A 107,881-nucleotide genomic window follows, 5' to 3' on the forward strand; every position below is an offset into this window, starting at 1 on the left:
CATCGCTGCCAGAAGAGACCCCGCAAGGACTCCGCCGTCCACGTTTCTCTTTCTTCTGTCATACATGTCAAACAGCGCGCCCGGTCGGGCAAAATCTGCCTCGCCGAAGCGAGAGCCTCACACCCTTGGGAGGGTCCAGAGAACACCCTTCCGCCCGGCTTTTGACCGGCTGCCACTACGGACAGTGGAGAGGAGAGCTCCGGGGAAGCGCCGTCCCGCCATGCGGCGGCGCCCCGTCAGTGATGTGGCTTATAAGGGGGCCCCTCAGACCTGTCAACACCCTTGTTTTTGAGCCCGATACGATCTGTTGCCGGCTGTGGAAAACTCGGACGGCGTGACGCCACTAGCGACGGAGAAATCGAATTAAATCAGCTTACTATGGTCGTCCACAGGGGTTCCGACACCCCATCGTTCTACCGGCGACCCCGCGTTGAAGCCACCAGGTCCGCCTCAAATTCCTTCGCCGAGATCGACAAATTCCGCGATCAGCCGGGCATCGGGGCGCTGGCGCCGGGCCGCGGGACGCGTCAGTTCCTCGACGAGCTGGTGGACCTGGACAGCGATCTCCGGCACCGCGGTCACCTCCCAGAAGGCTGGGCGCGACAAGGGGCCGAGGGCGTGCAGCCAGGTCGAGGCATGCCCGTAGCGATCGAGCAGCGCTGTTCCGCGGGTCTCCAGCCCCAGCCCGAGCGGATCGGGACGGATACGTCCCGCCTCCCGCAGCCCTTCGAACGGCGGCACGGCAAGGGCTGCGAAATCGGAGCGCGGGCCCGTGCAGTTCACCACCCGTGCCACCTCGAGCGAGAGCACGCGGCCGGAATGTCGCCGGCGCAGGGTCGCCGCGACTCCGCCCGGCACAAGGTCGAGGCTGGCGATACGGCCGGCGACGACCGTGAGCTGGCCGGATTGCGTCAGCCCGCCGAAGGCCTCGGCAATGCGCGGCGCCATGCGGTGTCGGTGGATGTCCCAATAGGTTCGCCCATGGCGCAGGAAGCGCTCCCGGGCCTTGAGCGACCAGCCGGCCCAGACGGCCGCCAGCGCCGGGCGCGCGGCGTCCATCACCCGCTGCCACGGCACGTCGCGCGTTGCCGCCTGCCGGACGGCCGCGCGGATGAGGCGGAGCGCCTTTACCGGGTCGCCTGCCTCGCCCGGATCGAGAAACGGCTCCACGCCGCCGAGCCTGCCGGGCACGTCCGCATGGACATGGGGGACCAGGCCATGACGCGACACGCTCCAGATCGGCCCGCGATGACCGCGCGCCGCAAGCATCAGCGCCACGTCCACCATGGTGAGGCCCGAGCCGATGAGGAGCACGGGTGCATCAGGTGAGAGGGTATCGATGTCCGGCCATCGCCACGGGTCCGGCACGAACAGCGGGCTGTCATAGACGCCACCGTCGCGGGTCCGCGGCGGGCGCGGCGGCATGTTTCCCGTGGCGAGCACCACATGGGTCCCATCGATGCGGCGCCCGTCGGCCAGGGTGACGCTGGGTACGGGGCGATCGGAGACGCGCACCACCTCGCCGCGAACCCGGCGCAGACGGCCGTTTCGGGCCGCCAGCGCCGTTTCCAGCCGCTCGGCGAGATAGGCGCCGAACAGAGCGCGCGGCACGAAGGCGCGGGCAAGATCGCCCCCGGCCTCCTCGATGGCGGCGGAAAGATCGGCACCGCTCGCCTTCAGCCACTGGGCAAAGCTCGGCTTGAGCCCGACCTCCATGCGCGCCACCGGGACATTGAGCAGGTGGTAGGGGTCGCAGGCGCCGTAGGCTAGGCCGGGCCCGGCCTTCGCCTCCCGCTCCACCAGCACCACGTCGAGCCGCGCGGCAGCGGCGGCCAACGCGAACAGGGTGCCGCTGAAGCCCCCGCCAACGACCACCACGGTGCCACGCGCGTCTCGGCTCGGCTCTGCGCCTTGCGCTTCCCAGGCATTCAGCATGGCGTTGCTCCTCGCGAGGCGGTCCGATCAGGAGGCAGAGACGCGGCGCGCCTCGGGCACGATGGCATTGCCGATGATCTCGCCGAACGGGCCGCGATGATTGGTGACAACGCCGGGCGCACCGGTTCCGGATGCACGCGGCAGCAGCGGCAGCACGCTTTCGCCGAAGCGATAGGCCTCCTCCAGGTGAGGATAGCCCGAGAGCACGAAGGTATCGACGCCCACCGCCATGTATTCCTTGAGCCGCTCGGCCACGGTCTCGGGATCACCCACGAGGGCGGTACCGGCGCCGCCACGCACGAGGCCGACGCCCGCCCACAAATTGGGCGCCACTTCCAGCTTGTCGCGCCGCCCGCCATGCAGCGCGCTCATCCGCCGCTGACCTTCGGAATCCATACGGGAGAAGACCTTCTGCGCCTCGGCGATGGTCGCGTCGTCGACATAGCGGATCAGGTCGTCCGCCGCCGCCCAGGCCTGAGCGGCCGTATCGCGGACGATCACATGGAGGCGCACGCCGAATGTCACCTCTCGGCCCAGCGCGGCAGCGCGGGCGCGGATGTCCCTGATCTTCTCCGCCACCTGCGCGGGGGGCTCGCCCCAGGTGAGATACTTTTGCACCTGTCGGGCCGCCACATCATGAGCGGGCGCGGAGGAGCCGCCGAAGAACAGCGGCGGATGGGGCTGCTGCACCGGCGGATAGAGCAGCTTGCCGCCCTCCACCTTGAAGTGCTTGCCCTCGAAATTCACGTCCTCGCCCTTGAGAAGGCGGGTGTAGATGTCGAGGAACTCGGCCGTGATCTCGTAGCGCTCTGCATGGTCGGCGAAGAAGCCGTCGCCCTTGTTCTCAACCGGGTCGCCGCCGGTGACGACATTGATGAGGGCGCGGCCGCCGGAGATGCGATCGAGTGTCGCCGTCATGCGCGCGGCCACCGCCGGCGAGAGCAGGCCGGGGCGCACCGCCACCAGAAAGCGCAGGCGTTCCGTGAGCCCGGCAAGGGCGGAGGCGACGATCCAGCTGTCCTCGCAGCTGCGGCCGGTCGGGATGAGCACGCCGAAATAGCCGAGCTGGTCCGCCGCCTGGGCGATCTGCCGGAGATAGCCGAGGCTGACCTCGCGCGCCTTGTGCGACGTGCCGAGATAGTGGCCGTCCCCATGGGTGGGGAGGAACCACAGGACGTTGGCTTCGGTCGCGGCGGGCAGGCTCGGGTCGGCGGCAGAAATCGCGGCAGAGGACGACGCGGCGAGAGTCATGGACAGGCTCCGGATGGGGCCGGGAGCGTCGGGCCCACGCCCTCCGGCTTTAATTCAATAAACTTGATAGAATTTATTGACCCGCTTTGATCCGCCTGTCTATTGTTTTCTCCGATCCACCCCATCCGGATTGATCCGGAGGGGACGGAACGTGATGCCCCGAGGGGCAGAACCCGCGGGCCCGACCCTGTTCGCCCGCACGTTCGAAAAAGGCAGATCGATGAACGCGCACGTCTCCGCCGCACCGGGCCAGCCGGCCCAGATCGCCCCGGCTCCCGCCCCTTCCCCCGAAATTTCGGCCGCCTCGCTCGCCTTCCGCAGCGCCATGCGCAAACTGGCCGGCGCCGTGAGCGTGCTCACCGTGGGCCAGGGCGACGCGCGCACCGGCCTCACCGCAACGTCCGTCACCTCCCTTTCGGTGGAGCCGCCGACGCTGCTCATCTGCGTCAATCGCGCCACGTCGTCCGTCGCGCCTCTGCTGAAGGAGCGTGCCTTCGCCATCAACGTGCTGCGGCCGCATCACGAGCCGGTGGCCGACCGCTTCGCCGGCAAGGGCGGCCTCAAGGGTCCGGCCCGCTACGACGGTGCCGAGTGGACGCGCCTTTCCACCGGCGCGCCGGTGCTCGCCGATGCCCTCGCCGCGTTCGACTGCGAGCTGGAAGACGCCATCGAGCGGCACTCCCACCTCATCGTCATCGGCCGGGTGGTGGCCTCCCGCATCACCGAGAGCGCCGAGCCGCTGCTCTACTGGGCCGGCAGCTATCGCGGCCTGTCCTTCTGATCCCCCAATTCCAAGGAACTTGAGACATGAGCACCGGCATCACGCGCCGCCATTTTGCTGCCCTCGCCTCCGGCCTTGCGGGCGCCATCGCCTTGGGGGCGGCTCCGGCCCGGGCGCAGGAGAAAGTCGTCCGCATCGGCTACCAGAAATACGGCACCCTCATCCTGCTGAAGAACAAGGGTCTCCTGGAGCCTCTGCTGAAGCCGCTCGGCTACAGCGTGAAATGGGCAGAGTTCCCGGCCGGCCCGCAGCTCCTCGAAGCGCTTAACGCCGGGGCGGTGGACTTCGGCAACACGGGCGAGGCCCCGCCGATCTTCGCGCAGGCGGCCGGCGCGCCCCTCGTCTATGTGGGCTACGAGCCCGCCGCCCCGCAGGGCGAGGCCATCCTCGTGCCTAAGGACAGCCCGCTGAAGACCGTCGCCGACCTGAAAGGCAAGACGGTGGCGCTGAACAAGGGCTCCAACGTCCACTATCTCCTCGTGAAGGCGCTGGAGAAGGCGGGCGTGCCCTATTCCGACATCAAGACCGCCTATCTCACCCCGGCCGACGCCCGCGCCGCCTTCGAGCGCGGATCGGTGGATGCTTGGGCCATCTGGGACCCCTTCCAGGCGGCGGCGGAGAAGACCATTGAGGCGCGCCAGCTCGCCGACGGCACGGGCATCGTCTCAAACTACCAGTTCTATCTCTCGACCCGATCCTTCGTGGATCAGGCGCCGCAGGTGGTGGACGTGCTGCTCAAGGGCGTCGCCGAAGTTGGCGCGTGGGTAAAGGCGAACCCGAAGGCGGCCGCCGCCGAGTTCTCGCCGCTTATCGGCATTCCTGCCCCCATCCTGGAGGTCGCCCTCGCCCGCCAGCAGTATGACGTGAAGCCGATCACCCCCGAGGTGGCGGCAGCGCAGCAGCAGGTGGCGGATGCCTTTCTTGCCCTCGGCCTCATCCCCAAGCCCATCCGCATCGCCGACGCCCTGCGCGCGCCGAAGTCGTGATGCGGACCTAAGGAGCCTGCCATGAGCCCGCCCGCTCAGCATGACGCCGCCGTCCTTCCGGCGGCGGCCGCGTCCGTCGCTGCTGAACCCGCCGATGTCCGTCGCCTCGCCGGCGTCCGTGCAGCCGCGGTCGGCCGTGCGCTCCTGCCGTGGGCACTGCCCCTCGCCGTGCTCGCCTTGTGGCAGGCGGCGGCGAGCCTCGGCTTCCTCTCCTCGCGGGTGCTGCCGGCGCCGAGCGACGTGGCGGTGGCCTTCTGGCGGACCCTGGGCGATGGCTCGCTCCTCACCAATGTGGCGGTCTCGACCCGGCGGGCGCTGATCGGCCTCGCCATCGGCGGCTCCATCGGCTTTGCGCTGGGGGTGCTGAACGGCATCGTGCGGCCGGCCGAGACGGCATTCGATTCCACCATGCAGATGCTGCGCAACGTGCCGCATCTCGCCATCATCCCGCTGGTGATCCTGTGGTTCGGCATCGATGAGGAGGCGAAGATCTTCCTCGTCGCCATCGGCGTCGCCTTCCCCATCTATCTCAACACCTTCCACGGCATCCGCACGGTGGATCGCGGGCTGGTGGAGATGGCGCGGGTCTATGGCCTCTCCAGCACCGCCTTGTTCTGGCGCATTGTGCTGCCGGGGGCGCTGCCCTCCGTGCTGGTGGGGCTGCGCTATGCGCTCGGCATCATGTGGCTGACGCTGATCGTCGCCGAGACCATCTCCTCCACCGAGGGCATCGGCTACATGACCATGAACGCCCGCGAATTCCTGCAGACCGATGTGGTGGTGCTGGGCGTGCTCGCCTACGCGCTCCTCGGCAAGCTCGCCGACAGCTTTACCCGCGCCATCGAGCGTCGGGCACTGGCCTGGCATCCCGCCTATCAGCATGGATCGGAAGGAGCGGCCTGATGGAAATCTTCGCCGCGACAGACGCCGACATCGCCGCGAAGGTCCGCGCCGACGAAATCCGCGCGACCTTCACGCCGCCCGAGCCGCGCCCGAGCACACCGACGAGGTGGAAGGGCGAGCCCATCCATCTCTCCGCCGTCACCAAGAGCTTCGGCGCCCGCCCCGTGCTGCGCCGGCTGGATCTCGACGTACCAGCCGGCCAGTTCCTGGCCGTGGTGGGCCGCTCCGGTGGCGGCAAGACCACTTTGATGCGGCTCATCTGCGGGCTCGACCTCGCCACCTCCGGCACCGTGCGGGTGGGCGACACCCCCGTCACCGGGCTGATGCCGCAGGTGCGCCTGCTGTTTCAGGATGCGCGCCTTGCGCCATGGCAGCGGGTGCTTGCCAACGTGGGCATCGCGCGCGGTCCCCACTGGCGCGAGGAGGCCCATGCGGCCCTGCGCGACGTGGGCCTCGCCGATCGCGGCCGCGACTGGCCGTCGGTTCTCTCCGGCGGGCAGAAGCAGCGCGTGTCGCTGGCGCGCGCCCTGGTCTCGCGCCCCGGCGTGCTGCTGCTGGACGAGCCGTTCGGCGCCCTCGACGCCTTGACCCGCACCGAGATGCACCGCCTCACCGAGCGCATCTGGACGGAGCACGGCTTCACCGTTGTCCTGATCACCCACGACGTCGCCGAGGCGGTGGCGCTGGCGGATCGGGTCGTCGTGCTGCGGCAGGGCGAAATCTCCCTCGACGTGCCGGTGGACCTGCCTCGCCCGCGCAGCGGCATCGCCTCACCCGAGGCGCTCGACCTCCAGCGGCGCATCCTCGCCGCGGTCTGATCCCCCAAACAAAAAGGGGCGCCCGGTGATGAGCCGGGCGCCCTTTTTGTTGTCGGTGGCAGTTTCAGCGCTGGAGACCCCAGGCCCGCACCGTGCGCTGCTCGACGAGGCGGAACAGCACCTCCACCAGAAGGCCAATCAGGATCACCGTGACGAGACCCGCGAACACCCGGTCCGTCAGCAGCTCATTGCGGTTGCGATAGATGAACCAGCCGAGGCCGCCCGAGCGCGAAGAAACGCCGAACACCAGCTCGGCCGCGATCAGCGTGCGCCAGGCAAACGCCCACGCGATCTTCAGGCCCGACAGCAGCGAAGGCAGAGCCGCGGGAATGAGGATGAGCGCCACATAGGCCGGCCCCTTCAGCCCATAGTTGCGGCCGACGAGGCGCTGCGTCTCCGGTACCTGCTCGAACCCCGTCAGCGCCGCCAGCGCGAAGGGCCAGAGCACCGCATGCACCATCACCAGCAGCAGGCTTGCCTCGCCAAGGCCCAGCCACAGCATGGCGAGGGGCAGGAGGGCGATGGCCGGCAGCGGATTGAACATGGCCGTGAGGGTCAGCAGCACCTCCTTCACGAAAGGCACCGCGATGGCCACCGAGACGAAGACGAGGGCGAGCGCCAGCGCCAGCACATAGCCCTTCACCAGCACTGTGAGCGAGGCAACCGAGGCCGGGAACAGGTCTTCATGGCGCAGCGCTTCCACCAGCGCCGACATGGTGTCGGTGAAGGTGGGAAAGAGCAGCGGGCTGTTCTGCCACGTTGCCGCCACCTGCCACAGCACGGCGAGACCCGCGAGCACCACCAGACGGCGCACCAGAGTGAAGCGCCACAGACCGACAGGCGAAAAGGTTTGGCGGAGGGTCGAGCCCGGCGCGCCCGACAAGGAAACATCAGTCATGGCGCGCTCCATCGGCGAAGAGAAGATCGCTCACCTCCCGCACCACGCCCTCGAAGGCCGAGGAGCCGCGCTCGGCGAGCCCGAGGCCGGAGGTGTCGAAGCTGGCGATGGTCCGGCCGGGATGGGCCGCCAGAAGATGCAGCCGCGTCCCGATCAGCACCGCCTCGTCGATGGCGTGGGTGACGAAGACGAGGGTGAAGCCCTGCTCCTCAGCGAGGCGCAGCAGGTCTTCCTGAAGGGTCCGCCGGGTGAGGGCATCGAGGGCGGCGAACGGCTCGTCCATCAGCAGCACGTCCGGCTCGGCGGCGAGCGCCCGGGCGATGGCGGCGCGCTGCTTCATGCCGCCGGAAAGGGTGTGCGGATAGGCATCGAAGGCGCGCGCGAGCCCCACCTTGGCGAGCGCCGCCCGTGCCCGCTCGCGGGCCTCCTTCAGAGGCACCTTGCGAGCGACGCGCAGCGGGAAGGCCACATTGTCCGTGATGCTCTTCCACGGCAGCAGCTGGTCGAATTCCTGGAACACCACGATGCGGTCCGGTCCCGGCCCGGTCACTTTATTGCCGCGCAGGCTCACCGTGCCGGCAGCGGGCTTCAGGAAGCCGGCCAGCGCCTTGAGGATCGAAGACTTGCCACAGCCGGAGGGGCCGAGCAGCACGAGGCGCTCGCGCGCATGGACGGTGAAGCTCACATCCTCCACTGCCCGGTGGCGACCGGCCTGCCCCACATAATCGAGGGTCAGGCCACGCGCCTCCAGCACGGGCGGCGCGGTGTGGGCGAGGGGCGCCATGGCGGCGGACACGACGGCGTGGATGGTCATCGCACTCCCCCTCAGCTGCCCGACGCGGAATGCAGGTCCTCGAACGTGAAGTCCTTGAAGCTGGTCGGCTTCGCCTTGATGGCGCCGATCCGGTTCATGAAATCCGCAAACTTCAGCGTGCCAAGCGGAACGAGCGTGTATTGCGTGTCCGGATCGCTCAGCACCTCGGCGACGAAGGCGGGATCGAGCTTCGACTTCTCGACCTTCACATAGATGTCCGCCGCCTCTTTCTTGTGCTGCTCTACCCATTTGGTGGCTTCCTCGAAGGCTTCGAGGAAGGCCTTGTAGGTCTTCGGATTGTCCTGCCGGAACTTGACGGTGGCATAGGCCACCGTGGGCGTCACCGGGCCGCCGAAGATCTCGTAGGAGGAGAACACCTTGTGGATCTTCGGATCCTTCAGCGCGTGATTCTGGAACGGCGCGTTGGAGAGATAGCCGGTGATCTCGGTGGAGCCGGAGAGAAGGGCCGCGGTGGCGTCCGGGTGCGGGAGCGTCACCATCAGCGCGTCGAGCTTCTTCGCATTGCCGGGCCCGAAGGTCTGCTCGGCGGCGAGCTGGAGGATGCGCGCCTGCACCGACACGCCAGCCACCGGCATGGCGATCTTGTCCTTCTCGGTGAAGTCCTTGATGGTCTTCACGTTGGGATTGTTCGTGAGCAGGTAATTGGGCTGCGCGCCGAAGGCGCCGACGATCTTCACCTCGTTGGAGGTGCCACGGGTCTTGTCCCACAGGGTCAGGAAGGGCCCGATGCCGGCGGAGGCAATGTCGATGTTGCCGGCGAGCAGCGCGTCGTTCACCGCCGAGCCGCCGGAGAGCTGAATCCAGTCCACCTTGATGTCGATGCCGAGCGCCTTGCCGTGCTTCTCGACCAGCCCCTGCTCCTTCATCACATGGAAGGGCGTGTACAGCGTGCCGAACTGCTGGGCGATGCGCAGCACGCCCTCGGCCCGTGCGGGCGCGGCGGCAAGCACAGGGACAAGTGCGAGAGCGGTGGCAAGGCCGAGGACGGCGCGACGGGTTTTCATCTCGAAGACCTCTCGAATGCTCAGGAGACGGCGGCGAGGCGCCGCTCCGCGCTGTGGGAGCCCACGGCGAATTCGTTGACGATGTTGTCGGACACCTTGCGGCGGCGGCCGTCGATGCCGAGTTCGGGGAACAGCAGCTCGGCCACCCGGTAGGCTTCTTCCAGGTGCGGATAGCCCGAGCCGATGAAGGTCTCGATGCCGATTTCCTGATATTCGCGGATGCGGGCGGCGACGCTCTTGGGGTCACCCACCAGCGCGGTGCCGGCGCCACGGCGCACGAGGCCGATGCCTGCCCACAGGTTCGGCGCGATCTCGAGCTTGTTGCGATCGCCCGGCTGGAGCGCGGCCATGCGCGCCTGGCCGACGGAATCCATCTCCACCTTGAAGCGCTTCTGCGCGTTCTCGATCTGCTCGTCGGAGACGCGGGAGATCAGCCGGTCGGCGGCGGCCCAGGCTTCGGCCTCGGTCTCGCGCACGATGAAGTGGATGCGCAGGCCGAACTTCAGCTTGCGCCCGCGCTTCGCGGCGCGGGCCTGAACGTCGGCGAGCTTGTCCTTCAGGATGTGGGGTGGCTCGCCCCAGGAGAGATAGGTGGTGACATGCTCGGCCGCGACCTCGTGGCCGGCCTCGGAAGAGCCGCCGAACCACAAGGGCGGGTGCGGCTTCTGCACCACCGGGAAATCGAGCCGGCCGTGGGCGACACGATAATACTTGCCCTCGAAATCCACCGTCTTCCCGGCGACGAGATCGCGCCAGATGGTGAGGAACTCGTCCGCCTGGGCATAGCGCTCGTCGTGCTCCAGGAAGATGCCGTCGGCGCCCAGCTCGGCGGGATGGCCGCCCACCACCACGTTGAGCAGCAGCCGTCCGTCGCTGAGGCGGTCGAGGGCCGCCGCCTGCCGGGCGGCAAAGGCCGGCGAGGTGACGCCCGGCCGCAGCGCCACGAGGAATTTCAGGCGCTCGGTGGCCGTGGCGAGGCCCGCGGCGGTGATCCAGCTGTCCTCGCAACTCTGCCCGGTGGGCAAAAGCACGCCCTTGAAGCCCAGCCGGTCCACCGCCTGCGCCACCTCGCGGAAATAGGCGAATTCCGGCGGGCGCTGCTGCGTCTCGGAGCCGAGATAGGATCCATCCCCATGGGTGGGGATGAACCAGAACAGGTCCGGAGGGGTGGCGGGAGACTGCAACGCGCTCATCGGGGACTCCGTTATTCCCCATCAAGGTTGCGTACATTATTCGATAATGTCAACGGATTTTATTGTATATATGGACAAACTCGATTTTCGAATGTGAATTCCAGCCTGCGCATGCGTCGTGGCGCCTCGAATGCGACCGAACGGGCTAATGCTCGCGATGCTTGATGCGCGACGTGCCGACGTGCATTTGCGTGCGATCCTGCCTAAATGGGGGCCGTTGAGCCTTCGCCCCAAGGAGCCGCGCGCCGCCCCATGATCCGCTTCCTGCTTCGCTTCACCGGATTCTGGCTGCTCGCGGGCGGCTTCGTCGCGCTCATCGTGGACGGCACGCGCTCCATTGCGGCCTCCGGCCTCACCTTCACCTCGGCCGGGGATGCCTGGTTCGCCTTGGCGCCGGGCAGCCTGGAGCGGGCAGAGACTTCGGCCAAGGCCGGGATGCCGGCGGTGTGGAACACCGTTCTGCTGCCCCTCCTCTCCATGCCCGCCTTCGCGCTGCTCCTGCTTGTCGGGCTGATCCTGATGGGCCTTGGCCGGGTGCGGGAGCGCTCGCGCTTCGAGATCGGCTGAGCGGCCTCGCCCGCCCCCTCGCACAAGCACGGCCGCATCCCCATATTGGGGATCCAGCGGGTTTTCCCCTGCCCCACCCAACACCATGACGTGGCCCCAGGGTCCGATGCCCTCCGGCCGCGAGACGAGGAGCCTGCCATGTTCTGGCTGAAGAAGTCCCTCGACCTGCCCACCGCCGCCGAGGCCCTGCCCGGCCGTGCCACGACCATCCCCACCGCCGAAGTCCACTACGTGAACGGCCACGCCCTGAAGGGCCCGTATCCGAAGGGCTTCGAGACCGCCGTGTTCGCCCTCGGCTGCTTCTGGGGCGCAGAGCGCAAATTCTGGCAGCAGGACGGCGTGTGGGCGACGGCGGTCGGCTATGTCGCCGGCCATACGCCGAACCCGACCTATGAGGAGGTCTGCTCCGGCAGCACTGGCCACACCGAAGGGGTGCTGGTGGTGTACGACCCGGCCGTCGTCTCCTATGGCGACCTGCTCAAGCTGTTCTTCGAGAGCCACGACCCGACCCAGGGCATGCGGCAGGGCAATGATGTGGGAACGCAATACCGCTCCGGCATCTATGTCACGAGCCCCGAGCAGCGGGCGGAGGCGGAGGCGGCGAAGGCGGCCTATGGGCCGGCGCTGAAGGCGCGGGGCTTCCCCGCCATCACCACCGAGATCGCCGAACTCGGGCCGTTCTATTTTGCCGAGGGCTACCACCAGCAGTATCTGGCGAAGAACCCCAACGGCTATTGCGGCCTCGGCGGCACCGGCGTCTCCTGCCCCATCGGCACCGGCGTCGCCGCGCAGTAGGACCGATCCGGCGCTGATGCGCCGGGCATCGTCCCGTTTGGCGGCGATGATGCGCCGGGCAATCACAGGCTTGGCGGCGATGATGCGCCGCCTTGCCAAATCGCCACGCGGCGGGCTTGAGTGGGCGCCTCTCATCTGGTCCCCATCATGCCCGCTGCTCCGTCCCGTACCCTCCTCGCGCGCGATCACACCCTCCACCTGGGGCCGCGCACCCTCATCATGGGCATCCTCAATGTGACGCCCGATTCCTTCTCGGACGGCGGCCGCAGCGCCGCGCCGGAGGATGCGCTTGCTAATGCCCGGCGCCTCGTCGCCGAAGGCGCCGAAATCCTCGACGTGGGCGGCGAATCGACGCGCCCGGGCCATACGCCGGTGGCCGCGGAAGACGAATGGGCCCGCATCGCCCCTGTCATTCCCGCCCTTGTGGCGGAGATGGGCGTGCCGGTCTCGGTGGATACCTACAAGGCCGAGGTGGCCCGCCGCGCCCTGGAAGCAGGGGCGAGCATCGTCAACGAAGTGTGGGGCTTCACCCGCGATCCCGACATGGCCAAGGTGGTGGCCGATCACGACGCCGCGGCGGTGGTGATGCACAATCGCGACGAGGTGGATGAGACCCTCGATATCGTCTCGGAGATGCTGGGCTTCTTCGAGCGGGTGCTGGAGATCGCCGACCGCGCGGGCGTGAAGCGCGAGAAGCTCGTGCTCGATCCCGGCATCGGTTTCGGCAAGAGCTTCACGCAGAACCTCGCCGCCATCCGGCGCCTGCCGGAGCTGCGGGTGCTCGGCCTGCCGATCCTCCTCGGCACCTCGCGCAAGTCGCTGATCGGCAAGGTGATCCAGACGACGCCGCAGGAGCGGGTGCCGGGCACCATCGCCTCCAACGTCGTCGCCATCATGGATGGGGTGGAGATCATCCGGGTCCACGACGTGGCGGCCCATGTGCAGGCCGCGCGCGTCGCCGAGGCAATCCGGGACGCATCATGACGATTGCCTATCTTTGCCTCGGCTCCAATGTCGGCGATCGCGAAAAGACCATGGCGCAGGCGCTCGCCACCCTGTGCCGCGCCGGCCTCACCCTCCGCCGCAGTTCCTCATATTACGAGACACCGCCCTGGGGGCCGGTGCCGCAGGGGCCTTATCTGAACCAGGTGGTGGAGGTGGACAGCCCCATCGGGGCGAGAAGCCTGCTCGCGCTGGGGCTGGAGGTGGAACGCATGCTGGGGCGCGACCGCCCCAACGAGGTGCGCTTCGGCCCGCGCCGCATCGACATCGACATTCTGCTGTTCGGAGATGAGACCGTGCGGGAGGAGGATCTGGAAATCCCCCACCCCCGCCTCATGGAACGCGCCTTCGCGCTCGTGCCGCTGACCGAGATCGCACCCGACATCGTGGTGGGCGGCGTGCGTGCAGCGGAGGCTCTGGCGAAGCTGGACCAGAGCGGCATCACCCGCCAGCCAGAAAACGCGTCCAACACATGAAAATGCCCCGCGCCGAAAGACGCGGGGCCGGCGCGCGAGGCCCGTCCTTGCAGGAGCGTTCGGCTCACATGGTCCGGATGTTGGTGGACCAGGTATCGACCTGGCGCTTCACCTCGTCCTTCGCATAGCCGTAGCGTTCCTGCAGCTTGCCTTCGAGAACCTCGCGGTTCCCGTTGATCTCGGTGAGGTCGTCGTCGGTCAGCTTGCCCCACTGGGCCTTCAGATTGCCCGTGAACTGCTTCCAGTTGCCTTCGATGCGATCCCAATTCATCGGCTCGTCCTCCGTAGTGAGTGGAAAGATGCGACAAGAACGTTCACGCTTGAGCAGGAGTTCCGCTAAGTTTTGCGTAACGGGGGAGGATCGATGACGGCCGCGGTACATGACGACGAGAAGCTTGCCGCAGGCGTCGCGAGGGGGGAGAGGGCAGCGCTGGCCCGGGCCATCACCCTTGTGGAATCCCGCCGCTCGGATCATCGCCGCCGCGCCCAGACGCTGCTCCAGTCGCTGCTGCCGAGAACCGGCAACGCCTATCGCATCGGCATCACCGGCGTGCCGGGGGTGGGCAAGTCCACCACCATCGACGCGCTGGGCACCTACCTGACGGGGCTCGGCCACAAGGTCGCGGTGCTGGCGGTGGACCCTTCCTCCACCCGCACCGGCGGTTCCATCCTCGGCGACAAGACGCGCATGGCCCGCCTGTCGGTGGATCCCGCCGCCTTCATCCGCCCCTCCCCGTCCGGCGGCACGCTGGGCGGCATCGCCGCCAAGACGCGCGAGACCATGCTCCTGTGCGAGGCTGCCGGCTTCGAAGTGGTGCTGGTGGAGACGGTGGGCGTCGGCCAGTCGGAGACGGCGGTGGCCGATCTCACCGACACCTTCCTCGTGCTCATGCTGCCCGGCGCGGGCGACGAGTTGCAGGGCATCAAGAAGGGCGTGCTGGAACTGGCGGACATCGTCGCCGTCAACAAGGCCGACGGCGACAACATCAACCGCGCCCGCGCCGCTGCCGGCGAATACCGGGCCGCGCTGCACCTCCTCGGCGCACGGGAGGCCCACTGGTCGCCGCCCGTGCTCACCTATTCCGCGCTGACCGGCGATGGCATTGCGGGCGTGTGGGAACAGGTCATCCTGCACCGGCAGAAATGCGAAGCGGCCGGCACCTTCGCCACCACCCGCCGCGCCCAGCAGGTGCGCTGGATGTGGACCCTGCTGAACGAGCGCCTCGCGGAAAAGGTCGCCCACGACCCCGGCGTCAAGGCGCGGCTGCCGGCGCTGGAGCGGGAAGTCGCCGAGGGCGCCCTCTCCCCCGCCCTTGCGGCGGCCGAGATCGCCGGGCTCATCGGGCTTTAGGCGATGGACCGGCCACTGCGCATCCTCGTCTGCGCTTTCGGCCCGTTTCCGGGTGTGCCGGTGAACCCCTCGCAACAGCTCGCGGCCGATCTCCTCCGCCTGCGCCGTCCGGCCCTTCACGGCATGGAGATCGCGCTGGACATCCTGCCCACCCGATGGGATGCGCTGGCGCAGCTCGATGCCCGCCTTGATGCGTTCGATCCGGACGCCGTGCTGCTCGTCGGCGTTGCGGCGCGCCGCCGCCGCGTGTCCATCGAGATGCTGGCCGCCAACGCCGCGCGCGCCGCCCCCGATGCGGCCCGGCGCCATCCTCCCGGTCATCGCCTCGTTGCCGGAGGGCCGCCTTTGCTGCGATCGCACGTCCCGGCCAGTCCGCTGGCCCACGCCCTGCGCCGGGCCGGCATCGCCGCCGTGCCCTCCCGGGATGCCGGGCGATATCTCTGCAATGCCAGCTATTTCCATGCCCTCGCCTGGGCGACGCGGCAGAGCGGACGCCCGCGGTCAGTGCTGTTCGTCCACCTGCCGCGGCGCGAGGGCCGGCCGGCCGGAGTCTCGCGCCTGCGGATGGGGCAAGGCATGTCCCACATCCTCCTTGCCCTCGCCGCCGACGCGCGTCGTCCGGCCGATGCCTCTAAGTCGATGGGATAGCTACAGCTTTCGCCTTCGGATACGAACCGCTATAGGCTCGCCCATCCCCACGTACCGAAAGCCGGCCCGTGACGATCTACCTGCCCATCGCCGAGCTGCCCGTCGCCGTCTTCACGATCCTCGCGATGGGCCTTGCGGTGGGCTTCATCTCGGGCATGTTCGGCGTGGGCGGCGGCTTCCTGATGACGCCGCTGCTCATCTTCACCGGCGTCCCTCCGGCGGTCGCCGTGGCCAGCGTCTCGCCCTACATGGCGGCCTCGTCCCTGTCCGGTGCCCTGTCCTATTGGCGCAAGGGCATGGTGGATGGGACGCTCGCGTGGGTGCTGCTCTCCGGCGGCTTGGTCGGCACTCTCTCCGGCGTCCTGCTCTTCCTCTGGCTGCGCTCCATCGGGCAGGTGGACCTCGCCATCCGCCTCTCCTACATGCTGCTGCTCGGCGCCATCGGCTCCCTGATGCTGGTGGAGAGCGTGCGTGCCATCCTGCGGGAACGCTCCGGCGCCCCCCGCCCGGTGCGCCGCCCCGGCACCCGGCCCCTCTTCATGCGGCTGCCGCTGAAGATGCGCTTCCGCCGCTCGCGCATCTACATCTCGGCCCTGCCGGTCATCGCCATCGGCTATGTCATCGGCCTGCTCGGCGCGGTGCTGGGCGTCGGCGGCGGCTTCATCCTCGTGCCGGCGCTGATCTATCTGCTCAGGGTGCCGACCCAGACCTCGGTCGGCACCTCTCTTGTGCTCACCCTCGTCACCATGGCGGCCGCAACCGTGCTGCACGCCGTGGCCAACGGCACCGTGGATGCCGTGCTGGCGCTGGTGATGATGATCGGCGGCACCGTCGGCGCCCAGTTCGGCGCCCGAACGGGGCAGACGCTGAAAGCGGAAAACCTGCGGCTCCTCCTTGGCCTGCTGGTGCTGTCGGTAGCCGTGCGTGTCGGTGCCGAGCTGGTGACGGCGCCGGGCGATACATTCGCCGTCACCATGGTGGAGACGGTGCGATGAGCACCGTCCGCCCCCGGGCCGGAGCGCGACCCTCTCCGCTCCCTCGGCTCGTCATCCTTACGCTTGCGCTGCTGGCGAGCCTCACCGCCGCTCCGGCCCGCGCCGACCGGCTGGTGTTGTCGGTCTCGCAGCAGGAGGTGAGCATCTCCTCCAGCTTCACCGGCGCCGAGCTTGTCGTGTTCGGCGTGGCCGAGGCCACCGATGGGGCACCGATCGACGACACACCGGACGTGGTCGTGACCGTGCGCGGTCCGCGGGAGGATTTCACCACCTGGAGAAAGGCCCAGGTGCTCGGCCTGTGGATCAATACGGACAGCCGGACCTTCATCGGCGTGCCGGCCTTCCTCGCCGTCCTGTCCAACCGGCCCACCGATGAGATGGCGAGCCTCGCCACCCTGCGGCGAGAACAGATCGGCCTTGCCCGCAACATCTTCGTCCAGCGGGTGGGCGGTGATTTTGCCGACGTGGTGCCCACCGACCCGTTCCGCGCCGCTTTTCTCCGGCTGCAATCGGCGCAGGGGCTTTATGAGGAGAGGCCCGCAGGCGTCACCTTCCTCGCCCCGCGCGTGTTCCGGGCCGAGGTCCGCATTCCGGGCGCAGCGCCCATCGGGCAGTACCAGATCGAGGTCAAGCTCGTCCGTAACGGGCTGATTTCCGCTACGGAACAGGCCAGCTTCGACGTGCGGAAGATCGGCTTCGAGCAACGCGTAGCAGAGTTCGCCCTCAACGATGCGTTGCTATATGGACTGGCCGTTGCCCTAGGCAGTCTGATTGTCGGCTTCATCGCCAACATATTGTTCCGCAAGGAATGAGATGAGCAGAGAGGGCATCCGATGCGCTTCGGGATGCAACCCGCATCAAGATCAACAGACGGATGCGAGTACCAACGTCAAAAATCACGACTATTCGGACATTTTTTCCTTGAATCTGCTTTGATCCGCGTCCACACAGGGGCAACGGTCGATTAAATTAATATATTACCTTCCAAAGGGCATTTGCGGTTCCTAAGCGCAGCCCGGCGGGCCTCCTTCGGGTGCCAAGCCCTGACCGGCGCCCGTAGGGGACGGGGTGGCGCCCAGCGCGCCGCCCCGGAACCCCTTACCGTTCAGCGCATCCCGCCAACGCTGCGGCGGTCCCCTCCCCGGATCGCGCCCAGCCCGACGACGTTGCAATCGGATCGACCCGTGCTCTAGGAACGTCTCATCCACCGGCGATCGCCGGAAGGTGAGGAGCCGCGCCCCGGAAGGAGCGTCGGCGGGAGCAGGGAGACGACCTTGGCCGGTAGCATCGCCATCACCGTCGAGGGCGGCATCGCACGCCTCGCGCTGACCAATCCGGAGCGCCGCAACGCCATCTCCAGCACCATGTGGCGTGCGCTCTCCGCCTTTGCCCAGGAGGCCGGCCGACGCACCGATATCCGCGTCGCCGTGCTCAAGGGGGCCGGCGATCTCGCCTTCTCCGGTGGTGCGGACATCTCCGATTTCGACAGCGCCCGCTCGGACGCCTCCGGCGCGCAGAGCTATGACGATCTGGTTGAGCAGGCCTGCTCCGCCATCGAAAACCTTGCCTTCCCGTCCGTCGCCCTCATCCGCGGGGCCTGCGTGGGCGCGGGTGCCGCGCTGGCGGCGAGCTGTGACATGCGCATCGCCGCCGATGATGCCTTCTTCGCGATTCCCGCCGCGCGCCTGGGCCTCGGCTACGATCCGCGCGGCCTCGGACGGGTGTTGCGCGCTTTCGGCAGCCAGGGGGCGCGGCAATTGTTCTTCACCGCCGATCGCCTTCCCGCCGAGCGGGCGTACGGGATCGGCGCGGTCGATCTCATCGCTCCGCCGGCCGAGGTGGAGGCGCTGGCCGAGCGCACGCTCCACCGCATTGCCGAGAACGCGCCGCTGACCCTCAAGGCCGCGAAGCTCGCCATCCGGGCGGCGGAGAGCGGCAGCCAGCCCCTGACCGGCGACGCGAAGCGCGCCACCGCCCTCGCCAACGCCAGCGCCGATTATCGCGAGGGTCGCCTCGCCTTCGCCGAGAAGCGAGCGCCGCGGTTCACCGGCAGCTGACCTAACAAGCGAGCACACCGGCCGGCGCGCGAGAGCCGGTCGGTGTGGTACATGGAGCGGCGCTGACCGGGATCGCTCAGGCGGGACACGCCCGGGCCTGCTTGGTCATTTTCCCTGGGCCTTGAGGCGCGTATTGCACGCGCTCCAGTATTTCGGCCAGGTCTGGCCGGCGGGAATCTTCCCGGCGGCCTTCGCCGCACGCCATTCGGCGCCGCAGGCCTCCTGACGCTGATGCTGCGCCGTCTTCGCAGGTGAGGGCTGCGCGCCCGGCTTGGCTGCCGTCCCGGCTCCCGTGGCGGCGGGAGCGGTCGCCGCCGGCTTGACCGGCGTTGCGGCCGCAGGCGCAGTCGTCGCAGGTGCAGTGGCGGGCGCCGTCGTGGCGGGTGTGGTGGTCGCCGCGGGCGCGGCGGGCTTGGTCGTGGTTGGGGCCGTGGTGCTCTGGGCAAAGGCAGGCACGGCGAAGGCGGCAGCGAACGTCAAGGCGAGGATGGCAGTACGTGCACGCATGGTGCAGGCCTCCAAAGGGGCCGCGCGAAGCGGCGCGGCACACGGTCCGGTTCCGGACGCACGGTCAGCACGCCACGCGACCACGGCGAAATCGCGGCGCAAATGATTGATGACGCGACGGAATTTAAGCCCTCCGCACAGCTTTCGGCGGACCCGTGCGCCGGGCGGATCCATCCCTTCGATCCACCCCGCCGCCCGCGGCCGGCATTCACACGCCGGTCCGTGGACATGCGCGCCCCACGCCTATATGGTCCGCCGCCGCGTTGGGGCGTAGCCAAGTGGTAAGGCAGGGGATTTTGATTCCCCCATTCCCTGGTTCGAATCCAGGCGCCCCAGCCACTTTCCAATTCCACGAACCCTCGAACGCCTACGAAGGGCGAAGCTCCGCCTTTGCCCCCACTCCAGCGCAATTCACGCAAAACGCTCGGCATAGCGGCCGCGTGCTCGGGAGGCTGAGCGCATGGCAAACGCCGCGAGTGGCAGAGATCAGGCGGGCGCTGCACGTCGGGAGGAAGGGGGGCGCGGACCGCCCGCCCAGCGCACAGGCGCCATGCGGGTCCCGCCCGATCGCGAGCTCGTTTCACCCCGGCCGAGCAACAGGCGGGCATGCGTGCCGGCCAAGCACCCTTCCCCTCCCTGAAAAGCCACGCTCTCCTTCCGCATCGCTGAACAACTGACGCCGAATTCAATTGCCCGTAGGAAGGGGGATCTTGACACCCTCGCCGGCGAGTTGCTCGCGCACCCACTGGAAATTCTCGTATCTCGAGATCTCGACCGGTCCCGCGTAGCTCTGGCTCTGCATCTTGCGGGGCGGGTACTGAATGTACGTCGCCATGAGCTCCTTGATCGCCGCGCTGATCGTCACCAGCGTCCAGGTGCGCTCGGTGTAGTTGTTCATGAAGATGTCGTAGCGCTCCTGCGGGTCCTGCCAGAGGTCGAAGACCTGCGGGACTGTGGCGACGTACTTCTCCGCGCCCTTCCAACCGAGATTCGTGTCGACGGCGAGACCGCCCGTCGTGGCGCCTCCGTCGCCACGCAGGTTGAACACCGCCTTGTAGTTGCCGACGCGGGCGGCGCCGGGCGTCAGCTCGTTCTCGGTGAAATAGAACCAGTTCTTGCGGGCGGACTTCCCCGTGCCGAGCAGGATGGGGCTCATGTCATAGCTGTCGAAGATGATGGGCTGGCCCTCGCGGTCCTTCTCCGGAAGCTTGAGGCCGGCCACGCTGGCGAAGGTCGCCATCAAATCAAGGCCGCCCACGATGTCGTGGTTCTTGGCCTGCGGCTTGATCTTGCCGGGCCAGACCGCAATGGCGGGCACACGGTTGCCGCCTTCCCGCACCGTCCCCTTGGTCCCGCGGAAGGGGGTGTAGCCTGCATCAGGGTAGACATCCTGCCAGGCACCGTTGTCGGTTGTGTAGAAGATGAGCGTATTCTTGTCGAGGCCGGCAGCCTTCAGCTTGTCGACGATGCGCCCGATGCGCGTATCGAGCTCGACGACGCTGTCAGCATACTTCGTTTTCGACATCGACTTATGCTCGAATTCGGGCGCTGGCAGATTTGGCTGGTGCACCTTCATGAAATTGACGTTGATGAAGAAGGGTGTGTTTGGCGTCTTCGCGGCATCGTCAATGAAGTCCAGCGCGGCCTTCTCCACGTAGCCGTCGAAGAAGGGGATACCGACCACCCCCTCCTTGCCGTCAACCACGGGTGTGTTGACGTACTGCCCGTTGATCTTGAACTCCTCGACGGGTTTCTCGCCGGCTTTGCCGGAAAGCGCGCCTTTGGTGACCCGGTTGAACATGGCGCGCAGCTCCGGGTCCATGTCGGGGAACCAAGTGGGGTCGCCGTAGGTGTAGGCGTTGAGGTGGTACAGCCCGGCATATTTCATGACGTCGTAGCCCTGGGCGTTGGGCAGCGCATAGTCCGCCTCACCGAGGTGCCATTTACCGGTGAAGTAAGTCTTGTACCCGCCCTGCTTGAGTACTGATGCGACGGTCCACTCCGCCGCCGGCAGGCCGCCGCCATCGCCCTGGAAGGAAACCGTCGTCATGCCGCTGCGATTGGGAATTCGGCCCGTCTGCATTGCGGCGCGGCCAGGCGTGCAGCTCGGCTGGGCGTAGAACGAGAAAAACGTCATCCCGTTCTCGGCCAATTCGTCGATGTGGGGCGTCGGCATGCCGCGTCCCTCGCCGCCTCCGTAGGGGCCGAGGTCGCCATAGCCCGTGTCGTCCGACACGATGAGAAGGATGTTCGGCTTGCTCGGAGCCTGAGCTTGAACCGCAGAGCTGATGCCCAAGGCGAGGAGCCCTGCGGCAAACGAGGCTGGAAGCCTGGCGTGAATCCGGTCCATTGGCTTTCCCATTCTTGAAGCGGTCGGCGCTCGCTTGGAAATGGCAATGCGGAAATGGGTACGCTGCCGCAGCTGTAACGTGTCTAAAGCTTAGCTATTGGTCAAATGAAATGGCCGTGTTTTCGTTGGTCACTCACCTGCTTTCCTCTCCTCCGGCCATGATATCGCGCCTGCCAGTTGCCCAGCACCTCCACTGTTGCGCATGGCCGCGCCCCTTTGAACTTGCGTATCGGCGGTATCCGGCCACGCTTTCCTGCTAAAGCTCGGTGCGGCGGAGCGCTTTTCAGTCGTTCGACCTTCGCCCGACTCCCATCGACACGCCGGCGCCCCGGCTGAACGTCAGCGCAGTCACGGCGCCGCCTGCGTCGCACCCGGCATCAGGCTGTGGCGGGGCTCTCAGGGGCACGCCCGCGCCGGGCGAACCGGCGCGGGGTGCTCTCGGGAGCTTATTCCCAGCCTTCCAGCACGATCTTGCCGATGGACCGCCCGCTCTCCAGCGCGAGGTGAGCGCGCCGGAGGTTGTCCGGGGTGATGGGGCCGAATTGGGCGCCGAGGGTGGTGCGCAGGAGACCTTCGTCCACCAGTCCCGCGACCTCGGAGAGGATGCGGTGCTGGGCGTCCATGTCCGGGGTCTCGAACATGGAGCGGGTGAACATGGATTCCCACGCCAGCGCGCCGCTCTTGGGCTTCAGGAGGGTGGCGTCGAGGGCGGCAGGATCGTCGATGACGCAGATGGCGCCCTGCGGCACCAGCGCCTCGACCAGCTGCGGCCAATGCTGGTGCGTGCCAGTGATGCTGAAGATGCGATGCACGCCGCCAAGGCCGAGCGCCTTCAATTCACCAGCGAGGGGCTTGGTATGGTCGATCACATGGTCGGCGCCCAGGTCCTTCACCCAGGCGACGCTCTCCGGCCGGGAGGCGGTGCCGACGATGGTGGCGGAGGCGAGCCGATGCGCCAGCTGCACCGCCATGGAGCCGACGCCGCCCGCCGCCCCGACGATCAGCAGCACCGTCTTGTCGTCGGCGACGCCACGCGGCAGGCGGAGGCGGTCGAACAGGCTCTCATAGGCCGTGAGCGCCGTGAGCGGCAGGGCCGCGGCCTCTGCGAAGGACAGCGTCCTGGGCTTGCGCGCCGCGATGCGGGCATCCACGAGATGAAGCTCGGCGTTGGTGCCCGGCCGGGTGATGGCGCCGGCATAATAGACCTCATCCCCGACGCAGAACGCCCCGGCCTCGGCGCCCACCGCCTCGACCACGCCGGCCGCATCCCAGCCGAGGATCACTGGCGCCTCGGCGGTGCCCTGGCGGCGCATGCGCACCTTGGTGTCCACCGGATTGACCGAAATGGCCTTCACCCGCACCAGCAGGTCGCGCGGACCCGGCACGGGGTCCGGCGCCTCGAAGGCGAACAGGGCGTCCGCGCTGTCGGCGGGCAGGGAGGCGACGTAACCGATGGCCTTCATGACGATCTCTCTCGAAGCAGGCGCGGAGCGCGCCGTCGCTGCCTAATCTCGATCGTCCCGCGCCCTGCGCAAGACGGCACAATCGCGTGGGGTGGTATCAGGATTGATACGCCGAGTGGCGCGTGTGCGCGGCGTCCGCCATACTTCCCAGCCGCGACAGCGGGTGGAGGACAGAGCATTGGCACGGCGCCATATGACTTATCCGGGCACGGGATGCCCGGTCGAAGCAGCGCTGGCGCTGATCGGCGCCAAGTGGAAGGGCGCGACACTCCATCACCTCATGGAGGGAGAGCAGCGTTTCTCCGAGCTGCGCCGGCGCATGCCCAACGTCACCCAGCGCATCCTCTCAAAGGCGCTGCGCGAGCTGGAGGCGGACGGGCTGGTGTTGCGCCGGGTCTATCCCACCGTCCCGCCGCAGGTCGGCTACCGCCTCACGCAGAAGGGCGAGGCCTTGCGGGGGGCCGTGGAGGCACTGGCGGATTTCGGGCGCGGCCACCTCCAGGGCGCGGCCTGCCCGTTCCCCCACGCAGAGCACGCAATGGCCGCCGAATAGCGCGCGAGCACAGATTATTTCGGCTAGAGTCGGGCCATGCCCCGTCCGTATCATCATGGCCCCGCCTCGGATCATTTCGATGGCACGCGCTTCTTCAATCCCGATCATCCCTCCACCGACAAGAGCCTGAAGGACCTGCTCGCGTGGCGCCGGGCCAAGCGCGGACAGGATCCGGCACCTGTCGGCTGGCCGGCCGCGCCGCCGCTCCCCGCACGGGAAGAGACGCCGCCGGCGCGCGTGGCGGCCGGCATCCGCATCACCATGGTCGGGCACGCCAGCGTCCTGATCCAGGTGGCGGGGCTGAACATCCTCACCGATCCGGTCTGGTCGGAACGGGCCGGTCCGCTCCGGTTTCTCGGGCCGAAGCGGCACAATCCGCCCGGCATCGCCTTCGCGGACCTCCCGCCCATCGACTGGGTGCTGCTCAGCCACAACCATTACGACCACATGGATATTGCGACGCTCCGTCGCCTCCAGCGCGCCCATCGCCCGCGGGTGCTGACGCCGCTCGGCAACGACAAGATCCTGCGCCCGCAGCTCAAGGCCCTCGACATCACCACCGGCGACTGGGGCGCGCGCTTCGATCTCGGCGCAGGGGTGGAGGCGATCCTGCACCCCGCCAACCACTGGTCGGCGCGCGGCATAAGGGACCGGCGGTTTGCCTTGTGGGCGGGCTTCGTGCTAGCGACGCCGCAGGGGCTGATCTATTTCGCCGGCGATACCGGATACGGCACCGGCGCCATCTTCCGGGCGGTCGCCCGCGACTTCGGCGCGCCGCGGGTGGCGCTGATCCCCATCGGCGCCTATGAGCCGCGCTGGTTCATGGCCCCGCAGCACACCAATCCCGAGGAAGCCGTGCGCATCCTGGAGGACACCGGTGCCACCCAGGGCCTCGGCATCCACTGGGGCACGTTCCGCCTCACCGACGAGGGGCAGGATGCGCCCAAGCGCGCGCTCGGCGAGGCACTCGACGCCGCCGGCATGGCGCGACACCGTTTCCTGCCGCTTCATCCGGGGCAGGTGTGGGAGGTCCCCAGCTAACCGATGGCCTCCTCCAGCCGGTCGGCGATGGTCTTCAGCACCTTCACCCGGCCGTAGCGCTTGTCCTCCGATTCCACGAGGGTCCAGGGGGCGAAGCGGGTGGAGGTGCGGTCCACCATTTCGGTCACCGCCGCCTCGTAGAGGGGCCATTTCTCCCGGTTGCGCCAGTCCTCCGGGGTGAGCTTGAAGCGCTTGTAGGCGACCGTCTCGCGCTCCTCGAAGCGGCGGGCCTGCTCCTCCTGGCTGATGGCGAGCCAGAACTTCACCACCACATAGTTGGCGGCCGAGAGCTGGGCCTCGAAATCGTTGATCTCGCCATAGGCCCGGCCCCAGTCGTCGGGACCGCACAGACCCTCCACCCGCTCCACCAGCACGCGGCCGTACCAGGACCGGTCGAAGATCACGGTGCGCCCGTGGGCCGGGATGTGCCGCCAGAAACGCCAGAGATAGGGCCGCGCCCGCTCCTCGTCGGTGGGTGCCGCGATGGGGTGCACGCGGAAGCGCCGCGGATCGAGCGCCCGCCGCAGCCGCATGATGGTGGAACTCTTGCCCGCCGCATCCGACCCCTCGAACGCCACCACCAGCCCCGCATCGGCGAAGCGCGGGGAATTGGTGAGGCGGGTGATGCGGCTCTGCTCCTGCGCGAGCTGGCGGTCGTAATCGTCTTCGTCGAGGGATTTGGAGAGGTCGAGGGTGGAAAGGATGGAGAAGGTCGGCAGCGCCGACGGCAGCCGTGTCGGGTTTGGCGCGAGCGGCTGGGGCGCCGGCTCGGGCTCGGAGACCATGGACCTGAGCTTCTCCAGGAGCAGGCTGCCGGCCATGGCGTCGCGATATTCCTCGTCGGCGGCCGGCACCACGTGCCAGGGCGATGTCTCGGTGGAGGTGGCGCGGGCGGCATCCTCGGAGATGGCGAGCAGCCGCTTGCGCGGGCCGGAGCCTTTCAGCTCCGCCCACTCCCGCACCACGGGGCGCTGCCAGTCGCCCTTGGTGACACCCTTGAGGCGGGTACGGGCCTCATCCTCGTCCAGATAGAGCCAGATCTTGAGCAGGCTCACGCCCTCGGCATGGAGCATCCCCTCGAAGCGCTGGATCTCCTCCAGCGCCGCCATGAAGTCGCCGCGCTTCATCTCGTCCAGCGCCCGCTTGCACAGGGGCGCGTGGTACCAGGAGCCGAGCATGATGCCGATCTGGCCGAAGGGCGGCAGTTCGCGCCAGTATTTCCACATGGCCGGACGATCTTCCGGCGCGCAGGGCATGTCGAAGGTGAGCGTCTGCAGCTTGCGCACGTCGAGCCAGCCGTAGAGGCGGTTCAGCACCGCGCCCTTGCCGGCGCCGTCCGGGCCATGGATGAGGACGATGAGGCTGCGGCGCTTCTGCTCGATCAGCTGGAACTGCGCGGTGAGCAAATCCTCGCGCAGGCTGGGCTCCATCGCCTTGAAGGCGGCCTTGTCGAGATGGTGCGCGAACGTCGCGGATTCGAACATGCCGCCTCTCCTCCTGCCGGGGGGAGGCAGCGTGTACGAGCCGTCAGGCGGATGCAACCTTCTGGGTGGCGGCGGACGGCACCTTCACCCACGCCTCGCCATCCAGCACCACTTCGCCCTTCACCGTGCAGATGCAGGAGAGGCGGGCGCGGAAGCGCTCGGGGATCAGTTCCACCACGCGCACTTCCACCTCCACCGTGTCGTCGATGCGCACGGGAGCCCGGAAGTTCAGCGTCTGGGAGATGTAGACCGCGCCCGGCCCCGGAAGGCGCGTGCCGAGCACGGCGGAGATCAGGCTCGCCGTGTAGAGGCCATGGGCGATGCGGCCGCCGAAGGGCGTGCGCGCCGCGAAATGCTGGGACAGATGGATGGGATTGCGATCGCCGGTGAGTTCGGCGAAGCCAACGATGTCCGAGGAGGAGACCGTCTTCGACATGCGCTCGATGCGCCCGACCGTCAGGTCTTCAAAAAAGAGGTTCTGCAATTCGAGGAACATGGGCGCGCTTCCGTTATGCTTGTCGGGGCGCGCACTCTAGAAGCCAGCCGCACGGCTGGAAAGTCGGCCGAAATGGTAAGCCGGAACGTCGCAGGGGCGGCGGATCAGGGCAGAGGCGGCGTCAGGCCGCCTCCCCCTTGAGCTTGCGCATCAGCTCTTCCAGCTCCGCGTTCTTGTCCGCCGGCAGCACCACATTCACCCGCGCCAGGAGGTCGCCGTGACCGCCGGTGGCGTTGGGCAGGCCCTTGCCGCGCAGGCGGAACGTACGCCCGCCGGAAGTCCAGGCCGGAATGGCGAGTTCCACCGCGCCGGTCAGCGTCGGCACCCGCACCTTGGCCCCGAGCACCGCATCGGCGAGCGGCACGTCGATCGCCTGCCGCAGGTCGTCGCCATCGCGCTCGAACACCGGATGCGTGGCGTAGGAGATGGTCACATAGGCATCGCCCGCTGGCCCGCCCATGGGGCTCGGCTCGCCCTGCCCCTTGAGGCGCATGCGATGCCCCTCGCGGGTGCCGGGCGCGATCTTGATGTCGATCTGCTTGCCGTTGGGCAGGCCGACACGCTTCGACGCCCCCTGCGTCGCCTCCTCGAAGGAGACGGGGAGCGTGATCTCCATGTCGGCGCCCGGCTGGGGCGCGAAGCCGCCACCGGCAGACCGGCGCTGCCGACCGAAGCCGAAGATGTCGCCGATATCCTCGAACCCGCCGCCGCCACCACGGGAGGTGCGCCGCGCCCCCTCGGGACCGAAGGAGAAGCTCTCGAAAATCGTATCGCCGTCGAAGCCGGAGAAGCCGCCCGGCCCGCGCCGGGGCCCGCCGCCGCCGAAGCCAGAAAACTCTGGCGCGCGCGGCTTGCCCTCCGCGTCGATCTCGCCGCGGTCGAACTGGCCCCGCTTCTCCTTGTCGGAGAGAATCTCGTGCGCCGTGTTCAGCTCGGCGAAGCGGTCCTGGGCCTTGGGATCGGACGCGTTGGCATCCGGGTGGAGCTTCTTCGCGAGCTTGCGATAGGCGCGCTTGATCTCTGCCTCGTCGGCGGTCTTGGAAACACCGAGGACGTCGTAGGGATCACGCATGAATAGTCACCTCTGCGGCCGGCACTCAGGCGGCCAGCCGCACGGAACATGTGGTTCGCGGTGCAAAAAATGCAACGGCACCGCTCAAACGGCCTGCGCTTTTGTGCGCCATGCCCCTTTTGCGTGGCTTGCACCGGAATGCGGCTCAGGCTCGTCCGAGCAGGCGGACCTGGTTGAGCACGGTGCCGCTGCGGCTCTTGCACGCCTCGCCCTGCACCCAGCGATCGGCGGACTTGCCGTCCACCAGCGAGATCATGAAGGCGCGGCAGCCGGCTTGGGTCGGGCCGACCGGAGTCGCCGTGCCCCGCGCGCCGGTCTCCGGATTGTCCCACGGCACCGACACATCGCCGTCTCGGGCGGCGAGCGCCTGGTCGAGAGCGAGCTTGGCCTGCGTCCAGTCGCCGGCGGTGATTCCCTTGGGCGCCGGGCCTTCCGGCACCTGCAGGGAGGCCGGCGTCGCCTTGATCGAGCCGGTGACGAGCGAATCGTCGTCGTGAAAGGGCGAACTGGCGCAACCGGCCAGAGACGCGGCCAGAAGACACGTGCCCGCGACGGCACCGAGCCCTTCGCGCCGGCGCACGACGCTTCTATATAGAACCATGAAGCCGCCCAGAGAGGCGCGCGAACGATCAGGCACGAGGGGCTCCACATGACGGCGAGCGACACCATGGAACCCCGTGATCCCTTAACATCCGGTGATTTCACCGAATCTTCCGAGCCATTCCGTCTTTTCGCCGAGTGGCTGGAGGAGGCCGGCAAGTCCGAGCCCAACGATCCGAACGCCATGACGCTGGCGACCGTGGACGAGGATGGGCTTCCCGATGCCCGCATGGTGCTGCTGAAGGGGCTGGACGAGCGCGGCTTCGTCTTCTTCACCAACACCGGAAGCGCCAAGGGCCGGGAACTGGCGGCCCATCCCAAGGCGGCGCTGGTGTTCCACTGGAAGTCGCTGCGCCGTCAGGTACGGGTGCGCGGGCCGGTGGAGCAGGTGAGCGACGCGGAGGCCGATGCCTATTTCGCCACCCGCCCCCGCCTCTCGCAGATCGGCGCCTGGGCCTCGACCCAGTCGCGCCCTCTGGAAGGCCGCTTCGCGCTGGAGGCGGCGGTCGCGACCACCACCGCGAAATATGCCCTCGGCAGCGTGCCGCGCCCGCCCCATTGGACCGGCTTCCGCATCCTGCCCGTCGCCATCGAATTCTGGCACGACCGGCCGTTCCGCCTTCACGACCGCGTGGTGTTCCGCCGCCCCGGCGAGGGCGACGCCTGGACGAAGACGCGGCTTTATCCCTGATCGAACAAGCCGACCGGGCTTGACCCGGACGCGGGCGGATGGTGCATCACGTTCGCCCGCTGTGGCCGAGGCTCACACCATGACATCCGATACTCAGGACCGCCCGCGCATCATGCTCCTCACCGGGGCCTCGCGCGGCATCGGCCATGCCACGGTGAAGCGGTTTTCGGCCGCCGGCTGGCGTGTCATCTCCTGCTCGCGCCATGCCTTTCCGGAGAAGTGCCCGTGGGGCGCCGGGCCGGAGGACCATCTGCAGGTAGACCTTTCCAGCCCCGCCAGCACCAAGGCGGCCATCGCCGAGGTGAAGCGCCGCCTGCCGGAGGGCAAGCTCGACGCCCTGGTGAACAACGCCGCCATCTCGCCCAAGGGCGAGGGTGGCGCGCGGCTCGGCACGCTGGACACGGACCTCGAGACCTGGGTCGACGTGTTCCAGGTGAATTTCTTCGCCCCCATCATCCTCGCCCGCGGCCTTTCGGCGGAGCTGGAGAAGGCGCAGGGCTCGGTGGTGAACGTCACCTCCATCGCCGGCTCGCGGGTGCATCCCTTCGCGGGCGCCGCCTATGCCACCTCCAAGGCGGCGCTGGCTTCCTTGACGCGGGAAATGGCCTCCGACTTCGGCCGCCGCGGCATAAGGGTGAACGCCATCGCGCCGGGCGAGATCGACACTGCCATCCTCTCGCCGGGCACGGACAAGATCGTGGCGCAGATCCCCATGCAGCGCCTCGGCACGCCGGACGAGGTGGCGAAGATCATCTACGTGCTCTGCACGGAGACCTCCTCCTACCTCAATGGCGCCGAGATCCACATCAACGGCGGCCAGCACGTCTGAGGCGGTGGCCTAAAGCCAGCGGCGCCACTTGAAGAAGAGGTAGGGCAGAATACCGGACACCACCATGGCGCAGAGCGCGAGCGGATAGCCATAGGTTTCCGCCAGCTCCGGCATGTGCTGGAAGTTCATGCCGTAGATCGAGGCGATCAGCGTCGGCGGCATCAGCACCACCGAGAGCACGGCGAAGATCTTGATGATGTTGTTCTGCTCAAGGCCCACCATGCCGATGGTGGCATCCAGCAGGAACTGGAGCTTGTCGCCGAGGAAGTTCGCGTAGTCGGAGAGGCCGGCCACGTCGCGGCTCATGGACTTGATGTTGGCCTTCCCATCCTTGGCGATGGTCGATCCGTCGGTGTCGGCCCCGAGGAAGGAAATGAGCCGCTGCAGGGAGGCGAGGCTTTCCCGGGCATACGACACCAGCCCTTCCTTGCGGCCGATGTGGGAGAGAATGGCGCGGTAGCGCTGGTTGGCATTCTCCCGGCCGCTCGACCGCTCGAAGATGCGCCGCGAAATCCGCTCCACGTCCGCGCCGATCTGCTCCAGCACGTCGGCGGACCTGTCCACCACAGCCTCCAGCAGCTCGATCAGGACATCCTCGCCCTTGATGGTGTCCGGGCAGGACTTGCCGAGCCGGTTGGCGACGGACGGGAAGGCGCGCGGCTCGCCGTAGCGCACGGTGATGAGGCGGCCGCGGGTGAGGATGAAGGTGACGGCCAGCATCACCGGCGTCTCGGTATCGGCGCCGCAGAGAATGGTGGCGGTCATGTAGCGCGCGCCGTCCTCCACATAGAGGCGGCTCGACTGCTCGATCTCGCCCATCTCTTCGCGGGTCGGCACGGAAATGCCGGCGAACGCTTCCGCGCGCGCGTCGTCCGCTTCGGTGGGTGAGATCAGATCGAGCCAGACGGCGGCCTCGGGTATGGGCCCATCCGTTACGGGGGCGGCCACGAGACTTCCCTGGCTGGGCGTATAGGCGAAGATCATGCGGCGGTCCCCGATCGGCCGGACCTTCTAGCCCGCCGCGGGACGCGTGGGAACTGTGGCTGCCGCCCGTTCTCCGTTTCCGCTCCCGAGATACCGCCCCGTCACCCGGCGGCAATCCAATGTCGCCGCCAGTCCGAACGTGCTGCGGCCGGCTCGAATGACTTCCCCGGCTCGGGCATCCTGGCCGGGCGACACGTGACACCCTGCGGCCAGCGCGCCGCTCGTCGCCACCCCGGCCGGCCCCCGCGCCGGTTCCGGGAGAACCATCGCTCTCGCTCAGGCGGCGAGGAAGTCGATGTCCTTGAGGGTGACCACCTTGTTGGCCTGGGCCGCCTTGGCCTCCGCGGCCTTCTTGTCGCTCGCCTGCTGGGCGGCTGCGGCGACGGCGGAAATGCCGATGTCGCGCCACTGCTGGCTCTGCGCGGTACGCTTCAGATCCGATTCTTCCCGGGGGCTGAGCCCTTGGTGTCCGGTCGACATGTCCCAACTCCTGTGTGGTGCGCCGTTACGCAGCGGCACCTTCGCGTGACCCCTCAGATTTGGCCATCAACTGCGTCAAAACTGTGCAGCCGATGCGACTTCTCCGCGGTCATACGAAGAGTAGGCGCCCCAAACCTTGCAAAACTCCAAAGAGGGTGCCGAAAGGTCAATCTGTGAGGCATTTCTGCAACGCCTTCGCACAAGCATCAGCTCCCCATCCGAACACCCTTCAAGCGAGGCGGACATTGGGTTAATTCATTTTCGCGGGTCGAATCCTCCTTGCGCGTCAAGGAAAGAGTTGAAGAGGCGAGATATGATGTGGCGAGCGGTCGGGGCACTGCTGACGGGTTTGATGCTCAGCGGCTGCATCTCCGGAACGGTTGCGCCGGCGCCGGATACGGCAATGACGGCGCGGGACAAGCAGCTTCTTGCCAACAAGCCGTACCCGAATGTGAAGCCTTCGGGCGACTTCGCGCGGCATATCGTTGAGTATCCGACCAATAAGAAGCCGGGCACGGTGGTTGTCGATACTCCGAACAAGTTCCTTTACTACGTGGAAGGCAACGGTAAGGCGATCCGCTACGGCGTGACCGTCGGCGAGGAAAGCCTCGCCTTCCGCGGCCAGGCCAAGGTCGGTCGCAAGACCGAATGGCCGAGCTGGACCCCCACTCCGGAAATCCACCAGCGCATCGCTGGTCTTCCGTCCTACGTGGCGCCCGGCCCGCACAACCCCATGGGTGCCCGCGCCCTGTACCTCTACCAGGGCAATCAGGACACCCTGTTCCGCATCCACGGCACCAACCAGCCGGAATACATCGGTCAGGCGATCTCCTCGGGCTGCATCCGCATGCTCAACGAGGACGTGATCGATCTGTACAGCCGCGTTCCGGTGGGCGCCGAGGTCGTGGTTCTCTGAGCTTTCGTCCATCGGACGCTAAAAGGGCGCGGCTCGGCCGCGCCCTTTTTGTTTGGGCATCTGCTCGGGCGCTTTCAGGCCGAGGCTGTGGGCCCGCACGCCCTGAAGCGCCGCGGTCGCGAGAGGTTCAGTCGGGCTGGGTCTGCTTCGAGGGGGTGGGCTTGGTGCCCCCGTCCTTGTTCTGCGCATTCTTAGGCTGCGCGTTGCCGGCCTGACCGCTCTTCGCCTGACCGCTCTTGGACGATCCATCCTTGGACGATCCATCCTTGGGCGGGCTGGCCTTTCCAGACCTGGACGTCCCGCCCGCGGCGTTGCCCTTGGGCGGGGAGGCCGGCGCAGGCCCGCCATCGCTCTGGCCCGCGGCGTTGCCGGCCGAAGCCGCAGCGGCATTCTTGTCGGCGGCATCCTTGTCCGGACCGGCCGCCTCCCCGTCGTGCGCGTCACCGGCCTCCCCCTGCGCCGACGCCGCCGGGGCGCTGGGCGCGGGCTTGTCCTTGCGCAACGCCACTGCGGTGCCCGCGTCGAGATTCCAATGGCAGAGCTTGAAATCGTTGCGGCGCTGGGCAAGGTCCACGTGGATATGATCCTCGTGATAGCCATCGGATCCGGGGCCGAGGACCGTCGCGAAGCGCGTGCAGGCACTGTCCTTCATGGACCCGCGCAGCGCCATGGGCAGGCCGCCCTTCGCCACGGTCCACACCCGTCCGTCGCCGAGTTCGAAGCCCCCGACGTCGACCGCATTGCCGCGCCCGTGCTCGCTCATCTTGGCGCCCGCCACCCGATTGCGCGGACGGCAATTGTAGGAATCGGCGATCCGGATCGCCGCCAGCGCCCCGCCGGCCGCCGCGACCGCGGGAGCCAGGGACTCGCGCATCCAGGCCGCGGCCGCCACCGTCATCTCGCAGCGGGACACCGCCGCCGGCCTCAACGGGATCATCCGCCCGTCCCCGAGCCGCACCGCCGTCAGCCGCACCGGGACGAACAGGCCGCATGCGGGATTGATGGAGAGGGAGACGTCGAGATCGGCCTCGATCTCGCCTGCCGCGACGAGATCCGCACAGGCGGAGGGCATCACCAGGGGAGCGGCCGACCCCGGAGACGGCGCGGATGGCGCCAGGCTTCCCGGTCCGCCGGGGGAAGGCACCGCGTCCGGGGCCGTCTCGCGTGACGCCACCCGAGGTCGTCCGCCCGGAGTGGTCGGCTCGCGCACGAAGCGCTCGGCCGTCCCCACGTCCACCGGTCCCTCCCGTTGCCCAGCCTCTTCCCCCCGCGCCTCCTGTCCCCCGGGCTCTGCCTCGCCCTCCTCCTCGGCCAGTTCCGGCGGGCGTCTCGGCGGCAGCGGTGCCGCGCGCAGCGACGGCAGGCGCGCGACCACCGGGGCCGTGGGCGCCTTGAGATCCTTGGGCTTGGCGGGTGGCAGGGGCGCGGCCGCGCGCGTCGGGCTCGCCGCCGTCAAGGCAAGGAACCCGAGGCAGAGGGCGAGCGGAAATCCTGCCGGCCGGGGCGCCGCGGCCCGCAGCAGGGCGTCGGGCGCGGTCGGGCAGCGGCGCGGTGCGGCGGGTCGTCTCAATGACATGCGCGTGATACTAAAGACGTCCTTCGCCGTGGTCGAGCCGGCCAGCCGGCGCCCCCCTCCCCCAGCGGACCGCCCATGCAAGACCTGACCGCGCTGCTTTTCGACAAGGATGGCACCCTGGTGCATTTCGATCGCACCTGGGGACGCGCGGCCGGGGCGGTGATGCGGCAGATGGCGCGCGACGACGCCCATGCCGTCGCCCGGCTGGAGGCGGTGAGCCACTATCTCCCCGACGAAGAACGGTTTCTGCCCACCTCTCCGCTGGTCTCCGGTTCGTCCGCCCATTACGGCCCGCTGTGGGCCCACGCCTTGGGTCGCCCCGCCGACGCCGGCTTCCTCGCCGAGATCGACCGGCTGTTCGCCGCCGAGGGGCTCGCCAACCTCACGCCCATCGGCCACCCCTCGCGAACGCTGGGGCAGCTGAAGGGTGCGGGATTCGCCCTCGCCATCGTCACCAACGATGCGGAGGAGAATGCCCGGCAACAGGCCGGCGCCTTGGGCCTGCTGCCGCTCCTCGACGCCATCCATGGCTATGATTCCGGTTTCGGGTCCAAGCCGGGCCCCGGCATGGTGTCGGCTTTCGCCGAGCGGTTCGGTCATCCGCCCCACGCCATGGCGGTGGTGGGGGACAGCGCCCACGACCTCGCCGCCGCGCGCGGCGCGGGGGCGCGCTTCATCCTGGTGCGCAGCGGCCCGGCGCCGGTCGACGACCTCGTCGGGGATGCGGACCTCGTGGTGGACAGCGTGGACGACCTGCCCACTGTCTTGCCCGCGGTCGTTCCTGCTTCACCGAGCAAAGCCTCTTCCCTCGCCGGCGAAAACGCGGTCTAACCGACGGGAACATCGCGCAGACGCGCGTCACGGGCGGCAGGATGATCAGACGCCGGCTTTATACCGAGGAGCGCTATTCGCCGCTGGCCCGCTGGAGCTTCCGGCTGGCCCTGTTCTCGGTGCCGGTCGTGGCGCTCGCGGCGCTGCTCTATCGCGCCGGCATGCTGGATTTCCAGCCGGCGATCGCCACGCTGGGGGCCGGGCTCGCGCTGGCCCTCGTCGCCGCGGCCATGGGCATCGTGGCCTTCTTCATCACCTGGGAGACAGGCTGGCTGGGCATCGGCCGCGCCATCGCCGCGGTGGCCATCGGCGGTCTGGTGCTCGCCGGCCCGGCAGCCGTCCTTGCGCGCGGCATGATGCTGCCGCAGCTGACGGACATCGCGACCGACCCCACCGACCCGCCCCGCTTCCGGGCGCTGACCCTCGCCCACCCCCGCGAGGCCAACAGCCTCGTCTTCGGCGGCACGGCGGCGGCGGAAGCCCAGCGCATGGCCTATCCCGGCATCAAGCCCGTGGACCTGACCGCGACGCCGGAGGAAGCGTTCAATACCGTCCTCGCTTTGGTGCAGAAGCGGCGTTGGCACATCCTCGATGCGATTCCCCCGCGCGGAACGCGGCGCGATGGTCAGATCGAGGCTGTGGCGGTTTCGCCCATCATGGGTTTCCGGAGCGACGTGTCGATCCGGATTCGGCCGACCTCCAAGGGGGCGCGGGTGGATGTGCGGTCCTCGGCGCGCTACGGGATCCATGATCTCGGCACCAACGCCCAGCGCATCGAGGGGCTGATGGCGGATCTCGCGGCCGAGCGGCGGCGGCGCTGAGTCTCAGGCCGAAGGTGTCGCCAGAAGTGCTGTCGCCGCAGCGGCCTCCGCGGGCGGCAGGGGCGCGATCAGCTCGGCTCCCTCGTTTCGCACCGAATTGACCTCTGTCGAGACGGGGGAAAGCTGAAGCGCTTCGCCGGGGAAGGACCGCATCAGCGCCGCGCCGTCGGCGCCGTCCAGCCATGCCGCCACATCCTGGTCGGGCAGGATCACCGGCATCCGCTCGTGCAACGGGCGCAGCCGCTCCGTCGCAGGACAGGTCAGGATCGTGAAGGTGCGCAGCCACTGGCCGGTGGCCGGATCCTTCCAGCCGTCCCACAAGCCCGCGAACGCCAGGGGAGCGCCATCGGCGCGCAAGATGAGGAAGGGCTGGCGCCGCTTGTCCACGGCCTTCCATTCATAGAAGGCATCCGCCGGAATGATGCAGCGGCGCGCCGCACGCCAGGCCGCGCGGAAAGTGGGCTTTTCGGCAACAGTTTCCGAACGCGCATTGATGAGTCGCCCGCCGCCGGAGACGTCCTTGGCGAAGGACGGCACCAGACCCCAGCGCAGGAGATCGAGATGGCGCCGGCCCGTTTCGGGATTGCGGCGGACCACCACGAGGTCCTGGGTCGGGGCGGCATTATAGCGGGGCGGGACGTTGGGCAGCGGCGCCAGCGCCGGGTCGACCCCGAACAGCGCGGCAAGGGCCGACGGGGGCGAGAGCTGGACGAAACGCCCGCACATGCCAGCCTCCGCCCGGCCGCGTCAGGCCGCGCGGCGGAATCGGCCGGTGATGGCCGCCGTCCCGTCGGTGACGACCCGCCCGCTGGCGACCAGATGCTCGAGGTGGGCCAGCACCGTCAGCGAGGCGGCGCCGACGAGCCGGGGATCGAGGCCGATGTAGATCCCCCGCACCAGATCGGGAATCGTCTCCACATCGCGGTCGAGAGCGCGAAGAATCGCCGTCTCCCGCGCAATACGATGGGAAAGGTAATCCCGCACGAAGTCCGGAGCGTTCCGCACAGGGCCGCCGTGGCCCGGCAGGTAGACGGTCTCCGTGCGCGTGGCGAAGCGTTCGAGGGAGCGGATGTAATCGCCCATGGATCCATCCGGCGGCGCCACGATCGAGGTTGCCCAGGCCATCACATGGTCGCCGGAGAAGATGAGGTCTTCCTCGGGAAGGGCAAAGGCCATGTGGTTGGCACAATGCCCCGGGGTGGCGATCCCGGTCAGGGTCCAGCCGGGTCCGCTCACCGCCTCGCCGTCGGGCAGGACGATATCCGGCCGGAACTCCATGTCGGCGCTGGCGTCGAGGGGATTGACCTCGCCGATGGCCAGAGGCCGCGCAGCGCGATGTTGCCCCTCCGCAACAGTGGGTGCCCCGGTCGCGGCCTGGATCGCCTGCGCCGCGGGAGAATGGTCGCGGTGGGTATGGGTGATGACGATGTGGCTGACGGTCTCGCCCCGCACGGCATCGAGCAAGGCGGAGATGTGGCCGGGGTCGTCCGGGCCGGGATCGATGATGGCCACCGTGCCCCGGCCTACGATGTAGGAGCAGGTGCCGGTGAAGGTGAAGGGCGAGGGATTGGGCGCCACGATGCGTCGGACAAGCGGCGTCACCTGATCGAGGCGGCCGGCCGGGACATCGAAGCTGCGGTCGAAGGCGATATCGTCGCTCATGGACGTGACGGTAGCCTGCAGGGACACCGGCGACAACCGCGGCGGTGTCGGGCTCCGGGGCAATGGGGAAGCCAGGACCAGGGGATGGCGGAGGGGAGGCGGCGGATCAGCCCCCTCGACTGGGGGCGCCTTGAACGATGACCCCAAACCGAAGCCACCCGGCGATCAGACAAAAGAAAAGCCCGCTGCCGAGGCAGCGGGCTTCCTGATGAAGCAGAGCTTCGATCAGAACTTGTAGTTCACACCCGCGCGGAACGAGTTGAACTTCGAGTCGGTGCCAGCGCTCAGGCCGGGCGCGATCGCAACGGCGTCCACGTTGGCAGAGCCGAGGTCGACGTACAGGTATTCAGCCTTGAACGTCCAGTTGTTGGTGATCGCGAACTCGCCACCGGCGCCGATGGTCCAGCCCCAGTTGGTGCTGGAGCGGTCGAACACCTGCACGCCCAGGATGGAAGCGGTCGTCGCGGTCTTGCCGTAAGCCACACCACCGGTGATGTAGGGCAGGAACCGGTCGATCGCATAGCCGAGGCGGGCGCGGATCGTGCCGAAGTAGTCGATGGTGGTGCCGGCGTTGACGACCGGCAGGCCGAGCACGGAGGCGCTCACGGAGCCCTCGATGTTGGACCACTGCAGGTCGGTCTCGATGCCGAGCACGACGTTGTTGGCGAACTGGTAGTTGTAGCCGATCTGGCCACCGGCGTAGAAGCCGGAGGAGTTCAGGCTGGCCGCGGCGACCGGGGCGCCGAAGTAGTTGATGTCGTAGGTGAACGAGTCACCGCCGTAACCAACGTTGCCACCGATGTAGAAACCGGTCCAGGAGAACACCGGAACCGGAACCGCCTTGACGGGATACTTCGTCGCCAGGTCAGCAGCCGCGGCCGGAGCCGAGAGCGCCGCCAGCGCGACAGTGGCGAGAAGGAACCGCTTCATGACCAAAACCCCCTTGCTTGGGTAACTTGCACTTTAGGGCGAAATCACCGGCGGCCGGATGGGCCACGAGTCGTTTCGTCCAGTGACATCTATCTAGCAGGGGTCTCGCCGGAATGCCGTAACATTCTTGCCACAGTCACCCCAAATCAGCACAACCGAAAGCCAAATTCCTAGTATGCTACCGCCACATAGGCGCACTGGCCGCCCTTCGCCGGCTATCAGCGTCACCGCCGGGTCCGAAAGGTAAATTGTTCGTAAAAACAACGGTGTTCAAGGCACGTTCACGGAGCGGGGCTTAGCCTGGATTTGTTGGTCTCCAAAAGGAGGACGCCATGCAACTTTACCGATTCCCCGGTTTCACGCGGTATGCCGCGGCCGGGGCCACGCTCGCCGCAATCGCCTCCGGCCCTGCCCTGGCACGGCCCGACAGCCTCACCATGACATGCGCAGCGGCGGCGGGAATGGTCTCGTCCCAAGGGGCTGTGGTGATGGGCACGGGACCCAACATCTTCGACCGTTACGTGATCTCGCTGCGCTACTGCGCGGGCTCCGAACAGCTGAAGCCGGAATGGATCAAGACGAAGGACAATCCTCAATGCTTCGTGGGCTATACCTGCTACGTGCCGACCCGGGACAATTTCTTCCGGTAGGAAGCGCCCGGCCCGCGCGGGTCGTCGCAAAGGAGGATGCCATGATGTCTTGCACGGCCCGCCACACCGGCCGCGCTCTCGGCCTTGTGATCGTGGCTGCGCTTGCCGGCCTGGCGGGGCCGGCTGCGGCCCAGACGCAGAGCCGCTCCTTCACCTGCACCCAGGCTGCAGCCCTCGTTCAATCGAAAGGCGCGGTGGTGCTCGCCACGTCGCCCACCCTTTACGACCGCTACGTGCGGGACCAGAGCTTTTGCGTCTACGACCAGGAGACCCGCCCGGAATGGGTGCCCACGCGGGACAATCCGCAGTGCTTCATCGGCTACAGCTGCTACGTCCCGCTGCGCGGCGGCGGTCTGCGGTAGACGTCCCCGGCGCCTGAATGTGAAAAAGGCCGGGCATTGGCCCGGCCTCTGTCACGGTGCGGTCGGCAACGGCTCAGGCGATGCCGCGCTCCTTGAGCACGCCCTCGATCTCCTCCAGCACGCCGGCATCGTCGATGGTGGCGGGCACGGTCCAGGGATCGTGGTCGGCGATCTTCTTCATGGTGCCGCGCAGGATCTTGCCCGAACGGGTCTTGGGCAGACGGTTCACGGTGACGGCCAGCTTGAAGGCGGCCACGGGGCCGATGCGGTCGCGCACCAGTCCCACAAGCTCCCGCTCGATCACGTCCGGCGCGCGCCGTTCGCCCGCCTTGAGCACCACAAAGCCGCAGGGCACCTCACCCTTCAGCTCGTCCTTCACGCCGATGACGGCGCACTCGGCGACGTCCGGATGGGAGGCGAGCACCTCCTCCATGCCGCCGGTGGAGAGGCGATGGCCCGCGACGTTAATGATGTCGTCGGTGCGGCCCATGACGAAGACATAGCCGTCGTCATCCAGGAAGCCGGCGTCGGCGGTCTTGTAGTAGCCGGGGAACTCGGCGAGGTAGCTTTCGGCGAACCGGTCGTCCTGCTGCCAGAGGGTGGGCAGGCAGCCGGGAGGCAAGGGCAGCTTCACCACGATGGAGCCCATGGTGCCGGCCGGCACCGGCTTCGACGCCTCGTCCACGATCTGCACGTCGTAGCCCGGCATGGGCACCGTCGGCGAGCCGAGCTTGATGGGGAGGAGACCCAGGCCCACGGGATTGGCGGCGATGGCCCAGCCGGTTTCCGTCTGCCACCAGTGGTCCACCACCGGCACCTTCAGCTGCTCCTGCGCCCACACCACCGTATCGGGATCCGCCCTCTCGCCGGCGAGGAACAGGGTGCGGAAACGCGAGAGGTCGCGGCCCTGCTTCAGGAGGCAGTCCGGATCCTCCTTCTTGATGGCGCGGAGCGCGGTCGGCGCGGTGAACAGGGCGACGACGCCGTGCTCCTCGATCACCCGCCAGAAGGCCCCGGCGTCGGGGGTGCCCACGGGCTTGCCCTCATAGACCAGGGTGGTCGCGCCGAGGATCAGCGGCGCGTAGACGATGTAGGAATGGCCCACCACCCAGCCGATGTCGGAGGCGGTCCAGAACACCTCGCCGGGCTTGATGCCGTAGAGGTTCTTCATGCTCCAGTCGAGCGCCACCATGTAGCCGCCGGTGTCGCGCACGACACCCTTGGGCTTGCCGGTCGTGCCGGAGGTATAGAGGATGTAGAGCGGATCGGTGGCCAGCATGTCGGCGCAGGGGGCAGCCTTGCCCGCGGCGGCGGCGGCATCGACCGCGGCCTGCCAGTCGAGATCGCGGCCTTCGACAAGCGCACCCGGCCCCTGAGCGCGCTGGAGCACGAGGCAGCTTTCGGGCTTCACCGCCGACATGGAGATGGCGAGGTCCAGGAGCGGCTTGTAGGGCACGACGCGGTTCGGCTCGATGCCGCAGGACGCCGCCAGGATCACCTTCGGCTCGGCATCCTCGATGCGGGTGGCCAGCTCCTTGGCGGCAAACCCGCCGAACACCACCGAATGGATGGCGCCGATGCGGGCGCAGGCCAGCATGGCGCAGATCGCTTCCGGCACCATGGGCATGTAGACGAGCACCCGGTCGCCCTTGCCGACGCCCATGTCCTGAAGCACGGCCGCCAGCGTCGCCGTCTCCTTCAGCATCTCGCCATAGGTCAGCGTGCGCTTGGTGCCAGTGACGGGGCTGTCATAGATCAGGGCCGCCTGATCGCCACGGCCGGCAGCGACATGACGATCGAGCGCATTGTGGCAGACGTTCCCCACCGCATCGGGAAACCAGCGGCCATAGACGCCGGCGTCGGCATCGAAGATGGTTTCCGGTGGGCGGGTCCAGTCGACGCCCCGGGCGGCCTCGGCCCAGAAGGTGGACGGATCGGTCTTCCAGCCGGCATAGGCCTGCGCGTAGCGGCTCGCGCCATCAATGGACATGGACGTCTCCCTCAAGGGTCTTCTTTAGCCCGGTAGTGCCGGGTGCTTTTTTACGGCGCAAGCTCGCACAAATGCGTAAGACGTTTGTCGCCCGAGCCCGCGACCACCTGCGGCAGACTGGTACTTTGGTATCGGGGCCCACCGATTGCACCGCCCTGCCGCCCTCGGCTAGGTTCGCGCTCCAATTCGACCGGAATCCCGGCGCGAACACAAGCATTCGCACGAGTGGGGGGACACGATGGCCGGCATCTACGACCAGGATCTCGATCGGAACGCGGCGAACTTCCAGCCGCTGACACCCCTCGGCTTCCTGGAGCGGGCGGCGAGCGTGTTTCCCGACCGCACCGCCATCCTGCACGGCGGCCTCAAGCGCAATTACCGGGATTTCTACGCCCGCAGCCGCCGCCTGGCCTCGGCGCTGACGAAGGTGGGGGTCGGCGTCGGCGACACGGTGGCCGTCATGCTGCCCAATGCCCCGGCGATGCTGGAAGCGCACTACGGCGTGCCCATGACGGGCGCCGTGCTCAACTCGCTCAACACCCGGCTCGACGCCGCCATCCTCGCCTTCACCCTCGACCACGGCGAGGCGAAGGTGCTCATCACCGACCGCGAATTCTCGCCCGTCATCAAGGCGGCCCTCGCCCTCGCCGTCCGCAAGCCGCTGGTGATCGACTATGACGATCCCGAGTTCACCGGAGCGGGCGAGCGCATCGGCACGATGGAATACGAGGATTTCCTTGCCACCGGCGACGAAGACTTCGCATGGAAGCCGCCGGCGGACGAATGGGACGCCATCGCGCTGAACTATACGTCCGGCACCACCGGCGACCCCAAGGGCGTCGTCTATCACCATCGCGGCGCCCACCTGCTGGCGGTCGGCAATGTGGTGACGTGCGCCCTGGGCAAGCATCCGGTCTATCTGTGGACGCTGCCCATGTTCCACTGCAACGGCTGGTGCTTCCCCTGGTCGATCACGCTCGTTGCCGGCACCCATGTGTGCCTGCGGCAGGTGCGGGCGAAGGCCATGTTCGACGCCATCGCCGACCACAAGGTGACGCACATGTGCGGCGCGCCCATCGTCATGTCGACCCTGCTCAACGCGCCGGAGGCGGACAAGCGCCCCCTGCCCGGCCGGGTGGAATTCATCACCGCCGCCGCCCCGCCGCCGGAGGCCGTGCTGGCCGCCATGCAGGATGCCGGCTTCAACGTGGTCCATGTCTACGGGCTCACCGAGGTCTACGGTCCGGCGGTCGTTAACGACTGGCATTCCGAGTGGGACGCGCTCGACGCGAAGCAGCGGGCCTTCCTCAAGTCGCGGCAGGGCGTGCGCTACAGCGCGCTGGAATCCCTCGACGTGATGGACCCGGAAACCATGGTCCCCGTTCCGGCCGATGGCGAGACGCTGGGCGAGGTCATGTTCCGCGGCAACGTGGTGATGAAGGGCTACCTCAAGAACCCCTCCGCCACCGAGAAGGCGTTTGCCGGCGGCTGGTTCCACTCGGGCGATCTCGGGGTGAAGCATCCCGACGGCTACATCCAGCTCAAGGACCGCTCCAAGGACATCATCATCTCGGGCGGCGAGAACATCTCCTCCATCGAGGTGGAGGACGCCCTCTACAAGCATCCGGCGATCGCAGCCGCGGCCGTGGTGGCGAAGCCCGACGAGAAGTGGGGCGAGACCCCCGTCGCCTTCGTCGAGCTGCGCGACGGCATGACCGCGACGGCCGAAGAGATCATCGCCCATTGCCGCACCCATCTCGCGGCGTACAAGTGCCCCCGCCACGTGGTTTTCGAGGAAATCCCCAAGACCTCCACCGGCAAGATCCAGAAGTTCCGCCTGCGCGAGCTGGCCAAGGAGGTTTGAGGCAAGATGTCCGATACCGAAACGCGCGACGCCAACGGCGCTGTCCTGAAGGACGGCGACAACGTGACCCTCATCAAGGACCTGAAGGTGAAGGGCACCTCCGTGACCCTGAAGCGCGGGACCCTCGTCAAGGGCATCCGCCTCACCGGCGACCCGGAAGAGATCGACTGCAAGGTCGAGAAGGTGAAGGGCCTCGTGCTGCGCACGGAGTTCGTGAAGAAGGCCTGAGTTCGGACCGGCGCCGCGCCAGGCCCCTCACGCGGACAGGTCTTCCGGTGTCAGGCCGAGTTCGTGAAGGGAGCGCTCGATAGGGCGCTTCCAGCCGGTGACACCCTGTGCGCAGGCATCCTCGCAAGCGTCAGACAGGGCGAACGGGTCCGCGGCCTTGAGGGCATGGATCAAGGCCCCCGCCTGCACCAGATCCTTGGCGCGTTTGGCGGTATCGCCTCCCCGTTTCTGGGCGATGACGAGCTTGTGGACCGCGAAGCGCGCCGGCTGGGGAATACGCACGGCGATGCCGGAGCGATGGAGCACCGCCGCGTCCATGGGCGCGGCGATGAGCCATGACAGGTGCTGAAGAGGCGCCGCCCCAGCCGCCAGCGCCGGCAGCGGCATGGGATTGGGATCCGTGCGTCGGTGTTGAGGCGTGAGAAGGTCCACCACAAAACCCGCTGCAGAGCGGAAATGGGAGGGCGGCGCAGTCCGATCGAGGCCCGGCAATGGGCGGAAGCTCGGATCGGCCCGTTTCAGAATGGTTTCCAGCGTCTCTTCCGCATCGACAGCGCTGATGGCGAGGCTGGCCGTGGCGAGGTCGGCATCCTGCGTCATCATGGCAGAGGCCGGAAGCGCGTGGCCGACCGGCGCGGAATAGCACTGGTAGGCGGCGGTTCCCACCACCACCGCCTGACGCAGCAATCCCGCCTCTTCCAGAGCATCGAGCACCTGGGATAAGGCTGTCGGCGGGGATGGAATGCCAGCGCGCCGCAGGGTGGAGACGAGGGTGGAGCGCACCTTCGCTGCCCTGTTCTCTTCTTCGATCAGGCCGATGCGCTCCACCACCTGCGGATCGTCGGCCCGGCCGATGAAGAGGTCGCGCCGGGTGGAGCCGACCGGGCGCTTGGCGTAGACATATTCGACGCCCTTTATGTCGCGCCGATAGAGCGACGCCGGCCGCTCCATCACCCCATGCACCTGCTGCACCAGTTCCGCATAGAGCGTCTGAAGGGGCAGCGGGATGGGCTTAAGGGTTACAGACACGGTTTTAGCTCCTGTCTGTAACTTTTATCCTTTACAGACAATTTTCGCAATCCTGTCTGTAACACAAGTCCTCCTCCCCCTGTCCGTCGCCCCCCTGCCCCACCGGCACCTTTCCAATCCTTCATCCTGCGGCCATGGTTCAGCCATGCGCGGGGGTTCAATGCTCGCCGCGAAGCCCCTTCCGGAGAGCCCGGCCTTGCGTGCCCTTTTATCCCTTCTCGGCGACATCCGCCGCCTCGCCGTGCCCTATTTCAAGAGCGAGGAGCGCTGGATCGCCATTGGCCTCCTCGCCGCTGTGATCGCCCTGGAACTCGCATGGGTGTTCGCCACGGTGATGCTCAACGAGTGGAACGTCGCGTTCTACAACGCCATCCAGGAGAAGGACTTCGCCGCCTTCCAGCAACAGATCCTGATCTTCTGCGCCATCGCCGCCGGCGCCATCATCGTGGCGGTCTACCAGATCTACCTGAAGCAGTGGCTGGAAGTCCGCTGGCGCCGCTGGCTCACCCGGCGCTATCTCGGCGCGTGGCTGGGCGACGATGTGCATTATCGCCTGCGGCTCGGCGGCGATGCGGCGGACAATCCCGACCAGCGCATCGCCGAGGACGTGCAATCCTTCATCAACCGGACCATCTCGGTGGGCGTCGGCCTGCTGGGCACCGTGGTGTCCCTCGTCTCCTTCTCCGTCATCCTGTGGAATCTGTCCGGCTCGCTGCCGCTGCACCTGTTCGGGCGCGAGCTGAACGTGCCGGGCTATCTGTTCTGGGCAGCGCTGATCTATGCCGCGGCCGGCACCCTGATCGCCCATTTCATCGGCCGTCCGCTGGTGAAGCTCAATTTCGAGCAGCAGCGCTATGAGGCGAACTTCCGCGTCGATCTCGTGCGGGTGCGCGAGAATGGCGAGCAGATCGCCCTGCTGGAGGGTGCGCAGGCGGAAGAGCGCAAGCTGGAAGGGCGGTTCTCCAACATCTTCGGCAATTTCGTGGAGTTGATGAAGGCCCAGAAGCGCCTCACCTGGTTCACCGCCGGCTACAACCAGATCTCCACCATCTTCCCCTACGTGGTGGTGGCTCCGGCCTATTTCTCCGGCCAGATCCAGCTCGGCCAATTGATGCAGACGGCGAGCGCCTTCTCCTCGGTGCAGGGCTCGTTCTCCTTCTTCATTTCCAGCTACGTGACGCTGGCGGAATGGACCTCCGTGGTGCAGCGGCTCACCGGCTTCGAGAAGGCCATCGCGGCGGCGCAGGCGACCCGTCCCACGGAGAGCCTGGCCTCCCTGCCCGCCGGCAAGGCGCTGGCCCTGCGGGGGCTGGATGTCCGCCTGCCCGGCGGCGCGCCGCTCCTCGCAACGGACGAACTGCACATCGCGCACGGCGAGTGCGTGCTCATCACCGGCCCGTCCGGCGCCGGCAAGACCACGCTGCTGCGCGCCATCGCCGGCATCTGGCCCTATGCGACGGGCTCCGTGCATCGCCACGCCGAGCATCGGCTCATGGTGCTGCCGCAGAAGCCCTATGTGCCGGCCGGGCGGCTGGACGTCGCGCTCGCCTATCCCCGCCCCGTCGCCGAAGTGCCGCGCGACCAGCTCACCGAGGTCTTGACCGCCGTCGGCCTCGCCGACCTCGCCGGCCGGCTCGACGCGGAAGCCCTGTGGCCGCATGAGCTCTCGCTCGGCGAGCAGCAGCGCATTTCCATCGCCCGCGCCCTGCTGGAGGCGCCCGAGGTGCTGCTGCTGGACGAAGCCACGTCCGCCCTCGACGAGGCGAGCGAAGCCGCGCTCTACCGGCTGCTGAGAGAGCGTCTGCCGGAGGCGACCTTCATCTCCATCGGCCACCGCAACACCCTTGTCGACCTGCACGATCGGGTGCTGCACCTTCACGGCGAAGAGACGCCGCGGATGCTGGGACCGGCGGCGGCGCCGACCCTCAGGGCGGTCTGAGAGCGGGTGCGGCGGGGCGGGGGCAGGCCGATCGGTCCTTGCCCCCCACCGCGCGCCTCAGCTAAGTCTGTTGTTGCAGCGCATCAGGCTGCCCAGCTGCCCCGCCCCGAGGTCCCGCGTGACATCCGCCGAACCCGCCCAGAAGCCCCGTGACATCGTCTATTACGCACTTGCCGCACTGGTGGGCTTCATCGGGGGCGGCGTCGGCGCGGGATTCCATTGGGCGACGGTGAAGGCCGGCGAATGGCCGCTGCTGCTGCGCGCGCATTTCCAGGGGCCGGAACTCTATGCCGCCCTCTCGGTCGGTGCCGCGCTGATGGTGGCGCTGGCGGTCTTCCTCGTCCGGCGCTTCGCACCGGAGGCGGCGGGTTCCGGCGTGCAGGAAATCGAGGGCGCGCTTGAGGGCCTGCGCGAGGTGCGCTGGAAGCGGGTGCTGCCGGTAAAATTCGTCGGCGGCGTGCTGGCCCTTGGATCGGGGCTGGTGGCGGGCCGGGAAGGCCCGACGATCCACATGGGCGCGTCCATCGCCAAGGCCATCTCGGACGCCGCCGGACTGAGCACCCGCGACAGCCGAGGCCTTCTGGCGGCGGGCGCTGCGGCGGGTCTGGCAGCGGCGTTCAATGCGCCGCTGGCCGCCATCCTGTTCGTCATCGAGGAGACGCGGCGGCAGTTTCCCTATGGGTTGCGCACCTATAGCGCGGTCATCATCTGCTCGGTGGCGAGCGCCATCGTCGCCCAGGTCGTCGGCGGCACCGAGCCGGACATGCAGATGGACGTGTCCGCTGTTCCCCTGCACCTTCTGCCAGCGTTCATCGGGCTTGGCGCGGTGCTCGGGGTGGTGGGCATCGCCTTCAATGCGGCGCTGGTCTTTTCGCTGGATGCCGCACGGGGACTGGCTTTGAAGGTCTCGCCCTATGTCCTGCCGGTGGTGGTGGGCGCGGCGGTGGGGCCGCTCCTGGTGCTGCGGCCGGAGGCGACGTTTGGCGGGGAGCTGCTGGCTGTGTCCCTGCCGGGCATGGGGCTGCCGGCGCTGACCCTGGCGGGGATCGTGGTGATCCGGTTCGCCATGACCATGGCGAGCTATTCCACCGGCATTCCCGGCGGCATCTTCGCCCCCATCCTGGCCTTGGCGACGGCGGTGGGCGTGTTGTTCGCGACGTTGCTCGGAAGCGTCTTTTCCCTTCCGCCCCAGATGCTTGCGGCCTGCGGGATCGCAGCCATGGGCGGGCTGTTCTCGGCCACGGTGCGGGCGCCGCTGGTTGGCATGGTGCTGGTCGCGGAGCTGACCGGGGCCTATGACCTCCTGGTGCCGACCATCCTCACCTGCGTCACCGCAAACCTTGTGGCAGAAGGACTTGGCGGCAAGCCGATCTACGAGGTGCTGCTCGACCGCACCCTCCGCCTCGCCGGCATGCCCCGCCCGCCCGAGCCGGAACAGGAGGCCATCGGCGGCTGGGACGAGCGCGAGCGGCGGCCGCAATAGGCATTGGAATTGACAGGTCCAGGGGACGCCCATGGCGCTGCGGCAGATCGTGAAGTTTCCGGACCCGCGGCTGCGGCAGCCGGCAGCGCCCGTGACGGCGTTCGACGCGACGCTCGCGACCCTCGCCGCCGACCTCCTCGATACGATGCGTGCCGCGCCGGGCATCGGCATCACCGCGCCCCATGTGGGCGTGCTCGCGCGGGTGGTGGTCCTCGAACTTTCGCCTGAGGAAGGTCCGCGCACCTACATCAATCCCGAGATCGTCTGGTCGTCCCCGGAAACCATCCGCCACGCGGAAGGCAGCGTCTCCATGCCGGGCGCCGTGGAGGAGGTGGAGCGTCAGGCGCGCGTGCGGGTGCGTTATCAGGATCTCTCCGGCGCCATCGCCGAGGAGGAGGCCGAGGGTCTGAGGGCCGCCTGCCATCAGCACGAGTGCGACCAGCTCGACGGCATCTTCTGGCTGCAGCGCCTGTCCCGCCTGAAACGCGACCGGGTGGTCCGCAAATACGAGAAGGCGCAACGCGCGCCCGCCCCCTGAGGCGGAATGCGGGCAGCCCGCGCAAAGCTTGTGCTTGCGCATCACCCACCCATGCGCTCACTCTTGCCGGCAAGGGCGTCCCGGGCGTTGCGGCCCGGAGCGGACAAAGGCCGGAAGTTGGGCCGGAAGTCGGGCCGGAAGTCGGGCCGGAAGATGCGGGCGCGGTGGGGGCGGATGGCGTTTCGCGGGCGAATCGGGGGAGAGCAGGCGCGCCTGCAGCGGCCGGAGCTGCTGGCAGCCATTCCCCTTGCCGCCTTTTGCCTCGCCGCCTTCTTCCTCGCCACCTTCTTCCTCGCGTCCCCGGCTCAGGCCGCCCCGGCCGGCACCAGGGACGAGCCCATCAAGCTTCAGGTGGTCGGCGGGCTCGGCGGCGTCACCCAGTTCACCCGGCTGGAGCAGCCGTTCTGGGAGCGCGAGATCACCGAGCGCACCGGCGGGCGGCTGGTGGCCACCATCACGCCCAACAACGGCGGCGGCCTGCGCGGGCAGGAGATGCTGCAGCTCATGCAACTCGGCGTGGTGCCGTTCGGCACCGGCCTTCTTTCGGTGGTCTCGGCGGAGGAGCCCGAGCTCAACGCCGTCGACCTGCCCATCCTCAACCCGGACATGGCGACCCTGAAGAAGACGGTCGCCGCCTTCCGCGCGCATCTCGCCACCCTGCTGCGCGACCGGTGGGACATCGAGATGCTCGCCATCTATGCCTATCCGGCGCAGGTCCTGTTCTGCCGCAGCGCCTTCCACGGCCTCGACGACATCGCCGGACGCCGCGTCCGCACCTCGTCGGTGGCGCAGTCCGACCTGATGAAGGCGCTTGGGGCCATTCCCGTGGTGGTGCCGTTCGCGGATGTGGTGGACGCGGTGCGGCAGGGGGTGGTGGACTGCGCCATCACCGGCACCCTCAGCGGCTACGAGATCGGCCTCGGCGACGTGACCACCCATGTCCACGGCATGGCCATCAGCTGGGGCCTCTCCTTCTTCGGTGCCAACGTCAACGCCTGGCAGGCGCTGCCGGAGGACGTGCGGGAGCAGATCCGCACCGGCCTCGCCGGGCTGGAAGACCGCATCTGGCAGCAGGCCGAAGCCGACACCGCGCGCGGGCTCGACTGCAACACCGGCGCGGCCGCCTGCGGCCGGCCGCAGGCACGGCGGCTGACGGTGGTGCCGCAGTCCGAGGCCGACACCGCCCGCCGCCTCCGCCTGCTGTCCGGAACCATTCTGCCGCGCTGGATCGAGCGCTGCGGCGCGGCTTGCGCCAACGCCTGGAATGCCTATCTTGCGGAACTGCACGCGACGACCGCCAAAACCGAGTGATTGCAACCGGCCGGATCATCCGGACGGACGAGGATTCCTCCGGCGTCCCCGCGGCGCCCTCAAGCCTGGCCAATGACGCCGTTCCATGATCTGGCACCGCCTCAAGCTGTCCGTCATTGCCGGAACCGTCGTGATCTTGGCCCTGCTGGGTATCGGGACGGCGATGCTCGCCCATCGCAGCCTCGACGCGGCGCTGCTCGCCGCCGAAACCGACATCGAGCGTTCCGCCCAGGGCGTTGAGAATGCGCTCAACCGCCAGCTCCTCCAGATCCATGGCGCGCTCGCCACCATGCGCCCGATGTTCGCCGCCGTCGGGCTCACGCCCACCTCGCCGGCCGCCAACGAGCTGCTGCGCGGCCTGAACCTTCAGACCATCGCCTTCCGCGACCTGATGCTGGTGGCGCCCGATGGCGCCATCCTCGCCTCCGCCCGCCCGCGGGGCGTGCTGCGCACGCTGCCCCTTGCCACGCAGGTCAGCGGCCTTGAGCCCGCCGCCATGCTCGGCCCGCTGCAGAACCCGGTGACCGGGGACTGGGCGCTCTATGCCGCCCGGGCCGTTCCGGGCTGGGGCGGCGTGGTGGCCGTCGCCGACGTTCCCATCCTCTCGCTCATGAAGATCCTGGCGGAGACCGGCCTTGCCCCCGGCACCCGCATCCGCATCGAACGGCCGAACGGCCAGCTCGTCGCCTCCCTGCCCCACGACGAACTCGCCATCGGGGAGTGGCGGCACGGGGCGCTGGGAACGCGCCCCCCCGATGGCAAGGCCTTCGTGGCCACCAACGACGCGGGCCAGCCGGAACTCGCCGTGGTGCGCGCCTCCCTGCCCGGCGATCTGCGCGTGGTGCTCCTCACCGACCTTGCCGACGTGCTCGCGCCCTGGCGGCGGGATCGCGACCGCATGATCGGGGCGGCGGCCGTCGGCGCCGCGCTGGTGACGGCCTTCGCCGGTGCCCTGCTCATCGCGCTGCGCCAGCGCGAGACGGTGGACGCCGAGCGCGCCCGCGCCACGGCGGTGCTCGCCAATGCGGTGGAAGCCATGTCCGACGGCTTCGCCCTGTGGGACGGCGAAGACCGCCTCGTCGCCTGCAACCAGCGCTATCGCGAGCTGTTCTCCATCACCGCCCCCTATCTGGTGCCGGGCGCCCGCTTCGAGGACGTCATGCGGGCGGGCGCGGCGGCCGCCCGGGCGCCCTTGTCCGGTCCGGCGAGCGAAGAGGAAGTCGCCGAGCGGGCCAGATGGCATCGCCCCGACCACAGCCCGGTGGAGCGGCGGCTCATCGACGGGCGCTGGGTGCTGATGACCGACCGGCACACCGCGGACGGCGGCGTGGTGGCGCTGCGCACCGACATCACCGCGCTCAAGGCGGTGCAGGCGGAACTGGCCGAGGCCAACTGGCGCGCCACCGCGGCGGCGGACGAGGCGCAGCGGCAGAACATGGCGCTGATCGAGCGCGAGGGGCGCATCCGCTTCCTCGCCCACCATGACGACCTCACCGGCCTGCCCAACCGGGTGGTGTTTCGCGAGCGCATGGGCAAGGCGCTCTACCAGGCCGCCGAGCTGGGCGAGAAGATGGCCCTGCTCTATCTCGACCTCGACCGCTTCAAGGACGTCAACGATACCCTCGGCCACCCGGTGGGCGACGCCCTGCTGCGCACCGTGGCGTCGCGCCTCACGAGCTGCGTGCCCGCGACCGACCGGGTCGCCCGCCTCAGCGGCGACGAATTCGCCGTCATCAGCATCGGCCAGCAGCAGCCGGAGGCGGCCGCGCAACTGGCGGAGCGCATCATCGCCCTGCTCGGCGCGCCCTATTCCGCCCTCGGCCACACCATCTCCATCAGCGTCAGCGTCGGCATCGCGGTGGCGGAGGTGGCGTGGACCGACGCCGACACCCTGCTCAAGCAGGCCGACCTCGCCCTCTACCGCGCCAAGGCGTGGGGCCGCGGCACGCTGTGCGTGTTCGAGCCGGAGATGGACACCCACCTGCGCGCCCGGCTGGAGATGGAGCAGGATCTGCGGGAGGCGCTGGCGCAGGAGCAGTTCGAGCTGGCCTACCAGCCCATCTTCTCGGTGGCCACCGGCGCGCTCACCGGCTTCGAGGCGCTGCTGCGCTGGAACCACCCGCGCCGCGGCGCCGTCGATCCCTCCACCTTCGTGCCGCTGACCGAGGATTCCCGCAGCATCGTCGAGATCGGCGCCTTCGTGCTGCGGCGGGCGGCGGCCGACATCGCCGGCCTGCCCGGCACGCTGAAGGTGGCGGTGAACCTCTCGCCGGTGCAGCTCGCCTTCGGCGACATTGTCGGCACGCTGGAGGCGGCCCTGCGCGACAGCGGCCTGCCCCCCGAGCGCCTCGAATGCGAGATCACCGAGAGCGCCCTGTTCGAGAGCGAGCAGACCAGCCTTGCCGTGCTCCAGCGGCTGCGCGCGATCGGGGTGAAGATCGTGCTCGACGATTTCGGCACCGGCTATTCCAGCCTCAGCCGGCTGCGCCTTCTGCCCCTGGACAAGATCAAGATCGACCGCTCCTTCGTGCAGGACGCCACCGAGGGGTCGGCGAGCGCGGCCATCGTCGAGGCCATCACCGTGCTCACCAGCCGGCTCGGCATCGCCACCGTCGCCGAGGGCATCGAGACCGAGGAGCAGTGGGCGCTGCTCGCCCGCACCTCCTGCGCCGAGGCGCAGGGCTTCCTGCTCGGCCGCCCCCTGCCCATCGCCGAGGCGGCGGCGCTCGCTCGCGATGGCTACGGCGTGCCGGTGGCGCTGGCGCGGGGCATTTCCGCGCCGCCGTGACGCCCTACCCCGCCTTTCGGTAGAGCCCGGTGAGGATCACCATGGGCGACAGGAGCGGCTGCGGCGCCGCGCGCATGCGCCTTTCGAGCCCGGCCATCAGCCGATCCGTGAACGCCGCGCGGAAATCGGCATCGCGGCCGGTGTCGAGCGCCGCCAGCAGTGAGGGCAGGAAGGGCGCACGGAAGAAGCCGAGATGCTTGTCCGCCAGGGCCGCCGCATCCCCGTCCGTCGCGTAGGCCGGCCAGAACGGGTCCGGCATCTCCCGCGCCTCCTCGGCGACGAGGGTCAGCCCCGCGAAGGCGCCACCGACGAAAGGAAGACGGGCCTCGGCGGCGGTGCGCTCGAACACGAGGATGGTCATGCGCCCGCGCTCGTCCGGCGTCAGGGCGCCGCCGAGAACCATGGCGTCCAGCTCCGCGTCCACCCAGGGCATCAGCACCGGGAAGGTGGTGGGCTCGGCCTCCGGCAGGCTCGGCTGCACCACAACCAGGGCGCCGCCCGGCTTCAGCTCCTGCGCGCGGGCGGCGAGGAAGGCCCGCCAGTCCGCTGCCGCCTGCGCGGCGAAGGCGGCGCGCACCTCCGGCGCCGTCTGCCGCGGCCACACATGGCCGGCCGGCATCACCGGCGCGTGGCTCATCCAGTGGGCGGCAAACGAGCACCAGCCGAAATCAACGCAAGCATCGGGCAGCACCTGCTCGTGGAAGGTACGCCCCACCGCCGAGGCGAAGGCGCGCGCATCGCGCCTGAGATAGCTTTCGGGATCGTCCCGCAGCAGCTGGAACAGGCCGGTGAAGTCATTGCCCGGCTGATCGGTATGGACGATCGACACCGGCACCTCCGGCCCCAGCCGGCGGCGCACCTCGCCGAGCGCCAATCCCATGGGCGCGAGCGAGTTGCGGCCGGTGGCGCTGCCATAGTCGGCCAGCGTGACGGGGCCCTGGAGCGCCATCCCCTCGAACGCCCGCGCGATCAGCGGCAACCCATGGGCGCCGCCCTTCGCCTGATGCTGGGCATGGTCGTTGTAGAACCCGCCCCCCTGCATGGGCGCCGGGCCGTCCGCCCGCTCGTGACCCTCGGCCATCATTCCCTCCCGCTTGCTCGGAGGATGGCACATCTGCCGGGGACCGGTTAAGCAGTGACGCATCGGAAGCCCCATCGGCGCAGAGGAAGCGAGGGCGCGTGTGCATCCTGCTCATCAACGTGCCGCATCCCGCCATCGGCAGCCGCATCCCGAACGATCACCTGCCCCCGCTCGGCCTCCTCGCCATCGGCGGCCCGCTGATCGATGACGGGCATGAGGTGCGCCTCGTGGACGGCGAGCTGAAACCCATGACGGCGGCCGAACTGGTCGCCGCCGCCGTGGCCTTCCGGCCGGACGCGGTGCTGTTCGGCCATCCGGGCTCCACCTCCGCCCACCGGGTGATCGCGGCGGTGGCGGCCGGGGTCGCCCTAGCGCTGCCCGGTGTCTTCATCGTCCATGGCGGGGTTTTTCCCACATATCACTGGCGCGACATCCTCGCCGCGGAACCTCACGTGACGGCCATCGTCCGGGGCGAAGGCGAGGAGACGGCGCGCCGACTCATGGCCGCGCTTCACACCGGCAAACCGCTCGGCGACATCCCCGGCATCGCCTTCCGCGACGCCGACGGCCCGCGCGCCACCCCGCCCGCGCCGGTCATCCAGAACCTCGATGCCTACCGCATCGGGTGGGAGCTGATCGATCACGCCCATTATTCCTATTGGGGCGGGCTGCGCGCGGTGGTGGTGCAGTTCTCGCGCGGCTGCCCGCATCCCTGCACCTATTGCGGCCAGCGCGGCTTCTGGAGCCGCTGGCGCCACCGCGATCCCGTCCTCTTCGCCAAGGAACTGGCAAGGCTCCACCGGGAGCAGGGCGTAAAGGTCATCAACTTCGCCGACGAGAATCCCACCTCGTCGAAGAAGGCCTGGCGTGCCTTCCTGGAGGCGCTGATCGCGGAGGAGGTGGACCTGATCCTCGTCGGCTCCACCCGCGCCGACGACATCGTGCGCGATGCCGACATCCTGCACCTCTACCGCAAGGCCGGCTGGGTGCGCTTCCTGCTCGGGCTGGAGAATACGGATGCGGCCATCCTCACCCTGATCCGCAAAGGCGGTGGCATCGACAGCGACCGGGAGGCGATCCGCCTGCTGCGCCGCCATTCCATTCTTTCCATGGCCACCTGGGTGGTGGGCTTCGAGGAGGAGACCGACCGCGACCACTGGCGCGGCCTGAGGCGCCTGCTGGCCCATGATCCCGACCAGATCCAGATGCTGTATGTGACGCCGCATCGCTGGACGCCCTACTACCGGCTCGCAGCCGGCCGCCGGGTGATCGAGCCTGACCGCCGCCGCTGGGACTACAAGCACCAGGTGCTCGCGACCCGCCACATGCCGGCGTGGCGGGACACTCGCCTGGGTGAAGCTCACCGAGGCGGTGCTGCAATTGCGGCCGAAGGCGCTCCGGCGCACGTTTCTCGAGCGCGACCCGCGCCTGCGCCACGCCATGCGCTGGTACACGAAGATCGGCAGGCGGGTGTGGCCGCACGAGATCCTCGGCTTCCTGCGCCGACCGCCCCGCCGCGACACGGGGGCGACGGTCGCGGACCTGTGGGGTCCCTCCCAGGAGCTCGAGGAATATGCCATGGCGTCCCCGCCCCGCAGGCCGGCGGAAGCGCCCTCCCACTCGCAGAAAGAGAACGCCTGAGACCCGCCTTCAACGCCCTCCCGCGCCCACCAGTGCGCGGAAGAAGGCGGCGATGCGCGCCTTGAGGGGCAGCGAGCCCGTCACCTCCTGCTCGAAGGCGGCGAAGGCGGCATCGAGACGGGAGCGCTGGCGGGCCTTTTCCGGCGGCGGCAGGAAGGCCTTGTCGATGGCGGTGTGCGCGAAGCCCTTCAGCCGGCGATAGCCGAGGCCGTGGTCCTGCGACGCGCGCAGATATTCGTTGGTGAGGTCGATGCGCGAGACGCCCGCGTCGTCGGTGGCAAGCGTTACCGGTACGCCGGCGGAGAGATAGGTGCGGATGGGGTGGCGGCGGTCGCGCACGCCGAGGATCACGTCGGACGAGGTGAGCGCGATCTCGATGGCGACGCCACGCGCCTTCAGCTCCGCGAGCAGCCCGTCCATGTCGCGCTCGAAGCCGATGGCGGTGCCATGGCCGATGCGCCGTGCCCCCGCCGTCTCCACCGCCTCGCGGATATGGAAATCAAGGTCCGAGGGCGGCACCAGCCCGATCCACAATTCGCCCGCATGGAGCGCCACCGGCACGTCCTTGCCGGCGAGGAAGCCGATCCACTTCATATGGGTGCGGTAGTCCTGCCGCGCAGTGCGGTAGTCCTCCGGGCCGACATAGTTGAAGCCGGCCACGATGTCCGGCAGGGCCCGCACGAGGGCGGCCGAGACCGCCGTCTGGGCGAACACCTCGGCCGGCGCGCCGTTACGGTTCACCTGCGCGATATAGCGGAAATCCACGCCGCAGCCGGGGCGGTTCGCGTCCGCCGAACAGCCGCGCAGGGCTTCCACGCGGGCGACGAGAGCCTTGATGTCCGCCACCCGGCGGCGCACCACGTCCGCCATGCCGGCCTGATCCAGCGCCGCCAGCATGGCTTTCGGATCGCGCTCGGCGCCGATGGCCTGGCCGAGGCGGCGGCGGTCCTCGCCCTCCAGCAGCGTCACCATCAGCTCGGCATATTGAACGTTGTCGGCGCGATACTGGCGCAGCTGGTCCACCGTCATCTCGGCGGTGCGCTCCAGGGTGCGCGTCCAGTCCGGTCCGCCGGCGGCGGGATTGAACTTGGAGAAGGAGGCGAAGAACTGGTCGTGGCCGGACGGCACTTGAGGGGTGGGCACGAACCAGCGCAGGGAGAGCGCATCCACCAGAAGGTCGAAGGTGGTCTGGCCGCGCCAGCCGGCCACCGCGTCGGCGATGGGGACGATCTTGGGATCGGCGCCGCAGGGCTTCTCGGCGCTCGCGTCGGCGGGCGGGGACAGGATGTTCATGGCGGCGGGGTCGAGGCACAAGCCATCCTTGATGGCCCAGGCGATCAGCCGCTCGGCATAGACGGCGCCGGAGAGATGGGTGTGCAGGTCGCCGCCCTTGGGCATGCGGTGCAGGAAAGCGCGCTGGCGGTTCGGCTCCGGCCGCATCCGCTCGAACTCGGCGGCGGTGATCGCCTCGGGCAGGCGGCTGGCGACGACGGCGGCCCGGATGGCGACAAGCGCCGCGATCAGGACGAACGCGGCGATCAGGATACGGCGACGCAACAGGGCCTCCGGGGCGCGGATCTGAACTCGGGCGTGACCCTAGAGAGCCGCCGCGCGGCTGGCAACGCGGGAGGGGCGCGAGCGGCGGAGAGCTGGGAGGAATCCTCTCCGCACTCCGTCAGGCGCCGGGCCGCCCCGTCTTGCCCCGGAAGAGCGCCGTCATCGCCCGCCTTGTGCGGGCGATCCACTTCTCCGCCCGAGGGGTGCCGGGCCTGATGAAGGGGGACAAGCGGCAAAGTGGATCCCCCGGACGAGCCGGGGGATGACGGTAGCGACGAAGCGCGACGGTAGCGACGGGGCGGCCCGCGCCGCCCCCTCAGCTCTTGGCCAGTCCGGCGAGCACCTTGTCGACGCCGGTCACGCCCACCTTCACGTTCACCTGCCGGCCGTCCTGCAGGCGGAAGGCGATGGTGGCCTCCTTGGCGGCGGACAGCTCCCTGGCGAGGGCGGCGTCGTAGGCGATGCTCGCCTCGCACTCGCTGGTGCTGCACCACTGATAGGCGAGCTTGCGGGTGTTCTGGCCGAGCACCAGGTCCACGCCGTCGCGCACCAGAACGCCGGTGGGCGTGGTGATGGCGATGGTGGGAACGTCCTTGCCGTCCTTGCCGATCTTCCACACCACCACGACGCGCTTGGACTGGTTGTCGGTGATGCGCAGGGCGCCGAAGCAGGTCTTCTTGCCGGTTTTGGCGCCGGCGGCGGGGGGCAGCTCCTGGCAGGTGAGCACCCAATTGTCGAACGACTGGGTCTCGGTCTTCACCGGGCCGGTGGGCGCGGCGGGGACGGCCGGCTGGTTCTGGGCGGTGCGGTTCTGGGCCTGCGCCGTCTGCTGGGACTGCGCCACGGTGACGGCGCCCGTATCCTCGGAGAACAGCACGGCGAACGGCGTCGCCGCGAGGAGCGCGGCAAGGGCCAGGAACGGACCGGTGCGGAAGGAGCTGGCGCGGAACGGACGGGGAAGGAACACGAGACGCCTCCGTGGACGAGGACTCGGGGACAGAAGGGGCAGGACCGGAGGCACCGGACCGGCGCCGCCGGTTCCGCCGCGGCGCGGTCCCGGACGGGCGGAATACGGCAGCCCTCGCGGGTGCCCGCACCCGGCTGGCGAGGATGGGGCGGCGCGGCGCGAAAGCCAAGCTCCGTCGCGATCTTGTCCCCGGAGAAGAAACGGGCGGCGCACCCTCACGGCACGCCGCCCGCCGGACTGATCGAGGATCAGGCTCCGCTCACCACTGGTAGCGGACACCGCCCTTGGCGCTGCCGGCCGTGAAGTTGTCGCCGAACTTCACATCGGCACTCACGAAGCCGTTCCAGCCGGTGTCCTTGGCGAACACGTTGAGCCCGACACCGAGCTCGCCGAACAGGCCGTCGAAATTGTCGACGGTGCCGAAGGGCACGCCCGGATTGAACACGGTCACCGCGTTGTCGCCGAGGAACTCGTACCAGAGGCGGCCGGTCACGCTCGCCTGCACCCGGTAGGTGGCGGCGTCGTAAATCTGGCCGCCGACGCGGGCGCCGAGGCTACCGCGCAGGCTGTCGTTGTTGCCGAAGTCCACGAAGGTGTTTCCGGCAATGGCGAGGTTGGAGATGTTGGTATTCACGTAGGACAGGGTGGCGAGGCCGTCGAAGAACCCGCCGTTGGCCCAGGTGAAGAGCCGGTAGCCGGTGTCGAGGGCGAAGCCGACGTTCCGGGCGTCCGTAGACTGGCCGAAGTAGCCGATGCCCGCGAGCGTCGGCGCGTTGTAGTCCATGGAGAGGAAGTCGGCCTTGATGAGGGCGTCGAAGTACCAGTTGCCGGTGATGTAGGTGGCATAGGCACCGACCGTCCCGCCCGAGTAATCCGCCGAGGTGGGCGAATTGTCGAAGTTCAGGTTCGACCCGACATAGCCGCCGAGGACACCCAACACCACCGCGTCGTTGGTGGTGAACACGCTCTCCTTGCCGAAGTCGGCACCGGCGATGAAGCCATAGATGTTCTGGCTGTAGCTGGTGTCGAACCCGTAGATGCCGCCGCCGGCCGTGAAGGTGTTGGAGGCATCACGCGAGCCCCAGCTGCCGACCACCTTGCCCCAGATGCCGGGGGTGACGGAGGCCGGATCGCCATTGACGGTCTTCACGCCTTCCTTGGTGACCAGCTGCGTGGGCGTGCCCTGCAGGTAGGTGCGCAGGTCGGCCTGGCGGTCGAGCCACACGCCGGTGGTCTCGTGCCAGATGGCCTGGGCGCCGGTGACCAGCTTCGGCAGCTCGAACACTTCCTGGTCGGGCAGGCCGATCAGGTAGGTGTCGTTGCCCTTGACCGTGAGGTCATAGAAGAACAGGCCCTTGTCGATGACGCCGCCGAACTTCGCCGAGTAGTTGGTGGAGCCGGGCGAGATGTAGAAGCTCGTCGGGTCCGTGGTACCGGCGACGCTCTGCACGTCCACCACCTTGATGCCGGCGAGGTTGAAGGCACCGGGTCCGGCGTTGACGTCGTGGATGAGCAGGCCGGTGGAGCCGGTGGTGACGAGGCCGGCGATTTCCACACCGTTCACGTCGAGGCCGCCGACCGCGAGCTGGTCCGAGGTGGAGCCCGCGGCGCCGAGGTAGCTGTCGAGACCCACCGTGCTGTTGCCCACGCCGTTCCACTTGCCGCTGACATAGGTCACGTCGCGGGTGCCGTTGCCGGCGATCTGGCCGGGAACCTCGTCGATCATGGTCAGCAGGCCGCTCTGGAGGAAGAGCGGATCGCCGTTGTTGAAGGTCTCCAGGCTGTTGAAGGTGGTGGTCTCGGCCACCGCCCCCTGCAGCGCGGTCACGATGCGGCCGGTGTTGTTCAGGGTGTCGTTGCCGGCCCCGAAGTAGTTGTTGCCGACCGTCACCCAGGTGTTCGACGACAGGTTGTTGAAGGTGTCGTCGTTGTTGGTGAGGCCGATGCGGCCGACGATGGTGCCGTCGTTGGTGATGGTGGTGGCACCGCCGTCGGTGTCGATGACGATGTCGCTCGCCGCCACGATCAGGCCGGGCAGGTTGTTGCCGCCCAGGTAGCTCCAGGAGCTGACCAGCGTGCCAGCACCCACATTGATGATGGTGCCGTCGTCGCTGTTGACCGAGATCACCGCCTCGCCCCAGCTCTTGCCGGAGCCGATGACCGCATTGTTGGTGCCGATGTTCACCGTGGCGAAGTCGGCCGAGAAGATGCGGATGGCGTTGCCGACGCCGCTCTTGTCCGCGTCGCCGCGGATCAGGGTGCTGTCGGTGGTGGTGATGGTGACGTTGTCCCAGCCGCCGGCACGGATGCCCTTGTCGTTGGCGACAACCGAGCTGCCGACACCGGTGGCGACGAAGATGTCGTTGCCGGGACCGAAGGCGAAGTTCGTGGCGGTCAGGCCGTCATCCCCCGCGGTCACCGTGCTGAAGGTGCCGGTGGTGAGGAAGATGTCGCCCGAGCCGGCGAACTTGTTGGCCACGATGCCGTCGCCGCCCGCGGTCACCTTGCTGGCGAAGCCGGTGGTGACGGTCACGTTGCCGGTGGAGGCGATCGACTGGGCGTCGATGCCGGTGCCGGAGGTGGTGATGCCGCTGCCGAGGCCAGTGGTGACCACCACGTCGCCGGTGCCGAGGAAGCGGCCGGCGAAGATGCCGCCTGCCGTCGCGTTGATCTGCGCGAGCTGGCCGGTGGTGACGGTCACGTTGCCGGTGCCGAAGGTCTTCGAGGCGATGACACCGAAGTCCTGCGCCGCGATCGTGGTGGACCCGGCCTGGCTCACGTTCACGTCGCCGGTGCCGAAGAGCGCGTTGGCCTCGACGCCGTTGGCGGTGGCGGAAGTGATGTTGGCGTTGGCGTTCACCTGGACCGTGCCGTCGCCGCCCTTCAGGATGAAGATGCCGTTGTCGGTGGCGGTGATGGCCGCGTTGTTGGTCACCGTCACGTCGCCGGCGGTCAGCGCCAGCGAGCGCACCTGGATGCCCTCGTCGCCGGCGGTGATGGTGCCGTTGGTGGTGATGATGATGTTGCCGCCGCCGAGCTGGCTCACAGCAATGCCGTCGTCACCCGCATTGATGGTGCCGTTGGCGGTGGTGGTGATGGTGACGGGGCTGTTGCCGCCGATGGCGAAGGCATGGATGCCGTCGAGGCCGGTGGCCGCGCCGCTCAGGCCGCCCACCGCCGCATCCACGTCGATGGTGGTGGGGCCGTCGCCCAGCTTGAAGGTCAGGATGCCGATGCCGTCGGACTTGATGGTGCCGCCGGAATTGACGTTCACGTCGATGGCGCCGTTGCCGATGTTGGCGCCGACGATGCCGATGGCGGTCGCCTGGACCTCGGCGTTCACGTTCACCGTGGCGGTGCCCGAGCCGAGGGTCAGCGCGCCGCCGCCCACCGCGGGCGGATCGATCACGCCGTTGATGTTCAGCGTGGCGTTGCCGGAGCCGCCGGAGATGGCGGCCGCGCCGATGAAGCCGCCGGGCGCCACCGTCACCTTGTCGTTCACCGTCACGTCGGTGTTGCCGCCGGTGTTGAAGCCGACGACGCCCGCGATGGCGGCGTTGACCGTGCCGTCGGTGACCACGGTCACCTGTTGGCCCGCGCCGATGTTGCCGCCGAGGACGCCGATGCCGTTGGCCGAGGTCACGGCCGCCAGGGTGTGGACGTCCACCGTGCCGCCGTCGCCGATGGAGAGGGCGCCCACGCCGAGCAGGTCGCCGCTCACGGTGCTCTCGGTGAGCACCTTCACGGTGTTGTTGTTGCCGAAGGCGAGGCCGGCGACGCCGAAGCCGTCTGCCGAGGTGACCGCCGCCTTGGTGTTGATGTCCAGCGAGCCGCCGGTGGCGCCGAGGATGCCGCCGACGCCGAGGAGCCGGCCGTCCACCGTCTGGTCGGTGGTGACCTTCACGGTGTTGGCGCCGCCGCCGATGGCGCCGCCGAACACGCCGAAGCCGTCCGCCGAGGTCACGGTGTCCTTGGTGTGGACCGTGACCTGGTTGGTGTCGCCGAGCGCCAGGGCGCCGACGCCGAGGTAGCGGCCGGTCACCGCCTTGTCGGTGGTCACGTCGATGGTGTTGGAGCCGAAGCCGAGGGCTGCCACGCCGAAGCCGTTGGCGCTGTCCACGGTGTCCTTGGTCTCGATGGTGAGGCTGCCGCCCGTGCCGCCGATGACGCCGCCGACGCCCAGCAGGTCGCCCGCGACCGCCTTCTCGGTGGTCACGGAGACGGTGTTCGGGCCGGCGCCGATGGCACCGCCGAGCACGCCGAAGCCGTCGGAGGAGGTCACGGTGTCCTTGGTCAGGACGGTGACGGTGTTCTGGTCGCCCAGCGCCAGGGCGCCGACGCCGAGGTAGCGGCCGGTCACCGCCTTGTCGGTGGTCACGTCGATGGTGTTGGAGCCGAGGCCGAGGGCCGCCACGCCGAAGCCGTTGGCGCTGTCCACGGTGTCCTTGGTCTCGATGGTGAGGCTGCCGCCCGTGCCGCCGATGATGCCGCCCACGCCGAGGAGGTCGCCGGAAACGGCCTTCTGGGTGGTGACGTTCACCGTGTTGGCGCCGGTGCCGATGGAGCCGCCGAGCACGCCGAAGCCCGAGGCCGAAGTGACCTTGGCCTGGGTCTCCACATTCACCGTGGTGCCGCCGCCGCCGAGGTTCAGGGCGCCGACGCCGAGCAGGTCGCCGGAGACTTCCTGCTGGGTGGTCACCTTGATGTTCTGGCCGGTGCCGAGGCCGAGGGCCGCGACGCCGAAGCCGTCGGAGGAGGTCACCTTGTCCTCGGTGACGATGGTGAGCTGCGAGCCCGCGCCGCCGATGAGGCCGCCGACGCCGAGGAAGGTGCCATCCACCTGCTCGCCGGTGGTGACCTTCACCACCGAGCCGTCGCCGAGGCCGGCGCCGATCACGCCCGGGCCGCCGGAGGTGACCGCGGCGGTGGTGGAGACGTCCACGTTGCCGTTGGCGCCGATGGAGAAGCCGCCCACGCCGAGCAGGCCGGAGTCGATGGCGCCCGAGGTGGAGACCTTCACCACCGCGTTGTCGCCGATGGCGCCGCCCAGCACGCCGATGCCGTCATTGGTGATGGCGGCGGAGTTCTTGACGCCGACGTTGCCGTTGTCGCCGATCACCACGCCGCCGACACCCAGCAGGCCGCCGGTGATGGCGCCGGTGTTGGTGACCTTCAGCTGGGCGTTGTCGCCGGCGATGAGGCCCGCGACGCCCGCGCCCTGGGTGCCGATGGCGCCCGAGTTGGTCACGGTCATGATGGCGTTGTCGCCGGCGACGATGCCGAGCACGCCAGCGACGTCGGCATTGACCGCGCCCTGGTTGTTCAGCGTCACGGTGTGGTTGTCGCCGAACGCGCCGGCCAGCACGCCCACGCCGCTGTTGTCGGAGATGGCGCCGGAGTTCACCACCTTCACCGTGGTGCCGGAGCCCTCGCCCACCGCGATGCCCGCGACGCCGAGGAAGCCGCCGGTGACGGTGCCCGAATTCTTCACGTCCACATTGGTGCCGGCGCCCGCGCCGCCGAGGTCGAGGGCCGCGCCCAGCACGCCGATGCCGCCGGTCTCGATGGCGCCGGAGTTGCGCACCTTCACCGTCTCGGTGCCGGTGCCCTCACCCACGACGATGCCGCCGACGCCGAGGAAGCCGGCATCGACCACGCCCTTGTTGTTCACCGAGACGTCGTTGCCGTTGCCGACCGCGAGGCCGAGCACGCCCACGGCATAGTCGGTGACCACGCCGTTGTTCTTCACGTCCACGTCGGCACCGGCACCGGCATTGTTGTTGCCGACCTTGATGCCGGCGACGCCGAGGAGCGGCGTGGCGCCGGAGGAGGACTGAACCGAGGCGTTGTTGTCCACCACCGCGCGGCCATTGCCGACGTTGAGGGCGACCACGCCGATGAGGTCGGCATCGATGGTGCCGGCGGTGTTGGTGGTGGCGGTGCCGCTGCCGATGGCGAGCGTGCCGGCGCCGATCAGCGGCGGGTCGATCACGCCGGAGAAGTTCACCGTCGCGTTGCCGTCGCCGCCGGCGATGGCGCCGACGCCGATGAGACCGCCCGATGCGACCTCCACGGTGCCGGTGGTGTGGACGTTCACATTGCCGCTGGTGTTGAAGCCGAGCACGCCGCCCTGGGTGCCGGAGACGTCCTTGGTCTTCACGTCCACCGTGCCGCCGGTGCCGATGGAGCCGGCGATCACGCCGAAGCCGCCGGTGGCGTCCACGTTGTCCTTGGCGTTGACCTTCACGTCGTTGCCGGTGCCGATGCCCACCGCGAGGATGCCGGTGCCGTTGCCGGCCGTCACATTGTCAGCGGTGGTGACGTCGACGGTGGCCTTGCCGGTGCCGACCGCGGAATTCCAGGTGGACGGGTCGTTGGGGTCGAAGCCGGCGAGATCGCCGACGCTGGCACCGATGGCGGTGATGCCGTTGCCGCTGGTGCCCTCGATGTCGCCGGAGACGTTCACCGTGGTGTTGGACGTTCCGTTGAGGCTCCCCGAGAGGGCGAAGATGCCGTTCGAGCCGCCGGTGACATCGGCATTGCCCTGCACCGTGGTGGTGGCGGAGGCGGGGCCGCTCAGCGGCGCCGCGATGGCGGAGGCGGTGATGCCGGCGCCGGTCCCGCCCGTGATGCCGCCGCCGTTGGCGGTGACGGTGGTGGTGGCGGTGGCACCGGTGGCGCCGGTCACGGTCGTGAGGGCGGAGATGCCGTTGGTGCCGCCGGTGACGGTCGTGCCCGCGGTCGTGATGGTCGTGGTGCCGGTGCCGGCGCCGATCAGGTTCGCGCCGACCGTGTTGACCTTGATGCCGTCGCCCGTGCCACCGAGGAAGTTGCCGCCGGTGGTGGACACGGTGGCGGTGGAGCCGGTGTTGATGACGAGGCCGTTGGTGCCGCCGGAGACGTAGGCGGCGGGCAGCGACGAGAAGTTGACGCCGGCACCGGCGTTCAGGTCGATGCCGTCACCTGTCCCGCCCGTCGATGTTCCGGTGAACCCGGTCATCGCGATCGAGCCGAGCAGGGTGTTGTAGCTAATGCCGGTGGCACTGCCGGTGAAAATGGCACCGGTGTTCGTGCTGGTGATGTTGCCGCCGGTGTTGATGGTGAGGGCCGTGCCGCTGGGCGCTGTCAGGACCGTCACGCCGGTGGGCGCATTCACCGTGGTGTTGGCGATCGCGCCGCCCGAGAAGCCGTCATTGTCCGTACCGGAGCAGGTCACGGTGACGCTGACACCGATACTCTGGGAGCAGGCCGCATTCGCCGTCCCTGGCTGGACCACGCCCGCAAGCACCGTCGCCAGAGCGGAGCTGAGAAGCAGCGCGCGCATACGACCCCGGTTCACCGAAGGATGCGCCTCAACGCCAGACAGGATGGTGCCGCCCGAATTGACCATCTTCACCCCCAACATGCGGCCGGAGGATGCCTTCCGCCGGACTGGATCCGTTTTTGGCCGCCACAATCTGCGACCTTTGGTTGTGGAGCGATTTTCGCACTCCTCGAACTGAGGCGAACTTACCCAGCGTCTGCAATCACCTCTCCGCAGGACGCGAATCATCACTGCTCAAAATGCGAACTTCTTCATATTCACGTGATGTGTTGCACTTCTGCCATGGTCTATTTTTTCAATTTAAATCAGATATTTATATCGAAAACTGACACGGAACGGTTGCCCGCAACCACTCAACGGCCGAGCCCAAGACAGAATAACTGACGGTAATTTAGTAGCGTGGATTGCGTTTAGACTCTGTTTGCCGTGTTGTATACACGTCAAGGGAGGCAGGGCGGCCAATCATGGAGGACTTTGAGAAGATTTCGCAGACGCAATATTTAAGTATTCATGATTGCTCTGCGTCAAATTCACAGACTCATCGGGCGCAACTGCAAGGTGGCGGCCCTGTGGCGCACAAGGTGAAGAGGGTTAACGATCGGTTAACGCTGCGCCAGACGCTGTTACCAAATGTGGCCATTATTTGTGCGGAAGCGCCACAATTGGGCGCCCTGCGCCTGACGGTGCTGGAGCTGCCCCTTACTCTGGCCGGACGCGCCAGCGAATCCTCCACCATCGCGCTCGATCAGGGGCCGACACAACCGATCCCCGCCAACGTCCCGTTCCTAGCAACGGTGCGGCGTCGCGCGGACATCCGCTTTCCCGCCGGGTCGGTGATTCTGGTGGCGGCCCCCGACCGCACGCCGGGCGCCGGCGAGACGGACGCGGGCACAGGCGCACTGACCACCGATCCGGACGGAACGGTCGAGCTGCTTATCACGCAGGCACAGTGCATCGTCGGGCGCGACCTGCCGCCCGCCCTGGCGCGGGCCTGCGAGGCCGGGCTGCTCGCCCTGCTCTCGGTTGCGCGCGAGCGGGAGGGCGGCGGACCGCGCACCGGCGACCACCTGTTCCGCGACATCCTCGCCGACATCGCCGCCAATTGCCGCCAGCAGGATTACGGCGTCGCCCAGGTGGCGCAGCGCTACAAGCTGAACGTGCGCACGCTCCAGAAGATGTTCCAGAAGCACGGCACCACGCTGCGGGAGCACATCACGGCCGCGCGCCTGAAATATGCGGGCGCGGCCCTGCTCGATCCCGCCAATGCCGGAAAGAAGGTGTCGGACATCGCGTTCGAGGCCGGGTTCAATGACATCGCCACCTTCAACCGGCTGTTCCGCCGCACCTTCGGGCGCGCCCCCTCGGCCTTCCGCACCGAGGCGAGCCGGGCCGCGGCCGGCGCCGCCCGGGCCGAGCAGGCGGACATCAGCCCCGCGGGGTGAGCGCCTCGCGGCGTCATCCTTGGCTGTCGAGCGCCTTGCGGCGTTACCCTTGGCTGTCGAGCGCCTTGCGGCGCCTGCGCACCGCATCCGCCAGCGCATCGAGGGCGGGATCGCTCACCCCGTGCCCGGCCAGCCCCTCGCAGGTGGCGAACAGGTAGTCCGCAGCCGAGCCGATGGCGCCCCGGGCGGTGGCGAGGCGGTCCACGACCTCCGCCTCGCTCAGGCCGCCCGCATAATGGGGATTGGTGCGATCCATGGTGAAGGCGATGGCGCTGCCGATGCGCCCACCGGCGGGGTCGTTCACCTCCAGCCAGCGCGGCACGTAGGCCCCGGCCAGCATCTCACGCCGCCATAGCAGGGAGAGTTCGTGCTCCAGCCCCTCCTCCGGCAGGCGCAGGGCGACGCCGGTGCAGTCGCCGCCCGCGTCGAGGGCGAGGGTGAGGCCGGGCCGGGCCGGCGAGCCACGCCCGACCACGGTCTCGAGGCAGAAGGCACGATGCCAGCCGTCGATGCGGCCGACGCGGCACTCCTCCACCCGCACGGTCGGGTTCCAGATCAGCGAGCCGTAGGCGAAGAGCCAGGCCGGCCCCTCCGGCCGCGCGGCCAGCGTGGCGTCGAGGGAGGCGGCACGCTCTGCCTCCGTGAGCACGGCAAGGTCGGGCGCGTCGCGCGCCACCAGCGCGTCGATGCCGCCGGCCTCGATGAGTTCGCGGGTAAGGGCATTCATCTTCATGGCTGCCCCTATTTAAGCAGGAACCACGCCAATTCCCATCCCGCCAGCCACATGCCCGCATGACCGATGCCGGGCGCCCCTCCCCTGGTAGGGCATGGCACCCGGCATCCGGCCGGAAACTGCCCCGGAACCGACTTGGCATTTGGCTTGGCCGCAGAAGCCGTGCCATGAAGGGAGAACAAACCGCGCTCATCGCTTCGTCTACCGGTGGCGGGCGCGGACATCGGAGGCTCGCCGGGGGGCGCGGCCGGCCTCGGTTCACCATCGGCGCAGCATCGGCCGCGCCGCGAGATCACGAGCGCGAACTGCCCCATGAAAGACGCTTCCGTCAGCAGCACCGCGCCCCACGCCGCGCCGGATGTCGGCGCGTGCGACCGCGAGCCGATCCACATCCCCGGCTCGATCCAGCCGCACGGCCTGCTCCTGGTGGCGGACCCGCGCACACGCACCGTCATGGGCGGCGCCGGCGACATCGAGGGCCGGCTCGCCGAGGCGTGGCTGGGTGCCACCCTCGACACCCTGCTCGGCCCGGACATGGCGGCACCGCTCCAGGCCGCCATCCAGCAGGCGCCGCAGAACGGCGTCACCCGCCTCGGCCTCGTCGCCGGGCGGCGCGAGACCTTCGAGGCCCTTCTGCACCGCGCCTCCCAGGGCCTTCTGGTGGAACTGGAGCCTGCCCCCGAGGTGCGGCTCGGCGCGGCCGAGGTGCTGGCCGGGCTCGACGCGGCGTCGGTCAGCTTCGAGCGTGCGCCGGACCTGCGCAATCTGTGTGCGGAGGCCGCCGCCGTCTTCCGCCGCATCACCGGCTTCGACCGAGTGATGATCTACCAGTTCCTCGACGACGAGGCGGGGACGGTGCTCGGCGAGGCGAAGGCGAAGGAGATGGGCTCCTTCCTCAACCACCATTTCCCCGGCAGCGACATCCCCCGGCAGGCGCGCGCGCTCTATGTGCGCAACCGGGTGCGGGTGATCCCGGACGTGGCCTATGAGCCGGCCCCGCTGCGTCCGGCCGAGGCGGGGCTGGCACAGCTCGACCTGTCGGACGTGATGCTGCGCTCCGTGTCGCCCGTCCACGTCCAGTATCTGCGCAACATGGGGGTGGGCGCCTCGGCGTCGGTCTCCATCGTCAAGGACGGGGTGCTGTGGGGCCTCGTCGCCTGCCACAACCGCACGCCCCGCCGCCTGCCTTATGAACTGCGCATGGCCTGCCAGTCGCTGGCCTTCAACCTCGCCCGCCAGATCCGCACCCGCGAGGAGGCGATGCAGTATCGCGACCGCATCCGGCTGCGCGGCGCCGAGGATGCCCTCGCCGACTATCTTTCCGCCGATGCGCCGGTGGAGGACGTGCTCGCCCGTCACGGCGACGACCTGCGCCGGGCGCTGGGCGCCGACGGCTTCGCCGTGGTGGAGGCCGACCGCATCCGCGCCAGCGGCCGCTGCCCGGACGAGGCGGCACTCCGGCGCATCGCCCGCTGGGTGGAAGGAAAGGCCCAGGCGCGCGCTTTCAGCACCCCGTCCCTCTCCGCCCTTCTGCCCGCCGCCGCCGAGTTCGCGGCACTGGCCAGCGGGCTCGCGGCGGTAAGCATCCCCGGCGACGCGCCGCTGGTGCTGATGTGGCTGCGCGCCGAGCAGGTGGAGGTGGTCAACTGGGCCGGAAACCCGCATCGCGACGACCCGGCCAATCCCGCCGCCCACCTCAACCCGCGCGCCTCGTTCGAGGCGTGGAGCGAGACCGTGCGCGGCAAGTCGCGCGCCTGGTCGCTGGCGGAGGTGGAGACCATCAGCCGGCTCGGCCACGCGGTGCTGCAGGCCCGCCAGAACCGGCGGGTCCGCGACCTCAACCGCCGGCTCTCCTTGACCGTGGTGGAGAACGAGCGGCTGCTGCAGCACAAGGATTTCCTCATGCGCGAGGTGAACCACCGCGTGCAGAACAGCCTGCAGTTGGTCTCCTCCTTCCTGCGCCTGCAATCGCGCCGCCTCGGCGAGAGCGAGGCGGCCTCGGCGCTGGCAGAGGCGGAGCGCCGGGTGGCGGCGGTGGGCCTCGTGCATCGCCAGCTCTATGCCGGCGAGCAGGTGGAGGCGGTGGACCTCTCGCGCTACCTCATCGACCTTACCCGCGAGGTGACGAGCGCCCTCGGCAAGGAGTGGGAGGCGCACATCAGCCTCGACGTGGCGCCGGTGCTGATGGCGGCCGACCGCGCCGTGCGGCTGGGGTTGATCCTCACCGAACTGGTGCTCAACACCGCCAAATATGCCTATGGTGGCGCCCCCGGCCCGCTCAGGGTGGCGCTGGAGCAGCACCGCGACCGCTTTCGCCTCGTCGTCGCCGACAGCGGCAGCGGCAAGGTGGGCGAGCGGCAGGGCTTCGGCACCATCATGATCAAGGCCATGGTGCAGGGCCTCGACGGCATCCTCTCCGACGAGGAGAACGCCCCCGGCCTGCGCACCATCGTCACCGCCCCCATCTGCCCGGCCGGGACGTAAGACGGGCGGGCGGGCGCTCAAGCCCCGCGCGGGCTTGACCAGAGCCCCTTCCCCGGCGCCCCTTGTGCCGCCCCTTCCGCTTTCCGGCCGCCGTCCCTATCTCACCACCATCTTTCGTTCGGGGGCGGACGAGGCAGTTGATGGCCCAGCTTTCCATTCTCGATCTCGTCCGGGTGCGGGAGGGGTTCGGCCCCCGCCAGGCCCTGGACAATGCCCGCGACCTCGCCGCCCATGCGGAAGACTGGGGCTATCGCCGCTTCTGGGTGGCCGAGCATCACAACATGCAGGGCATTGCCAGCGCCGCCACGGCGGTGGTCATCGCCCATATCGCGGCGGGCACCGAGCGCATTCGGGTGGGCGCGGGCGGGATCATGCTGCCCAACCATGCGCCCCTCGTCATCGCCGAGCAGTTCGGCACGCTGGCGCATCTCTTCCCCGGTCGCATCGACCTCGGCCTCGGCCGCGCGCCCGGCACCGACCAGATGACCATGCGGGCGCTGCGCCGCTCGCTCACCAATTCCGACAATTTCCCCCAGGATGTGCAGGAGCTGGAGGCCTATCTCGGCCCCGCCCAGCCGGGCCAGACGCTGTTTGCCGTGCCGGCGACGGGCACTGAGGTGCCGCTCTGGATTCTCGGCTCCAGCACCTATGGCGCGCAGCTCGCGGCGGCGCTCGGCCTGCCCTACGCTTTCGCCTCCCACTTCGCCCCGGCCGACCTGCTGCCGGCACTGGAAATCTACCGCGCGCGCTTCAAGCCCTCGGACGTGCTCGCCAAGCCCTATGCCATGGCGGCGCTGAACGTGATCGCGGCCGAGACCGACGCCGAGGCCCGCCGCCTCGCCACCACCCAGCAGATGTCGGTGGCCGACATCTTCCGCGGCGCGCGAGGCCTCTCCAAGCCGCCCATCGACGACATCGAGGACTATTGGACCCCCATGGAGAAGGCGCAGGCGCAGCGCTTCCTCGCCCGCTCGATCATCGGCGGGCCCGAGCGCGTGCGCGACGGCATCGCCGCCTTCGTGCGTGAGACGGGGGTGGACGAGGTGATGATCGTCTCCGACGTGTTCGACCACGACAAGCGCCTCGCCTCCTACCGCATGATCGCGGAGGTGGCGGGGGAAGCGGTCGCGCCGGAGGCGGTGGCGGCGGTGTGAGCCCCGCACCGCGCAGCCGGAGCCGTCATCTCCCCGCTGCGCGGGCCATCAGCGGCCCGCGCTGCACTTCTGCCGCAACGTAAAGCTCCAGCCGCGGCAAAGGCGCGCGATCTCTGGACTGGGGCGGCAAAATCGCTACCTTCGCGCCGCCGCCGGGCCGGCATCCGCTACCCGGCAACCACCATTCCGAACCGAACCCCGCGAGAGGCCGGCAAGCGACCTCTCTCCGCGGCAGCGCTTTCCGCGCGGTTCGCCTGTTGATCGCCGAAGGACGTCGCGCCCCGTGACCCAAAACGCCCCCCAGCTTTCCCTGTCCCGCGACAAGATCAAGGTGCTGCTCCTCGAAGGCGTCAACGACAGCGCCGTCGAGATGATGACCAATGCGGGCTACACCAACCTGACCCGCCTGCCCAAGGCGCTGGACGGGGAGGCGCTGAAGGAGGCGCTGAAGGGCGTCTATCTGCTCGGCATCCGCTCGCGCACCCAGATCACCGCCGACGTGCTGGAGGCAGCGGACCGCCTCATCGCCATCGGCTGCTTCAGCGTCGGCACCAACCAGGTGGACATCGACGCCACCCGCATCGCCGGCATCCCGGTGTTCAACGCCCCCTTCTCCAACACCCGCAGCGTGGCGGAGCTGGTGATCGGCGAGATCGTGATGCTGCTGCGCCGCATCCCCAACCGCTCCGCCGCCGCCCATGAGGGCCTTTGGGACAAGTCGGCCACCGACAGCCACGAGGTGCGCGGCAAGACGCTCGGCATCATCGGCTACGGCAACATCGGCTCGCAGCTCTCCAACCTCGCCGAGGCGATGGGCATGCGGGTGATCTATTACGACCACACCGACAAGCTCCGCCACGGCAACACCGAGCCGGTGGCGACCATGGCCGAGGTGCTCTCCCAGAGCGACGTGGTGAGCCTGCACGTGCCCGAGACGCCCGCCACCGCCGGGATGATCGGCCGCGCCGAGATCGCCGCCATGAAGAAGGGCGCCTATCTCATCAACAACAGCCGCGGCACGGTGGTGGACCTCGACGCCCTCGCCGACGCGCTGAAGGAAGGCCGCCTGCGCGGCGCGGCGGTGGACGTGTTCCCGGTGGAGCCCAGCGCCAACGGCCAGAAGTTCGTCTCCCCACTGCAGGGCCTGCCCAACGTCATCCTGACCCCGCACATCGGCGGCTCCACCGAGGAGGCGCAGGAGCGCATCGGCGCCGAGGTGGCGCGCAAGCTGCTCGATTATTCGGACACCGGCTCCACCATGGGCGCGGTGAACTTCCCGCAGGTGCAGCTGCCGGCGCGCCCCACCGGCACGCGCTTCATCCAGGTTCAGCGCAACCTGCCCGGCATGCTCGGCCGCCTCAACGAGGTGCTGGCCCGCCACGCGGTCAACATCGCCGCCCAGTATTACGAGACCAACGCCGACATCGGCTATGTGGTGCTCGACGCGGACGCCTCGGCCGTGGACAGCCAGGCCATCCTCGCCGACATCCGCGCGCTGGAAGGCACCATCCGCGCCCGTCTGCTCTACGAATACAAGGCCTGAGCCCGGCACCAACGACAAAAGACCCGCCGGCGTCGCCGGCGGGCCTTCGATCCGGAAAGATGTCGCGCCCGGTCAGAACTTGTAGTTCACGCCGGCCTTGAAGGTCTGGATCTTGCTGTCCACCGAGCCGGCGCCGATGGTGCCGTTGGCCGTGTCGAGGACGGCATAATTGTAGTTGCCGAGATCGACGTAGAGATATTCGGCCTTCACCGTCCAGTTGTTCGTCACCGCGAATTCGCCGCCGGCGCCGACCGTCCATCCCCAGGTCGTTGCGGCGCTGGAGGCGTTGACGATGCCTGCCGGATTGGTGACCGTGGCCTCGAACGAATTGCGGCCGTAGGCGGCACCGCCCGTCACATAGGGCAGGAAACGGTCGATGGCATAGCCGAGGCGCGCCCGGACCGTGCCGAAATAGCTGAGCGACGGCCCCACGGTGAAATTGCCCACGGTCCCGGAGCTGTCCAGCGTCGCCAGCTGGCCCTTGATGCCGGACCATTGCAGATCGGTCTCGACGCCCAGCACGACGTTGTTGGCGAACTGGTAGTTGTAGCCGACCTGACCACCGGCGAAGAAGCCGGAGGAGCTCAGCGAGGCCTGGTCGTAGCTGGTGAACACACCGCCATTGGACGTGACGCCGGTGGCGGTGGGCGCGCCGCCGCCATAGCCCGCGTTTCCGCCGATATAGAAGCCGGTCCAGGAGAAGATCTTCGTCGGAACGGCCTTCACCGGATACTTCATGGCGAGGTCCGCCGCGCCGGCCGCGACAGGAAGCGCCGCGAGCGCGGCGACGCTGATGAGGGAAAGGAGGTGACGATGCATGGCTCGGGTTCCGAACGACAATAGACGGCACAAGCGCTGCGCGCGGGGCGATGAGGCCCGACGGGAAAGCACTGCGGAATCCGGCGCGGTATCAGTACGAAACCAGATTTTTCCTCGCGATATTTTTGCGAAGACCTGGAATGCCTTGCGGCCCGCCCTGCACTGAACGCTAATCCGAATGGGGGGATTTTTCCCCATCATGGTTAAGAATGACCTAAGGCACGCTGCGTTGCGGGCGAAACCTGTCCGTCCCTGATCTCAGGCGTGCGAATACATGCGCCGGCCCGGCACCGGCAGATCGGCGCAAAGGATGGTGCCGGTCTTCGATTCGGTGATGAAGAGCGTGCGGTTGTCCGGACCGCCGAAGGCGCAATTGGTGGTCAGATGGCCCTCCGGCGACTTGATGCGCAGCATCGGCTCGCCGAGGGCGCTGAACAGCCACACCGAGCCGAGACCCATGTGGCAGACGACGAGGTTGTCCTCCTCATCGATGGCGAGGCCGTCCGGCCCGCCGCCCCCTGAAAGCTGGATGAAGGTGCCGACCTTGGTCGCCGTGCCGTCGCGCATCAGCGGGACGCGCCAGATGGCGTTGGCCCGCGTCACGGCGAGGAAGAGCACCGTCTCGGCCTTGTTGAGCACAAGGCCGTTGGGGCTCGGGATGCCCTTCAGCACGCAGTCCAGCCGCCCGTCGGCGGTGAGGCGATAGAGGCAGCCGGAGGGATCGTGCCAGCCGGTCTGGCCCTGGTCGGTGAAATAGAGGTCGCCGTTCGACGCGAAGATCAGGTCGTTGACGCCCTTGAAGCGCTGGAGCATGGCCCGCTCCAGATAGGGCTCCACCCGCCCGGTGGCGGGATCGAACACCATGATGCCGTGCCGGTGGTCGGTGATGAAGCCGCGGCCGTCCTTGTGGAACTTCAGCCCGTTGGGCTCGCCGTCATACTCCGCCTCGACGCTGATCCCCCCCTGCGGCGTCACCTTGATGAGGCGGCCCCACGGGATGTCCACGACCCACAGATTGCCTTCGCGGTCGAAGGAGGGGCCTTCGAGGAAGGTGGTCAGCGGCACGCCACCGAACTGCACCTCGTTCCACTCGGAGCGGCGGCCCTCGACCCTTAGGGCGTCGGGCATGACCACGAACGGGCGAGCGATGACGGCGGGCGGGGCGGCATACATGGGCTTCCTCTCGGGCTTCCTCCTCGCGCTCCCGGCGGTGGCCACACGATGCCGCGCCTCGGCGGGGGGCCGCACGCTTGAGCTTTGCTTCCGGTTCTACACGCCCGGCCGCCCCTCGGGTAGCGCGCCCACCGGCCGCCGTGCGCGTCTGTCAACCCCGGACATTTGCGCCTTGCCAACCGGGGGGTCGGCCTGCGTTCATGCGGCCACGCTTGGCCGGATCAACGGCGCAGCATCATCGGGGGAGCAGGCATGGACTTCAGGCACTCGGGATCGGGCTTCTCTCACCCCTTCGGGCGGCGCAGCCTCGGGCGGATGGCACTGGGCCTCGCCGCCGCGCTCGCCCTCTCGGCCCCCGTCCACGCAGCCGAAAACCTCGACACCTATCTGGAAGGCATCCGCGCCAAATACGGCCTGCCGGCGCTGGCCGCCGCCGTCACCCGCTCGGGCGAGATCGTCGCCTCGGGGGCGGTGGGCAAGCGCGCCATCGGCCTCGACATCCCGGTAACGGTGGAGGACCGCTTTCACCTCGGCTCCGACACAAAGGCCTTCACCGCCACCGTCGCCGGGACGCTGGTGGACGAGGGCAAGATCAAGTGGACCAGCACCCTCGGCGAGGTGCTGGGCGGCAAGGTGAAGGACATGAACCCGAAGCTCGCGGCGGTGACGCTGGAGCAGCTTCTGTCCCACACCAGCGGCATCCCCTCCGACAACGATGAGATCATCGGCATCTATTTCAATCCGGTGGGCTTCGAGAAAACCACCACCGCCCTGCGCCTCGACGCGCTGGAGCGCTGGAAGAAGAACGCGCCCGAGGTGCCCAAGACCGGCTCGCCATTCCAGTATTCCAACCTCGGATACACCTTCGCCGGCGCCATGCTGGAGGAGGTCTCGGGCAAGCCGTGGGAACGTCTGGTGGAAGAGCGCATCTATGCACCGCTCGGCCTGAAGAGCGCCGGCTTCGGCCCGCAGGCCACCTTCGGCAAGTATGACGCCCCCATCGGCCACATGCTGGACGACAAGGGCAAGCCCACGCCCATGGCCTGGGGCCCCTCGGCGGACATCCCGCCGGTGATCGGCCCGGCCGGCATCGCCCACATGTCGGTGCTGGATTTCGCCCGCTGGGGCGACTGGAACGCCGGTCAGGGCAAGCGCGGCCCGCACATCGTCTCGCCGGAGACGCTGGCCGTCATCCACAAGCCCCACGTCACCACCCCGCCCTTCAAGGACCCGCCCCCCGGCACGCCGTCCTCGGGCGACTACGCCTTCGGCTGGGGCGTGGTGAAGCTGGACTGGACCAAGACGCCGGTGCTCACCCACAACGGCTCCAACAGCATGAACTTCGCCAAGATCCTGGTGGAGCCGGCGAGCGACATGTCGGTGGAGGCGGTCACCAACTATCCCGGCCAGGTCGCCGAGGCGGCCACCACCGAAGTGCTGAAGCATCTCTACGGGCAGTTCGCCCCGAAGTGAGGCGAGGGGTTCGCCTTCTCCCCTTGCGGGAGAAGGTGGCGCGCGGCCAAGCCGCGTGACGGATGAGGGGTGAAAGCCGCGGCGCCGTCGGGACGTGGGCCCCCTCACCCCCGACCCCTCTCCCGCAAGGGGAGAGGGGAGAGGCGAGACCGCGCCGTCAGCCGCCCCTACCTCCCCCGCCCCTTGATCTCCATCAACGCTCATCAGCCGGCTAAGGCTCATGTTTTCGCGCGGTTTTCAGCCGCGGATGGCGCGCGCCTCGGCGCCGAAGGAGCACAGAATGGCCAGCACCGACGACCTCACGCCCGTGGCCGGCACCGACGCCATTCCTGCCGAGATGGAGCGCTCGCTGGCCGAGGAGCGCCAGCTGGCGGCGCAGGAGGCGGAACTGTCCGCGGTCACCGCGCTGGCCGCGACCCTCGATGAGACCCGGCCCGCCGCAGCGGCCGGCGTGGACGAGGTGAAGGCCGGCATCGCCGCCATCCTCGCCGGTGCTTCTCCCGACGATGCCGTGCGGCTGCGCAAGTCGCTCGGCATGCCCAAGCCCGCCGGCCATCCGCGCGTGACCAGCGACGAGCTTGCCGACGACTGGCGCACCGGCGGCTATCCCTTCAAGTACAAGATGCTGCGGCGGGACTACGAGCAGCAGAAGTTCATCCTCCAGACCGAGCTTCTGAAGCTCCAGTCGTGGGTGAAGGACTCCCGCCAGCGCGTCATCATCCTGTTCGAGGGGCGCGACGCGGCCGGCAAGGGCGGCGCCATCAAGCGCTTCATGGAGCACCTCAATCCCCGCGGCGCGCGGGTGGTGGCACTGGAGAAGCCGAGCGAGGTGGAGCGCGGCCAATGGTATTTCCAGCGCTATGTGGAGCACCTGCCCACCACCGGCGAGATCGTGATGTTCGACCGCAGCTGGTACAACCGCGCCGGCGTCGAGCGGGTGATGGGCTTCTGCACGGATGACGAATATCGCGAATTCCTGCGTCAGGCGCCGGAGTTCGAGCGCAACCTCGTGCGCAGCGGCATTCACCTCATCAAGTTCTGGTTCTCGGTGAGCCGGGAGGAGCAGCGCCGCCGCTTCAAGGAGCGCAAGGTGCATCCGCTGAAGCAGTGGAAGCTGTCGCCCGTGGACCTCGCCTCCCTCGACAAGTGGGACGACTACACCCGCGCCAAGGAAGCCATGTTCTTCCACACCGACACGGCGGACTCCCCCTGGACGGTCATCAAGTCCGACGACAAGAAGCGCGCCCGCATCAACGCCATGCGCTATGTGCTGCATTCCCTGCCCTACAAGGACAAGGACCAGAAGCGCATCGGCCCGCTGGAGACTTTGCTGGTGGGCCGCGCCAACACGGTTCATGAGCGCGGCGAATATGTGATGGGCGGGCGCTAGGCCCGCCGCAGCGTCACCCCGGGGCGAGGCAACGCGCGGCCGTGCAGGGCGCGCCGCTGCCTGCCCTGGGCGGTGCCGGAATGACTTGTCTCGCCCGCGCCAACGACGCTATGTCCTGTTGTGGCGATGTATTTGTTCGCGCCACCACAAAGGCGGGCAGCCTGAGGCATGGATAACACCACGCGTTCCGAACGCACGAAGGCCGCCGTCATCGAGGCCGCGCTTGCCATCATCGCCCGCGACGGCGCCGGCCGCCTGACGCTCGATGCCATCGCCAAGGAAAGCGGCGTCAGCAAGGGCGGCCTGCTGCACCAGTTCCCCAACAAGCGCGCGGTGCTGGTGGCCCTGCTGGAGTATCAGGCGGACTATTACGGGGCGTTCGCGCAGACCTTCCTGGCGGAGCACGGCGCCTCCTTCGCCGAGCCGACCCTCGCCGCGCAGATCGCCGTGTTCCGGGAGATCGTGAAGGGCTCGAACTCCATCGCCTTCGCCATCCTCGGCGTGGCCGCGCAGGAACCGGCCTTCATGAGCCCGGTGCGCGAGCGCGACGAGGCGACCGTCGCCACCGTCCTCAAGGAGGCGAAGGACCCGCAGCGCTCCCTCGCCCGTCTGTTCTCCGCCCGCGGCCTTGCCCTGTCGGCCATGCTGGGCACCTGCCCGCTGAGCGACGCCGAACGCGACCAGATGTTCGAGTACCTTCTGGACGATCGCAACTGGATCTCGGAGGCGGCCTCGCCGGCGGTCGCCGAGAAGCCCCGGCGCTCGCGTCGCAGCCCTTCCTGACCTGCGCGGGCGCGCCTCCGGCATCGTCGTCAGCCGCGATGCCATCCCAGAACACCGGCGAAATGCACCACGATACCGGCACAAAAATTTTTCCGGCCTGAAACCGTCCAGACGGTTTGTTCTCAGCCCAATCTGAGCTAGGCTGCACGGGTGATCGCAGCTTGTCGCTGGAGCCGCTGACCGGGATCGGACCTTGGACCGATACGGGCGCCTCCCTGAGCGGCAGGACTGCCCCTCCTCCGCCGGCATGGCCGCAACCATGGCCGGCGGGGACCAGAGCTGCGGGCGGCATTGCCGCCCCCTTGCGCCGCCCGCAGCTCTCCCCCTCCCCTGCATTGACGGGCCCGCGGGCGCCCTCCCTCCTTCGACCCCGCCCCTTTCCGGGGGGCCGATGCCTGCGCATTGCCTGGTGAAGGAATGAGGCGGGATGCCGCAAAATGACCTCGAAAAAAACCGTCTAGACGGTTTGTTTTTTAAGCGGAGCTGGTCTAGGCTTCCCTCAGGTCGAACACGCCATCCCGCGAGGGGGCGCAGCCTCAGCAAGGTCCTCCGATGCCACCCCGAACTGCCCTGCGACTTGTTCCCGCCCTCACGCCCCTCCTTGCCGCCCTCCTCGGCGGCTGCGCCTCCGACGAGCCCCTCGCCTATGCCGACGTGGCCTCCTCGGGCCAGCTCGCGCCCAATGCCGACCCCACCGGCCGAACCCCCTACCGCTATTCCACCGAGGTCAACTGGCGCGACTACGACAAGGTCATCCTCGACCCCGTCACCGTCTATTCCGGCCGCGACCAGCAGTTCGGCGAGATGCCCCAGGCCGATCGCGAGGCGCTCGCCCGCCAGATGCAGCAGCAATTCGCCCAGCGCCTCGCCAAGCGCTTCACCGTGGTCCAGCAGGCCGGGCCGAAGACGCTCCGGGTGAAGCTCACCCTCACCGGCGCCACCGCCAACACCCCCGGCCTTGCCACCCTCTCGCGCTTCGACGTGGCCGGCGCCGTGGTCAACAGCGTGCAGACGCTGCGGGATGGCGAAGGCACCTTCACCGGCTCGGTGCGCTATGTGGTCGAGATCCATGACGCGAAGACGGGCCGCCTGCTGTCGGCCTTCGTCTCCAAGCAATATCCCAAGCCCTACGACATCCCCGCCGGCATCGGCCCGCTCGACGCCGCCAAGGCCGGCATCGACCGCGGCGCGGACGAACTCGTCGCCCAGCTGAAGTGATCTCGTGACGTGAACAGGCGGCGCGCACGCCGGTGCGCCGCCATCCTTCTCCACCGCCCCCACGCCGCAACCTGGGCCGGTGGGGACAAGGCTGCGGGCGGCTTGGCCGCCCCCTTGCGCCGCCCGCAGCCGCCCTTTCGCGACAGCCGTCTGTCGCCGTCGTCCGGCCCGCCCTCTCGTTGGGCGCGGTCCCCTCTCCGCCGTGCTCCCACCGCAACCGAAGCCGGCGGGGACAAGGCTGCGGGCGGCCATTGCCGCCCCTTGCGCCGCCCGCAGCCTCCCCTTTCCACGCGATGCCCGAACCGCGAGGTTTCCCGATGAACTCTTCCGCCAACCTGCCTGCCCTGCAGCCGACAGACATCCTGCCGCCCCGCGCCGGAGCCTCGGCCGCCACGCGGCGTCTGCGCCTCGCCGGCGTCTCGCCCACGGCAATCAACGACGCGCTCGCCCTGTCGGAGGCCGCGCAGGACGCGGCAGCGCAGGTGCGGAGCCGGCGGACCCTCGCCTTCCTGCTCTGCCTCATTGTGGCCGGTCTGATCTCCACCTCCGGCAGCAGCTCGCTGCCCCGGCCGCTGATGGTGGCGGAAGCCTCGACCCCCGCCGGCGCGGCGACGACGCCCGAAGGACAGGCCGCAGGCACGCCCACGGCGGAGGCCGCCCCGGATGCGCCTCTTTCGGTGGAGGCCCAGCCCGCCGCGCCCCAGCCTGCTCCGGCTGACACCAGCGGCGGCCCGGTCCCGGCGCCACCCGCAGCGGCCGCAGCAGTCGCCGACCTGCCGCCGGGGACGGCCGGCACGCCGTCCCCCTCCCCCGCGCCGCCGTTGAACGCGGCCCGCTCCCCTGCCCCGGACGCCGCCGCGCCCAGGACCGCATCGGGCCCGAAGGACGCGACGCCGGCCGCGACGTCCGCAGCGCGTCCCCGTCCGGCCCCGATGCCGCCCAAGGTCGCCCGCGTGGATCGCTGCGCCGCGGGTTGCGCGCCTCCGTCTCCCCGCCTCGCCGAGGTGCGCGCGCCCGCGGTCACCCCGGTCGCCGCCCGTCCCGCACCTTATGTTCCGCCGCCGCCCGTGGGCGGCCCGGCCCTGGAAGGCCCGGCAGTCCAAGGTCCGACAGTCCAAGGTCCGACCGTGGCGGATGTCGCCCTGTTTCCCGTCACGGCCAGCGCCGCGCTGGTGGGGAATGCCCAGGCCAGCGTCGGTGCCGCCGTGGACGTGGGACGCGGCGCCGTGGAAACCCTCGCCCGCCTCATGCGCTGACCGGCCCCCACGCAGACGGCTCGCGTTTTGTCGGAATGTGGAGTAGAAATAAGATATCCACATCTGACAGATGCGGAATAGGGCGGCACGCCGGTGCCGCCCGTGCGTCGCGTTGGGACCGAAGAGCGAAGACAAGATGAGCCTGACCCATCTCCAGCGCCTCGAGGCGGAGAGCATCCACATCATGCGCGAGGTCGTCGCCGAGGCCGAGCGCCCGGTGATGCTCTATTCGGTGGGAAAGGATTCGGCGGTGATGCTGCATCTCGCCAAGAAGGCCTTCTTCCCCTCCCCGCCGCCCTTCCCGCTGCTCCACGTGGACACCACCTGGAAATTTCGCGCCATGTACGAGCTGCGCGATCAGGCCGCGCGCGAGGCCGGCATGGACCTCCTCGTCCACCAGAACCCCGAAGCGCTGGAAAAGGGCATCAACCCGTTCGATCACGGCCCGCTCCACACCGACATGTGGAAGACGGAGGGTCTGAAGCAGGCGCTGGACAAGTGGGGCTTCGACGCGGCCTTCGGCGGCGCCCGCCGCGACGAGGAGAAGAGCCGCGCCAAGGAGCGCGTCTTCTCGTTCCGCTCGCAGAACCACCGCTGGGACCCGAAGAACCAGCGGCCAGAACTCTGGCACCTCTACAATGCCCGCAAGAACAAGGGGGAGAGCATGCGGGTCTTCCCCATCTCCAACTGGACCGAGCTGGACATCTGGCAATACATCCACCTGGAGGGCATCCGCATCGTGCCGCTCTATTTCGCCGCCCCGCGCCCCACCGTGGAGCGCGACGGCCTGATCCTGATGGTGGATGACGAGCGCTTCCCGCTCCGCCCCGGCGAGGAGCCGCAGATGCGCTCGGTGCGCTTCCGCACGCTCGGCTGCTACCCGCTCACCGGCGCGGTGGAGAGCACGGCGGACACCCTGCCGCAGGTGATCCAGGAAATGCTGCTCACCACCACGTCCGAGCGCCAAGGCCGCGCCATCGACAAGGACGCCGGCGGTGCCGGCATGGAGAAGAAGAAGCAGGAGGGGTATTTCTGATGAGCGCGCCCCTCGATCCCGTCTACAAGACAGACGCCCTCATCGCCGAGGACATCGACCGCTATCTCGATGTCCACCAGCACAAGACCATGCTGCGCTTCATCACCTGCGGCAGCGTGGACGACGGCAAGTCCACCCTCATCGGGCGGCTGCTCTATGATTCCAAGATGATCTTCGAGGATCAGCTCGCCGCGCTGGAGGCGGACTCCAAGAAGGTCGGAACGCAGGGGCAGGAGCTCGATTTCGCGCTCCTCGTGGACGGCCTCGCCGCAGAGCGCGAGCAGGGCATCACCATCGATGTGGCGTATCGCTTCTTCGCCACCGAGAAGCGCAAGTTCATCGTCGCCGATACCCCCGGCCACGAGCAATACACCCGCAACATGGTCACCGGCGCCTCCACCGCCGACCTCGCGGTGATCCTGGTGGATGCGCGCAAGGGCGTGCTCACCCAGACGCGGCGCCACTCCTACCTCGCCCACCTCATCGGCATCCGCAACATCGTGCTGGCCGTGAACAAGATGGACCTCGTGGGCTACAACCGCGAAGTCTTCGAGAAAATTGTCGCCGACTATCGCGCCTTCGCCAGCTCCATCGGCATCGCCGATTTCGTGGCCCTGCCCATCTCCGGCTTCAAGGGCGACAACATCACCACCCCCTCGCCCAACACGCCGTGGCATTCCGGCCCGACGCTGATGGCGCATCTGGAGAGCGTGGAGATCGACACCGCCCACGACGCTGCAAAGCCGTTCCGCATGGCGGTGCAGTGGGTGAACCGGCCCAATCTCGACTTCCGCGGTTTTTCCGGCCTCATCTCCTCCGGCACGGTGAAGCCGGGCGATGCCATCCGCGTGCTGCCCTCGGGCAAGACCAGCACCATCTCGCGCATCGTGACGCTCGACGGCGACCTGAAGGAGGCCGTGGCCGGCCAGTCCGTCACTTTGTGCCTCGCCGACGAGATCGACTGCTCGCGCGGCGACGTGATCGCGGCGGCGGAGGCCCCGGTGCAGGCGGCCGACCAGTTCGAGGCAATCATCGTGTGGATGGACGAGCAGCCCATGCTGCCGGGCCGTCCCTACTGGCTGAAGCTCGGCACCCAGACGGTCTCGGCGACCGTGACCGAGCCGAAGTACCAGGTGAACGTCAACAACATGGACCATCTGGCGGCGAAGACGCTGGAGCTGAACGCCATCGGCTCCTGCAACATCGCCACCGACCGGCGCATCCCGTTCGAGCCCTATGGCGAGAACCGCGAGCTGGGCGGCTTCATCCTCATCGACAAGATGACGAATGCCACCGTCGGCGCGGGCATGATCCACTTCGCCCTGCGCCGGGCGGAGAACGTCCACTGGCAGGCCACCGACATCTCCCGCGAGCACCATGCGGCGCTGAAGAACCAGAAGCCGGCGGTGGTCTGGCTCACGGGTCTTTCCGGCGCGGGCAAGTCCACCATCGCCAATCTGGTGGAGAAGAAGCTCGCCCGGATGAACCGGCACACCTTCCTGCTCGACGGTGACAATGTGCGCCACGGCCTCAACAAGGACCTCGGCTTCACCGCCGCCGACCGGGTGGAGAACATCCGCCGCGTGGGCGAGGTGGCGAAGCTGATGACCGATGCCGGCCTCATCGTCATCACCGCCTTCATCAGCCCGTTCCGCGCCGAGCGCGACATGGTGCGCGGCATGATGCAGCCGGGCGAATTCTTCGAGGTGTTCATCGACACGCCTCTGGCCGAGGCCGAGCGGCGCGACGTGAAGGGCCTCTACAAGAAGGCCCGCGCGGGCCAATTGAAGAACTTCACCGGCATCGACAGCCCCTACGAAGCCCCCGCCGCCCCCGAGCTGCGCGTGGACACCACAGCAATGGATGCCGAGCAGGCCGCCGAGGCCATCGTGCGCATGCTGGTGCCGTAAGACCTGTTCCCCGGACAAGCGACACCGCAGGTGGAGCGCCGATCCGGGGTCCAGGGGAAAGGTCGGCGAAGCCGGCGACAGCTTCGCAGACCCTGGAATAGAGCCGCCTTCGGCGAGGTATTGCGCTGGGCCACGGCTCTCCTTCCACTGCGCTCCGTTCCAGTCGGCCGAGGCACGAGACCCCTCATCCGTCTCGCGGCTGCGCCGCGATCCACCTTCTCCCGCAAGGGGAGAAGGGACGACCGGCGCGCGCCTGTCCGCGCTGCCGCATATCCACCCAGGAGCCCCCGCCCCTTTCGCACCGCAGCAGGATGCATTAAGCCCCCCGGGAAAGCGCAACTCTTCCCAAGCCCCGGGTGCCCCTGTCCCATGATCCGCCTCGACAACATCAGCAAGCAGAACGGCCGGCAGCTCGTCTTCATCGAGGCGTCGGCGGCGCTGCTGAAGGGGGAGAAGGTGGGGCTCGTCGGCCCCAACGGCGCCGGCAAGACCACGCTGTTCCGCATGATGACCGGGCAGGAGACGCCGGACGAGGGGCAGGTGTCCGCCGATCGCGGCATCACCATCGGCTATTTCAGCCAGGACGTGGGCGAGATGTCCGGCCGCTCCGCCCTCGCCGAGGTGATGGACGGTGCCGGCCCGGTCAGCACCGTCGCGGCCGAGCTGAAGGAGATCGAGGCGGCGCTGGGCGATCCCGACCGCATGGACGAGATGGATGCCCTCGTCGAGCGCTACGGCGAGGTGCAGGGCCGCTTCGAGGAGCTGGGCGGCTACGCGCTGGAAGGCCGCGCGGCGGAGGTCCTCGCCGGCCTCGGCTTCTCGCAGGAGATGATGGACGGCGACGTGGGCAAGCTCTCCGGCGGCTGGAAGATGCGCGTGGCCCTCGCCCGCATCCTCCTCATGCGCCCGGACGTGATGCTGCTGGACGAACCCTCCAACCATCTCGACATCGAGAGCCTGATCTGGCTGGAAAGCTTCCTGAAGGGCTTCGACGGCGCGCTGATGATGACGTCGCACGATCGCGCCTTCATGAACCGCATCGTCAACAAGATCGTCGAGATCGACGCCGGCAGCCTCAACACCTATTCCGGTGATTACGAGTTCTACGCCGGCCAGCGGGCGATGAACGAGAAGCAGCAGCAGGCGCAATACGAGCGCCAGCAGGCCATGCTGGCCAAGGAAATCGCCTTCATCGAGCGCTTCAAGGCCCGCGCCTCCCACGCGGCGCAGGTGCAGAGCCGGGTGAAGAAGCTGGAGAAGATCGACCGGGTGGAGCCGCCCCGCCGGCGCGAGGCGGTCGCCTTCGAATTCGCCCCCGCGCCCCGCTCCGGCGAGGATGTGGCGAGCCTCAAGGGCGTCCACAAAAGCTATGGCAGCAAGGTCATCTATGAGGGGCTGGACTTCCACATCCGCCGCCGCGAGCGCTGGTGCGTGATGGGCGTCAACGGCGCCGGAAAGTCCACCTTGCTCAAGCTCATCGCGGGCTCCACGGCGCCGGACGACGGCACGGTCAATGTCGGCGCCAGCGTGAAGATGGGCTATTTCGCCCAGCACGCCATGGACCTGCTCGAGGGCGAGCGCACCGTGTTCGAGACGCTGGAGGACGCCTTCCCCCAGGCCGGACAGGGCGCCCTGCGAACCCTCGCCGGCTGCTTCGGCTTCTCCGGCGACGACGCGGAAAAGCGCTGCCGCGTGCTCTCGGGCGGCGAGAAGGCGCGGCTCGTGATGGCCAAGATGCTGTTCGACCCGCCGAACTTCCTCGTGCTGGACGAGCCCACCAACCATCTCGACATGGCCACCAAGGAAATGCTGGTGACCGCGCTGGCCGATTACGAGGGGACGATGCTGTTCGTCTCCCACGACCGGCATTTTCTGGCCGCGCTCTCCAACCGCGTGCTGGAGCTGACGCAGGACGGCATCCACCAGTACAATGGCGGCTACACGGAATACGTCGCCCGCACGGGGCAGGAAGCGCCGGGCCTGCGGAACTGAGGTGAGGCGCGGGGGCCTTACAGGACCGTCATCCTCCCGGCTTGTCCGGAAGTCGGTTGTTGCCGACTTCCGTTCGCATGGACGAAACCCGGCTGGCCGGGTTTGGGGGGATCCACCGGGCCGCCTGCGCGATACCCGAATGGCTGGCCCGCCCCAACCGTGGATCGCCCGGACGAGCCGGGCGATGACCTGTCCAGAGGGCAGCTCGAGAGACTGACCGCTCACCCCATCCCCCGCTCCCCCACCAGATGCGCCGCCGCCGAGCCGGCCGCGTAGAAGGCCGCCTGCGCCGCCCGCCAGCGCGGCACCGTGACGGCGGTCTCCGGCAGCGGCACGTCTTCCGCGCGCGCCTGCCCCAGCACCACATCCGCCAGCAGCCGGCCGCACACCGTGCCCGGGCCGATGCCGCGGCCGTTGTAGCCGCTGAGGGAGACGACGTTGCGGGCGAGGCGCCGGAAGCGGGGCAGCGCGTCGTCCGTCATGCCGATGGTGCCGAACCAGCCGGCCTCGAACGGCGCCGGCGGCAGCTCCGGGAAGAGGCGGGCCAGCGCGCGCCGGGCATAGGCTTCATGCACGCCCGCCTCCACGGTGAGCGCACCGATGCTGCCGAACACCAGCCGTCCGGCCGCATCATAGCGCAAGGAGGTGAGCACCTGCCTTGTGTTCCAGATGCCCTGCCGGCCGGGCAGGATGCGCCCGCGCAGGTGGTCCGGCACTGGCGGGGTGGCGAAGTTGAAATAGGGCAGCGGCACCTGCTCGCGGGCGAGGCGCTCCCACGGCCCGAAGCTGTAGGCATCGGTCGCGACGATGATCCAGTCCGCCGCCAGCGTGCCGCCGTCCGTGCGCAGCACCCAGCCGCCGGCCGTCTCCTCCGCCGCCCGCACGGGGCTTGCCGTATGGATGACCGCCCCGGCGGTCAGCGCCGCGCGGGCGAGGCCGCGGGCATAGGCGAGGGGCTGGATGGTGCCGGCCCGCGCGTCATTGAGCGCGCCGCGATAGGTGCCGCCGCCGATGGCCGCGCGAGCCTCATCGACATCGAGGAGGCGCACCGGCGCGCCGCGCGCCTGCCACTGGGCGGCGCGGGCCGCGATCTCGGCCTGCCCGGCGCGGCCCACGGCGCAATGCAGCGTGCCGTTGGGCGTCGCCTCGCAGGCGATGGCGTGGCGGGCGACGAGGGCGAACACCTCCGCCGGCGCCCCGCCGAGGAGCGCAAGCAGCCCCTCCCCCTTCTCCGCGCCGAGGGTGGCGACGATGTCGTCGGGCATCACCCAGAGCCCGGCATTGACGAGGCCCACGTTGCGCCCCGCCCCGCCGGAGCCGATGCCGGCCGCCTCCAGCACCGTCACCCGCGCCCCCGCCTCGGCCAGCCGGAGGGCGGCGGAGAGGCCGGTATAGCCGGCGCCCACCACGGCGACATCGGTGCGCGCGGTGCCGGCGAGCGGCACGATTTCGGGCGGCGGCGGGGCGGTCATCGCCCACAGGCCGTGGCTTCTGGGATCGGTGCCGGGGGCGGGAGGCAGCTGCATGTCCTCCTTCTACAATATCGCCCGGCCGCAGGCATGACCTTGCGTCCGGCGGGCGGCAACGAAGAATTAACCATCGCAGCGTCACGATGGATCGGGGTTCCTTCAGATGGATCGGACCTCCGCCGCCAGTGCGTACCTCCCTCCCGCAAGGAGAACACGGCGCCGGCCTAGTTGCCGTTCAACCGGCATGGCGCATGGTCTTTGGACGCACTTTTGTGTTTCCTGGGCTCCTTTGATATGAGGGGCGCCCAGTTGAGGTTATTCGGAGCTGCGTGATGGCTAATCCGCGCGTCTATGTTTACCAGTTCGCCTCCGGCTCCCAGTGGGCGGCCGGTGACAGCGTGGAGGCGTACCTGCGCCGTCTTCTGGATGTGGACTTCACCCAGTCGCTTCGCGCCGACCGCCTCGCGGCCGTGACCGCCTTCCTCGACGAAGCCTTCCAGCTGGCCTACACCATCGGCTGGAGCGGCACCGCGCGGGAGATCCCGCAGATGTTCTCCCTGCCCGGCATGCCGGCCGAAGAGGCCGTCCACATGATCGCCTGGGAGCAGGAAGACGGCGTGGCCTTCATCGCCTCGCCCTATCCGCTGCCGTGGCTCGACGCCAAGGCGTCCCGCACCACCGATTCCGACCGCGCCGTTCCGGTGGAGGCATCCGCTGCCCCCGTCCCCCGCCCGGCGCAGGCACAGCCGCTGGAAGTGGTCTCGGCCCAGGCCGAGGAAGCGGTGGAAGCCGCCCTCGACCCGTTCTCCGAATATGTGCGCCGCGAGGAGGCCGCCCGCCTCTCGCGCGAGCCCGCGCCCCTCGCCGAGGATCGCGACGCCGCCCGCCGCTTCTTCTGAGCGAACACGCCCCCGATCCGCGATGCGCGCCCCAAAAGGGCGCGCATCGTCGTTCCGGGGCCCCTCATCCAGTCTGGAACGATGCCAGGGAGCGCGTGCGCCTTGCTCCGGCCGCAACGCTTGGATAGATGAATCACGGTGTGGACCGCGGCGCGGCCTCTTCGACCTGGGCCGGCGCGGTTGACCTAAAGTGACGTGTTTCGTGGTGCGTGCGTATCGTGGTGGCGTTTCCCATCCTGATTGCCCCAAGGTGAAACCAGCGTCCGTCGCAGGCCCGCGCCAGATCGATGCGCGGCGCATCCGGCGTCGGGCATGTTCCAAGGCTGATCGGTCCGGTTCCATGCCGGATGCGGAGACCTGAATTTGCGGTCGTTTCTCGCCGGCGTCCTCGCTCTGCCCGTGGCGCTCCTCCTCATGCTCAGTGCGCTCACCGGCAGCGCGCGGGCGATGGAGGCGATTGCGCTGCGGCTCGATGCCAAGGTGGTGGACCTGCTGCCCGCCGTCGAGCGCCAGACCACCGAGGACGGCCGCTTCCAGATTTCCACCGCGCCCGATGCCGAGGGCGTCGTGCGCCGCATCGAGGTGCCGACCTCCGACGGGCGCAGCCATGGCGAGTGGATCGCCTTCGCCCTCACCAACAACACCGACGAGCAGGTGGACCGCCTCATCGTCGCGCCGCACTACCGCATGTCGGGCTCCGGCCTGTTCTGGCCCGACCTCGGCAACCGCCGCATCCTCTCGCTGACGCCGAGCCAGGGCTTCAAGCCGGAACGGCAATCGGCGCCGGATGCGGACGTCTTCCTCATCACCCTCGACCCCGGCTCCACGGTCACGTTCGTGGCCGAACTCGGCTCCCCCACGCTGCCGCAGCTCTATCTGTGGGAGCCCGACGCCTACAAGGACCGGGTGAACGCCTTCACCCTCTACCACGGCATCGTCATCGGCATCGCCGGCCTGCTCGCCCTGTTCCTCACCATCCTGTTCGTGGTGAAGGGCTCGGTGATGTTCCCGGCCGCCGCGGCGCTGGCCTGGGCGGTGCTCGGCTATATCGGCCTCGACTTCGCCTTCTGGTCGAAGGTGTTCGGCCTCTCCCCCATCGCCGAGCAGTTCTGGCGGGCGGCGGGCGAGGCGATCCTCACCGCGACGCTCCTCGTCTTCCTGTTCGCCTATCTCAACCTCAACCGCTGGCACGTGCGCTATGTCCACGTCGCCGCCGGCTGGCTGGTCTTCCTCGCCGCCCTGGTGGTGGTGGCGCTGCTCGATGCGCCGGTGGCGGCGGGCATCGCCCGCCTCTCGCTGCTCGCCGTTGCGGTGGCCGGCTTCGGCGTGGTGATCTGGCTGTCGCAGCACGGCTTCGACCGCGCGGTGCTCATCATCCCCACCTGGTCGCTGCTGGTGGTGTGGGTGATGATGGCGGGCCTGACGGTGGCCGGCTTCGTCACCAACGATCTGGCCGCCCCGGCGCTGTCGGGCGGCCTCGTGCTCATTGTCATGCTCATCGGCTTCACGGTGATGCAGCACGCCTTCGCCGGCATCGGCGGCATTCAGGGCTCGACATCCGAGCTGGAGCGCCGCGCGCTGGCGCTGGCCGGCTCCGGCCTGATCGTGTGGGATTGGGATGTGGACACCGACCGCATCTACACCTCCCCCGAGGCCGAGGAGGCGCTGGGCCTGAAGCGCCATTCGCTGGAGACCGAGGCCGCCGGCTGGCTGGAGGTGCTGCACCCCGCCGACCGCGACCGCTTCCGCGCGACGCTCGACGGCATCATCGACCAGCGTCGCGGCCGCATCGACCAGGATTTCCGGCTGCGCGCCATCGACGGCCACTATCTCACCTTCAACCTGAAGGCCCGCCCGGTGGTGGGCGCGGACGGCGAGGTGGTGCGCTGCATCGGCACCCTCACCGACGTGACCGGCGAGCGCATCGCCGCCGAGCGCCTGCTGCACGACGCGGTGCGCGACAACCTCACCGGCCTGCCCAACCGCGAACTGTTCCTCGACCGGCTGCATCAGGCCCTCGTCGCGGCCCGCCTCGACGACAAGGTGAAGCCGACGGTGATGGTCATCGACCTCGACCGCTTCAAGCAGCTCAACGTGCAGGTGGGCATGGCGGTGGCGGATTCCATCCTCCTCACCGTCGCCCGCCGCATGACGCGGCTTCTGAAGCCGCAGGACACGCTCGCCCGCATCTCCGGCGACCAGTTCGGCATCATCCTCATGTCCGAGCGTGACGCCGAGCGCATCACCACCTTCGCCGACACCCTGCGCCGCTCGCTGCGCGCGCCCATCGCCTTCGCCGACCGGGAGGTGTTCGTCACCGCCTCCATCGGCCTCGTCCTGTCCGGCCCGGACCAGGTGAAGCGCGACGAGGTGCTCAAAGACGCCGAGCTGGCGATGTATTACGCCAAGCGCATCGGCGGCGACCGCATCGAGGTGTTCCGCCCGGCCATGCGCCAGCAGAAGATCGACCGCGTGGTGCTGGAGCAGGAGCTGCGCGAGGCGCTGGAGAAGGAGCAGATCTCGGTCCGCTACCAGCCCATCGTGCGCCTCGGCGACCGGGCCATCGGCGGCTTCGAGGCCTATATGCGCTGGAACCACCCGCGCCTCGGCGAGCTGGCGGCCTCCGAATTCATCCTGCTGGCAGAGGAGACCGGGCTCATCCTCGACCTCGGCCTGTTCGTGCTCGACCGCGCGGCGCGCCAGCTCGGCCAGTGGCAGCGCCTGCTGCGCGTGGACCCGCCGCTGTTCATGCACGTCAACGTCTCGTCCCGGCAGCTTTTGCGGCACGACCTGATCCAGGACCTGAAATCGGTGCTGGCCCGCAACACGGTGGCGCCCGGCTCGCTGAAGCTGGAAGTCACCGAGGGTCTGGTGATGGAAAACCCGGAATATGCCGCCGTGGTGCTGGGCCGCATGCGCGAGCTTGGCGCGGGCCTGTGCCTCGACGATTTCGGCACCGGCTATTCCTCGCTCGCCTATCTCCAGCGCTTCCCGTTTGACAGCGTGAAGATCGACCCCCGCTTCGTGCGCTCGGTGGCCAAGGGCCCGTCCCGCGCCGCCCGCCCGGTGATCGTCGGCGCCATGATCGACCTTGCCCACGACCTCGGCATGGACGTGATGGCCGAGGGGCTGGAGAAGGAGGCGGAAGCCTCCGAGATGACCCGCTTCGGCTGCGAATACGGCCAGGGCGTGGTGTTCGGCGAGCCCCTCACCGCCGAGGAATGCCGCCACCTCATCGAGCCGGCGCCGGTGGAAACCCGCAAGAAGAAGACCGGCACGGCGGCCGAATAGGCCCGCTCAGGCCCCCGTATCAGACAGGCCCGGCTTTGTCGGGCCCGGCTTCGCCCGGGGGCGGTCCCGCTTCGCGGGCGCCTGTGCCCCCTTGGCGCCGCGCGGCCAGCGGGCCGGCCAGTTGACGATGTGGTCCACCAGTTCGAACAGGCCGAAAGCGCTCTCCAGCCCCGCCACCCGGCCCTTCACCGAGATGCCGGCGCTGACCACCGTATCCGGCGTGCCCGACACCAAAGGATGCCAGAACGGCAGGTCCTTGCCCTCGCGCACCAGCCGGTAGGCGCAGGTGGGCGGCAGCCAGCCGATGCTCTCCACCGCCTCGGGGGTGAGGCGCACGCAGTCAGCCACGATGTCCGAGCGGTTGGGATAATCGCTGCAGCGGCAGGAGCCGGCGTCGAACAGGCGGCAGGCGACGTCGGTATAGGCGATGGCGCCCGTGTCCTCGTCCTCCAGCTTCACGAGGCAGCAGCGCCCGCAGCCGTCGCAGAGGCTCTCCCACTCCTCCACCGTCATGGTGGCGAGGGTCTTGGTCCGCCAGAACGGCGCGGGCGCGGCGTCGGCGGCGGGCTGCTCGGGCCGGGGTCTGGCGGGGGGCGACATGCCGCCCCTTTAGCACAGGGACGGCGGCAAGTCGCTCACTCGCGAAGGGGCGCTCACTCGCCGCCGTAGGACAGCACCATCTGGTAGACGACGGGCTTCGCCGCCCGCATGTCCTTGTTGTCGGAGCGGAACTCCCGGTCGCCGTCCACGTCGCCCTCATAGGAGCCGGGCGGCTCGAAGCGCAGTTGCAGCCGGCAGCCCGCGGTCTTGGCGAGACGGCCGCCGTCCCAGTCCAGCACCGAGCCGCCATAGTCCCAGCCGAAGCCGGAGAGGGTGAAGGGCTTGCCGTTCGCCGCCTCCACCTCGGCGAGCGTCGCGCCGACGCCGATGCCCTCGGCCGTGCGCCATGGGCCGGGGTCATGGACGATCACGTCGCCCGGCCGCCGCCGCTTCTTGTCGTCAAGCCAGATGATCTCCACCCGGCGCGACTTGTCCTCGGGAAACAGCACGGTGGCCTTTACCATTTCGCCTTCGGCGGCGGGCACGCTGCGGAACACCACGTTGGCGCGCCCGAACGTGCGGATCAGCGCCGCCTCGTCGGTGTCGGGCGCGAACGGCCCGGTGCAGGCGAAGGGCGGCAGCGGGTCCGCAGCCGGGGCGAGCGACGGCACCAAGGCGATGGCGAACGGAACAACGGCGATCAGCCGGCGGAGCATGTGGCGCGTCCCTTCAGCGTGCGGGTCTTTTCCTTGCCGTCCGCATCCACCGTGGTGAGGGTGAGCACATAGCGGCCGGCGAAACTCTCGGCGTCCTTGCCCTTCGCCCGGGTCTCGATCACCAGCTCGGCGGCGCCGGCCCTGGGGTCGGGAAGCTCGCGATAGAGGTGAAGGCGCACCTCGCTGGAGTGGAACCAGTGGTGGACCAGCGCCTCGCCATCCAGTTCCAGCTTGCCGGATGGGGGGCCGGCCTTGGCGGCCGGCTTCAGCTGCAGCACCGCGCGGAAATTGTTGAAGCTGCCGCCCATGCCGTGGGAGAAGGCCGTCTGCGCGTCGAAGGCCACTGCCGCATCGTCGATGCTGCAATCCAGCGTGCCGGTGGCATGGGCCGCGGCAGAGCCGAGCACGAGCACGAGGACTTGCGCGAAGACTTGCGCGAGTCTTTGCGCCGGCATCGCCAGCGCGCGACGACCGCCCCGCCCGCGCGGTACGCACGACGTGTCCCTTGAACATCCCATCATGGCGCGCCCCCGGGCATGTGCCGCGGGGCAGACTAAGCCATGGGCCGAGCGGCCCGCAACGCGAGCGGAGCCGGGCCGCGCGGGATCAGCGCTTGCCGCCGGCCGTGTAGCGGTCGGCCCAGGCGAGGGCCAGCGCGAAGCCACCGAAGGCGATGAGAATGACGGTGAGCCAGATGGCGGTCTGTGCAGGCATGGTTTCCCCCTATGGTTATGGGGGAAAGCTAGGCAGCGGGGCGCACGCGGACGTTGATCCAGATCAAGCGGAGCCGGTCAGGGCGCGCGACGCCTGTTCTCCATCGGAAGGGGCCGGTCGGCAGGGGCCGCGGCATCCGCCTGCGCGTCCACCGCGGGCGGAGGGGAAGCGTCCGAGTCCGGCGGCTCCTTGCGGGTCTCGTCCGGCAGGTTTTCAGCCACTTGAACCTCGGACTCTTGGACCTCGTCGTGTTGGACCTCGTCGTGTTGGGTCTCTTCGTCCCGGCTCTCCCCAAGGGGCGCATCGGTGACGAGGCCGCCGCGGCCCTCGCGCTTGGCCGCCGCCAGAAGGCCGCCGGCGCGGCGGATCAGGCTGTCGAGGTTGTCGCCCGGCCGCCGCTCGGCCACGCCGAAGCTGGCCGTGACCGCGGCGTGGGGCGGCAGCACCGAGAGGCGGGCGAACTCGATTTCCGAGCGCAGCCGCTCGGCGACGCGGGAGGCGCCGACGCGATTGGTCCGCGCCAGCAGCACCATGAACTCGTCCCCGCCCATGCGCGCCGCCGCATCGCGCGGGGTGGTCTCCTGCAGGATCAGGCCGCCGAGGACGGCGAGCAGCCGGTCGCCGGAGCCATGGCCGAAGCCGTCGTTGATCTCCTCGAAACGGTCCACGTCGCAGGAAATGAGCGTCACGGGCTGGGCGCCGGGATCGGCCAGGATGTCGGCTGCCCGCTCCATGAAATCGCGATGGGTGCCGAGGCCGGTGAGGGCGTCGGTGCGGCCCTCCCGGCGGATCTCGTCGATGGCGTCCGCGGCGATGGAGCCGAGCAGGGCGAGGGCGAGCAGCAGGCCGCTGATGAGCAGGGAGAAGTTCAGCACCTGCCAGAACGGGGTCGCGCGGAACAATGCGGACAGGTCGGAGGGGTCGGCCCCGGCCTCCCGCATCCGGTCGATCTCGTAAAGGTCGCCGGACATCTGCATGGTCAGGCCGGTGCGGATGAAGAAGTGCAGGCCGAACACCAGGAAGGTCCAGAACAGCAGCCGGTCGATGGGCCGCCGCCGCTCGATCGCGAACATCTGCACCGCCGCGACCACGAACATGAGGCCGTAGCCGAAATTCTGCACATAGATGCGGGCGACGAGATCGCGGTCGAAATAGAAGAAATACAACACCAGCGCGACGATGGCGCAGGCGATCACCAGCAGCAGCGTGCCCGATCCGGCGCGGCCGAACCGCACCAGCACGCCCTCGACCATGGTCAGCACGGCGAAAGTGTAGATGATGGCCGAGACCACAGTATTGGGGCCGACGCCACGGGGAAAGCCGGTGACCTGGATGAGCGACGCGAGGGCGTAGGCGCAGAAGGCGGACGCAAAATAGAGCCCGCAGCGGCGCCCGCGGTCATGCAGCCAGACCAGCAGGAACACCATCGCGATCAGCAGCGAGACGACGGGTCCGGCAAAGATGTAGAGGCGTCCGTCCGACATGCTCAGTCCACAGTCGCCCGGCCTCCGGGCGAGCCATCAGGAGGCGACACAGCCGCCCGCCACCCTAGGTGGCATGCCCCGCCTGCGCCTACTTGGATGGCGCCCCTCACGGAAAGTCAAGCCTGAGCCAGGCACTGTGCGGTGCGCAACCCGCTGCAATGCAAAACAAGATAGCGCTACCGACGGTAGGCCCACAGGCGCAGCTCGTGCTTCAGTCGCCGGAAATCGTGGAAGGTGAAGGCGAGCAGCGCCGTCGCCAGAACCGCGAGGGTGAGGGCCACCGCGTTGGACCAGTCCAGCGCCGAGCGGGTGAAGTCGTAGACGAGGTAGCCGAGGAGCAGCGTCACCGCCAGGGCCACGCCGTAATAGATGCGGCTGTCCAGCCGGGCGATCAGGATGCCGACGCCCACCCAGATGGCGAGGGCGATCAGGATCGCCCAGCCGAGGCCGAGGCCGAACTGGCGGGCGACGAAGTGCCCGCCCACCCAGCACAGCAGCACCGAGACGGCGAGCACCAGGAGGCCCGCGCGCAGCCGGAAGATATAGGAGCCCTTTGCTCCGGTGGGGGCGGTGGACATGATGCACCTCGGATCGGCGCCCGCGACACCGGAGCGGCAGGCAAAAGGGAACCACCCGGCTGCGCCAACGCTTGTGCCGGTCTGGAGGATGCACGATGCGGCGAATGCGGGTCGTACTCAATGCCAAAGCGGGAACCGTCCACGACATGGGCCCCGACAAGGTGCGCGCCATCGTGGACGATGCCCTGACACGGCCCGACCTCGACGTGGACGTGGTGGTGGCGGAGGGCGACGCCATGGCGGCGGCCATCGCCTCGGCCCCGCGCGAGGGCTACGACACGGTGGTGGTGGGCGCCGGAGATGGCACCGTCTCCTATGCCGCGTCGGTGTTCGCCAACACCGATGTGACCCTCGGCGTGCTGCCGCTCGGCACCATGAACCTCCTCGCCTACGACATCGGCCTGCCGCGCGACCTGATGGGCGCGCTGGAGGCGCTGCATGACGCCAAGCCCATGCGGGTCGATCTCGGCACCCTCAATGGCCGCCCCTTCCATGGGGTGTCGGGGGTCGGCTTCTTCAGCCAGATGGCCATGGCGCGGGAGCAGTTGCGGGACCGCGGCCGCGCCTTCGGCTGGTTCATGGCGCTGGGGCGGGCGGTGTTCCGCTCCGGGCGGATGTCGCTGGAGGTGGAGGTGGCGGGCGCGCGCGAATCCATCGACGCCTATGCCGCCCTCGTCACGGTGAACGCCTTCGACGCCTCGGGCTGGCACCGCTCGCGGCTCGACGGCGGGCAGTTGGAAGTGCTGGTGGCGGAGGATCGCGGCACCCTCGCCAAGCTGCGCACCGGGGCCGAGGTGCTGGTGGACGCCTGGCGCGGGGCACCGGGCATCCATTCCTTCTCGGCGCGGCGCGTGACCATCCATGCCCGGCGCCGCCGCGCGTGGGTGGCGACCGATGGCGAGGTGACGCGCGAAAGTCTGCCGCTGCGCTACGCCCTCGCCCCCGCCGCCCTGAGCCTGCTGGTGCCGCCGTCCGCGCTGCAATGGCAGGCGCATGAGCGGGAGGTTCACCAGCGCGACGACGTGACCTGAAAGGTCAAGGACGCGACGACGTGACCTCGGCGCCCGGCCTCATGGCGGCGTGGTGTTGAGCACTTCCCAGAAGGCGAGCGGCGCGCCACCCCAGTGCCAGAAGCTGTAGAGCGGGTAGCTGCGCTTGTGGACCAGCGCGATGAACGCCGCCGCCCGCTCGGCACAGGCGGAGCCGGAGGCGCAGCCGCCGTCGTCGCCGATCCACGCCGCGCCCACCGGCGCGAACGGCAGGGTGACATGGGCATTGGCGGCCTCCGCCCGCTCCAGCCGGTTGAGCACGCTCGGGCTGCTGCCGTAATAGACCTGCGGGAAGTTGATGGTGGCGTGGCTGGCGATCTTGTTGAACTTCGGCAGCCAGCCGTCGAGCTTGCCCGGCATGTCGTTGCTGGAGATCGCGAGCCCGATGCCATGCTGGTCGGCGAGGGCGCGCATGGCGGTGCCATAGGCGTCCCCCTCCTCCTTGCCACCCTGGAAGAAGGCGTCGCCGCCCTCGGCATCCATGATGAGCCCGGCCAGCGGCAGCCGCCCCAGCACGCCGGCGACCGCGGTCACCTCCCGCCCGACGGCGGCCCGGTCCGCGCAATGGGGAACATGCCAGCCGTGGACCTCGATGTCCTTGTCGGCGCAGCGGGCGATGAGATCGGCAAAGGCCCGGCCATCGGTGGTGACGTTGGCATATTCGGATGCCCCGTCGGCGATCTTGACCCACAGGGCCGAGATGCGCGCCCGCCGCGCCTTCTCGACAAGCTTCGTCACCGACCCCTCGGCCGCCACCACCGGACCGAGCTTCCAGATGTAGATGGCTCTCGTCGTCATGCGCGCCCCCTCGCGTGATGATCCCCTTCGGGCATCATGCGCAGCGAACGCGGGCGCCTACAATCAAAAATTGTATGTCTACAAAAATGCAATCTTCGGACGCAGCATCATCCCAAGGCCGGCAGGTTCTCCACCGGCCGGCCGCGGTAGCGGATGAGGAGGGGGACGGTGAGCGTCATGGGGTGGGCGATGCCGTGCTCCCACAATCCGTCCTCGCCCCAGCAATCGCCGTGGTCGCCGCACAGGACGATGGTGGCGTCGGCGAAGCGCTCCAGCAGCGGGGCGAGCTTGCGGTCCACATATTCGCAGCACAGGCGCTGGCGCTCACGGCACTCGGCCGAGCGGTCCACCTTCTGGAACGGCAGGCAGGGATTGTCGGCGCGGTCCCAGGGCGCGCCCTCGAAATAATAGGGCACGTGGGTCTCGCCCACATTCAGGAAGACGAACAGGTCACGCCGCGTCTCCCGCGCCGCCTGCTTCTCGATGAAGGCGATCTGCGTGGCGATGCCCTTGTCGCCGGTGAACAGGAACTGCTCGAAACTGCCGGTGAGCTTCTTGGAAACCGGCGTCTTCGGATCGAACCAGCCCATGGCCGCGGTGCCGATGGTGGCGTAGCGGGCATTGCGGAAGCCATCCACGATGTCGGTGCCGCTCACCGAGAAGCCCGGCCGCGCATGGCCTGCCGCTCCGGCCCGGTCGAGCCGGAACAGCCGCGCGAACTTCGGGTTCAGGAACGGCGTCGCCAGCTCCGCCACGCCGGGGGTGAAGCCCGCGAACATGGCGGCGTGGGAGGCATAGGTGAAATGCGCCGGGGCCTGCGCCCGGTAGAGGGCGGAGACCTGCTTCATGGCAGGCGCGGTCGCCGCCACGAAGGTGTCGTAACGGCAGGAATCGATCGTGACGAAGAGCACGCTGTCAGGGGTGACACGCATGGGCGGCGGACGCTTTCAGAAAGGGGTGGCTTCAGTTGCCGCCATCATTATTGGCCTCGCCGCACGTATAGCCAACGAAGCAACGGGGATTGTCGGAGGTGGGCATCCAGGCCGGCTTGGTGGTCTGGTCGTCCTGGCAGAAGCGCTGGTCGCGCACATAGCGCTGCGCGTTGCCACCGCCGGTGGGGATGAGGATGAAGCCCTGCGAGTTCACCACCTGGCGGACGCCCGAGCAGGTGGAGGGCGGCACGGGAACAGCCATGTAGCCTTCCGGCGGCGGCTGGTTCTGGCCGTAGATGGCGGTGCCGTCGACAGGCACCGGCAACGGTCCCGCGCCGAGGTCGGACGGCGGCGCCAGCGGATCGCCCTGGGCACTGGCCACGGACGGCGCGAGAAGGGACGGTGCCAGAACAGTCGGCACGAAAACGGCCGCCATCAACACCCGCGTGCACAGCACGCGCACCGCACGCGCGGCAGACCGCGACGTTCCGGACTGGACAGAACGCATCACTTTTCCCCTCAGTGCCGCCGCGGCAAGCCTGTAGCGCACCTTGCGTCCGGTGGCAAAGAGAACCGCGCGAAATCCGCGCCGCGGCTCGGTTTCGGCCCCGTTCAAGCTGCGTCGCCCTTCTGTCACGAATGGTTCCGCGGGAGAGCCGGGTCGCACGCGGGTCCCTGGCGCCGATCGGCCGCCCAGCGACGGGTAGCGGGCGCTACGCTGGACGTTATCCCCACTGTCCTTCTCTGGGGACAATAGGTGTGTGTTGCTGGCTGCCGCATTCGATCTTGCTACACCACCTCCTCAAAGCAAGAATTGCCCCATCAGGGAAGTGCCGGCTTCATGCTCGATCTGTCGGACAAGGGCGACCTCGAACCCGCCTATCGCCAGGCGCCCCACAATGTGGAGGCCGAGCAGGCCCTGCTGGGCGCCATCCTCGTGAACAACGAGGCGTTCTACCGGGTCTCCGACTTCCTCGAGCCGCGCCATTTCTACGAGCCCATCCACGCCCGCATCTTCGAGCTGGCGTCGGCGCTGATCCGCGCCGGAAAGCTCGCGACCCCGGTCACCATCAAGACCTTCCTGCCCGCCGACCTGGACGTCGCCGGCCTCACCGGCCCGCAATACCTCGCGCGGCTGGCGGCGGAGGCGACCACCGTCATCAATTCCGAGGACTACGGCCGCACCATCTACGACCTCTCGGTGCGGCGCGACCTGATCCGCATCGGCGAGGAGATCGTCAACGAGGCCTATGACGCCCCGGTGGACGCCACCCCGCAGGACCAGATCGAGGAAGCGGAAAAGCGCCTCTACGAGATCGCCGAGACCGGCCGCTACGACGGCGGCTTCCAGCGCTTCGGCGAGGCGCTGCGCGAATCGGTGGACATGGCCTCCAAGGCCTTCCAGCGCGACGGCCACCTCTCCGGCATCGCCACCGCCCTCGACGACCTCGACCACCAGATGGGCGGCCTCCAGCCCTCGGACCTCGTGATCCTCGCCGGCCGACCGGCCATGGGCAAGACTTCGCTTGCCACCAACATCGCCTTCAACATCGCCGCCGCCTATCGCGGCGAGACCCGGCCGGACGGCTCGACGGAAACCGTCTCCGGCGGCGTGGTTGGCTTCTTCTCGCTGGAAATGTCGGCCGAGCAGCTCGCCACCCGTATCCTCGCCGAGCAGGCGGAGATCGCCTCCTACAAGATCCGCCGCGGCGACATCTCGGAGAGCGAGTTCTCCAAGCTCGCCGCCGCCGCCCAGACCATGCAGACCATCCCGCTCTATATCGACGACACCGGCGGCATCTCCATCGCCCAACTGGTGGCGCGGGCGCGGCGGCTGAAGCGCCAGCGCGGGCTGGACTTCATGGTCATCGACTATCTCCAGCTGCTGTCCGGCTCGTCCAAGGCGTCGTCGCAGAACCGCGTGCAGGAGATCACCGAGATCACCACGGGCCTGAAAGCCCTCGCCAAGGAGCTGCAGGTGCCGGTCATGGCGCTGTCCCAGCTCTCGCGTCAGGTGGAAGCCCGCGACGACAAGCGGCCCCAACTGTCGGACCTGCGTGAATCCGGCTCCATCGAGCAGGACGCCGACGTGGTCATGTTCGTTTACCGGGAGGAGTACTATCTTAAGAGCAAGGAGCCGAAGCCCGGCACAGAGGAGTGGTTCAAGTGGGAGATCGAGATGAAGGCGGCCGAGAACACGGCCGAAATCATCATCGGAAAGCAGCGCCACGGTCCGACCGGGACGGTGAAGGTGCATTTCGAGCCGCAATTCACCCGCTTCTCCAACCTGGCGCGGGAGGACCACCTGCCGGATCGCCATTGACCGGCGAACCGCAGGCACCGGAAGACTCCGCCACGACCGAGGCTGCCGCAGAACAGGCCGCGCGCGAGGAACGCGAGGCGGGCGCTGTTCTCACCATCGATCTCTCCGCCATCGCCGACAACTGGCGCACCCTTGCGGCGCTTGCCGCCCCCGCCGAATGCGCCGCGGTGGTGAAGGCCAACGCCTATGGCCTCGGCATCGACCGTGTCGCGCCGGCCCTGTGGAAGGCCGGCGCCCGCACCTTCTTCGTCGCCCATTTCAAGGAGGCGCTGGAGCTGCGCGCGCTGCTGCCCGAGGCGGTGATCCACGTGCTCAATGGCCTCCTGCCGGGGACGGCCGCCGACCATGTGGCGGCGAACCTGCGGCCGGTGCTCGGCTCGGTGCCCGAGATCACCGAGTGGAGCGACTTCTGCCGCGAGCGGGGCGCCGATTTGCCCGCCGCCATCCATGTGGACACCGGCATGAACCGGCTCGGCCTCTCGGTGGACGAGGCGGTACAGCTCGCCGGGACGCGCAAGATGCTCGGCTTCACGCCGAGCCTCGTCATGAGCCACCTCGCCTGCGCCGACACCCCCGGCCATGCGCTCACCGCCCGCCAGCGCGCGGTGTTCGCCGACGTGATCCGCCGCTTCCGGGGCGTGCCGGGCTCGCTGGCGAATTCCGCCGGCACCCTGCTCGGCCGCGATTTCCGCTTCGAGCTGGTCCGTCCGGGCATCTTCCTCTATGGCGGCGTCGCCATCACCGGCGTGCCGCCGCTGCGTCCCGCCGTGCGGCTGGAGGTGAAGATCATCCAGATCTCCACCGTCGCGGCCGGCGAAACGGTGGGCTACGGCGCCGCCGAGCGGCTGAAGCGGCCGAGCCGCCTCGCCACCGTCTCCATCGGCTATGCGGACGGGCTGTTCCGCGCCGCCGGCTCCTCCGACCTCGCCAAGGGGGTGGAGGCCATCGTCGCCGGCCGACGCTGCCATCTGGTGGGCCGCGTCTCCATGGACCTCGCCACCCTCGACATCACCGACCTGCCCGAGGGCGCGGTGCAGCGGGGCGACGTGGCCGTGTTCCTCGGCGACGGCATCAGCGTGGACGACCTCGCGGCCCGCTCCGGCACCATTGGCTACGAGGTCCTCACGTCCCTCGGCGCCCGCTACGCCCGGCGCTACATCGGCGGCTGAGGGGCGGCGCGCTTGGGGGCGTCCGGGGCCTTTGCGGCGGCCAGCTCCGCCGCATAGGTCTCCTCGAACCAGCCGATGCGCTTCTCGAAGGCGGGGCTCAGGCGCTGGTCTTCGGTGATCTGGCGGGCGACGCTCTGCTGGCCCTCGCACACCGCATTGTCCTCGGCGAGCACGCGGCGCGCGTAGAAGGGCACGATGCGGGCGATCATTTTCTGCGCGAAGCGGTCGAAAAGGCCGAGCAGACCCTGCCGCGGCGGCGCGATGGGGCCCTGGATGAGCCAGCCCTCCAGCCGCGAGCGGTCATGGGCCAGCGGCGCATAGCGCAGCACCATGACCGAATAATAGGAACGGCCGAAGAGGTCGATGGTGTGGAACTGGGACGCCCCGAAGGTGGGGAACAGGTTCACGATGAGATAGTCGCGGGCGCGATAGGTGCCCGCCCGGCAATCGGCGAGCACGCCCGCCACCGGGTCGTCCCCCGGCTCGGTGGTGTAGAGGCTGTGCCGGCCGAAGCGGGCATAGGTGACCTCCTTCGCCTTCAGATAGCCGTTGGCGCCGAAGGTGGAGGGGTGGACGGCGACGATATGGTAGTCGTCCAGCGTCACGTGGGTGAGGAACTTCCAGTTGGCCGGCACCTCGCCGCCGAAGCGGGTGAAGGTGCGCCCGGGCGGGCAGAGCGCGGCGAGGATGGGCGCGGCGTCGCCGAGAAAGTCCGCGAGGGTCTCACCGTCCGGATCGGGAAACCGCCCGAACACGAGACCGGCGAATGCCTCCACCTCGATGGGCTTCAGGTGCGCGCCCAGCTGCTTCGGCAGGCAGCCATAGGCCTCGTCGCAGACGGGGATGCCCAGCGCCTGGCCCTCGGCATTGTAGCGCCAGTGGTGGAACGCGCAGACCATGGCGCCCTTCCCGCTCCGCTCGCGGCGGATGGGGTGGAAGCGGTGGGCGCAGACATTCTCGAAGCCGCGCAGCCGGTCGCCGAAACGCTGGATGAAGACGGAACGCCCGCCAAGATCGGTGCGGAACCACTGGCCGTCCTCACTGACCTCGCCATCGAGGCACAGGAAGGTCCACACCCGCCCCAGTGCCTGCTGCTCCGCCGCGAAGGCGGCGGGATCGGTGGCCGCGCGCACCCATTCGGCGGGCTGGCCGGAGGCGGGGGCGGCAAGGGAAGGAACCGACGGGTCTTGGAACACGGGCGATCCCCTGACGTGACGGAAAAGGGCAGCGCAGGGTGATTAGCAGAGGTGTCCCGCTCCCGCCATCTGGAGATGCGCCGCAGGGGGCGCGCAACTCTGAAGGCCAAGCCGGTCGTTCGCTCCGCTCCCCATGACGCGGGGCCAATGGGGTATAAGGAGAACATCGCCCGAGATTCGGGCCTCCAGACCCGGCCGGTCCGCCCGCGCCGAGGGTGATGCTCATGGCCCGGCGCGACACGTCCTTCATCTGCCAGTCCTGCGGCGCGGTCTATGCCCGCTGGCAGGGCAAGTGCGAAGCGTGCGGTGGCTGGAACACCATTTCGGAAGAGGTGGCGGTGGCCGCCAGCGTCCCGGCCGCCCAGCGCTCCGGCCGCAAGGGCCGCGCGGTGGTGCTGGAAAAGCTGGAGGGCACCGCCAAGCCCGCCCCGCGCCTCGTCTCCGGCATCGGGGAGCTGGACAGGGTGGCCGGCGGCGGCTTCGTGCCGGGCTCCATCCTGCTCATCGGCGGCGACCCCGGCATCGGCAAGTCCACCCTGCTGGTGCAGGCCTCGGCGGCGCTCGCCCAGCGCGGGCAGCGCGTCGTCTACGTCTCCGGCGAGGAGGCGGTGGACCAGGTGCGCCTGCGCGCCCAGCGGCTCGGACTGGAGAAGGCCGAAGTGGGCCTCGCGGCCGAAACCAATGCGGAGAACATCATCGCCACGCTCTCCGGCGGGCCGCCAGTTCACATGGTCGTGATCGATTCCATCCAGACCATGTGGTCGGACAGCGTGGAGAGCGCGCCGGGAACGGTGACGCAGGTGCGCACCTCGGCCCAGTTGCTGGTGCGCTATGCCAAGCAGACGGGGGCCTGCGTGATCCTCGTCGGCCATGTCACCAAGGATGGGCAGATCGCCGGCCCCCGCGTGGTGGAGCACATGGTGGACGCGGTGTTCTCCTTCGAGGGCGACGGCGGCCACCAGTTCCGCATCCTGCGCGCGCAGAAGAACCGCTTCGGCCCCACCGACGAGATCGGCGTGTTCGAGATGACCGGGCGCGGCCTCTCCGAGGTGGCGAACCCCTCCGAGCTGTTCCTGTCCAACCGCGACGCCGGGGCGCCGGGCACCGCCGTGTTCGCCGGCATGGAGGGCACGCGCCCGGTGCTGGTGGAGATCCAGGCGCTGGTCGCCCCCTCCTCCCTCGGCACCCCGCGCCGGGCGGTGGTGGGGTGGGACCCCAACCGCCTCTCCATGGTGCTGGCGGTGCTGGATGCCCGCTGCGGCGTGCGGCTCGGCGGACACGACGTCTATCTGAACGTCGCCGGCGGGCTGAAGATCGGCGAGCCGGCGGCGGACCTCGCGGTGGCGGCCGCCCTCGTCTCCTCCCTCACCGGCGCGCCTCTGCCGGCGGATGCCGTGCATTTCGGCGAGGCGAGCCTGACGGGGGCGGTGCGCCCCGTCTCGCAGGCGCAGGCGCGGCTGAAGGAGGCGGCGAAGCTCGGCTTCGGCAGTGCCGTCATCCCCTCCGGCGGCCTCGACGGGCTCGACCCGCCGGTCTCGGTGCGGCCCGTGTCCTCGCTGGCGGAGCTGGTGGCCGGCATCGCGGCCAGCGCCCCTCGCCGGGCTCCGCGCGAGACGCGCGATACTGCCATGCGCGAAACGCGGGTCTCCAGTGACCGCAATCCCCCGCAAAGGGCCATCCAGCACGCGAACTGGGGCGACGACGAGGAAAGGTGACGCGGGCGGGCGCGCAAGCTATATCACCCCCGCGGCTGGGCTCTCCGGGGGTGGGCGGGTCGCGCGCATGCGCGTCCGGCGGTGCGCCCATCACGGATCGATGCGCCGATGCCCATAACCTTGCTCGACATTATCGTTCTCTCGGTGATGCTGATTTCCGGCATCCTGGCGATGGTTCGCGGCTTTCTGCGGGAAGTCTTCTCCATCCTGTCCTGGGCAGTCGCAGCCGGCGTCACCGTCTATTTCTACAAGTCCGCTCTGCCTGTGGTGAAGCAATACATCTCGCAGGACTCCGCGGCTCTTGCGGTGACGGTGGCATTGCTGTTCCTCGGCACGCTGCTCATTGCCTCCATCATCACCGCGCGCATCTCGGATCTGGTGCTCGACAGCCGAATCGGCGCCCTTGACCGCACTTTGGGCTTCGCCTTCGGCCTCGCCCGCGGGCTGCTGCTGATGGTGATCGCGCTGCTGTTCTTCAACTGGCTGGTGCCGCCGGAGAAGCAGCCGCCGTGGGTCGCCAACGCAAAATCGCTCCCCGCCATCACGAAAGCGGGGGAGTGGCTGAAGGCGCAGTTGCCGGATGACCCTGAAAACACCATTTTGAACAAGTTGAAGAAGCCGCCCGCCGCTGAGGAGGGTGACACGACTGCCGCCCCGGCCGCCCCGACGGGGGGACAGCGTTAGGTTCTTTTTGGGGGCAGCAACAGACCGGCCTGTCGGCCGGGGCATTCACGCGGGGGCATGCGCCTTCCGCGCTATGGGTGCTCCCGGTTCCGATTGCCCGGCGCAAGCTCGCACGGCGCTGCCTGACCGGCCCGCGCGGAGGGTGCATGATGGACTTGGGATGTGACGGGCCGATCTCAGTGGCCGGCGGTGAAAGCGCTTCCCGCGCAGACGGTGAAGACCACGCAGGCGGTCGCACCGCTCTCGATCTCGACCTGAACGGCGACCGCCTCCGCGAGGAATGCGGCGTCTTCGGCATCTACGACCACCCCGAGGCCGCGGCCATCACCGCCATCGGCCTCCACGCCCTCCAGCATCGCGGACAGGAAGCCGCCGGTATCGTCTCCTATGACGGCCGCCGCTTCCACTCCGAGCGCCGCCTCGGCCTTGTGGGCGACGCGTTCTCCGACGCCGCCGTCATCGCCCGCCTGCCCGGCGACAGCGCGGTGGGCCATGTGCGCTACTCCACCACCGGCGAGACCCTGCTGCGCAACGTGCAGCCTTTGTTCGCCGAGCTGGACGCGGGCGGCTTCGCCGTGGGCCACAACGGCAACCTCACCAACGGCCTCACGCTGCGCCGCCAACTGGTGCGCGAGGGCGCCATCACCCAGTCCACCACGGACACCGAGGTGATCCTCCATCTCGTGGCGCGCTCCCGCAAGCCGCGCTTCGTGGACCGCTTCATCGACGCCATCCGCACGCTGGAAGGCGCCTATTCGCTGGTGGCGCTCACCAACAAGAAGCTCATCGGCGCCCGCGACCCCCTCGGCATCCGCCCGCTGGTGCTCGGCTCGCTGGACGGCTCCCCCATCCTCGCCTCCGAGACCTGCGCCCTCGACATCATCGGCGCGCGCTATGTGCGCGACATCGAGAACGGCGAGGTCATCGTGATCGACGAGGAGGGCGTGCAGTCCTTCAAGCCGTTCCCGGAGATGGCGCCCCGCCCCTGCATCTTCGAGTACATCTATTTCGCCCGGCCGGATTCCGTGGTGGGCGGGCGCTCCGTCTACCAGGTGCGCAAGAACATGGGCCGCGTGCTGGCCACCGAAAGCCCGGCCCATGCGGACGTGATCGTCCCCGTGCCGGATTCCGGCGTGCCGGCCGCCATCGGCTTCTCCCAGACCTCGGGCATCCCCTACGAGCTGGGCATCATCCGCAACCATTACGTCGGCCGCACCTTCATCCAGCCCACCCAGTCCATCCGCGACCAGGGCGTGCGCATGAAGCATTCCGCCAACCGATCGGTGGTGGAAGGCAAGAGCATCGTCCTCGTGGACGACAGCCTCGTGCGCGGCACCACCTCGGTGAAGATCGTGCAGATGATGCGCGATGCCGGCGCCAAGGAGGTGCATTTCCGCATCGCCTCCCCGCCCATCACCCACCCGGACTATTACGGCATCGACACGCCGGACCGGGACAAGCTGCTCGCCGCCACCCATGATCTGGAAGGCATGCGGCGCTACATCGGCGCGGACTCGCTCGCCTTCCTCTCGGTGGATGGCGTCTATCGCGCCATGGGCTACGAGGGGCGCGACCCGGTGAAGCCGCAGTTCACCGACCACTGCTTCACCGGCGACTATCCCACCCCCCTCACCGACAAGGCCGGTGCCGTGGGCCAGCAGCAGCTCTCTTTGCTCGCCGAAGCGAGCTGAGGGAACTCCTCTTCACCTTGCGGCGTCTCCGGAGCGGCAGCATAAAGCTGCCGTAACGGAAGGAGACGCCGCATGGTGGAAATGAACAGCTGGCAGCGCGGCCGGCTCATCGATCACATCCAGCTCGTCGTCCGCGACATCGCCCCCGCGCGCCGCTTCTACGGCGCGGTGATGGAGGTGCTCGGCGTCGAAATCCTCGATGCCGAGGGCTTCTTCTTCGCGGACGAGCTGTGCGTGAGCGTAGGTGAGCCCCTCACCGGCCGCGCCCACATCGCCTTCCAGGCGCCGGACCGGGACACCGTGCAGCGCTTCTACGAGGCGGCCCTCGCCGCCGGCGGCACGGACAATGGCGGGCCGGGGCTGCGCCCCTATCACGCGGATTATTACGCCGCCTTCGTGCTCGACCCCCATGGCAACAACATCGAGGCGGTGTATCACGGGCCGGCCGAGCGCTCCGCGCCCTCGGTGGAGATCCGGGCCGCAAGCTGAGCCCCTTAAGCAAAAGGACATCCGACCGTGACCGACCGGCCGCTTGCCGAAAAGATCGCCCTCGTCACCGGCGCCACCCGCGGCATCGGCGCCGCCACCGCGGTGGCGCTGGCGAAAGCCGGGGCGCATGTGGTGTGCGTCGGCCGCTCGGAAGGCGGGCTGCAGGAGGTGGACGATGCCATCCGCGCGGTGGGCGGCAGCGCCACGCTGGTGCCGCTGAACCTCAAGGATTCCGAGGGCATCGACCGCCTCGGCGGCGCGCTCTACGAGCGCTACGGGCGGCTCGACATCTATGTGGCCAATGCCGGCGTGCTCGGCCCGCTCTCGCCCCTCGGCCACGTCTTCCCCAAGGACTGGGAGGACACGATCGCGGTGAACCTCACCGCCAATTGGCGCTGCGTGCGCTCCTTCGACCCGCTGCTGAAGCTCTCCCCGGCGGGGCGCGCGGTGGTGGTCACCTCCGGCGCGGCCAGCAAGGCGCGCGCCTATTGGGGGCCCTATGCCATCACCAAGGCGGGCCTCGAGGTGATGGCCCGCACCTGGGCGGACGAGAGCGTCTCCGGCAATCTGAAGGTCAACCTCTTCAACCCCGGCCCCATCCGCACCCTGATGCGCGCCAAGGCCTTCCCCGGCGAAGACCCGTCCACCCTCCCCGCCCCGGAAGAGGCGGCGGAAGCCATCCTGCCCCTGTGCCTGCCCACCTTCATGGAAACCGGCAAGCTCTACGACTTCCCGCAGAAGAAGCTGCTCAGCTTCCAGATGCCGGCGTAGGTGGGCTGCAGGGGGCGGCTCTCGTCGCACCCAAACGGCCGTCGTGCTCCGGCGTGACGAGAGCGAAATCTGGCGGCCTGCGCCCAGCCGCGCCATGGGCCCTCCGGTCAAGCCGGAGGGCGACGGCGGTGTGGGAATAAGCCCGGCCATGACGATGGCGCGAGCGATGCCGGATGAAAAATGCCGTCGTGCTCCGGCTTGACCGGAGCACCCATCCCGCCGAAAGCGCAGATGACAGCGTGACGGGAGCAAAATCCGGCGGCGCGCGCCCGGCCGCGCCATGGGCCCTCCGGTCAAGCCGGAGGGCGACGGCGGTGTGGGGAAAAGCTAGGCCATGACGATGGCGCGAGCGACGCCGGATGAAAAATGCCGTCGTGCTCCGGCTTGACCGGAGCACCCATCCCGCCGAAAGCGCAGATGACAGCGTGACGGGA

The 107,881-nt window shown here is 68.9% G+C and carries 90 protein-coding genes, 1 tRNA gene and 1 pseudogene; 53 read left to right on the forward strand and 39 right to left on the reverse strand.

Annotated features, from left to right (window positions below; all coding sequences use genetic code 11):
• Window positions 1-450 precede the first annotated feature (450 nt).
• A complete protein-coding gene (locus ACT54R_RS20210; protein ID WP_476329263.1) occupies window positions 451-1,935 on the reverse strand; it encodes an FAD/NAD(P)-binding protein in 1,485 nt (494 codons plus the stop codon).
• A 27-nt stretch (window positions 1,936-1,962) separates the two neighbouring features.
• A complete protein-coding gene (gene ssuD / locus ACT54R_RS20215) occupies window positions 1,963-3,186 on the reverse strand; it encodes an FMNH2-dependent alkanesulfonate monooxygenase (protein WP_476329265.1) in 1,224 nt (407 codons plus the stop codon).
• Window positions 3,187-3,406: 220 nt separating this feature from the next.
• Here ssuD (ACT54R_RS20215) and ACT54R_RS20220 point away from each other — a divergent pair, with 220 nt between their 5' ends.
• Genes ACT54R_RS20220 through ACT54R_RS20235 form a run of 4 tightly spaced genes read left to right on the forward strand, consistent with a single transcriptional unit; the run spans window position 3,407 to window position 6,674 of the window.
• Window positions 3,407-3,967 carry a flavin reductase family protein gene (locus ACT54R_RS20220; protein WP_168457662.1) on the forward strand — a complete coding sequence of 187 codons (561 nt, stop codon included), beginning with the start codon at window positions 3,407-3,409 and terminating at the stop codon, window positions 3,965-3,967.
• Between the two features lie 26 nt (window positions 3,968-3,993).
• A complete protein-coding gene (locus ACT54R_RS20225; protein WP_476329267.1) occupies window positions 3,994-4,953 on the forward strand; it encodes a sulfonate ABC transporter substrate-binding protein in 960 nt (319 codons plus the stop codon).
• Between the two features lie 21 nt (window positions 4,954-4,974).
• Window positions 4,975-5,856, forward strand: a complete 882-nt coding sequence (gene ssuC / locus ACT54R_RS20230) for an aliphatic sulfonate ABC transporter permease SsuC (RefSeq protein WP_476329269.1) — start codon at window positions 4,975-4,977, stop codon at window positions 5,854-5,856.
• Entirely contained in the window at window positions 5,856-6,674 is an 819-nt protein-coding gene (locus ACT54R_RS20235; RefSeq protein ID WP_476329271.1) for an ATP-binding cassette domain-containing protein, read from the forward strand. The genes ssuC and ACT54R_RS20235 overlap by 1 nt, the downstream gene beginning before the upstream one ends.
• Window positions 6,675-6,738: 64 nt before the next feature.
• On the opposite strand, the gene ACT54R_RS20240 is transcribed toward ACT54R_RS20235, so the two are convergent.
• From ACT54R_RS20240 to ssuD (ACT54R_RS20255), 4 genes are read right to left on the reverse strand one after another with little or no spacing between them, the layout of a single operon-like run.
• A complete protein-coding gene (locus tag ACT54R_RS20240) occupies window positions 6,739-7,572 on the reverse strand; it encodes an ABC transporter permease (protein ID WP_476329273.1) in 834 nt (277 codons plus the stop codon).
• On the reverse strand, window positions 7,565-8,386 hold the full coding sequence (locus ACT54R_RS20245; RefSeq protein ID WP_476329275.1) for an ABC transporter ATP-binding protein: 822 nt from the start codon (window positions 8,384-8,386) through the stop codon (window positions 7,565-7,567). Before ACT54R_RS20245 ends, ACT54R_RS20240 begins: the two co-directional genes overlap by 8 nt.
• Before the next feature lie 11 nt (window positions 8,387-8,397).
• A complete protein-coding gene (locus ACT54R_RS20250) occupies window positions 8,398-9,411 on the reverse strand; it encodes an ABC transporter substrate-binding protein (protein WP_476329277.1) in 1,014 nt (337 codons plus the stop codon).
• A gap of 20 nt (window positions 9,412-9,431) precedes the next feature.
• On the reverse strand, window positions 9,432-10,604 hold the full coding sequence (gene ssuD / locus ACT54R_RS20255; RefSeq protein ID WP_476329280.1) for an FMNH2-dependent alkanesulfonate monooxygenase: 1,173 nt from the start codon (window positions 10,602-10,604) through the stop codon (window positions 9,432-9,434).
• A gap of 252 nt (window positions 10,605-10,856) precedes the next feature.
• Here ssuD (ACT54R_RS20255) and ACT54R_RS20260 point away from each other — a divergent pair, with 252 nt between their 5' ends.
• The 4 genes from ACT54R_RS20260 (at window position 10,857) to folK (ending at window position 13,444) form a co-directional block, all read left to right on the forward strand.
• Window positions 10,857-11,171: a hypothetical protein gene (locus ACT54R_RS20260; RefSeq protein WP_476329282.1), complete on the forward strand. Its 315-nt coding sequence runs from the start codon at window positions 10,857-10,859 to the stop codon at window positions 11,169-11,171.
• Between the two features lie 138 nt (window positions 11,172-11,309).
• Entirely contained in the window at window positions 11,310-11,966 is a 657-nt protein-coding gene (gene msrA, locus ACT54R_RS20265; protein WP_476329284.1) for a peptide-methionine (S)-S-oxide reductase MsrA, read from the forward strand.
• Window positions 11,967-12,113: 147 nt separating this feature from the next.
• Window positions 12,114-12,950, forward strand: a complete 837-nt coding sequence (gene folP, locus ACT54R_RS20270; protein WP_476329286.1) for a dihydropteroate synthase — start codon at window positions 12,114-12,116, stop codon at window positions 12,948-12,950.
• Window positions 12,947-13,444, forward strand: coding sequence for a 2-amino-4-hydroxy-6-hydroxymethyldihydropteridine diphosphokinase (folK, locus tag ACT54R_RS20275; protein WP_476329288.1), 498 nt, complete (start codon window positions 12,947-12,949; stop codon window positions 13,442-13,444). The genes folP and folK overlap by 4 nt, the downstream gene beginning before the upstream one ends.
• A gap of 64 nt (window positions 13,445-13,508) precedes the next feature.
• Here folK and ACT54R_RS20280 read toward each other — a convergent pair whose 3' ends face one another.
• A complete protein-coding gene (locus ACT54R_RS20280; protein WP_168457651.1) occupies window positions 13,509-13,715 on the reverse strand; it encodes a CsbD family protein in 207 nt (68 codons plus the stop codon).
• A gap of 93 nt (window positions 13,716-13,808) precedes the next feature.
• On the opposite strand from ACT54R_RS20280, the gene meaB reads away from it, so the two are divergent.
• The 5 genes from meaB to ACT54R_RS20305 all read left to right on the forward strand — a co-directional run bounded on the left by meaB (window position 13,809) and on the right by ACT54R_RS20305 (window position 18,495).
• Complete coding sequence (gene meaB, locus ACT54R_RS20285) at window positions 13,809-14,795, forward strand: methylmalonyl Co-A mutase-associated GTPase MeaB (RefSeq protein WP_476329290.1); 987 nt, start codon at window positions 13,809-13,811, stop codon at window positions 14,793-14,795.
• Between the two features lie 3 nt (window positions 14,796-14,798).
• Entirely contained in the window at window positions 14,799-15,443 is a 645-nt protein-coding gene (locus ACT54R_RS20290; protein WP_476329292.1) for a pyroglutamyl-peptidase I, read from the forward strand.
• 68 nt (window positions 15,444-15,511) lie between these two features.
• Window positions 15,512-16,438, forward strand: a complete 927-nt coding sequence (locus ACT54R_RS20295; RefSeq protein WP_476329294.1) for a sulfite exporter TauE/SafE family protein — start codon at window positions 15,512-15,514, stop codon at window positions 16,436-16,438.
• Window positions 16,435-17,250, forward strand: coding sequence for a TIGR02186 family protein (locus ACT54R_RS20300; protein WP_476329296.1), 816 nt, complete (start codon window positions 16,435-16,437; stop codon window positions 17,248-17,250). Before ACT54R_RS20295 ends, ACT54R_RS20300 begins: the two co-directional genes overlap by 4 nt.
• A 462-nt stretch (window positions 17,251-17,712) precedes the next feature.
• Window positions 17,713-18,495 carry an enoyl-CoA hydratase-related protein gene (locus ACT54R_RS20305; protein ID WP_476329298.1) on the forward strand — a complete coding sequence of 261 codons (783 nt, stop codon included), beginning with the start codon at window positions 17,713-17,715 and terminating at the stop codon, window positions 18,493-18,495.
• Between the two features lie 105 nt (window positions 18,496-18,600).
• Here the strand turns inward: ACT54R_RS20305 and ACT54R_RS20310 are convergent, their stop codons facing one another.
• Window positions 18,601-19,176: a hypothetical protein gene (locus ACT54R_RS20310; RefSeq protein ID WP_476329300.1), complete on the reverse strand. Its 576-nt coding sequence runs from the start codon at window positions 19,174-19,176 to the stop codon at window positions 18,601-18,603.
• Between the two features lie 90 nt (window positions 19,177-19,266).
• On the opposite strand from ACT54R_RS20310, the gene ACT54R_RS20315 reads away from it, so the two are divergent.
• Window positions 19,267-19,341 (forward strand) — tRNA-Gln (locus ACT54R_RS20315).
• 346 nt (window positions 19,342-19,687) lie between these two features.
• On the opposite strand, the gene ACT54R_RS20320 is transcribed toward ACT54R_RS20315, so the two are convergent.
• Window positions 19,688-21,352: an arylsulfatase gene (locus ACT54R_RS20320; protein WP_476329302.1), complete on the reverse strand. Its 1,665-nt coding sequence runs from the start codon at window positions 21,350-21,352 to the stop codon at window positions 19,688-19,690.
• A gap of 446 nt (window positions 21,353-21,798) precedes the next feature.
• Window positions 21,799-22,815, reverse strand: a complete 1,017-nt coding sequence (locus tag ACT54R_RS20325; RefSeq protein ID WP_476329304.1) for a zinc-binding alcohol dehydrogenase family protein — start codon at window positions 22,813-22,815, stop codon at window positions 21,799-21,801.
• Window positions 22,816-22,993: 178 nt separating this feature from the next.
• On the opposite strand from ACT54R_RS20325, the gene ACT54R_RS20330 reads away from it, so the two are divergent.
• Window positions 22,994-23,368, forward strand: coding sequence for a winged helix-turn-helix transcriptional regulator (locus ACT54R_RS20330; protein WP_476329306.1), 375 nt, complete (start codon window positions 22,994-22,996; stop codon window positions 23,366-23,368).
• 36 nt (window positions 23,369-23,404) lie between these two features.
• On the forward strand, window positions 23,405-24,409 hold the full coding sequence (locus ACT54R_RS20335; RefSeq protein WP_476329308.1) for an MBL fold metallo-hydrolase: 1,005 nt from the start codon (window positions 23,405-23,407) through the stop codon (window positions 24,407-24,409).
• Here the strand turns inward: ACT54R_RS20335 and pap are convergent.
• The 4 genes from pap to ACT54R_RS20355 all read right to left on the reverse strand — a co-directional run bounded on the left by pap (window position 24,406) and on the right by ACT54R_RS20355 (window position 28,098).
• Entirely contained in the window at window positions 24,406-25,893 is a 1,488-nt protein-coding gene (pap, locus tag ACT54R_RS20340; RefSeq protein WP_476329310.1) for a polyphosphate:AMP phosphotransferase, read from the reverse strand. The genes ACT54R_RS20335 and pap overlap by 4 nt on opposite strands.
• A gap of 43 nt (window positions 25,894-25,936) precedes the next feature.
• Entirely contained in the window at window positions 25,937-26,389 is a 453-nt protein-coding gene (locus tag ACT54R_RS20345) for a MaoC family dehydratase (protein ID WP_029555753.1), read from the reverse strand.
• 121 nt (window positions 26,390-26,510) lie between these two features.
• Window positions 26,511-27,461, reverse strand: a complete 951-nt coding sequence (locus tag ACT54R_RS20350) for a J domain-containing protein (protein WP_168457640.1) — start codon at window positions 27,459-27,461, stop codon at window positions 26,511-26,513.
• Window positions 27,462-27,606: 145 nt separating this feature from the next.
• The gene (locus ACT54R_RS20355) at window positions 27,607-28,098 is read right to left on the reverse strand and encodes an RT0821/Lpp0805 family surface protein (protein WP_476329313.1); all 492 of its coding nucleotides are present in this window, start codon (window positions 28,096-28,098) and stop codon (window positions 27,607-27,609) included.
• A 12-nt stretch (window positions 28,099-28,110) separates the two neighbouring features.
• Here ACT54R_RS20355 and pdxH point away from each other — a divergent pair, with 12 nt between their 5' ends.
• Together pdxH and ACT54R_RS20365 are read left to right on the forward strand one after the other, a co-directional pair.
• Entirely contained in the window at window positions 28,111-28,752 is a 642-nt protein-coding gene (pdxH, locus tag ACT54R_RS20360; protein WP_476329315.1) for a pyridoxamine 5'-phosphate oxidase, read from the forward strand.
• Between the two features lie 112 nt (window positions 28,753-28,864).
• Window positions 28,865-29,581 carry an SDR family oxidoreductase gene (locus tag ACT54R_RS20365; protein WP_168457732.1) on the forward strand — a complete coding sequence of 239 codons (717 nt, stop codon included), beginning with the start codon at window positions 28,865-28,867 and terminating at the stop codon, window positions 29,579-29,581.
• Window positions 29,582-29,590: 9 nt separating this feature from the next.
• On the opposite strand, the gene ACT54R_RS20370 is transcribed toward ACT54R_RS20365, so the two are convergent.
• Together ACT54R_RS20370 and ACT54R_RS20375 are read right to left on the reverse strand one after the other, a co-directional pair.
• Window positions 29,591-30,565: a magnesium transporter CorA family protein gene (locus tag ACT54R_RS20370; protein ID WP_476329317.1), complete on the reverse strand. Its 975-nt coding sequence runs from the start codon at window positions 30,563-30,565 to the stop codon at window positions 29,591-29,593.
• A gap of 276 nt (window positions 30,566-30,841) precedes the next feature.
• On the reverse strand, window positions 30,842-31,045 hold the full coding sequence (locus tag ACT54R_RS20375; protein WP_476329319.1) for a hypothetical protein: 204 nt from the start codon (window positions 31,043-31,045) through the stop codon (window positions 30,842-30,844).
• A 313-nt stretch (window positions 31,046-31,358) separates the two neighbouring features.
• On the opposite strand from ACT54R_RS20375, the gene ACT54R_RS20380 reads away from it, so the two are divergent.
• Window positions 31,359-31,961 carry a L,D-transpeptidase gene (locus tag ACT54R_RS20380; protein ID WP_210257932.1) on the forward strand — a complete coding sequence of 201 codons (603 nt, stop codon included), beginning with the start codon at window positions 31,359-31,361 and terminating at the stop codon, window positions 31,959-31,961.
• Window positions 31,962-32,088: 127 nt separating this feature from the next.
• Here the strand turns inward: ACT54R_RS20380 and ACT54R_RS20385 are convergent, their stop codons facing one another.
• Window positions 32,089-33,417: an extensin-like domain-containing protein gene (locus tag ACT54R_RS20385; protein WP_476329321.1), complete on the reverse strand. Its 1,329-nt coding sequence runs from the start codon at window positions 33,415-33,417 to the stop codon at window positions 32,089-32,091.
• A gap of 195 nt (window positions 33,418-33,612) precedes the next feature.
• Here ACT54R_RS20385 and ACT54R_RS20390 point away from each other — a divergent pair, with 195 nt between their 5' ends.
• Together ACT54R_RS20390 and ACT54R_RS20395 are read left to right on the forward strand one after the other, a co-directional pair.
• Window positions 33,613-34,368: an HAD family hydrolase gene (locus tag ACT54R_RS20390; protein ID WP_476329323.1), complete on the forward strand. Its 756-nt coding sequence runs from the start codon at window positions 33,613-33,615 to the stop codon at window positions 34,366-34,368.
• Between the two features lie 41 nt (window positions 34,369-34,409).
• Window positions 34,410-35,189, forward strand: a complete 780-nt coding sequence (locus ACT54R_RS20395; protein ID WP_168457632.1) for a DUF1499 domain-containing protein — start codon at window positions 34,410-34,412, stop codon at window positions 35,187-35,189.
• 3 nt (window positions 35,190-35,192) lie between these two features.
• On the opposite strand, the gene ACT54R_RS20400 is transcribed toward ACT54R_RS20395, so the two are convergent.
• The 3 genes from ACT54R_RS20400 to ACT54R_RS20410 all read right to left on the reverse strand — a co-directional run bounded on the left by ACT54R_RS20400 (window position 35,193) and on the right by ACT54R_RS20410 (window position 37,781).
• The gene (locus ACT54R_RS20400; RefSeq protein WP_476329325.1) at window positions 35,193-35,915 is read right to left on the reverse strand and encodes an SOS response-associated peptidase; all 723 of its coding nucleotides are present in this window, start codon (window positions 35,913-35,915) and stop codon (window positions 35,193-35,195) included.
• Between the two features lie 21 nt (window positions 35,916-35,936).
• Window positions 35,937-36,851, reverse strand: a complete 915-nt coding sequence (locus ACT54R_RS20405) for an MBL fold metallo-hydrolase (protein ID WP_476329327.1) — start codon at window positions 36,849-36,851, stop codon at window positions 35,937-35,939.
• A 225-nt stretch (window positions 36,852-37,076) separates the two neighbouring features.
• Window positions 37,077-37,781: an outer membrane protein gene (locus ACT54R_RS20410; protein WP_476329329.1), complete on the reverse strand. Its 705-nt coding sequence runs from the start codon at window positions 37,779-37,781 to the stop codon at window positions 37,077-37,079.
• Between the two features lie 332 nt (window positions 37,782-38,113).
• Here ACT54R_RS20410 and ACT54R_RS20415 point away from each other — a divergent pair, with 332 nt between their 5' ends.
• On the forward strand, window positions 38,114-38,431 hold the full coding sequence (locus ACT54R_RS20415; protein ID WP_476329331.1) for a hypothetical protein: 318 nt from the start codon (window positions 38,114-38,116) through the stop codon (window positions 38,429-38,431).
• 41 nt (window positions 38,432-38,472) lie between these two features.
• Window positions 38,473-38,793: a hypothetical protein gene (locus ACT54R_RS20420; protein ID WP_476329332.1), complete on the forward strand. Its 321-nt coding sequence runs from the start codon at window positions 38,473-38,475 to the stop codon at window positions 38,791-38,793.
• 73 nt (window positions 38,794-38,866) lie between these two features.
• Here ACT54R_RS20420 and ACT54R_RS20425 read toward each other — a convergent pair whose 3' ends face one another.
• Window positions 38,867-40,783, reverse strand: coding sequence for a propionyl-CoA synthetase (locus ACT54R_RS20425; RefSeq protein WP_476329334.1), 1,917 nt, complete (start codon window positions 40,781-40,783; stop codon window positions 38,867-38,869).
• Window positions 40,784-41,021: 238 nt separating this feature from the next.
• Here ACT54R_RS20425 and ACT54R_RS20430 point away from each other — a divergent pair, with 238 nt between their 5' ends.
• Window positions 41,022-42,647, forward strand: a complete 1,626-nt coding sequence (locus ACT54R_RS20430) for an acyl-CoA synthetase (protein ID WP_476329336.1) — start codon at window positions 41,022-41,024, stop codon at window positions 42,645-42,647.
• A 6-nt stretch (window positions 42,648-42,653) separates the two neighbouring features.
• The gene (locus tag ACT54R_RS20435) at window positions 42,654-42,875 is read left to right on the forward strand and encodes an alkylphosphonate utilization protein (protein ID WP_168457626.1); all 222 of its coding nucleotides are present in this window, start codon (window positions 42,654-42,656) and stop codon (window positions 42,873-42,875) included.
• 27 nt (window positions 42,876-42,902) lie between these two features.
• On the opposite strand, the gene ACT54R_RS20440 is transcribed toward ACT54R_RS20435, so the two are convergent.
• Entirely contained in the window at window positions 42,903-43,904 is a 1,002-nt protein-coding gene (locus ACT54R_RS20440) for a GSU2403 family nucleotidyltransferase fold protein (RefSeq protein ID WP_476329338.1), read from the reverse strand.
• 196 nt (window positions 43,905-44,100) lie between these two features.
• On the opposite strand from ACT54R_RS20440, the gene ACT54R_RS20445 reads away from it, so the two are divergent.
• The 5 genes from ACT54R_RS20445 (at window position 44,101) to ACT54R_RS20465 (ending at window position 51,963) form a co-directional block, all read left to right on the forward strand.
• Window positions 44,101-45,843, forward strand: a complete 1,743-nt coding sequence (locus ACT54R_RS20445; RefSeq protein ID WP_476329340.1) for an ABC transporter ATP-binding protein/permease — start codon at window positions 44,101-44,103, stop codon at window positions 45,841-45,843.
• 118 nt (window positions 45,844-45,961) lie between these two features.
• Window positions 45,962-47,326, forward strand: a complete 1,365-nt coding sequence (gene clcA / locus ACT54R_RS20450) for a H(+)/Cl(-) exchange transporter ClcA (protein ID WP_476329342.1) — start codon at window positions 45,962-45,964, stop codon at window positions 47,324-47,326.
• 31 nt (window positions 47,327-47,357) lie between these two features.
• Window positions 47,358-47,864: a peptide deformylase gene (locus ACT54R_RS20455; protein WP_476329344.1), complete on the forward strand. Its 507-nt coding sequence runs from the start codon at window positions 47,358-47,360 to the stop codon at window positions 47,862-47,864.
• Window positions 47,865-48,038: 174 nt separating this feature from the next.
• Window positions 48,039-49,175, forward strand: a complete 1,137-nt coding sequence (locus tag ACT54R_RS20460) for a TRAP transporter substrate-binding protein (RefSeq protein ID WP_476329346.1) — start codon at window positions 48,039-48,041, stop codon at window positions 49,173-49,175.
• Window positions 49,176-49,260: 85 nt separating this feature from the next.
• Window positions 49,261-51,963, forward strand: coding sequence for a bifunctional diguanylate cyclase/phosphodiesterase (locus ACT54R_RS20465; protein WP_476329348.1), 2,703 nt, complete (start codon window positions 49,261-49,263; stop codon window positions 51,961-51,963).
• Window positions 51,964-51,967: 4 nt separating this feature from the next.
• Here ACT54R_RS20465 and ACT54R_RS20470 read toward each other — a convergent pair whose 3' ends face one another.
• The gene (locus ACT54R_RS20470) at window positions 51,968-53,044 is read right to left on the reverse strand and encodes a class I SAM-dependent methyltransferase (protein ID WP_476329350.1); all 1,077 of its coding nucleotides are present in this window, start codon (window positions 53,042-53,044) and stop codon (window positions 51,968-51,970) included.
• A gap of 98 nt (window positions 53,045-53,142) precedes the next feature.
• On the opposite strand from ACT54R_RS20470, the pseudogene bchE reads away from it, so the two are divergent.
• Window positions 53,143-54,685: pseudogene (bchE, locus tag ACT54R_RS20475) on the forward strand (magnesium-protoporphyrin IX monomethyl ester anaerobic oxidative cyclase).
• Between the two features lie 9 nt (window positions 54,686-54,694).
• Here bchE and ACT54R_RS20480 read toward each other — a convergent pair.
• The 3 genes from ACT54R_RS20480 to ACT54R_RS20490 all read right to left on the reverse strand — a co-directional run bounded on the left by ACT54R_RS20480 (window position 54,695) and on the right by ACT54R_RS20490 (window position 64,614).
• Window positions 54,695-56,242, reverse strand: a complete 1,548-nt coding sequence (locus tag ACT54R_RS20480) for an adenosine deaminase family protein (RefSeq protein WP_476329352.1) — start codon at window positions 56,240-56,242, stop codon at window positions 54,695-54,697.
• Window positions 56,243-56,558: 316 nt separating this feature from the next.
• Window positions 56,559-57,209 (reverse strand): invasion associated locus B family protein, encoded by a 651-nt coding sequence (locus tag ACT54R_RS20485; protein WP_476329354.1) that lies wholly within the window; start codon window positions 57,207-57,209, stop codon window positions 56,559-56,561.
• 259 nt (window positions 57,210-57,468) lie between these two features.
• Complete coding sequence (locus tag ACT54R_RS20490) at window positions 57,469-64,614, reverse strand: hypothetical protein (protein WP_476329356.1); 7,146 nt, start codon at window positions 64,612-64,614, stop codon at window positions 57,469-57,471.
• Window positions 64,615-65,195: 581 nt separating this feature from the next.
• Between ACT54R_RS20490 and ACT54R_RS20495 the strand changes: the two genes are divergently transcribed.
• On the forward strand, window positions 65,196-65,975 hold the full coding sequence (locus ACT54R_RS20495; RefSeq protein ID WP_476329358.1) for a helix-turn-helix transcriptional regulator: 780 nt from the start codon (window positions 65,196-65,198) through the stop codon (window positions 65,973-65,975).
• 43 nt (window positions 65,976-66,018) lie between these two features.
• On the opposite strand, the gene ACT54R_RS20500 is transcribed toward ACT54R_RS20495, so the two are convergent.
• Window positions 66,019-66,708, reverse strand: coding sequence for a gamma-glutamylcyclotransferase (locus ACT54R_RS20500; protein ID WP_476329360.1), 690 nt, complete (start codon window positions 66,706-66,708; stop codon window positions 66,019-66,021).
• Window positions 66,709-67,020: 312 nt separating this feature from the next.
• Here ACT54R_RS20500 and ACT54R_RS20505 point away from each other — a divergent pair, with 312 nt between their 5' ends.
• From ACT54R_RS20505 to serA, 3 genes are all read left to right on the forward strand, one after another.
• Window positions 67,021-69,192 carry a histidine kinase dimerization/phosphoacceptor domain -containing protein gene (locus ACT54R_RS20505; protein ID WP_476329362.1) on the forward strand — a complete coding sequence of 724 codons (2,172 nt, stop codon included), beginning with the start codon at window positions 67,021-67,023 and terminating at the stop codon, window positions 69,190-69,192.
• 140 nt (window positions 69,193-69,332) lie between these two features.
• Window positions 69,333-70,346 carry an LLM class flavin-dependent oxidoreductase gene (locus tag ACT54R_RS20510; RefSeq protein WP_476329364.1) on the forward strand — a complete coding sequence of 338 codons (1,014 nt, stop codon included), beginning with the start codon at window positions 69,333-69,335 and terminating at the stop codon, window positions 70,344-70,346.
• Window positions 70,347-70,629: 283 nt separating this feature from the next.
• Window positions 70,630-71,889: a phosphoglycerate dehydrogenase gene (serA, locus tag ACT54R_RS20515; RefSeq protein WP_168457611.1), complete on the forward strand. Its 1,260-nt coding sequence runs from the start codon at window positions 70,630-70,632 to the stop codon at window positions 71,887-71,889.
• A 72-nt stretch (window positions 71,890-71,961) separates the two neighbouring features.
• Here the strand turns inward: serA and ACT54R_RS20520 are convergent, their stop codons facing one another.
• Both ACT54R_RS20520 and ACT54R_RS20525 read right to left on the reverse strand, forming a co-directional pair.
• A complete protein-coding gene (locus ACT54R_RS20520; protein WP_476329366.1) occupies window positions 71,962-72,708 on the reverse strand; it encodes an outer membrane protein in 747 nt (248 codons plus the stop codon).
• A gap of 258 nt (window positions 72,709-72,966) precedes the next feature.
• Window positions 72,967-73,881: an SMP-30/gluconolactonase/LRE family protein gene (locus ACT54R_RS20525; protein WP_476329368.1), complete on the reverse strand. Its 915-nt coding sequence runs from the start codon at window positions 73,879-73,881 to the stop codon at window positions 72,967-72,969.
• A 252-nt stretch (window positions 73,882-74,133) separates the two neighbouring features.
• On the opposite strand from ACT54R_RS20525, the gene ACT54R_RS20530 reads away from it, so the two are divergent.
• The 8 genes from ACT54R_RS20530 to ACT54R_RS20565 all read left to right on the forward strand — a co-directional run bounded on the left by ACT54R_RS20530 (window position 74,134) and on the right by ACT54R_RS20565 (window position 84,939).
• Window positions 74,134-75,354 (forward strand): serine hydrolase domain-containing protein, encoded by a 1,221-nt coding sequence (locus ACT54R_RS20530; protein ID WP_476329370.1) that lies wholly within the window; start codon window positions 74,134-74,136, stop codon window positions 75,352-75,354.
• 280 nt (window positions 75,355-75,634) lie between these two features.
• Window positions 75,635-76,744 carry a polyphosphate kinase 2 gene (gene ppk2, locus ACT54R_RS20535; RefSeq protein WP_476329372.1) on the forward strand — a complete coding sequence of 370 codons (1,110 nt, stop codon included), beginning with the start codon at window positions 75,635-75,637 and terminating at the stop codon, window positions 76,742-76,744.
• Between the two features lie 168 nt (window positions 76,745-76,912).
• Window positions 76,913-77,527, forward strand: coding sequence for a TetR/AcrR family transcriptional regulator (locus tag ACT54R_RS20540; RefSeq protein WP_476329374.1), 615 nt, complete (start codon window positions 76,913-76,915; stop codon window positions 77,525-77,527).
• A gap of 552 nt (window positions 77,528-78,079) precedes the next feature.
• Entirely contained in the window at window positions 78,080-78,745 is a 666-nt protein-coding gene (locus ACT54R_RS20545) for a DUF3313 domain-containing protein (RefSeq protein ID WP_476329376.1), read from the forward strand.
• A gap of 317 nt (window positions 78,746-79,062) precedes the next feature.
• Window positions 79,063-80,001 (forward strand): hypothetical protein, encoded by a 939-nt coding sequence (locus ACT54R_RS20550; protein ID WP_476329378.1) that lies wholly within the window; start codon window positions 79,063-79,065, stop codon window positions 79,999-80,001.
• A gap of 70 nt (window positions 80,002-80,071) precedes the next feature.
• Entirely contained in the window at window positions 80,072-81,037 is a 966-nt protein-coding gene (gene cysD / locus ACT54R_RS20555) for a sulfate adenylyltransferase subunit CysD (protein WP_476329380.1), read from the forward strand.
• Window positions 81,037-82,947, forward strand: a complete 1,911-nt coding sequence (gene cysN / locus ACT54R_RS20560) for a sulfate adenylyltransferase subunit CysN (protein WP_476329382.1) — start codon at window positions 81,037-81,039, stop codon at window positions 82,945-82,947. The genes cysD and cysN overlap by 1 nt, the downstream gene beginning before the upstream one ends.
• A gap of 369 nt (window positions 82,948-83,316) precedes the next feature.
• A complete protein-coding gene (locus tag ACT54R_RS20565; protein WP_476329385.1) occupies window positions 83,317-84,939 on the forward strand; it encodes an ABC-F family ATP-binding cassette domain-containing protein in 1,623 nt (540 codons plus the stop codon).
• Between the two features lie 221 nt (window positions 84,940-85,160).
• On the opposite strand, the gene ACT54R_RS20570 is transcribed toward ACT54R_RS20565, so the two are convergent.
• Window positions 85,161-86,465, reverse strand: coding sequence for an NAD(P)/FAD-dependent oxidoreductase (locus ACT54R_RS20570; RefSeq protein WP_476329387.1), 1,305 nt, complete (start codon window positions 86,463-86,465; stop codon window positions 85,161-85,163).
• 275 nt (window positions 86,466-86,740) lie between these two features.
• On the opposite strand from ACT54R_RS20570, the gene ACT54R_RS20575 reads away from it, so the two are divergent.
• A complete protein-coding gene (locus ACT54R_RS20575; RefSeq protein ID WP_476329388.1) occupies window positions 86,741-87,307 on the forward strand; it encodes a hypothetical protein in 567 nt (188 codons plus the stop codon).
• A 414-nt stretch (window positions 87,308-87,721) separates the two neighbouring features.
• Entirely contained in the window at window positions 87,722-90,598 is a 2,877-nt protein-coding gene (locus ACT54R_RS20580) for an EAL domain-containing protein (protein ID WP_476330104.1), read from the forward strand.
• A 6-nt stretch (window positions 90,599-90,604) separates the two neighbouring features.
• On the opposite strand, the gene ACT54R_RS20585 is transcribed toward ACT54R_RS20580, so the two are convergent.
• The 5 genes from ACT54R_RS20585 to ACT54R_RS20605 all read right to left on the reverse strand — a co-directional run bounded on the left by ACT54R_RS20585 (window position 90,605) and on the right by ACT54R_RS20605 (window position 94,630).
• Complete coding sequence (locus ACT54R_RS20585) at window positions 90,605-91,198, reverse strand: YcgN family cysteine cluster protein (RefSeq protein ID WP_476329390.1); 594 nt, start codon at window positions 91,196-91,198, stop codon at window positions 90,605-90,607.
• Window positions 91,199-91,251: 53 nt separating this feature from the next.
• A complete protein-coding gene (locus ACT54R_RS20590; protein WP_476329392.1) occupies window positions 91,252-91,854 on the reverse strand; it encodes a hypothetical protein in 603 nt (200 codons plus the stop codon).
• Window positions 91,839-92,309, reverse strand: a complete 471-nt coding sequence (locus tag ACT54R_RS20595) for a hypothetical protein (RefSeq protein ID WP_476329394.1) — start codon at window positions 92,307-92,309, stop codon at window positions 91,839-91,841. Before ACT54R_RS20595 ends, ACT54R_RS20590 begins: the two co-directional genes overlap by 16 nt.
• Before the next feature lie 336 nt (window positions 92,310-92,645).
• Window positions 92,646-94,052 carry a GGDEF domain-containing protein gene (locus ACT54R_RS20600; RefSeq protein ID WP_476329396.1) on the reverse strand — a complete coding sequence of 469 codons (1,407 nt, stop codon included), beginning with the start codon at window positions 94,050-94,052 and terminating at the stop codon, window positions 92,646-92,648.
• Between the two features lie 176 nt (window positions 94,053-94,228).
• Window positions 94,229-94,630, reverse strand: a complete 402-nt coding sequence (locus ACT54R_RS20605) for a hypothetical protein (RefSeq protein WP_210254333.1) — start codon at window positions 94,628-94,630, stop codon at window positions 94,229-94,231.
• A 104-nt stretch (window positions 94,631-94,734) separates the two neighbouring features.
• Here ACT54R_RS20605 and ACT54R_RS20610 point away from each other — a divergent pair, with 104 nt between their 5' ends.
• On the forward strand, window positions 94,735-95,661 hold the full coding sequence (locus ACT54R_RS20610; protein ID WP_476329399.1) for a diacylglycerol/lipid kinase family protein: 927 nt from the start codon (window positions 94,735-94,737) through the stop codon (window positions 95,659-95,661).
• 39 nt (window positions 95,662-95,700) lie between these two features.
• Here ACT54R_RS20610 and ACT54R_RS20615 read toward each other — a convergent pair whose 3' ends face one another.
• From ACT54R_RS20615 to ACT54R_RS20625, 3 genes are all read right to left on the reverse strand, one after another.
• A complete protein-coding gene (locus ACT54R_RS20615; RefSeq protein ID WP_476329401.1) occupies window positions 95,701-96,477 on the reverse strand; it encodes a hypothetical protein in 777 nt (258 codons plus the stop codon).
• Window positions 96,478-96,584: 107 nt separating this feature from the next.
• Window positions 96,585-97,409 (reverse strand): alkaline phosphatase family protein, encoded by an 825-nt coding sequence (locus ACT54R_RS20620; RefSeq protein ID WP_476329403.1) that lies wholly within the window; start codon window positions 97,407-97,409, stop codon window positions 96,585-96,587.
• Window positions 97,410-97,440: 31 nt separating this feature from the next.
• Entirely contained in the window at window positions 97,441-97,917 is a 477-nt protein-coding gene (locus ACT54R_RS20625) for a hypothetical protein (protein ID WP_476329406.1), read from the reverse strand.
• 333 nt (window positions 97,918-98,250) lie between these two features.
• On the opposite strand from ACT54R_RS20625, the gene ACT54R_RS20630 reads away from it, so the two are divergent.
• Together ACT54R_RS20630 and alr are read left to right on the forward strand one after the other, a co-directional pair.
• A complete protein-coding gene (locus ACT54R_RS20630; protein ID WP_476329408.1) occupies window positions 98,251-99,732 on the forward strand; it encodes a replicative DNA helicase in 1,482 nt (493 codons plus the stop codon).
• On the forward strand, window positions 99,729-100,901 hold the full coding sequence (gene alr, locus ACT54R_RS20635) for an alanine racemase (protein ID WP_476329409.1): 1,173 nt from the start codon (window positions 99,729-99,731) through the stop codon (window positions 100,899-100,901). Before ACT54R_RS20630 ends, alr begins: the two co-directional genes overlap by 4 nt.
• Here the strand turns inward: alr and ACT54R_RS20640 are convergent.
• A complete protein-coding gene (locus ACT54R_RS20640; protein WP_476329411.1) occupies window positions 100,886-102,097 on the reverse strand; it encodes an SRPBCC family protein in 1,212 nt (403 codons plus the stop codon). The genes alr and ACT54R_RS20640 overlap by 16 nt on opposite strands.
• Window positions 102,098-102,321: 224 nt before the next feature.
• On the opposite strand from ACT54R_RS20640, the gene radA reads away from it, so the two are divergent.
• The 5 genes from radA (at window position 102,322) to ACT54R_RS20665 (ending at window position 107,447) form a co-directional block, all read left to right on the forward strand.
• The gene (radA, locus tag ACT54R_RS20645; protein ID WP_476329413.1) at window positions 102,322-103,812 is read left to right on the forward strand and encodes a DNA repair protein RadA; all 1,491 of its coding nucleotides are present in this window, start codon (window positions 102,322-102,324) and stop codon (window positions 103,810-103,812) included.
• Window positions 103,813-103,920: 108 nt separating this feature from the next.
• On the forward strand, window positions 103,921-104,496 hold the full coding sequence (locus ACT54R_RS20650; protein WP_476329415.1) for a CvpA family protein: 576 nt from the start codon (window positions 103,921-103,923) through the stop codon (window positions 104,494-104,496).
• 149 nt (window positions 104,497-104,645) lie between these two features.
• Window positions 104,646-106,187 (forward strand): amidophosphoribosyltransferase, encoded by a 1,542-nt coding sequence (gene purF / locus ACT54R_RS20655; protein ID WP_476329418.1) that lies wholly within the window; start codon window positions 104,646-104,648, stop codon window positions 106,185-106,187.
• Window positions 106,188-106,259: 72 nt separating this feature from the next.
• Window positions 106,260-106,676 (forward strand): VOC family protein, encoded by a 417-nt coding sequence (locus tag ACT54R_RS20660; protein ID WP_476329420.1) that lies wholly within the window; start codon window positions 106,260-106,262, stop codon window positions 106,674-106,676.
• A 27-nt stretch (window positions 106,677-106,703) separates the two neighbouring features.
• A complete protein-coding gene (locus ACT54R_RS20665; RefSeq protein ID WP_476329422.1) occupies window positions 106,704-107,447 on the forward strand; it encodes an SDR family NAD(P)-dependent oxidoreductase in 744 nt (247 codons plus the stop codon).
• Window positions 107,448-107,881: the final 434 nt, after the last annotated feature.

It is taken from the genome of Xanthobacter sp. DMC47, assembly GCF_056313845.1.

Bases quoted from the DNA above. Each gene is read 5' to 3' on its own strand.
- ACT54R_RS20210 (WP_476329263.1), bottom strand. From the start codon at position 1,935: ATGCTGAATGCCTGGGAAGCGCAAGGCGCAGAGCCGAGCCGAGACGCG.
- ssuD (WP_476329265.1), bottom strand. From the start codon at position 3,186: ATGACTCTCGCCGCGTCGTCCTCTGCCGCGATTTCTGCCGCCGACCCG.
- ACT54R_RS20220 (WP_168457662.1), top strand. From the start codon at position 3,407: ATGAACGCGCACGTCTCCGCCGCACCGGGCCAGCCGGCCCAGATCGCC.
- ACT54R_RS20225 (WP_476329267.1), top strand. From the start codon at position 3,994: ATGAGCACCGGCATCACGCGCCGCCATTTTGCTGCCCTCGCCTCCGGC.
- ssuC (WP_476329269.1), top strand. From the start codon at position 4,975: ATGAGCCCGCCCGCTCAGCATGACGCCGCCGTCCTTCCGGCGGCGGCC.
- ACT54R_RS20235 (WP_476329271.1), top strand. From the start codon at position 5,856: ATGGAAATCTTCGCCGCGACAGACGCCGACATCGCCGCGAAGGTCCGC.
- ACT54R_RS20240 (WP_476329273.1), bottom strand. From the start codon at position 7,572: ATGACTGATGTTTCCTTGTCGGGCGCGCCGGGCTCGACCCTCCGCCAA.
- ACT54R_RS20245 (WP_476329275.1), bottom strand. From the start codon at position 8,386: ATGACCATCCACGCCGTCGTGTCCGCCGCCATGGCGCCCCTCGCCCAC.
- ACT54R_RS20250 (WP_476329277.1), bottom strand. From the start codon at position 9,411: ATGAAAACCCGTCGCGCCGTCCTCGGCCTTGCCACCGCTCTCGCACTT.
- ssuD (WP_476329280.1), bottom strand. From the start codon at position 10,604: ATGAGCGCGTTGCAGTCTCCCGCCACCCCTCCGGACCTGTTCTGGTTC.
- ACT54R_RS20260 (WP_476329282.1), top strand. From the start codon at position 10,857: ATGATCCGCTTCCTGCTTCGCTTCACCGGATTCTGGCTGCTCGCGGGC.
- msrA (WP_476329284.1), top strand. From the start codon at position 11,310: ATGTTCTGGCTGAAGAAGTCCCTCGACCTGCCCACCGCCGCCGAGGCC.
- folP (WP_476329286.1), top strand. From the start codon at position 12,114: ATGCCCGCTGCTCCGTCCCGTACCCTCCTCGCGCGCGATCACACCCTC.
- folK (WP_476329288.1), top strand. From the start codon at position 12,947: ATGACGATTGCCTATCTTTGCCTCGGCTCCAATGTCGGCGATCGCGAA.
- ACT54R_RS20280 (WP_168457651.1), bottom strand. From the start codon at position 13,715: ATGAATTGGGATCGCATCGAAGGCAACTGGAAGCAGTTCACGGGCAAT.
- meaB (WP_476329290.1), top strand. From the start codon at position 13,809: ATGACGGCCGCGGTACATGACGACGAGAAGCTTGCCGCAGGCGTCGCG.
- ACT54R_RS20290 (WP_476329292.1), top strand. From the start codon at position 14,799: ATGGACCGGCCACTGCGCATCCTCGTCTGCGCTTTCGGCCCGTTTCCG.
- ACT54R_RS20300 (WP_476329296.1), top strand. From the start codon at position 16,435: ATGAGCACCGTCCGCCCCCGGGCCGGAGCGCGACCCTCTCCGCTCCCT.
- ACT54R_RS20310 (WP_476329300.1), bottom strand. From the start codon at position 19,176: ATGGATCCGCCCGGCGCACGGGTCCGCCGAAAGCTGTGCGGAGGGCTT.
- ACT54R_RS20320 (WP_476329302.1), bottom strand. From the start codon at position 21,352: ATGGACCGGATTCACGCCAGGCTTCCAGCCTCGTTTGCCGCAGGGCTC.
- ACT54R_RS20325 (WP_476329304.1), bottom strand. From the start codon at position 22,815: ATGAAGGCCATCGGTTACGTCGCCTCCCTGCCCGCCGACAGCGCGGAC.
- ACT54R_RS20335 (WP_476329308.1), top strand. From the start codon at position 23,405: ATGCCCCGTCCGTATCATCATGGCCCCGCCTCGGATCATTTCGATGGC.
- pap (WP_476329310.1), bottom strand. From the start codon at position 25,893: ATGTTCGAATCCGCGACGTTCGCGCACCATCTCGACAAGGCCGCCTTC.
- ACT54R_RS20345 (WP_029555753.1), bottom strand. From the start codon at position 26,389: ATGTTCCTCGAATTGCAGAACCTCTTTTTTGAAGACCTGACGGTCGGG.
- ACT54R_RS20350 (WP_168457640.1), bottom strand. From the start codon at position 27,461: ATGCGTGATCCCTACGACGTCCTCGGTGTTTCCAAGACCGCCGACGAG.
- pdxH (WP_476329315.1), top strand. From the start codon at position 28,111: ATGACGGCGAGCGACACCATGGAACCCCGTGATCCCTTAACATCCGGT.
- ACT54R_RS20365 (WP_168457732.1), top strand. From the start codon at position 28,865: ATGCTCCTCACCGGGGCCTCGCGCGGCATCGGCCATGCCACGGTGAAG.
- ACT54R_RS20370 (WP_476329317.1), bottom strand. From the start codon at position 30,565: ATGATCTTCGCCTATACGCCCAGCCAGGGAAGTCTCGTGGCCGCCCCC.
- ACT54R_RS20375 (WP_476329319.1), bottom strand. From the start codon at position 31,045: ATGTCGACCGGACACCAAGGGCTCAGCCCCCGGGAAGAATCGGATCTG.
- ACT54R_RS20380 (WP_210257932.1), top strand. From the start codon at position 31,359: ATGATGTGGCGAGCGGTCGGGGCACTGCTGACGGGTTTGATGCTCAGC.
- ACT54R_RS20390 (WP_476329323.1), top strand. From the start codon at position 33,613: ATGCAAGACCTGACCGCGCTGCTTTTCGACAAGGATGGCACCCTGGTG.
- ACT54R_RS20395 (WP_168457632.1), top strand. From the start codon at position 34,410: ATGATCAGACGCCGGCTTTATACCGAGGAGCGCTATTCGCCGCTGGCC.
- ACT54R_RS20400 (WP_476329325.1), bottom strand. From the start codon at position 35,915: ATGTGCGGGCGTTTCGTCCAGCTCTCGCCCCCGTCGGCCCTTGCCGCG.
- ACT54R_RS20405 (WP_476329327.1), bottom strand. From the start codon at position 36,851: ATGAGCGACGATATCGCCTTCGACCGCAGCTTCGATGTCCCGGCCGGC.
- ACT54R_RS20410 (WP_476329329.1), bottom strand. From the start codon at position 37,781: ATGAAGCGGTTCCTTCTCGCCACTGTCGCGCTGGCGGCGCTCTCGGCT.
- ACT54R_RS20415 (WP_476329331.1), top strand. From the start codon at position 38,114: ATGCAACTTTACCGATTCCCCGGTTTCACGCGGTATGCCGCGGCCGGG.
- ACT54R_RS20420 (WP_476329332.1), top strand. From the start codon at position 38,473: ATGATGTCTTGCACGGCCCGCCACACCGGCCGCGCTCTCGGCCTTGTG.
- ACT54R_RS20425 (WP_476329334.1), bottom strand. From the start codon at position 40,783: ATGTCCATTGATGGCGCGAGCCGCTACGCGCAGGCCTATGCCGGCTGG.
- ACT54R_RS20430 (WP_476329336.1), top strand. From the start codon at position 41,022: ATGGCCGGCATCTACGACCAGGATCTCGATCGGAACGCGGCGAACTTC.
- ACT54R_RS20435 (WP_168457626.1), top strand. From the start codon at position 42,654: ATGTCCGATACCGAAACGCGCGACGCCAACGGCGCTGTCCTGAAGGAC.
- ACT54R_RS20455 (WP_476329344.1), top strand. From the start codon at position 47,358: ATGGCGCTGCGGCAGATCGTGAAGTTTCCGGACCCGCGGCTGCGGCAG.
- ACT54R_RS20460 (WP_476329346.1), top strand. From the start codon at position 48,039: ATGGCGTTTCGCGGGCGAATCGGGGGAGAGCAGGCGCGCCTGCAGCGG.
- ACT54R_RS20465 (WP_476329348.1), top strand. From the start codon at position 49,261: ATGATCTGGCACCGCCTCAAGCTGTCCGTCATTGCCGGAACCGTCGTG.
- ACT54R_RS20470 (WP_476329350.1), bottom strand. From the start codon at position 53,044: ATGGCCGAGGGTCACGAGCGGGCGGACGGCCCGGCGCCCATGCAGGGG.
- ACT54R_RS20490 (WP_476329356.1), bottom strand. From the start codon at position 64,614: ATGTTGGGGGTGAAGATGGTCAATTCGGGCGGCACCATCCTGTCTGGC.
- ACT54R_RS20500 (WP_476329360.1), bottom strand. From the start codon at position 66,708: ATGAAGATGAATGCCCTTACCCGCGAACTCATCGAGGCCGGCGGCATC.
- ACT54R_RS20505 (WP_476329362.1), top strand. From the start codon at position 67,021: ATGAAAGACGCTTCCGTCAGCAGCACCGCGCCCCACGCCGCGCCGGAT.
- ACT54R_RS20510 (WP_476329364.1), top strand. From the start codon at position 69,333: ATGGCCCAGCTTTCCATTCTCGATCTCGTCCGGGTGCGGGAGGGGTTC.
- ACT54R_RS20520 (WP_476329366.1), bottom strand. From the start codon at position 72,708: ATGCATCGTCACCTCCTTTCCCTCATCAGCGTCGCCGCGCTCGCGGCG.
- ACT54R_RS20525 (WP_476329368.1), bottom strand. From the start codon at position 73,881: ATGTATGCCGCCCCGCCCGCCGTCATCGCTCGCCCGTTCGTGGTCATG.
- ACT54R_RS20530 (WP_476329370.1), top strand. From the start codon at position 74,134: ATGGACTTCAGGCACTCGGGATCGGGCTTCTCTCACCCCTTCGGGCGG.
- ppk2 (WP_476329372.1), top strand. From the start codon at position 75,635: ATGGCCAGCACCGACGACCTCACGCCCGTGGCCGGCACCGACGCCATT.
- ACT54R_RS20540 (WP_476329374.1), top strand. From the start codon at position 76,913: ATGGATAACACCACGCGTTCCGAACGCACGAAGGCCGCCGTCATCGAG.
- ACT54R_RS20545 (WP_476329376.1), top strand. From the start codon at position 78,080: ATGCCACCCCGAACTGCCCTGCGACTTGTTCCCGCCCTCACGCCCCTC.
- ACT54R_RS20550 (WP_476329378.1), top strand. From the start codon at position 79,063: ATGAACTCTTCCGCCAACCTGCCTGCCCTGCAGCCGACAGACATCCTG.
- cysD (WP_476329380.1), top strand. From the start codon at position 80,072: ATGCGGAATAGGGCGGCACGCCGGTGCCGCCCGTGCGTCGCGTTGGGA.
- cysN (WP_476329382.1), top strand. From the start codon at position 81,037: ATGAGCGCGCCCCTCGATCCCGTCTACAAGACAGACGCCCTCATCGCC.
- ACT54R_RS20565 (WP_476329385.1), top strand. From the start codon at position 83,317: ATGATCCGCCTCGACAACATCAGCAAGCAGAACGGCCGGCAGCTCGTC.
- ACT54R_RS20570 (WP_476329387.1), bottom strand. From the start codon at position 86,465: ATGCAGCTGCCTCCCGCCCCCGGCACCGATCCCAGAAGCCACGGCCTG.
- ACT54R_RS20575 (WP_476329388.1), top strand. From the start codon at position 86,741: ATGGCTAATCCGCGCGTCTATGTTTACCAGTTCGCCTCCGGCTCCCAG.
- ACT54R_RS20580 (WP_476330104.1), top strand. From the start codon at position 87,722: ATGCTCAGTGCGCTCACCGGCAGCGCGCGGGCGATGGAGGCGATTGCG.
- ACT54R_RS20585 (WP_476329390.1), bottom strand. From the start codon at position 91,198: ATGTCGCCCCCCGCCAGACCCCGGCCCGAGCAGCCCGCCGCCGACGCC.
- ACT54R_RS20590 (WP_476329392.1), bottom strand. From the start codon at position 91,854: ATGCTCCGCCGGCTGATCGCCGTTGTTCCGTTCGCCATCGCCTTGGTG.
- ACT54R_RS20595 (WP_476329394.1), bottom strand. From the start codon at position 92,309: ATGCCGGCGCAAAGACTCGCGCAAGTCTTCGCGCAAGTCCTCGTGCTC.
- ACT54R_RS20600 (WP_476329396.1), bottom strand. From the start codon at position 94,052: ATGTCGGACGGACGCCTCTACATCTTTGCCGGACCCGTCGTCTCGCTG.
- ACT54R_RS20605 (WP_210254333.1), bottom strand. From the start codon at position 94,630: ATGTCCACCGCCCCCACCGGAGCAAAGGGCTCCTATATCTTCCGGCTG.
- ACT54R_RS20610 (WP_476329399.1), top strand. From the start codon at position 94,735: ATGCGGGTCGTACTCAATGCCAAAGCGGGAACCGTCCACGACATGGGC.
- ACT54R_RS20615 (WP_476329401.1), bottom strand. From the start codon at position 96,477: ATGACGACGAGAGCCATCTACATCTGGAAGCTCGGTCCGGTGGTGGCG.
- ACT54R_RS20620 (WP_476329403.1), bottom strand. From the start codon at position 97,409: ATGCGTGTCACCCCTGACAGCGTGCTCTTCGTCACGATCGATTCCTGC.
- ACT54R_RS20625 (WP_476329406.1), bottom strand. From the start codon at position 97,917: ATGCGTTCTGTCCAGTCCGGAACGTCGCGGTCTGCCGCGCGTGCGGTG.
- ACT54R_RS20630 (WP_476329408.1), top strand. From the start codon at position 98,251: ATGCTCGATCTGTCGGACAAGGGCGACCTCGAACCCGCCTATCGCCAG.
- radA (WP_476329413.1), top strand. From the start codon at position 102,322: ATGGCCCGGCGCGACACGTCCTTCATCTGCCAGTCCTGCGGCGCGGTC.
- ACT54R_RS20650 (WP_476329415.1), top strand. From the start codon at position 103,921: ATGCCCATAACCTTGCTCGACATTATCGTTCTCTCGGTGATGCTGATT.
- purF (WP_476329418.1), top strand. From the start codon at position 104,646: ATGGACTTGGGATGTGACGGGCCGATCTCAGTGGCCGGCGGTGAAAGC.
- ACT54R_RS20660 (WP_476329420.1), top strand. From the start codon at position 106,260: ATGGTGGAAATGAACAGCTGGCAGCGCGGCCGGCTCATCGATCACATC.